Consider the following 98,720-nt stretch of genomic DNA (forward strand, 5'->3'; position numbering starts at 1 on the left):
GCAGCCAGACGCGCGTACTGGTAGCAACCGATATTGCAGCCCGTGGAATTGATGTGGATGATCTGAGCCATGTGATTAACTATGAGTTGCCAAACGAACCGGAAACATACGTGCACCGCATAGGCCGTACTGGTCGTGCCGGAGCCAGTGGTGTCGCGCTTTCGTTTTGTGATGCAGAGGAAACTTCTTACCTGGTGGGAATTCAGAAGCTTATTTCGAAGTCGGTACCGGTAATAGACAACCATCCGTACCCGATGACAGCCAAAGACTTTGCTGAAGCAGCATCTACTGTAAAAGAAAAGAAGCGTGGCGGTGGCAACGGTGGCAGAAGCCGCTGGGGTAATAAGCCTTCAAGCACTGGGAATAGTACTAGCTCTAGCTCTAGTGTAACCAGACCCGCTGGTGGACCACGCAACGGAGGTGGCAATAGCAGCCAGGGCAACCGTTGGGGTAACAAACCTAAGGCTAAAAGCTTTTAAGCTGCATACTATATTATAGACAGAACGCCCTGTTGGTAATTACCAGCAGGGCGTTCTGTTTTAGAATTAACATAAGCAGGTAAATCTACTCTCCCTATTCTTCTTGTTCCTTTACTTCTCTTATAACTGTAATAACGGCAGATACATAAAGGTAATCTATAAGCATGGGAAAGGTTGCCTTAGTTTTAGCGCAAATGAGTAACTTGCGCTATCAGTTTTTACCTATTAAAGCACGCTTTCTGCATGTCTACCATCCAAATTACCCACTGCACCACAAAAGACCTGCACACCTTACAAGATATCGCTATTAATTCCTACGGAGACCATTACCTATACTTGTGGCACGATGGAGGAATGTGGTACATTGACCGGTGTTTTAGTGATGGAGCATTGAGAAAAGAACTAGAAGATCCTAACGCAGCATTCTTCCTGATTTATGCTGCCCAGGAACTAGTGGGTTTCCTAAAGCTAAATCTTCATAAAGCTATTGAAGGCTTTACAGAACAGGAGGCGTTGGAACTGGAGCGTATTTACCTGCTCAAGAGTGCTTCGGGTAAAGGCATCGGGAAGGCTGCAGTAGATTTTACAAAGCAGTTCTCCAGGGAGAGGGGTAAGAAAGTCATCTGGCTCAAGGCCATGGACAGCAGCAAATCTGTTGTTTTTTATGAAAAGAACGGGTTTGAAAAGTGCGGTACCTACACTCTTGACTTTGAAGCAATGAAAGAAGAATACAGGGGAATGTATGTGTTGAAGTTGGAGCTATAAACATAGTATTTGAAACAATTAATCTTTATTCGATGTTGGTACATTGTTATCTTTGTGCCTGTAGTATAAGCTACTGAATGGCTCCGCAGGTATGCTGTAAGGGCAATAAAAAGATTAATAAAAGTCATAGTCGCAGACTCAGATTTAATTCTAGTCTGCTTTTTCATTGTTGTACTGCAGGTTCTGTAGCTTGATAATAGTAATGAGTAAAAAACAACAGAACATCATTATACTTATACTTGGTGCTTTGGCCGCACTTGGGCCATTTGCCATAGATATGTACCTTCCGGGCTTCCCGGCTATCGCAACAGATCTTCGTACTGAAATCTCTCAGGTGGCTCTTTCCCTAACGAGTTACTTTATAGGTATCTCTGTGGGGCAGCTGATCTATGGCCCACTTATCGACAGGTTTGGGCGCAAGAAACCTCTTATTATAGGTCTCATCATCTTTATTGTCGCCTCTCTGGGTTGTGGTTTAGCGCCTTCTGTTGAGTGGCTGATTGGACTGCGCCTGCTGCTGGCATTAGGCGGCTGTGTAGGTATGGTAGCTGGTAGAGCAATTGTTCGAGATGTTTTTCCCATAAGCGAAATACCTAGGGTTTTCTCGATGCTAATGCTCGTTATGGGCGTTGCACCTATCATTGCGCCCACTGTAGGCGGTTTTGTGACGGCGAGCTTTGGCTGGCGTTACATATTTGTGGTTTTGTCTGCAATTGGGTTAGCAGTTCTGCTGATAGTCATTTTTTTGCTCCCAGAGAGCAAAGGAGCTGATAAAGCGGTATCATTAAAACCAAAACGGGTGTTAGGTGACTTTATCAGTGTTCTGAAGAACCCGGTATTCCTGACCTACGCTTTTGCCGCCAGTACAGCACAGGCTGGTATCTTTGCCTATATCACGGGGTCCCCTTTTGTTTTTATGGAGATATTTAACCTCTCCGAAACACACTATGGCTGGGCCTTTGGATTGAATGCCTTTGGGTTTATAGCAGGTAGCCAGGTGAACAATTTAGCCATGAAGCGCAGAACTTCTGAACAGATTACCCTGCAGGCGGGCATTGTCCAGTTTACGGCGGGAATGTTATTGCTTTTGGGCAGTTACTTTGGCTTTTTAGGTGCTACAGGCTCCCTGGTGCTAATCTTTTGTTATCTCTTTTCGCTGGGGTTTATCAGCCCTAATGCATCGGCGCTGGCGCTGGCGCCCTTTGCCCGAAACGCTGGCAGCGCTTCCGCGTTGATGGGTAGTGCTCAAATGGCAATGGGGGCAGTTGCTTCGGCTCTGGTAAGTACATTACATAATGGTACCGCCATGCCTATGGCTGCAGTGATGGCTGGAGCTACGGTTGTTAGTCTAAGCCTGCTCCTGGGCTTCAGAAGTTACGCCAGGAGAACTATATCTGTCTCAGGTCTTGAAGAAGAAAAGGTAGCCAGATAAGGTAAACTACCGTTACCTGTTAATGGACTTAAATAAACTGTATTGAAAGAAGCTTTAGATATACTGATTGTAGGAGGAGGGCCTATAGGGCTTGCCTGTGGCATAGAAGCCAGAAAAGCTGGCCTGAGCTATTTGATTGTAGAAAAGGGTTGTTTAGTGAACTCTCTTTTCAACTATCCGCTGCACATGACTTTCTTCTCCACTGCCGACAGGCTGGAGATTGGGGGGCTTCCTTTCCCGTCTATCAATCCAAAGCCAAACCGTATGGAAGCATTGGAATACTACCGCCGCGTGTCCGATGTAAGTGAAGTGAACATAAACCTGTTTGAGGAAGTACGGAACATAGAGCCTACACCTCACGGCATGTATACCATAAACACCAGCAAAGCCCAATATCAGGCCCGGCATGTTATAATTGCTACCGGCTTTTATGATATACCCAACCTGCTTGGCATACCCGGTGAAGAACTCCCAAAGGTGAGGCACTACTATTATGATCCGCACTTTTACTACAAGCAAAAATTGGTAGTAGTGGGCGCCAACAATTCCGCAGCAGATGTGGCACTGGAAACCTGGCGACGAGGCGCAGAGGTGACGATGGTTATCCGGCAGGCAGAGTTGCAAAGCATAAAGTATTGGGTTAAACCCGACCTGCAGAATCGAATTGATGAAGGCTCCATAAAAGCATACTTTCAGTCAACACTGACTGAAGTAAGGGAAAATGAAGTAGATGTGCGGACACCAGATGGAAAGGTAACCTTAGCGAATGACTTTGTAATGGCCATGACAGGCTATAAGCCGAACTTTAGTTTTCTGGAGAATGTCGGAATACGCTTGTCCGATGATGAGCAGAAGCACCCTACCTATAACCCGGAAACTATGGAGACCAATATGCCCCGCATGTACCTGGCCGGTGTAGTGTGTGGCGGCATGGATACGCGGGTGTGGTTCATCGAGAATTCCCGTGAGCATGCGGTTAAGATTGTAAAACACATCGTGGAAAGGGAGCAGGTAGGTAGCTAACTAATCTGCAACACTACAGATAGCCATGCATAATTCTGCTGCTTTTGCAGTAGGGCTATAAAAAATGTATCGTAGTAAACTTGTGTTGACCAGGTAAGTAAAAGTACTGTAAGATGGAACAAAAGCCCTGCCCGCGCAGGGCTTTTTTATTAAACGTGCCTTTCTTTAATCTTTTCCTTTGTAACAGCATGCTGTTTGGTTCGGCTGACCAGGTAAACACCTGCAAATATCAAAAGCGCATAAAGTGCCTTCTCCAGCGTGAAAACATCCTTACCTACACCTACTGCTATGAGTATGGCCATAACCGGTTGCAGGTAAATGTAGGCGCCCACCAGCGAAGGATTTGCAAAGCGAAGGGCCCAGGTATTAAGCAGGTAGGCAATAATGGTAACGGCAAAGACCATGAAAAGAATTGCCAGCCAGATGGAAACAGGGAAAGCGCTATAATTGGGGGCCAGCACCTGGCTAAAGCCAAAAGGAACAACCAGCACGGCGCCTACCGTGAAAATACGGCTTACAATGGTAACAGCTTTATACTTCTGCATCAGCGGTTTTACCAGCACCAGGTACATGCCAAAAGAGGACGCATTCAGAATAATGAGTAAGTCTCCCCAGATATTACCTGTTGTAGCTTCGCTTTGCGAGTTAGAGATCAGCAACAAGGCTCCAGTACAGGCAATCAATATTCCTGATACTTTCCGCTTACCCACGCGTTCTTTTAAGAGTATAGCCGAGAAAATGAGCACCACCACCTGTACGATTACCATCAGCAATGCTGCATTGATGGGAGCCGTTAGGTTAAGGCCAGCAAAAAAGCAAAGCTGGTTTATGGCTACACCTGTCACACCGCACGCTATAGCCCGGAGGTTATCTGCCCTGCCTACAATTTTCTCTTTCGTTACCATTCGGGAGAAGACTCCAAAGAAAATTGCCGCTGATACTACCCTTATTACAATTAAGCCGAACGGACCCACGTAGGTAGGCATAACTTCTTTGGCTATACTGTAGTTACTACCGTAAATTAGTGCTACCAGAAACAACGCCCCATGCACCTGCACTTGCTTACTCATGCGGCAAAGGTACGCGCTAATTTCCGTAGCTCCGTATAAGTATGACTAACAAAATCTCTTTAACATTTTAATAAAGCTTTATGAAAGATATGCCGGTAACCGCACGGCGGGCACTTGAGATAATGGGATTGTTTTTCCTTGGCTGGACCGTTGTGCTGGCCAAAGGTCTGTTAGCTCCGCTTTTGCTGGCTTTCTTTATTAGTATCATGCTGTTGCCGCTTTACCGTCTCTTTCAAAAGTACAAGTTTCCGGATGTACTTGCTATCGTTGTAAGTATACTTGCGTTGGTTGTAATATTCGGGCTGATCATTTGGTTTTTTTCCTCTCAAATCGTTGACTTAATCAGAGATTTCCCGGTCATCCAGGAGAATGTCACGAATCACCTGAATAGCCTGAGTGCCTGGGTTGAGGGACGCACGCCATACTCTACAAAAGAGCAGATAAACTTCATAACAGAACAAAGTAACAAACTGCTTGGCTATGCCGGCGGTATCTTAAGTAGCGCTGCAGGCTCATTGACTTCCCTGCTCATCCTGTTGGGACTACTGCCAATTTATATTTTTCTGCTGCTGTTTTACAAGAACCTGTTGCTCCGGTTTGTCTTTCTGTGGTTTCCGGATAGAAAGCATGAAAAGGTAGAGGAGACACTCCGCGAAATGCAGGTAATTATCAAAAGTTATTTATTCGGGCTACTGATACAGGTAACTTACATGACAATTCTCTTAGGCGGTATTCTGTTGATCATAGGTATCAAACATGCTTTGCTAATCGGACTCATCTTCGCCTTTCTTAACCTGATCCCTTACGTTGGAGCTTTACTCGGGAATATTATTGGCGTGTTAATCACCCTGGCATCCTCGGCTGAGCTTTGGCCGATCTTTGCCGTGCTTGGTACCATTGCCGCTGTCCAGTTCCTGGATAATAACATCCTGATGCCTCGCATAGTAGGTTCTAAGGTTAAAATCAATGCACTGGCTACCATTGTAGGTGTGATTGTAGGTGGCGAGATAGCAGGGATAGCGGGTATGTTTCTCTCGCTCCCGGTAATCGCTGTACTGAAGGTGGTATTCGACAGGACAGAAAAATTCAGGCAGTGGGGTGTTCTGTTTGGCGATGAGAGGCCGGAGTATAGCCCTATGCATGTGCCTGCCATGCGCGATGACAGCGAAGAGACGCAGATGGAGATTCAGCGGAGAAATAATGTTGAACCACCACGAGAGGATACGTAAGCTTAGCTCTTTGCGCTCAATTTTGTAGCTTTGCCCTTAACCGACCCAAGAGAAACCGTTAAAAGATGAACCACCCGAACATACCTCTGGCCGAGCGAATGCGGCCCCATAACCTTGATCAGTATTACGGACAGAAGCACCTGGTGGGGCCGGATGGGATCCTGCGCCGTTACATTGAGGGTGGTGTGATACCAAGTATGATTTTGTGGGGGCCTCCGGGTGTGGGAAAAACAACGTTGGCTAACATCATCGCAAACCAGATGAAAGTGCCGTTTGTGGCGCTCAGTGCTATTAACTCCGGAGTAAAAGATATAAGAGAAGTTATAGATCAGGCTAAGAAACGGCAGGGGACGGTGCTGTTTATTGATGAGATTCACCGGTTCAATAAATCACAACAGGATGCGCTTTTAGGGGCTGTAGAGAAAGGTGTAGTAACCTTAGTTGGCGCTACTACCGAGAATCCTTCTTTTGAGGTTATCTCTGCCTTGCTGTCCCGTTGCCAGGTTTATATTCTGAAGCATCTTTCTAAGGATGAACTTATAGAACTGGTTGATAAAGCGTTGGGACAGGATGAGTGGATGCAATACCGTAAGGTAAAGGTACAGGAGTACGAAGCTCTACTGACCATATCCGGTGGTGATGCCCGAAAACTTCTTAACCTGCTGGAGATCGTAGCAGAGGGCGTAAAAGCCGATGAAGTGGTCGTTACCAATGAACTTGTAAAACAGGTAGCGCAGCAGAACATTGTGATGTATGATAAATCGGGTGAGATGCATTATGATCTGGTTTCTGCTTTTATAAAATCCATCAGGGGGTCTGACCCGAATGCAGCAGTTTACTGGCTGGCCCGCATGATTGAGGGTGGGGAAGACCCTAAGTTTATAGCCCGTAGGTTACTGATCGCTGCTTCAGAAGACATCGGGCTTGCAAACTCCAATGCGCTGCTCATGGCTACCTCCTGTTTCCAGGCAGTGCAGATGATCGGATATCCGGAAGCTGAAATTATCCTGTCACAGTGTACTCTTTACCTGGCTACATCTCCTAAAAGTAATGCTTCTTACAAAGCAATTAAGCAGGCGCGGGCTTTGGTGCAGCAAACAGGCAATCTTCCTGTCCCGCTGCACATCCGTAACGCTCCAACAAAGCTGATGAAGGAGATTGGTTACGGCGATAACTATAAATATGCCCACGATTATGAAGGCAACTTTGTACAGCAGGAGTTCATGCCCCAGGAGCTTAGTAATACAGCCTTATATAAACCTGGTAATAATGCCCGTGAACGCGATATGTTAAAACAGCTGCAGGCACAGTGGGGGAAGAAGTACAGGTACTAAAAATTTCATCTATGAAAAGAGGGGGTTTGTCGAGAAGGGGCGCAGTGGTTGAACTTTAAGCACTAAATTTGTTTAATTGAATTAGAAGCTGTTTCTGGCTTCATTGTTTAAAGCATTTATACAAAAAACTATATGTTAAATTTCCTGAAATATGTGTTGGCCACGATCGTAGGTCTGCTCGTATTCTTCTTCATCGGAGTTCTGTTGCTGTTTGGAATCGCGGCTAGTACAGCGTCCAGAGACGAAGTAAAAATTGCAGATGGCTCTGTGCTGGAGCTTAAGTTCGATAAACCGATCAAAGAACGTGACCCGAAGAATCCGTTAGCTGAATTAGGTTTCTCTTTCGGTTCCTTATCAAGTACCGACGGACTTGATCAGATTAAGGCTGCTATTCGCAGAGCTAAGGTAGATGATAACATAGAAGGCATCTTCCTGAACATGACTTTTGTGGATGCAGGCATGGGTAAGCTGGAGGAGATCCGTAATGAATTGATCGACTTTAAGAAGTCAGGCAAGTTCGTGGTTTCTTATGCAGATATCTCTACAGAGAAAGCTTATTACCTTTCTTCCGTAGCCGATAAAATTTACCTGAACCCGATGGGTACCATTGAGTTCAATGGTATGAGCTCGGAATTGTTTTTCTTTAAGCGCTTACTTGATAAGCTGAATATTGAAGCTCAGATATTTAAAGTAGGTACTTACAAGAGTGCTGTAGAGCCTTTCTTTTTAGAGGAAGCCAGCGATGCAAACCGTGAGCAGCTAAACTCTTTCCTTAACTCCATGAATAGTTATCAGCTGCAAAAAATAGCAAAATCGCGTGGTATGAGCGTGGCTGAATTAAAGGATGTGCAGGATAACCTACTGGTACGTGATCCGGAGGATGCCAAAAAGTTCAAGCTAATAACTGACATCGGGTATTTTGATGAGGCTATCAGCTACATGAAAAATGACATTGGCATTGAGGAAAAAGAAAAGATTGAGCTCGTGCAGCTTTCTAAATACAAGAAAGTGAAAGACAAGAATATCAGCACTTCTAAAAACAGAATTGCAGTGATCTATGCCGAGGGGGACATTGTGGATGGAGACGGTGATGATGATAACATCGGGGGCAGAAAGTACGCAGATGCTATCCGTAAGGCTCGTCTGGATGATAATGTAAAAGCTATTGTGTTACGAATCAGCTCTCCGGGAGGCAGCGCATTGGCTTCAGATATCATCTGGCGTGAGGTACAGCTTGCCAAAAAGCAGAAGCCTGTTATAGCCTCTATGTCTGATGTGGCGGCCTCTGGAGGGTATTACATGGCGATGGGCTGTGATACGATCGTGGCGCACCCCAATACCATTACAGGTAGTATCGGTGTGTTTGGTGTTATTCCGAATATACAAGGGTTCCTTAACGAGAAGATGGGTATCACAGTGGACCATGTTAGTACAGGCAAGTTCTCCGAGGCTCCGACTATTACCCGCCCAATGACGGCTCAGGAGAAAGAGATCGTGCAGAATCAGATCGATCAGATTTATGAAACCTTTACCAGTAAGGCAGCAGAAGGCCGTAACATGACCCAGGATAAGCTGAAGGAGTATGCTTCCGGGCGCGTATGGTCTGGGATAGAGGCTAAGCAGCGGGGTCTTGTGGATGAATATGGCGGTCTTGAGAAGGCTATAGCTATTGCGGCTGTCAAAGCAGGCATAGAGGATGATTATCGCCTTCAAGAACTTCCTGCCCGTAAAGGCTTTTTTGAAGAGCTGTTTGGTGGTTTAGGGTCTGAAGTAAAGATGCAGTCGATAAAGGCGGAGCTGGGCGAATTATACCCATATTACCAGATGTACAAAAAAGTAGAGACCATGAAAGGTGCACAGGCGCGTATGCCTTTTGACCTGACTGTTCAGTAATAACTGTAGGTGGCTAATTATAGTTAGCCTCGCATCCTCTCAATAGAAGCCGCCTTTGGGTCATATACCTAAAGGCGGTTTTGCTTTTAGAGGTGCCTAATTTTTTGCAACTTGCCTCGGGTAAATAAAACGAGGTGGAGAAGTCATGTCGGGTATGATGAATGTCATTTTACGCTATAGCCAAATCATGCTACTTCGCACTTTGATTCACTCTAACATAAATCATTCAAAAATATGATGCAGCAATTACAGGAAACAACCAGCTATCTGCAGCACCGCATTGGTAGTTTCGCACCTGAGTTTGGAATTATACTAGGTACAGGCTTGGGAGCCTTGGTTAACGATATTGAAGTAGAATACAGCATTTCTTACGCAGAGATACCAAACTTCCCGGTTTCCACAGTAGAGAGCCACTCCGGGAAACTAATTTTTGGACGGTTAGCAGAGAGACCTGTAGTTGTAATGCAGGGCCGCTTCCACTATTATGAAGGGTATAGCATGGAGCAGGTGGTGTTTCCGGTGCGTGTAATGAAGCTACTGGGTGTAAAGAAGCTGTTTGTGTCCAATGCGGCAGGAGGGCTTAACCCGGCTTTCAACACCAGCGACCTCATGGTTATCACAGATCATATCAACCTGCAGCCAAGCAACCCGCTTATTGGCAAAAATCTTGATGAGCTAGGGCCACGCTTTCCTGATATGAGTGATGTGTATAACGAGGAGTTGATCCGTCAGGCAATGGTAATAGCAGAGGATGCAGATTTTGATTTGCGCGAGGGCGTATATGTGAGCGTGCCGGGACCAATGCTGGAAACTCCAGCAGAATACAAGTACTTAAGCATTATTGGTGCCGATGCTGTTGGTATGTCTACTGTGCCAGAAGTAATTGCCGCCCGACATATGGGTATGCCTGTTTTTGCTGTCTCTGTGATTACGGACATGTGTACACCAGACAGAATAAAGAAAGTGGTACTTGCAGATATTTTAGAGGCCGCTGCCATTGCTGAGCCCAGAATGACCAGGCTTATTAAAGAGCTGGTAAGGATCCAGTAAAATTGATATGAAGTCAAAACAGAAAAGGTGGAAATTACGCCACCTTTTCTGTTTTAAATCCCTTCACGTTTGTTTTCCCACAAACGAAACACAATGCCCCAGCTGCCCCTGAACAGGGCCGAACTGGTGAAGTCGGAAATAACAGCTACTTCCGCATGAAAACCCATCTTCTTTTGCTCAAAAGGAAAAGCGGAAATACCAAGTGGCACGACAAGCCCGCTAAAGCTGTTGGTCCGGTAGCCGGCTCCCAAGTCTATGAAATAGTCTTCCTTTGAAATAACTTTAAAAGGCAGCACAAATTCCGTGCTGAGGTCGTCTGCGAAGACGTTTGCGGATACCCTTACTTCAGGAGCAAATCGCCATATTTCATAACCAACACCGGCAAACGGAACGCTGGTTTGGTGGTAGGAGACGAAAACCTGGCTGTAGCCGGTATGGCCTGTTATTAAAAATGATACAAGGGCAAGTAAAGTCTTGAAGTTCATGAGTTGTCGGGCTGGTTGCTTAAGGCTTATGGAGTGCTGTAAAAACTAAAGAATACGATTAGTAACAAACACTTGTTAACTATGTGCTGCATCAGGCTCCATTTAAAACCAAGATGCAGCCTTGTATACCCCAGAAAAAGCCCCTCTATCCATTGCAGCAGAACCAGCACCGGGAGCATAACCAAAGGCAGGTTGATATACGGATAATTAACAAGGTATTGTAAAGCAGAAACAACAGTCATCAGGTGAAACAAGCTTGTGTAGTCGGTTCTCCAAGGTTGGCGGATGCAGGAATGCAGCCTTGGAGATAATAAAAAAGCTGCCGCAAAGCCACAAAAAGCTAACGCGGCTGCAGCGTAATGAAAGCTTCCCAAGCTTGTCTCTTGCATGATCAAGGGAGCGTAGCTGGCAAGAAAAGCAGCCAGTGCTATCAGCATAAAGCGTCTTGAATAAACTAAAGGAAGCCTGAAGATAAGTTCTTCTCTTAATGGGCCATACAGTACCACCAGTAGCAGTACGAGATAAAATGGTTTATTCCCTGTTACATTTTGCAGGTTAACCTGGAACAGGTTTATATCAAGGAGGTTGAAGAGACACACAACGGTTGCTAAAAACAGTGTTTTTATTGTAACCTCTGTCAGGATTAAATGAAGGAGTACCTGAAGCCTTTTCTCCTTAGGTACTGTTACCTCATTCTTGTGTCTTGGCTTTTTTAAGAAAGCTAGAAAATACTTTAGTGTTTTAAATATAGAAGGTGTTGCTGCCCAGGAAACAATACCAGGAGCAGATAGCTGATTTCTCATAGGTAAGGGTTAACCTCAATGTTGTAAACATTACTTTTACGCCATTACATACCTATAAAAACTAAAATTTGTTATATAATTATTTGGAAATTTATTATTATTAATGAATTACGATTCTTTTCCTGTCGAAAGCAAGGTTTGTAAAGATCCCTATACCCCCCTGAACAGATGATTTTATCCTGGAAGGCTGTGCAAAAGGGTTGCCGTTAGCGTTTTTTGCATCATCTGTAGAGTTAATAAAATCATAGTACTGCTTCTCAATATGATATAGAGAAACAATCAGTGTATCGCCCTTCTCATAATCATAAGCAGAGCCATAGGATGTGCGTTTGCCATTGGTTAGATTATCAGTGGCAACAAAACTGCGTTCCGGGTCAGAGTGTAAACTGTCGCGGTGGGTAACGTACCGGTAAAAGTTCTGAGCTTCACCATTGTCCTGAAAGGTTGTGAGCAGGTAAGCTTTCCCTTTTTCATTGAATTTCCATTCTACTTCCTGGATAGGTACCACAGGTAAGATAGTTGTAAAGCCTGTTACTTTGCGTCCCTTTCTATCCGTAACCTCCAAACCAAAAATGTCACCAGGCTTTCCTTTCATTATCTCTGTGGAAGAGTGGGTATGGAAAAGATTAGTCGTCTTAGAAACCATTGGTTTATAGGTAAGTTTAATGCGTCTGCCATTATGCGTGATGTATACTTCTGCATCTGGTACAAAAGGAGCCTGGGGCGCATCGAAATACCCGGAGCTCTCCATCACTGTCATCCTGAATGGTTTACCGGGTTGCAGGTAGCACTCCACCACCAACTGAGGCTGGTGCTCCGGCAGTTTTACATCAATGTCTTTCTCCAGGTCACAACTGCTGAGCAGAAGTATAAACGGAAGGAAAAGGTATATGAAAGGCTTCAGTTTCATTAGAATTTAAAGTTATAAGTAACAGAAGGGATGGTAGGGAAAAGTGAAACCTGCTTGGCCTGAAATCCCAGGGTCTGTCCATTCTGTTTGTCCTTTATTTGTTCAAAATATACAAAGTAAGGGTTGCGGCGGTTATAGGCATTATACACACTGAAGGTAAGATCTGCAGCCCCTCGTTTTGGCCGAAGCTTTAACACCACCCCAAGGTCCAGGCGGTGATAGGGTGCGAGCCTAAAGCCATTCCGCTCTGTGAATATAGGCACCACAGAAGGCTCCTGTCCCTCCACATCCTGAAAAGCAAACCTTGCTACAGGTAAAGAGAAAGCGTTGCCTGTTCCGTAAGTAAACGCCCCTGTTACATTAATGCGTTTGCTAAGCTGGTGCAGCAGTACAACGCTTAAGTCGTGCCTGCGATCATAACGTGTAGGGAAGCGGCGTCCATCATTAATTTCATCAAACTGGCGGTATGTCCAGGACAAGGTATAGCCTATCCAGCCGGTGGTCTTCCCCTTGACCTTTTCCAGGTACAGCTCATTGCCATAGCTTTCACCTCTACCAAATAAAAACTCGTTCTCAAGACTGTCATTCACAAACAGATTTGCCCCATCACGGAAGTCAATCTGGCGACGCATCCACTTATAATAAACTTCATTTGTTAAAAGATACTTTCCATCAGCGAAAAGATGACTTATACCTGTTGCCACTTGTTTTGAACGCTGTGGCTGCACCAGCCTGGTGGAGGGAAACCAAATATCAGTTGGTAGTGAGGCTCCTGAATTGGACACAAGATGCACATACTGCATCATGTCGGCATAGCTGGCTTTAATGGCGGTGTTTTCGCTGAGGTTATACTTAGCGGCCAAACGTGGCTCAAGTGCCAGATATGTTTTCCCTTCGTTGTTAAAGCCGGATAAACGCAGACCATAATTCAGGGAGAGTTGTGGATTTACAAGGAAATCATCGGATACATAAGCCCCAAACTCTGATGCCTCATATTGATTGCCTGCTCCGAAAGAAAGGCTGTTGTCATCAGAATCGAAATTAAGACGACCAACAGTGAAATAATGCCGCGTGGCCGAAGCCCCAAATTTCACACTGTGGCCCCCGTCCAGGAAGAGGTCAAAATCTGTCTTCAACGTATAATCTTCTATATCGGAAGTAAGTCTGAAGGTGAAGATATCAATCTCGTTCTTGATGCTGTACTGGTAGCCGGTTGTACTGAGGCTGGTGTTTGAATAGAGCCTGGAGTTGTACTTGTGCTTCCAGTTTAGTGAAGCCATTTTGTTTCCCCAGTCAAAGCCAAAACGGAAATCAGTATCCTGAAATACAAAGAAGTCACGGCCGAAGTAACCACTGAAGCTTATCTCATCCTTCTCCCCGAGCTTATAATTTAGTTTTCCGTTGAGGTCGTAGAAATAGTAATCAGGGATTTTGTTATAGTCTTCATTATCTTCGTTCAAGCGGTTGATCTGTCTTGTAAAGATATCGACATAGGTGCGGCGACCTGAGAGAACAAAGGTTAGTTTATCCTTCACCAAAGGACCATCTATGGTTAACCGGGAGGAGATAAGGCCTAAACCACCTGTGGCATGTATTCCTTCCTCATTACCCTCACGCATGTCAACATCCACTACAGAAGATAACCTGCCCCCGAACTGTGCCGGGAAGCCGCCTTTGTAAAGCTCAACGCTTTTAACAGCATCAGAATTGAAGACAGAGAAGAAGCCAAACAGGTGAGAAGGGTTGTAGATTACAGCATCGTCAAGCAATACCAGGTTCTGGTCCGGCCCTCCGCCACGCACGTATAAGCCTGATGCTCCTTCGCCCCCTGATTGCACACCAGGCTTCAGTTGTAACGTCTTGATCAGATCTACCTCACCGAACAGTGCGGGCAGTAGCTTTGCCTCTTTGGAGGTAAGTTTTTCCACGCTCATGCGTGTGTCGTTCAGCTTCTGCCGTAAGGTGGCAGCTTCCACCTCTACTACCTGTAGCTCATTAGCAGCCGGTTCCAGCGTTATATTTACAGTTTGAGCTTTTCCCTGAACAGCAACGGTGCGACTAACAGGAGCATAGCCAACATAAGTTACCTGCAGCGTATGCGTACCGTTTGGAACACTCAATGTATAAAAGCCCCTTTCATCGGTAACAGTGCCTGCTCTGAGCTCGGGTACGGCTACAGTTGCTCCAACCAAGCTCTCTCCGTTCGAGGCAGCACGTATGTAACCACTAATGCTGAAGCTCTGGGCAAAAGCAGGAGCAGCAAAGAATAGAAGCACTAAGAAAAGGGGAAGGATGAGGTAAACTGAGGGACGCATGTAGGCTATAGTTCTCTTGTGGGGCAAAGTTATCTAAACGCAACTAGATTATAAAGTGCTATCTGGTAAAGTTTTAAAGTATAACCCCTTGATTAGCTGAATGTTTATACGCCTGGAACTATATAGTTGAAATAAAAGAATCCGTTGCCATTAAAAGCAACGGATTCAGGTAGATAGATAGGTAGGTAGTAGTGTAATATTATATTTTAGCCTTGGTAAAGCTCTAATATTCGTTGTTTAAAATAGAACTCGCATTTGCTCTGTAGAAGTTCCGTTTGCGCCTTGTTTTTATTGTTTAAAGATTCCAGATAAGCATAAAAGTCGATAATGCCGGCATCGTAGCTTCTCTTAGCAGATACAAATGCTTTTTCGGTGTATTCCAGGTTAGCCATAACTGTATTATACTTTTCCTGTGCTGCAAGTACATCCTGGTAGGCTTGCTGTATGGTTTGAGCAAGAGAGTTCTGTGCCGCGTTCAGGTCCAGTTCAGCATTACGCAGGTCCATACGGGCAGCCTGTGCATCAAAATGGCGGCTGAGCCCTCCAAAAACAGGAATGCTCAGACTTAACTCCACAATTTTCTGCTGGTTCTGGTCAACCTGGTCAAAGTAAGGTACCCTGGAGAATGTGCCTGTTTCAGGGTCTGCTAACCTGTAATTGCTGGAGTAGTTAGAACCGATAATACCTCTAAGTGCAATGGTAGGAGACACATTGCTGCGGGCAATGCTGTGGCTATAACGTGACGCTCTCAAAGTTGCTTCTGCTGCTTTTAACTGCGGAGAATAAGCCTGTGCCCGCTCCATGACAACATCTAATGCAGGTAGCTTTGAATTGATATCTATTGGCGTTTGCGGCACCTGTAGTTCATAGGTTGTGCTGCCCTCTACGTTCATCTCCTGTACCAATGCCATCAAAGACTGGCGATAGTTATTCTCCTGTGTGATCAGGTTCAGCTTTTCGGTGGCCAGTTGTGACTTTAGCTGGTAGACCTCATCTTGTGTGCGTACACCCGCCCGCTCCAGTTTCTCCATCTTATCCACCTGTTGCTGAATAAGGCCAATTCGCTCACGGGCTATCTGTATATTTTCACGATCCAGCACAGCTTGCAGATAAAAACCTGTGATCAGGGCTTCCATGTCTATCTCTGCCTGCACCTGGTTAAATTTGCTTGCCTCTGCCTGCTGCTGTGCCCGCTTCAACTCATAGAACTTAGAAAAGCCATCAAATAAAACCAGCTGACCTACCATGTATGGGCTAGAGGTGTTTGTGTTTCCCCGCTTCAGCTCACCAGAGACGTTGTCGAATGTCAGGCCATTAACACGGCGTACATCTGTTTGTGCTGAAAGAGTTGGTAAGTAACTAAACTTACTTTTGCGAAGATTGATGTCTGCTTTATCAGAGCTGTACCTTGCCTGACGCAGGCTAACATTGTTCTGGCGAGCCAATTCCAGGCTCTGTTCCAGGGTAAGTACCTCCTGGGCAAATACTGTTGCGGAAAAACTCAGGCAAAAAGCTAGCCCTCCCAGCTTTTTGAGCAGGGCTTTGGACGTAAAATTTTTCATAGTTTTATTTTATACTAGTAGCTGTTAAATTTCTTATTTAGCCATGCCGCACGCAGTTGCAATTGTTCTGGTGTTGCATTCGGGTCTGGGGTGAGTACATGTACCGCCTGGCGCTCTATCGGTGTAACTTTTCCTGTTAACTTCTTTTCCTTTATTTTGCCCCGTTTATTTTTCCTGCCGACCGTGATGGTTATTGGCTCGCCAGGTTGCATTTGCTGCAGGGTGTCGGCAATTAAGTCGCGTATGTTCATCGGAGTTATTTCTTCTCCATTGAATGCAAGTAGCTGATCTCCTTCCTGGAATCCCATTTGCCTTCCGAAGGCATCCATGTCAGCTGTCTCGCTCACTGTGATCTTTCCGGTTTCAGTATCAAAGCCGGGAATAAAGCCTCCGTAGGAATTGATCTTTTGATTGGCTACTGGTTCGTAAATAATGCCTACCTTCTGAAGGGTTTCTTCCAGAGGAAGTGGCTGTGAGCCTTCTACATGTTTGGCAAAGAATTCCCGTATCTCAGGGTAAGTAAGCTCTGTGATCTTGTCAAATAACTCTTCATCTTTGAAGGAGTTGTCTTTGCCGTAGGTCTTGGCCAGGTCCAGCATCAGGTTTCGCAACCCATATTCGCCTTTACTTAATTCCCGTAGCTTTATGTCCAGTGCCAGGCCTATCAGAGCTCCTTTCTGATACACGTTGCCATACTCTTTTTCGTACTTATCCAGTATTTCTGCACTCATGACAGTAAAGGGCAGCGTGTCGTTGTAAAAAGTCTTAGAGGTAGCAATGTATTCGCGTAGTTTGCCCAGGAAAGTTTCGAGGTCATAGAGGTTCTCGTACACCTGCACATGCGAGGCAAAATACTCTGTTACTCCCTCATATAGCCAAAGATGCTTAGACATCTTGGGGTTGATAAAATCAAAGTTTCCGATCTCTTCAGAATGTATGTTCAGGGGCGTAACGATGTGAAAAAACTCATGCGCGGCCACATCACGAATGGTGCTGCTAAACTGCTCCTCAGGCATCTCTGGCAGATAGTATACTGAAGAATAGGAGTGCTCGAGGGCACCATAAGAACCAGATTTACCCACACGCTCCGGCACATAGATCAGGAAAGCATATTTTTCTACAGGCAACGTGCCACCTAAATATTCTCGCTGAGCCTCCAGTATATCCTTTACATTGGCTGCAATAGGCTTAGATGTTACATTGCCGGTGGGCGAGTATACTGATACCAGCACTTCAGTTTCACCCAGGTTTAAAACCGTTGTATCCGGGCGGTTGTACATGAGCGGAGAGTCGGCAAGCTCTACATAATTCGGGACAACATACTTATCAGAGGTGGCTGTTGTAGAGGAAGCTATCAGGGGAGTGGAGCCGTAAAATCCTTCTGGCTTCGTGATATTAAGCTCGTAAGGTACCTGCTTCATGTCATCAAAGTAGCCAATAAAGCCAAAGGTGTTCAGTAGGAAGTTTTTACCTTCTTCGATGTTGGTGCCTCCTGGTTCGAAAATCGGGCTTTCCCTGGTGGTGGCATCGAAGGTGTCATCTACCCAATAGGTGATCTTGCTCAGCCTTGATGCACTATTGATCTTCCAGCGGTTTGTATCCAGGCGACTTACTTCCAGCTTATTTCCCTTTTCGTCGTAGGCATTAAAGTCACTTACAAACCGTCCAAAATCAGATACAGAATAGGTGCCCGGTACAATCTTCGGCATGTTATAAATTATTTCATCCCTGGCTATCTTTGGAGCCATTAATGTTACCTGTACCTTATCATCTTTTACCTGAGTCAGGTCAACTGTAAAGTTATACCGCTGCCTGTCAGTTTCCTGGCCCGCAGCCAAAGCAGTCAGGTTGAGAGAAAGAACGAGGCTCAGAGTAAGTAATATTTGTTTTTTTATTGACATCATAGTTTTATGAAAGATAAGATCATGCATTTACCGGTAATGTACGATCTATACTTTTTAAGCGCCTGTGTTTCAGGTACGCATCGATTGATACAGGTCCGGCACCATTGAACATGAAGTAAAATCCGACTGCTATCAATTGCGCAGCAGGATAGTACTCCGGGAACGACTGGCCTAAGTGGGCAATCAGAATAGCCGCCGTAAAGTTAACAATGAGCAGTATGCCCACGATTCGGACAGCACCACCCAGCAGCAGCAGAATTCCGCAAATAAACTGAACATATACTGAAACATGGGCAGCGAAAAGCGGATAAGGTACTTCGCGCGCCTCGAGAAAATCTCTGAACTCCAGCATTCTGCTCCAGCTAAAAACATTATCCTGCACTCCGTAAATAATAAACACCCCAATGGCAAACCTTATAAACAAGGCGCCATAAGCGCGGTGTTGGCGGAAGAAGGAAAAAGCTTTAGATGACATATGCGCCTGCTTTATTTGATTCGGGCAATTGCTATTAAATATAGAAAGTGCTGCTTGTGTCTACGTTACAGGCAGCTACCTTACTTTACTCTAAAGTAGCTTTTAAGGTGTATTTATCATTCTGTTTTCGACTATCGCCCTATTTTTGTAGATGAAACTTAATTCAGAGCGTCTATTGCTTTGCGGTATTCGTAATCGGAGCTGATAGTTTTGGCTGCTTTCCTATAATCGTCGCGCAAGGCAGTGGCGTTTGCAGGAATACGGGCTGCTATATTGCGCAGCACCTTGCTCTTTTCATAGTCTGAGCTGATGCTGGTGATAATCGGGAATAGCGCCTGATACTGTGCCTCTGTAAGCTTCTGCTTGTTAAGTATGTTGTTTATAGATTTCCCTTTTTCATAATCAGAGGAAATGCTGTTGATCACATTGAACGTAGCTTTATAGTGATCACCTAAAAAGTTCTTCTGATCGGCCAGCTGCTGTATTACCTTACTCTTTTCGTAATCTGATGCAATGGAAGAAAGCGATTTTATTGCCATGCCTGTTGCATTGTTGCTAAGTTCGCCTACAGTTAACAAGTGCGACAAAGTCTTTCGCATTTCATAATCGGATGAAATTTCCTGGGAGGCCTGCAAGTAAGCAGTTGCAACATCATCTTTTGCTAAATAGGATGAGGGTGTCTCTCGTAAAAGTTTACTAAGCTCATAGTCAGAGTTCGTGTTCTTGCCTGCATATTCAATTGCCAACTTCACGTCATTTGCTGAAATGTTAGGCTGCTCCAACAGATATCTGATAATTTTAAACTTGTTGCCGTCACTTTCTGTTTTGTCTGCTTCCGCCAGAACACCTTTAGCACCATTTCTCTTGTAAGCTTCCTGTAGGATGGCTTCCAGGCCAATTCCTGTTTTGATAATGATCTCCGGCATTACCAGCTGCAGCCATTGCTTGCCTGCAGGTTCATAGGCTACTTGTTTGCCAGCTTCATAGTATTTGCGGGTAAGGTTTCCGTTAGCATCACTCTCAATTTCCAGCTTACGCGCTACGCCATTCTCTTTCTTTTCATAGCGGAAGTAACCATCCGGAGTGATGCTTTTGATATCCTGGTTGTTATTGGTAAGGGTAATGGTGCCGTTATACTTTATTTCTTCGTGTGTACCATTGTTAATATAGATATAACTGCCCTTGTCACCGTTCTTGTTTTTGGAAACAAGATGGGTGTTGTTTTTTACCCGTTTCTTTGCCGTATCTTGCTGTATATAAGAATTATGAAGAACCAGGGAGACTGTTGAAGCTCCTCCAAAGAAGTGTGGAGTAGCTGGTAACATCTTTGCGTTACCAACTGTGCAGAAAACAGTTGCTGCAAATAAAAGGGAGAGTGCCTTTTTCATATATTTTACTTTATAGTGTCGTTTTTTGTGTTTGTGTTGAGGCTGCTTTGCTTACCGTCGTTTGATCAATTCTGATCTTTTACCTCCTGGAATAAACTGCTGAGGTCACAGGAGCAGGTTTGCTCCGCTATAGCTTTTATCTCCTCATTCTTTACAGCTTGTTCTCTTGATGCATAAGCTGCAAACATATTTTTCATGAAGTCACTTATGCCTTTTTTATTGTTAGTCGCTTCCTTTATTTCCGTATCCAGTTTATGTGCGAATTGAAGGCCTCCACTGTAAACGATATCATAGTTGCTGCCCTTATCTTTGCCGGCACTTGCCAGCGAAGCCTTATTCTTCTCTCTTGCTTTGCTGTACCCTAATTGCTTCTGCGAAATTATTTCTTTCCACTCTCCCTTATTCATCAGGCCTAATTCATGCTCCACTTTATAAGCTAAGTAATCAGTAAAACCTTCGTTAAACCAGTCAGTGCTTTCATCTGTCTTAAGGGATCGCCCATTCCATAAATGCCCGATTTCGTGAATCAGGATGTGGTGCCAGGAAGTAGTGCCTGCTTTTGTAGTATGTGCTGGGGTAGCATTTAAAAGAATACTTATTGAATTCGTAAAAGCAGCACCTCCTCCTACATAGGAAGTATCAACATTCATTACATAAAGGTATTTGTCCGGAGCAGATGGCTGCTTAGAAGGAGAACTGCCGTAGATAGCTTCGTACTTTTCAACTGCTTTTCTGATTGTAGATTCAATTGTCTTTTTAGAGGCTGACAGGTCGTTGCTATAAGCCAGGAGTATTTTTGTTTTCCCTGTTTGTATTTCTGATAAGTTAAAGTTGCCAATAGCCAGTACCGTCCAAACCAGTTCCTCTGCGCCGTTTGCAACATAAGTAGCTGGTGCAGTCTGCTTCCAGGCATTGGCTACCTTATAAGGCTGTTTTAACTGGAAATTTACAGTCGCGCTATCCACATCCAGCCTCGTAAGGAAGAGAGCGTTTCCTGTAGCCATCAGCATCTCATCATTTATATAGGCTGCCTCTTTGTATCCAAAGGGCCATTTGCTCTGTTCGTGGCGAATGTTGACGTTGTAGCTAAGGTGAATAGGTTTATTTTTTTGGGAGTTGGCCAGGATAAACACTCCATTGTCCATTTTAGTAAAATCAATTTTTTCCCCCTCACTGTTCGAAATCTTCAGATCCTCTATGAAAGTGGCCCACCCATCCTTTAAATGAGTAGCACCAAAAGGGCTCATCAATAACGTATCACTCTCTGGAAAGAGCTTAGCAGTAACCTGCACTTTCCTTTTTGCTATGTCTTCAACAGTAACAGTATAGCTGTCCTGTGCCTTAGCCCAAAATGGATTTAGGAACAAGATGCTTGCTAATGCAACTGACAGCCACTTCAAATGCGGAAAGCTCATTTCTTTCAGGTTATATATGAATGATGTTAAACTAGGGTGGAAGGTTGCTTCAGGACAGAAGCGTTTCTTCTATCAGTCCCGAAGCCTTTCACCTAAACAAACAACTAATCATATTTACAAACAACTCATTATTCTGTGCGAAGCGCCTTCACCGGGTCGGTCATGGCTGCTTTTGTGGCTTTATAGCTTACAGTAAGTATAGCTATTGCCAATGCAACCAATCCTGATAATACAAATACCCAGACACTGACAGGGGTGCGGTAGGCAAAGTCCTGCAGCCATTGCTGCATACCGTACCAGGCAATCGGACTGGCAATTAGTATGGCGATACAGACCAGCATGGCAAAATCTTTTGAAAGCAGCACCACTATAGCAGATACTGAACTTCCCAATACCTTGCGGACACCAATCTCCTTAGTGCGCTGCTCAGCGGTGAAAGAGGCAAGGCCAAACAATCCCATACAGGCAATGATGATGGTTAGGGCTGCGAAGTAACCGAAGATGGTCAGCATCTTTTCCTCTGCCCGGTACTGCTCATTAAAGCTGTCGTCGAGAAAGAAGTAATCCATAGGGTGAGAAGGAGCGAATTTGGCCCATGTTTCCTGTACATGTGCCATGGACTCATCAAAATTGCCCGGAGTAATACGTGCCATCAGGTATCCGCTGGTTTGCGGTGCCAACATGATCACGAGTGGCTCAATCTTGTTGTGCAATGAAGCATAGTTGAAGTCTCGCACTAATCCCACTACTTTTCCCGCTGTCGTGTCAGAGAAGCCTATCCGCTTGCCGATAGGGTCTTCCCATCCTAATGCCTTGGCAGCAGCCTCATTTATGATAAAACCATTTTCCAGGTCTGTACTCATTTCTCTTGAGAAGTTTCTGCCAGCCTTCACCGGAATATCCATCAGGTCCAGGAACTCATAGTCTACCCAGATGCTGTTCATCGTTTTCTCTGCCATAGCATTATTCCGCTCCACATTAAAAATAATTACCCCAGTGGTTTCTCCAGGAATCATAGCTGTGGTGGTAGCATCAGTTATATTAGGGTTCTTCTGAAGTTCTGCCTTTATAACCGGCATTTTATTTACAAGAGTTGTATCACCGCTCGGAATATCCACTACTAACACCTGCTCTTTTGTAAAGCCCAGATCCTGGTTTTTCAGGTAATGCATTTGGCTGTATACTACTACAGTACCAATAATCAGGACCAAGGAAATCGTAAACTGTAACACCACCAGACCCTTGCGGAACAAAGCACTGCCACTGGTTGGCGTCTGGCCCTGCTTCAGAATATCAGCAGGCTTAAAATGAGAAAGCACGAGTGCCGGATAGCTTCCTGCTACCAATCCTATAAATAGAGCGATAACCAGTACTGTAACAGCTATTCCCGGTTCAGTGAAATAACCTGACGGTATATTCTTATCAGCTAAACTGTTAAAGGTAGGAAGCATTAGCTCTACCAGCAGTAAGGCAATGAGCACAGCAATTAAAGTAAGCAGAACTGATTCACTCAAAAACTGCATGATCAGCTGTGGACGGTTTGCTCCAACCACTTTGCGTAAACCTACCTCTTTCGCGCGTTTAGCTGAGCGTGCGGTAGCCAGGTTCATGTAGTTAATTGAAGCAATTAGCAGGATGAAAATTCCTACAAGGGAGAAAATGTAGATGTAAGACTTTTTACCTACAGGAAAAGCTTCCCAGAGATAATCCGTGTTCAGGTGAATTTCCGGCAGCGCCTGCAGGTGGAGCTCCACCCGTTCTGTCGTGTTGCCACGGGCTGGTGCAATGCGTCTTGCAACAAATTCAGGAAGCTTGGCCTGTAAGCCTGCAGCATCTCCTGCATTTCGCAGTAAAACGTAGGTATAGCTGTTTGTACCAAACCAATTTGATCTGAAGTTCTGCCTCACTTCAGCAGGTATGGTACTAAAAGAGGTAAGCACATTGGGCCGCATATGAGCTGCATCAACAGGCTCAAACACTCCTGTTACCTTATAAGTCTGTGTGCCTATGCGGAAGGTGCTGAACATAGCTTGCATAGGATCATCAAAAAACTTTGCGGCAACATCCTTGGAGATAACCATGGTGTTTGGGTCCTGCAGGGCAGTTTTTGGATTACCTTCGAGCAGCTTATAGTCGAAGATCTGGAAGTAGTTACTATCTGCCCAAAACGTGTTTTCGACTGTTATGGCTTTTTCACCTAGTCTTAAAACCTGTTTGTTTCTGTTGATCATCCGCACGGCAGTTTCGATCTCCGGGAAATCGGCTGCCAGACCCGGTGCAAGGGCAGGGTGAGTTACGGAAGCTTTTTCAACTTCATCCTCTACAATCAAATCATTCACGACACGATAAGTTCTGTCATGCCAGGAGAAATACTTGTCATAGCTTAGCTCATGCTGCACATAAAGGTAAATCAGAATACAGGAAGCGATGCCTAAAGCCAAGCCTACAACATTGATGGCCGCATACACTTTATTCCGTGTCATGTTACGCCAGAAGATGAGCAGATAATTTTTAAACATAGGTTTAGGTACTTTAGGTGATTAATTTTAATCAGGTTAAGCAATGGCACGCCGCCAGATTCGCTCGCAAAGGTTGTTTTGCTGTTCTTGAGCCTTACTGCGCTCTTAAAGTTTTAACAGGATCTAAGGATGCAGCTTTCAGTGCCTGATAACTCACAGTTAAAAGGGCTACGGCCAATGCAATAAAGCCGGCAATAACGAAGATGATCCAATTTAATTCTGTTCTATAGGCAAAGTCCTGGAGCCACACATTCATACCATACCAGGCAATTGGGCAGGCAATCAGAATGGCGATACAAACCAGTATGGCAAAATCTCTGGAAAGCAGCACCACAATTTCAGATACTGAGCTACCCAATACCTTGCGGATACCTATCTCCTTGGTGCGTTGCTCGGCGGTGAAAGAGGCAAGGCCAAATAATCCCATACAGGCAATGATAATGGTAAGCACAGTGAAATAGCCAAAAATAGTCAGCATCTTCTCCTCTGCCCGGTACTGCTTATCAAAGTGCTCATCCAGGAAATAGTATTCCATAGGATGCTTTTGGTCAAAAGTAGCCCATTTCTCCTCTACAAAAGAGAGGGTAGACCTGACGTTTTCAGGAGCAATACGCACTGTCATGTAACTGGCCCAACCCTCCGCTGGATATATCATCAAAGGGTCGATTTTGTGGTGAAGTGACTGGTAGTGGAAATCTTTCACTATGCCGATCACTGTTACATCTGTATCGCCTATCTTTATTTTTTTACCAACCGGGTTCTCCCAATTCAAGTGCCTGGCCGTAGCTTCGTTGATCATAACTGAGTTCAGGTCACCAGGGTAGTCTTTGCTGAAAAAGCGGCCATCTACAAGTTCTGTCCCTAACAGGTCCATAAAGCCAAAGCCTACCCAGATAGAGTTAAATGAACGCTCCTGGTAAGCCCCATCTTTAGGAAATAAGAAGAGAGAAGTTCCTATTCCACTGCCAGGTATATAAGTGGTGGAAGCTGCTTGTTTGATGTTTGGATTCTGGAGCAACTCTTCCTTTATGCTTGTAAGGTGATTCGTCACGGAGGTATCGCCAGGCTGTATTGCTATGACTAATACCTGATCTTTGTTGAATCCCAGGTTTGAGTTCTTCAGGTAGTTCATCTGGCTGATCACAATCAGTGTGCAGATAATCAGTGCGATGGAAATAGAAAATTGTGTTACTACCAGTGTCTTCCGCAGAAGACCACTACCACTGCTTGGGCTTTTGCTTCCGCTAAGTACAGTTATCGGTTTAAAACCGGACAGGAAGAAAGCCGGATACCCACCAGCTAATATCGTAATAAGTACTACCAGCCCCAGGAGCCCTAGTATAAGTTGACTGGATATGAGTGTGGAGTGAGTAATGTTTTTCTCCGTTAGCAGGTTAAATGTTGGAAGCAGGAATTCTACCAATGCAAGTGCGAGCACTGTGGCAATCAGGGTCATGAGCAATGACTCGCTTAAAAACTGCCACAACAGTTGATTTCTGTTAGCTCCGACTGTTTTGCGTAAGCCTACCTCATGCGCGCGCTTGGAAGAACGTGCGGTAGCAAGATTGGTGTAGTTAATACAGGCGATCAATAATACAAAAACAGCTACAAAACCAAAGATATAAAGGTTGGTCAGGTTTCCTGGAGGAGTAGGATCTCCTGGTACACTGGCTTTTAAATGAATGTCAGTAAGAGGCTGCGGGAAAAAAGATACCTGAATGTTCATGTTATCTTTTTTTATTATCGGCCCCATTACCTGCTCCCCAAAGTTGCTGACAGCATTATAGAATTCCTTCTGTTGCTTAGGGTCTTTCAGCAGGGCGTAAGTGTAAGTGTGGTAAAAATGCCACCCTTGCTCTTTCTCAGCCATTGTTTCTTTACCAAAAGAGGACATGGAAATCAAGCCCGTAAACTTTAAGTGAGACTGCTTTGGGTTCTCAATAACTGCCGTTACCTCTAAAGGGCGCTTGCTGGTGCGTATCTGTTTGCCCATGGCATTTTGTGCGCTACCAAAAAGCTTTTCTGCCATTTCCCTTGTAAGTACTATGGTATTGGGGTCCTGTAATACTGTACCAGGGTTGCCTGCTATAAATTCATGCGAGAAAATATTAAAGAAGGTGTCGTCACTAAAATAAAGGCCTTCAACATTCAGCATCTTGTTGTCATCATACCACACGGTTTGTTTTGACGTTCCCTGGAGCCTTACAAAAGCTTCTATGTCGGGGTACATTTGTGCCAGGGCAGGTCCAACACCATAAGGAACAGTGCTTGTTTGCTGCTCATCTCCCTGCATGGAAATGGTACTGGCTATTTTGTAAATGCGATCTGACTTATCAAAATGCTTGTCGTAGCTCAGTTCATCCTGTATGTAGAGTGTTATAAGTATGCAAGAGGATATACCTATGGCCAGCCCAATGATATTAAGGGCTGTGTAGACCTTGTTGCGGAGCAAGATCCTCCAGAAAATGAGCAGGTAGTTATTTAACATAGTTTTATCTGTTAGGTCGTGGGTATGAGTTATGTATTTTGGTAGAGGTCATTACACTTTAATTGCTTTTACCGGATCCAACAGCGCTGCTTTAACAGCCTGAAAGCTCACAGTCACCAATGCAATCGTTAAAGCCAATATACCTGCCGCTACAAAAATCCACCAGCTTAGGTCAATGCGATAGGCAAAATCCTGTAGCCATTTGCTCATGCCGTACCAGGCAACAGGAATGGCCAGTACAATGGCAATCAGAACTAACAAAGCGAAGTCTTTTGATAATAGCAACACAATACTGCCCGTTGAGGAACCCAGTACTTTGCGTATACCGATCTCTTTAGTGCGTTGCTCTGCCGTGAAGGAGGCAAGTCCAAATAATCCAAGACATGCAATGATGATGGTTAGGGCTGCGAAGTAACCGAAGATGGTTAGCATCTTTTCCTCAGCACGGTACTGTCTGTCAAAGAACTCATCCATGAAGAAATATTCCATCGGGTGCTTCTGGTCAAACATGCGCCACTGCTCTTCTACAAAGCTTATTGTTGCGGCTTGATTTTCTGGAGATATACGGGCTATGAGATAGCCAGGAGATTGCGGTGCAAGTACCATAGCCAACGGTTGCACCTCAGAGTGCAGCGAAGAAACGTGGTAATCTTTTACCACGCCAATGATCTGTGCGTTACCGTCACTAACAGCCCGGTCACCGGTTTTTACCTTTTTACCTATGGGATTATCCCAACCCAGCCATTTTGCGGCAGCTTCATTGATGATGATTCCGGATCCCTCATCTGTTTTAATATCACGCGAGAAGTTCCTGCCTTCCTTCAACTCGATGCCCATCACAGGTATAAAATCATAGTCTACTGCTAAAAGGTCGATGACTTTCTCTACCATTTTCCCTTTCTGTTCTACCAGCATGAGCGCGCGGTTCAGCGATTCAGCAGGTATGCTATATGAGTTAGAAACCTGCTCAATATTCGGGTGCTGCTCAAGTTTCTGTTTGATGATGGGCAGGCGCTGCACTAAAATAGAGTCTCCGCCAGGAATATCAATTACAAGCATCTGCTCTTTCTTGAAACCCAGGTCAGTGTTTTTCAGGAAGTGCATTTGCGAGAACACTACAATCGTTCCAACAATCATAATGAGCGAAATGCTAAACTGAAGCACCACAAGGGTTTTACGCAATGTTGCACTGCTGCCTTTGGGCTGCCTATCTGATTTTAATACATCGGCTGGTTTAAAGGAGGAGAGAAAGAAGGCAGGGTAACTGCCTGCAGCCACACCAACCAAAAGCATGATAGCCAACAGCACTACTATGAACTGCCACTGCAGAAAGAAATCGGATGTGAACTGCTTTTCAGTGAGGTTATTAAAGCTTGGAATTAATACCTGAACCATTGCAATTGCCAACAGCACAGCGATCAAAGTGAGCAGAACTGACTCCCCCAGGAACTGACGTATGATCTGGCCCCGAAATGCGCCCACTACTTTTCTTAATCCTACTTCTTTGGCGCGTTTAGATGAACGGGCTGTAGCCAGGTTCATATAGTTGATACAGGCAATCAGTAACAGGAAAATGGCCACAGCACTGAACACATAGATGTAAGACATGTTGCCGTGTGGAGATAAGTCGTGGCTATAGCGGGTTTCGAAGTGAATATCTTCAAGAGGCTGGGCCACAAACTTCATCTGGGCGTTCAGGTTATTTTCCTTTATCCACGGATTTACTTTTGTTTCGGTAAGGTTATCAAGCTGTTGCTGAATACTTGGTACCTGGTCCTGACCCCTTAGTAGCGCATAAGTATAGTTGTTGAGGTTAAACCATTGGTTGGTACGCTCTTCCGGCGATATTTTGCTGTCTAACGTGGAGCGGGAAAGAAGACCTGTAGCGGCAATGTGTGAATGGCCCTCATTTCTATAAACACCTGTTACAGTATAGGAGTCGCGGCTGAATTTGAGTATTTCGCCCATCGCCTGTTCAACACCGCCGAAAAATTTTACAGCCAGTTCTTCTGTAAGAACAATGGTTCTGGGCGCATTCAGGGCTGTTGCCGGATCACCAGCTAACAGCTCATAGTCAAATAGATCGAAGAAGGAACTGTCAGCAAAAAGCAGCTCTTCCTCTGTAAAGCTCTGATCTTCGTACCAGATGGTTTGCTTACCTGCTCTGGTAAACTGAGTCACGTTCTCAACATCCGAAAACTCTTTCACTGCATTTGCAAGAGGCAGAGGTGTTACTGAAAAGTCATCCTGCTGGCCCTCAAATATTACATGACCTACAACACGCACGATACGCTCAGACTTGCTAAAGTTACTCTCATAGCTCAGTTCATCCTGCACATAAAGGAAGATGAGAATACAAGAGGCAATACCTGTTGCTAACCCAATGATATTGATTGCGGAGTAAATTTTATTCCTGTAAAGATTGCGGACAGCTATTTTAAAGTAGTTCTGGAACATAATAGATGTAATGAAAAGGATATGATGTTCTGGATTGATTTACTTGCGCTACTTCCTGATAAGAAGTCCCTTCACCATTGTCTCCGTTCAACCAGTACCAGGTAAAGCTTAGGTATGGTCACTGGCTTTGAGCTCCTTTTCTATCATTGGAAACTGGAAAAGGAGCTCAGTTGCATCGTATTGTTAGCTCTCTTATGAAGAGAGCCTCAGAATCAACTCATTAATGCCATATAAAGCGCCTGCAGAGTGTCAACCTTAAAGTAGTTCCGCCGCGTGTCTCTTCACGTTGATATTCTCTGTCACAATCTGTCCGTCGAACAGGTTTACAATGCGGTGCGCATACTCAGCATCAGAAGGTGAGTGAGTTACCATCACAACTGTAGTACCTGCATCATTCAGCTCCGAAAGAAGGGACATTACTTCACGGCCATGCACAGAGTCAAGGTTACCCGTAGGTTCGTCGGCAAGGATAAGGGCTGGATCAGAAACTGTTGCACGCGCAATCGCTACACGCTGCTGCTGACCCCCTGAGAGCTGCTGAGGGAAATGGCTGCGGCGGTGTGCAATACCCATACGCTCCATTGCTTCCTGTACGCGCTTTGTGGTCTCTGCTTTAGACACACCCAGATAAGCTAATGGTAGTGCAATATTTTCCTCCACGGTCAACTCATCAATCAGGTTAAAGCTTTGGAACACGAAGCCAAGATTTTCTTTGCGCAGCTTGGCTCTCTGGCGCTCAGAGGCACGGCTGATATCCTGGCCAAGGAATCTGAAGGTTCCGTCGCTAGGGGAGTCAAGCATACCTAAAATGTTAAGAAGAGTAGATTTGCCACATCCTGATGGACCCATAATGGCTACGAACTCACCTCGCTTGATATTCAGGTCAACCCCTGCCAGCGCAGTCGTTTCTACAGTATCTGTCACGTATTTCTTCTGCAGGTTCTTGGTTTCAATTACTAGTTCTTCCATGTCTTATTTAATTTTTTTTGAATTGAGTTTCTATTGATTCTTTTATGTTTCAGTGATTTCTATTTTAACTCCAGCCTGTCAATTTCCCCGTAGCTGTCGTAGGAGGAGAGTACTACCTTCTCGCCTGGCTTCAATCCGCTTAGCACTTCGTAGTGATTAGGGTTCTGCCGGCCTAGTTTAATTTCTCGTTTCTCTGCAAACTCTCCAGTCTCATTTACAACAAATATCCAGTTACCACCTGTGCTCTGGTAGAACCCTCCGCGTGGCACAAGAACAGCTTTCCCGCCATCGTTCAGGTTAAGTTTGATCTGGAGTGTCTGACCACGGCGGATACCTTCTGGTGCACCGTCAACGAACTCCATATCAACCTGGAAAGTGTTGTTCTGTACTTCAGGGATAACTTTAGTGATAGATACCTTATGAGTTTTGCCGTTAAAATCGAAGGTGCCGTTAAGTCCTGGATAAACTCTGGAAATATAGTGTTCATCAATTCTGGATCGTACCTTGAAACCGTTCGTGTCATCAATCTGGCCAATGTTTTCACCTGGAGATTTAGACTCGCCTACTTCAGCTTTCAGAGTAGACAACTGTCCGGTAATAGGGGCTACTACATATAAGTTATTTAAGGTGTTGCGAGCCATGTTGATGTTTGCCTCCATCCTTTTGATAGACTCGTCAAGCTGCTTTAAGCGGTCATCCATCAGTTTAGCATCCTGCTTCACAGAGCGATCAGCCAGGGTCTTGCGCTTGCTCAGGTAGTTGAATTCATCTTTAGAAGCTTCAAATTCCTCCTGTGGAATTACCTTCTCAGCTATAAGCATTTTATTGCGCTCGTACTTTCGCTTGGCAAGTGCAAGGCTGTAGTCTATCTCAGCAAGTTCATTCTCTTTTCTGATCAGGTCCTGCTTCATGGTGATCTCTGAGTTCTGGCGCTCGTTCATGAGGTCATAAAGCTGTGTCTCACGGGTCATGAAGTCGATCTGGAGCGTTGTATTTGATAACTTTAAGATCGTATCACCCTTCTGCACCATTCGGCCATCATCTGTATAAATCTTATCTACACGGCCTCCTTCTGTAATATCTAGGAAGAACGTGTTAAGAGGTTCCACAGAGCCGTCAACCGCAATAAACTCCTGGAACATACCCTCCTGCACATTTCCGATGGTTACACGCTCACTGTCCACATTCAATTTAGAAGTGTGCTCTGCGAAAAGCAGGTTGTAGATAATAAGCACAAGCACAAGGGCTCCTCCGGCGATGAGGATAATCTTTTTTGGAGTATACTTTTTCTTTTCAATTACGCGATCCATAGTGATTTATAAGTGGTAAGTATAGCTTTTTTCATAGTCTTGGCAAGTGAATGCCAATAAGTGTGCCACTAAAGTTAATGTGTTGATTAACAGTGTTTTATGATTGGTGTTGGAGCTGGGTTCGGGAGTAGGTTGTTCGTTTACGGACACTAAAGTGTCTGCTAGCGAACAGTCTTTAGAGAAAGGTGGGTAAACATCTGTTTTAAGTGTGGAACAGTATGCGTATACTTAGCGGACGTACTGGATATTTATAACTAAAAAAACGTAAGTTTACATATATGCTTTTAATTAATGCTCTGAAGGAAATATGAGTAAAGACCCGTGTAAGATACTATTGGTTGATGATGAAGAAGACATTCTGTTGGCTGGTAAATTGCTGCTAAAGCAACATTTTGCCTCTGTTATCACAACTTCTGACCCTTATCGGATACCTGGCCTGCTACAAGAAACTGATTTTGATGTTGTGCTGCTGGATATGAATTACAGCACAGGTGCAACCTCCAGTAAAGAAGGGTTTCATTGGCTAAAGCAGATTTTGCAGCTATCTCCTAAAACTCAGGTTATACTCATGACTGCCTATGGAGACATAGAGATGGCTGTAAGAGCACTGAAGGAGGGGGCAACTGATTTTGTGTTAAAGCCATGGCAGAACGATAAGCTGCTGGCAATACTCAGGACTGCCTGTCAGAACAAGTTAGGCTTGAAGAAGCGTAGTGCCGAATCCGCTGAAAACAATAACACCGCCTACCATTATGACGGATTTATTGGAGTTTCGCCGGCGATGCAACGTGTATACCAGACTATTGATAAAGTAGCCCGTACAGAGGCGAATGTGTTGATATTAGGTGAAAATGGCACAGGAAAAGAAGTTGCAGCGCGGGCACTGCATCGTAAATCCAAAAGAGCTGATAATGCTTTTGAGAAGGTAGATTTGGGAGCTGTAAGCGAAACCTTGTTCGAAAGTGAGTTGTTTGGCCATGCAAAAGGAGCTTTTACAGATGCAAAAGAGGATAGGATTGGCAGGCTTGAAGCAGCAACAGGCGGGACATTATTTCTGGATGAAATAGGAAACCTTTCTCACTCTTTGCAGGCAAAGTTGCTAACCGTGTTGCAAAGCCGGCAGGTAGTCAGGTTAGGCACTAATAAGCCAAGGCCTATAGACATACGATTGATATGTGCCACTAACATGCCGGTATACGACATGGTAAAGGAGGGAGCCTTCAGGCAAGACTTACTTTATCGGATAAATACCGTCGAAATACACTTGCCACCACTCCGCGAGCGCAGGGAGGATATTAAATTGCTGATAGAGCACTTTCTGCGCGTGTATTGCGAGAAATATGACCGGCCAAATCTTGGCATCAGCAGCAGTACGATTAGGCGTTTAAGTGAATACCACTGGCCAGGTAATATTCGCGAGCTGGACCATGCCATGGAACGCGCTGTTATTCTTTGTGACGGAGATGAACTACACCCTGACGATTTTTACCTGGCACCAGGTGGGGCGCCACAGCATAGCCAGAGGGTGGAGGTCTTTTCAGAAAATGAATATACCTTAGAGGCCCTTGAGAAAATGATGGTGCAGAAAGCACTGGTAAAACACTCCGGCAATATTACACATGCCGCGAAAGAGCTTGGCATTACCCGCACTGCCCTCTATAGAAGGATAGAGAAGCATGGTCTATAATAGCTTTCGGCTCAACCTGCTTTTTCGTCTGCTACTACTGATTGTGGTAATAGTGGCATTGCTGCTTATTTTATACCGCACAGACTGGTATGTAACTGCTTTTTGCCTGCTTCTGCTGGTACTCTTCCAGGTATATGATCTTCTGTATTTTGTAGAGCGCACGAACCGTGATTTAAGCAGTTTTCTGGAAGCAATGCGTCATTCTGACTTTACACAGCGCTTTGCTACTAAGAGTAAGACGTCCTCATACCATAAGCTTTATCAAAGTTTTAATGAAATATCCGAGGCTTTTCAAAAAGTAAAGACAAGAGAGCAGGCAAATTACCATTACTTGCAGACTATTGTAGAGCAGGTTGGGGTAGGTATAATTACCTTCGAGGAAGAAGGGGATATACGGCTGGTAAACCAGGTAACGAAGGAGATGTTTCATGTCCCCTACCTTAAAAATATTCAAGCGCTGGAGCGGGTAAGTCATGACTTAGTGCATGCTCTCAGAACAACCGGGCACAATGAAAAGGCCCTTGTGACAGTGCAGCTCGGGCAGGACCAGCTGCTTGTAAACGTGCATGTAACAGAGATGGTGTCACAGGGGCGTAAACTTAAAACAGTTACGTTTCAGAACATTCAGTCGGAGTTGGAGGAACAGGAGCTACAGACCTGGCAGAAAGTAATCAGGGTGCTTACGCATGAGATAATGAACTCTGTTACCCCGGTTATTTCCCTTACTTCCACTGTATCAGATCTCTTAGAGCAGGAGGTAGAGAAGTACAAGGCAGGAGAAAATCTGGACGAAGAGGTGTTACAGGATATGCAGGACGCTCTCCACACAATTGAGAGACGGAGCACAGGGATGCAGAGCTTTGTTAAGAACTACCGACGCCTGATGCGTTTGCCTCTTTCAGAATTACGGCCTGTTGTGATCAGTAGCTTGTTGCGTAATGTGCACCAGTTGCTGCGTTCTCAGATGGAATCGAATAAAGTAAGCCTGAAAATGTATCTTCCTGATGAGAAAATAGCTGTGATGGCGGATGAAGAGCAACTAGAGCAGGTGCTCATTAACCTGATTAAAAATGGGATGGAAGCCTGCCAGGCTGTGGAGCAACCTTGTGTGGAGTTGACAGCTTACTTGTCGGAGCACGATAAGGACAGGATGCGCATCGATATTACAGATAATGGACCAGGAATTCCGGAAGATGTACTCGATAAGATCTTTATTCCATTTTACACCACCAAAAAGAAAGGTTCTGGCATTGGGTTAAGTCTCTCCAAGCAGATCATGCGCCAGCACGGAGGTTCTATCCGTGTTAGCTCGCAACCCGGAGAAACCACTTTCAGCCTTCAACTAAAAATCATGAATGCCTAAAGATACTGCTGGATTACCTGTGAGAGCTGATGGGCAGGCATGGCTCCTGACTGCCGCCATACTTGCTGGCCTTTGTGGAAAAGGATGAAAGTGGGCACACCCTGTACTCTGAATTGAGATGCAGCTGCCTGATTGCTATCAATATTCACCTTAACTACTTTAAGTTTACCATTGTACTCGCTGGCTAACTGTTGGATTACCGGATTCATGGTTTTACATGGTCCGCACCAGTCGGCGTAAAAATCTACGAGCACAGGCATGCCTGGACTGTTGATAATCTCCTGGAATGATTTTTTTGCCATAGTCTGTTATGTTGGGCAATTTGTTATTCCTCTTTTACGACTAATAGGACAAGAGTTGTTGCACTGGTAGATTTACATCAAGATGAGATTTTTTATAAATACATATTTCAATATATTTAAAGCATCACACAACTAACATAAACAATCATGCCTAGATTTGATGGAACCGAAGGTGCACCTATAGCGCTGGACCAGGCTGCCTCCTGGACAGCGAATTATCGTAGAAACGCAGCTGCAGGTGAAAACGGTGTTGTAATTAAGGGGCACTTTTATGGTAAAGATATTCTTCAGAAGATCTTAGATCAGCCGGGCTGTATGGGCATCCGCATCTATCATGCTCGTGATGGGAGAGGACAAAGACAGCTGGTTTTAGTTGGAGCCAACGCTGAGGGGGAGGATATGGTAGAGGGAACAGTTGCTGACAGTGGTAAACTATGCCCCCCTGACTGTGTAGTGAGTGAACTAAACGGCTAATGGAATTCTTTCTTCGGAAGATTTACCCTTGGTTGGTTGAGGTCGCCTCATTAAGTTCTGTAGTACCTTTTCTGGCTGCTATTCTATTGGCATTCAAACACAAAAGCCCTCTTTTTAGATTACTTTTCGTGTATGTTTTCATTATTGTGGTCATGCAGGCTATGGGATACATACCTGTAATGTTGGGAACAACAAATAACCTTTGGGCATCACACTTCTCCGCTGTGCTGGAGTATGGTACGCTATCAGTTATATTTTATCGCAGTTTCAGCAGGCCTGTATTCAAAAAGGGTGTGGCGCTTTTTGCAATTGTGTTTACTTTGTTCAGTATCTGGAACGCCTTTTATGGTGACGGATATAGGCAAATAAATACAACTGCTATAATGATTGAGAACTCTTTGCTGATTGTTCTGATTCTGCTGTATTTTTATAAAGTAGCCAATGATATGCAGATAACTTACCTGGACCAGGATCCTGTTTTCATGCTGTGCTGCTTTCTGTTGATCTACAAGGTGGGTGCTACAATGTCTTATGCCATGTTTAATCCTGCTTTAGCTGTATCCTATGACACGGCACGTATGTGCATCTCTGTTTTATATGCTTTGATGCTCCTGTATCATCTTAGCTTAATATTAGTGCTGAAAAGAACACCTCTCAGATGAACGTTTATACACCGGTTTTCATAATTACTCCCGTGTTGTTAGCACTTGCTTTCGGCATTATCGGATTCGTGTTTCTATATCAGCGCAGAATGTTGCAGCACCAGGAGAACCTAAGGCAGTTGCAGGAGGCAAAGCAGCGCCAGATATTAGATGCTACGGTGCAGGCACAGGAGGATGAGAGAAGAAGGGTTGCCCGCGATTTGCATGATGATGTGGGTGCCATGCTGGCTTTAGTTAAACTAAATGTGCACCAGCTTAACACAAAACTGGAAGACAAAAGCAGTGGAGCCGAAGTTAAGAAGCTGCTGGATGAAGTAATAGGCAGTGTGCGGCGAATATCGCATGAACTTATGCCTGTAGTGCTGGAGAAAATGGGACTGCCACAGGCTATCGAGTCTCTCAAGCGTGCTGTACCGCTTTCTTCTGACATAGCCTTTGAATTTAATTGCAATGATAACAATAGGCGTACAGATCCTAAAATAGAGCTTTTTCTATATCGGGTAGTACAGGAGCTGCTTAACAATACTTTGAAACATGCAGGTGCCTCGCTTATAAAAGTTAATCTGGTTTTTGAGGCAGAGCAGTTACTACTGGAATACACCGATAACGGGAGAGGATTCTCTTACCAGGAGAACTTGCAGGAGCGGGGGAACAGTAAAGAAGGTCTTGGCCTGATGAACCTACAAGGGAGAGTCGCTTTATTAAGAGGTAGTTTAATTTTTGAGTCTTCACCAAATAAAGGAGCAAAAGCTTTTATTTCTGTTCCTATTTCCTAATTTTGTATCGGAATATTTTGTATATATTATGCATTTTCAGGCACTTACACTTGCCGTCGCAGATGACCATACCCTGTTCAGGAAAGGCGTGCTGGAGATACTGAAAACGTATCCTGAGATTACTGTTATTGCAGATGCAGGTAACGGTGCCGAGCTAATAGAGAAAATAGAGGGAAATCTTCCTGATGTTGTAATGCTGGACCTGGAGATGCCGGAGATGGATGGAATTGCTACTTCCCGTTATCTCTTGAGCAAATATCCCGACGTAAAGGTTCTGGTAGTATCCATGTATGGAGAGGAATCTTTGGTGGAAAAGCTGCTGGAAGAGGGTGTACACGGATATCTGTTAAAAAGCTCTGAACCAGAGGAACTGCGGGAGGCACTGCAGACTTTGAAAAGCGGTAACGGTTACTTTTCTCACACCATTAAAGATGGCTTACATTTCTAAAAAGCAACAAACGCTTCAGCTGCTTTAATCCGTATCGTAGCTGTGTCTTTACATTTATTCTCTTCAAACTTTTTTTAAGATACTTTTCTGACGTGCTTTAAACCCAATTTATTGTCTATCTGTTAAAATAACGAGGATATGACGGATAAAAGGAATGGCAAAAAAGCAGGAAGAATTAATATGCGAACTTTGTGAGCGTGATGTACATAGCTTGTCCCGGCATCACCTGGTACCACGTGAAGAAGGCGGGCGCTATGGGCCTACCGCCGAACTGTGCCAGCCATGCCATAGTACAATCCATTTAAGCTTAAGTAACCGAGAGCTGGCAGTAAATTTTAACTCAATTCCCGCACTAAAGCAGGCGGAGCCGCTCCAGAAATACCTGAAGTGGGTAAAAGGGAAGCGTATTGAGCGTATCTCAAACAGGCGGAGTAGAAAAAGGTAAGTTGCTATGTCACAAAAGTTGAACGGGCTTTGCCCTACAGTCGCTTTTCTCTTTAACTTTATGCTATGCAAGAACGAGTTTACCTGCCCTTTTCAGAGGTAAAGAATCATAAAGCCATTATAGTAGATAGCACCCATCCGAATGGGTTTATGCTGTCGCACTGGAAAGGCGCTCCAACACCTGCCACCGTACGTGATGATACGAGTGCTGCCATCGTTTTAAATGCCCTGCGCCAGAACCTGCCAGAATTAAACCTTCCTTATGTTACAGCCAATCACTTTGACATTGATGGTTTTGTAGGGGTGTGGGCATTGCTGAACCCTGGTAAAGCGCTTGATAATGAAGAATTGCTGCGGCAGATGGCTCTAATAGGTGACTTTAGAGAGCTGGATCTAAATCACCCGCTTGCTGGTGAGGCTCTAAAACTGGTGTGCTGGATAAATGCTAAAGAACAGGAACTGTTCTACCGCCCTTTCGAAGCTGATGAGATGGAGGAAAAGGAAACAGAACAGTGTACCGCGAAATTCAGATATTTCTTAAGGGAGTTTAGCAGGGTTCTGCAGGATCCGGACTGGGAAAAAGGAGCATGGGAAGAAGAGGTGGGCAGCGTACTGCTTGGTTACCGGGATATGTACAAACCAGACACAAAGCTAACCCGGCATCCGGAGTCAGGCCTAATCATAATTGATACGCCTCACCCCCTTCACTACTATGCCTTATTCAGCCGTACCCGAGGCTTCGATATAGTATTAACCTGCTACGAGCAAAACCGCTATGAACTTGAGTACAAGTATACTACCTGGGTAGACATCACTTCTCGGCCCACGTTGCCTCGAATCAATATGGGGCCACTCGCTGATAAGCTTAATGAACTTGAAGAATCCGGTTACCGATGGACTTATAACTCCATTACCGATACCGGACCACTTCTCCGTTTGAACGGTGACCTGTTGAAGCGTTCAGAGATGTATGCTAACCCAACGGAGAGGCAGATATTTTCTTCCTCCATAAAGCCTGATGTGCTACAAAAGGTCGTGGCAGAATTTTATCATAAGGTATATAAGGACATTGAGCCAAAGTACAACTGGACCTGGAAAGAAATAAAAGAACTGAATAAAGGGAGCTAGCCCTGCTTCTAAACCTTGGTTATTATTGATAAAGTGGCAAAAGTCATTTTTAGAGTGGATAATTTCTATCTCTTTTGCAGTATCTCGTATACATTGTAAAAACGTGATATAATTGAGCTTCACACTATTCAAGCCAAACCTAAAAATGAAAAAGATTCTTTGCCCTACCGACTTTTCCAAAACAGCATCAAAAGCAGTGGAGTATGCCACACATATTGCCAAGCGTGCCGGTGCTCACCTTACTTTGATACATGTTGTGCATCTGCCTATTGTAGATACCTCAGAAACTGCTTTAGTGGCAAGTGAGTTGCTAGGAGAGCAGATGCGGGATGCAGGTGAAAAGCTGAAGGCACAATGCATGGTTATAGAGGAAAAGTACGGAGCTAACCGTGGTGGGGAGTTTACCTGTGACTATGTGCTAAAGGAGGCTTTGCTAACAGATGTCACGGAGCATTTGACAAAGCGGGAAGGTTATGACCTGGTGGTAATGGGCACCACGGGCTGCGACAACACAGTAGAGGAGATTCTAATTGGAAGCAATACTGAAGCTGTGATTGAGGAGGTAAAATGTCCCGTATTATCCATACCTGCTAGTGCCGAGTGGGCTGATATTACAAAAATAGTGTATGCGGTTGATTATACTTCCGACCACAAAGATGCAATGACTGAAGTCGTAGATTTTGGGAGCCTGTTCGGGGCTAACATTGATGTAGTGCATGTAGTAAAGGAAGCCAGTTCTGAGAGCAGGGCAGAGGGTGAGAAGTTCTGGAATAGTATTAAACAAGCTTATCCTGATGTACCCATGCGCTTTGAAGAAGTAGTAAGCAGACATCGGGATGAAGGGCTGAAAGATTATTTCCAGAAAGAGAACGGAAGTATTTTAGCTATTTTAAGAAGAGAGAAGGGATTCCTGCGGCAGCTTTTCTCTCAGAGTCTTGCTGAAAAAATGACCTATCAGGCTGAGGTGCCACTACTGGTGCTGCAAGGGCACAAAAAGCAATAAATAAAAAGAGCTTTACCGGAGGACGGTAAAGCTCTTTTTATTTATTCGCTCATACGAACCATATCTTCGTCGAAAATATGGTTGAGGTCCTTGCTGCACTCCTGGCAGTTATACCGGCCATATTCTTCTATAGCTCTGTGCATCGTAAGGTTTCTGAAAGAGCCTTTTCCTTTACCTGTTACCAAAACAGGGCAATCGTGCTTTAGGTGAAAAATATCCGACTGGCTATCCTCTAGTATCCACACACGCTTCTTCTCCATTCCTTTTGGAATGATAAAAAAGGTGGGAGCGGGTCTCTTTTCAGACACTAAGGAAGCATTAGCCTCGGTTGGGGCAGGAGCTGGTATCTCCTCGTTTTCAGTTTTCTGCTGTTGGCAAGCGATAGTTCCGAAAAACAGAGCTATAACAATTGCTGCAGTTTTTAAAGTAGATGCAGCCTGTTTGGTAAGGGTAAGAGTCATTATTTTAAAGCTTGTAGTCAGGCCAAAATTATAAAAAATATTACTGTTTGCTACAGGTTTTATCTAACCTCCTTCCAAATTCACGTATAGCTGCAGCCTCTGTTACCGTTAACACTTCAGCTTTGCAGCGCTTTAAAACAGAACAGGATTTATCTACATGATATACTGCTGAACCACTGCTATCGCATAGGTAAACAGTACGTTTGGTTGCGCCTTTAGGCACGGGTGTTACCGCTACCGCAGGCTCTAAAGCATTGCTTTTACTGCGCTTTTCTTTGCGGTAATCCCATGGAGCAACAGGATTAGGATCCTGCCATAGCCCTCGCTTGAACCTGCGGGCGTCAGCTTCGGCGTTCGCTAAGTTTTTATCATTCGAGTAAGCCTTGTAATGCCAGGCATAGCCATTTTTAATTAGCTCCTCGTTCAGGCTCTTTCCATTAGGAAGTATAATAGTACCCACTGTTCGGCCATAGCGGTCTTTGTTGTGAACCAGCAGACGCACTTGCTTGCCAAAGGCAAGGTCAGAAGTGAATTGCTTCGCCCTTTGGCCATATGCCTGGGCTTTTTCTGGTGTATCAACACCAAACAAGCGGACTGTTAACTCTTCACCGTTCCGAAGCAAGACAACGGTATCTCCATCTTTTACCCCAACTACTTTGTCTCCGGCGGTAGAAGCTGGTTGCTGTGATAATGGTTCTTCGACAACAGGAGAATCCTTTATAACAGCAATTTCTTCTCCTCCAATGGCCTGCTCTGTGTCCTCACCTTTTTCACGCTCAAGTATAGCTTGCTGGCGGTCCCTGAACTGTTCCTGCGCATCTTTGCGGTCGCTCTGGCAGGAGAGGGTGGTTATTAACATTAATGCACTAAGCAGGTGAAGCGTAAGCTCTCTCATATATTGGATGTTTAAATACAAAAGTACTATCCCTGATGAAAAAGTTTAAAGAGGTGTCAAATTTAATCAATGGTTGTAAGTAAAAGAGCCAGTAAGCCAAAGAGCTACAGGCTGTCAACAGCTTGATTGTTCTCTTGTAGAGAGTCTTCAAGACCAGCCCCTATATCTGTAGTGGGTTTGCCGGGAGCTACAGTTGGAGCTCTGGGGTCATCTACCGATACAGGTATATCACCTTCTTCATCTCTATCTCCAGTATTTTCTCCACAAGCTACCGTCAAACAGGTTGTTGCACCTACTAGCAGGCTGAATAAGAGTTTCTTCATGGTATGTTTTATTAGTTTCTGTATAGATACGGTGAGTTTTCAGGATTAGTGCATGTAAAGAAAAAAGCCCTCCAGCTTAGCAGGCTGAAGGGCTTTTTTTAGGTATGATGATTATTTATTCCTGAATACCAGGAACACCTACAGGCATGGCACTGTGCCAATCAAAAGAAGGAGCTTCCTGCTTTGTTGGCGCTAATTGATCCAGTGTGCTGGCATCATACAGTCGACCATTGCGCATCACATATTTAATGGTGTTTGTATTGCGGATGTTCTCCAGCGGATTCTGATCCATGATAACCAGGTCAGCCAGTTTTCCGCCCTCGATAGAACCAAGGTCACCATCTAAGCCTAAGCCTCTTGCACCAAGGATAGTAGCTGTTTTAAGCGCATCCAGGTTGCTCATGCCACCAGACTGTACAGACCAAAGTTCCCAATGGTAGCCTAATCCCTGCAGCTGGCCATGAGATCCAACACCAGCCAGACCACCAGCTTTTACAAGATCATTTACGAACTCAGCGTGGCGCTCAAAGATATGCTCTTCTTTAGCAAACCAGCCTGGTCTGCGTCTTGCTTTGGCATCCAGCTCAGCTTTCGGAGTAAAGTAGTTCAGTTTTTTATCACCTAGTACATTTTCTGTCGCATAGTAATAGTTCTCAGCCCAGGGACCACCATAAGATACAAGCAGTGTTGGTGTATAGGTCATTTCTGTTTTCGCTACGAAATCAACCACATCTTTGTACAGTGGATAGATTGGGAACGAGTGCTCATGACCTGGGTATCCATCAATTGCCTGCGTCATGTTCAGTTTAAAGTCTAGGCCACCTTCTGTCGTTGGCAATAAGCCCTGCTCTTTAGCTGCCATGATGACCCACTGACGGTGCTGGCGGTTACCCACCAGGTACATCTTAATTGTTTTTGTGTTATAGTATTCTGAGTACTGCTTCAGTACCTGCTTGGCATGGTCTAAGCTCTTCAGGTTGTAAGCCCAGTAACCAACACCAGGTCCCGTAGAATAAACTCGTGGGCCAATCATTTTACCGGCATCTACCATGTCAGCATATGTCAGCACATCAGTAGTGGCAGTTTGCGGATCGCGGGTAGTGGTAACGCCGTAAGCCAGGTTAGCAGCGTAGATCCATACTTGGTTAGTATGCACTCCCCAACGCGGCCACATGTGTGCGTGCGTATCGATAAAGCCAGGCGTGATGGTCTTCCCTTTTACATCCACTATTTTAGCTTCTTTAGGAGCATTTAATGTTCCGGTTGCGCCAACAGCTTTGATGCGGTTGTTTTCGATCAGGATGTCACCATTCTCGATCACTTCATCGCCCTTCATGGTAATGATGCGCGCGCCCTGCAATAGGATGGTGCCTTGCGGAATGTCACGTGGTACCTGAATCGCTATCTTCGTTTCTACAGGCTTATAACCTTCGTCCTTCTTCTCTTCTTTGGCCTTGTCGTCTTTCTTTTCTTCAGACTTGCCGTTTTCAGCTTTGGCTTTCTCTTTTTCGGCTTCTTTTTTACGCTCCAGTTCTTCCTGTCTGGCTTTCGCCTCATCCAGGTTGTAGGCAAAGAAACCATTACCGATTGACCAGTAAACAGTTTTACCGTCAGCAGACCAGCTTGGGAACTGACCACCGATCTCAGTTAATTTCCAGCTAGGGAAAGCTGAGCTTGATACATCAGCCACAGAGATAGTAGGAGTCTCACCACCAGTTACAGGTATTGTCACCACATAGATCTCATTGTTGATCAGTGCAAGCGCCTTATCACCTACAGGAGCCTTGATAACTGTAGAAGCAGTCGATGGCTTCTGCTGTGGCTCACGCTCTTCCAGGTGCATGTTATGGTTCATTTCCTCCTCAATCATGTCTTCCACAGAACCGTAGGTCGTAATACCTTTTACTTTCAGGAAAGATTTCTTGTCCGTCCCGTCCCATCGGATAGAGATCAGGCCGTCAGAGCCATTGTACAGGTAGATGCGGTCATCACCTTTTACAAAGTGCGGGTTGGCACCTACATCAGCTTTGGTAACATAATTGGTCTCACCGCCTTTAGCAGACACCCAATTTATACTTTGCCTGGAAGCAAATGCTCCAGGTCCTGTAGCCTCACGATATGCCTGTGCAGAGCCTTTTACAAAAACAATCTTACTGCCATCCGGTGACCAAACAGGGTCCTGGAACACAGCCTTCTCAACTGTTATTTTAGAAGGCTTCCCTTTCCCGTTAGCGTTAAGCTTATAAATAGAACCACCTGTTTTCTCATCCCAGGTAACAAAAGCAATTTGCTTTCCATCTGGCGACCAGGCAGGCTGTGCCTCTGTATGGTCTGCTGTTGTCAGACGTTTAGGAGTACCACCCGGATAATCCATTACATAAAGCCTGTCCAGTGCAGTAAAGGCAATCTGCTTTCCGTTAGGCGATACAGCCGCATCTCTGATTTGAGTTACGGTCATCATCTTCTCGTCAGAGATTGGGAATTTAAAGTCGAGCTTAGGGCCTACTTCAAGTTCTGCATCTACCTGAAAAGGAATTTCCTTTGCATCGCCACCAGCTACAGGTATGCTGTAGATCTTACCACCGTAAGAAGCTACCAGATTCTTGCTGTCTGGAGTAAACGACATAGCAGGTAACACACCAAGTGGAGCAATAGACTCTTGTTCATCACGTTGTACAGGGTATGCGAGCCATTTTTCGTCACCGGTTTTCAGGTTCTGTGCAACCAACCCTGTGTTATCGTTATGGCGCGTACCATACACCAGCCAGTTTCCATCAGGAGAAAGGGTAGGAGTAAAGGCAGAACCATAACGGGAAGTTCTTACATCCACGTCACCTGTTTCACGATCGTAAGTAGCAAGCTGGTACTGTGGCAGCTGTGCATTGTAGTTCCAGGCACCGTTACGCTGTGCGAACCAGATATAGCGGCTATCCTTGCCAAAAGCAGGTTCTACCGTTTTCAGGTTATCAGGCTTGCTGATTAATTCAGCTCCGGAACCACCATCTTTATGATACAGGTGCAGCTTTAGGTTTCGGCGCCCTTTAGATGCAACGATATATTCCCCATCTGGCGTCCACTCCGCAGCCTGAAAGTTATCATTCTTACTTTTGCTGATCTGCTTTGTCTTTTTTGTAGCTAGATCCATAGTCCAGATGTTGTCCGCACCGTCTTTGTCAGAAACAAAAACAATTGACTTACCATCCGGGCTGAATTTTGCCTGGGTATCGAACTGCATTCCCGATGTCAATTGCTCTGCCTTACCTCCCTTTATAGAAAGCAGGTACAGGTCGCCAAGCATATCGAATACAATCTGGTTACCATCCGGACTTACATCAATGGCTAGCCAGGAGCCTTCGGTAGTGTTAATTTTGACTTTGCGTGTACCTTCCAGCGGAAGGTCTTTCTTGTCCTTTTTCTCTTTGTCCTTCTCAGTTTTGGCTGTATCCTGCGCCATGGCAGGGCTGATCATCAGGCCAAGTGAACAAAGCACTAAAAGCGATTTTTTCCATCGGCTTTTTGTGTTGTACAAAGTTTGGTGCATAAAGAAGCGTTAGGTTTAGTTTGAAGAAGCTAATATAAAATAATAAGCCGAAGCGGGCCTACTAAATAGATGAATAGTAAATTTTTGTGGGTAGTAAGGTTAATTCTCTAGATAAATATATATTCTGCCCTGAAAGTTCCACCCACAGGGTATGGCTACTTTTCAGGAAAATAAACAATAGTGGTAAGGTTGGTGATGAAGAGAAGGTAGGAGGTAGGCTCAGACTAAGCCAGTTCTAATTTTGCTTCCTCAGCAACCTGTGTAATCTCTTCTTGCGGTTTTAATGCTGGTAGTCTGAAACTGAAAGAACTACCTTCGCCTAATTCACTTTCAGCCCAAATTTGGCCCCCATTCTGCTCAATAAAGTACTTGCAGAGCTGTAACCCTAAGCCGCTTCCTTTTTCATTTGCTGTTCCCGGGCTACTGTTGTTACTGTGGCCGGAAAATAGGGAGCTCAACTTCTCAGGTAGTATACCAATGCCTGTATCTGTTATTTTTACCGTTACATAATCAGGCTTCTTCTCTGCCATTACCTGAATGGCATCTCCTTGTTTGCAGAATTTAATGGCATTGGAGATGAGATTCCTTAAAACAAGGTCGGTCATTTCTTTGTCAGCGAAAAGCCGTAGTTCCGAATCCACAGTAGAGGTTAGGCTTATGCCTTTTTGCTCTGCCTGTGGCTGGAGTAACTTGATGTTCTGGTTAACCAGTCTGAAGACTTTTACTTCTTCAGGTTCCATCTTCAGTCCATTCATCTGCGCTTTCGTCCAAAGCAATAAGTTATCGAGAAGCCAAAGTGAACTCTGCTGCGATTTTTCTATAGTAGCCAGGAAGGTGCTCATCTTCTCAGGAGGTACAGCGCCTTTAGAGAAGACATGCAACAAACCCTTAAGTGTAACCAACGGACCGCGAAGGTCATGGGCAATTATGGAAAACAGCCTGTCTTTTACATCATTCAGTTTTTCAAGCTCAGCTTTTTGCTGTTGTAAGAGCGCAGATTGCTCTTTTAATTTTTCCTGCTTCTGAGCTAAAGCAGCGCTATGTTCTAAAACATCTCTGTTTTTCTGCCTTAGCAGACCATTAACCCGGTGGAGCCGTTGACGCCCTGCAAAGAACACAGCAGCTAAAACAACTGCCATTAGCAATAGAGCAATTGTGAAGTACTGAAGTGAATTTTTACGTTTAATTTCCTGCTCATGTAAGCTATGCTCAACTTTTAGCAGCTTGTTTTCCTGTTCGGCTCTTTCTTTCTCGTACTGCAGTTGTAGCTTTGCTATTTTGGTGTCTGCTTCAGTTGTGTTAACGCTGTCTTTATACTGAGTGTGCATCGTTAGATAACGATGTGCATTTTTATAATCCCCCAGTTGTTGATAAATAGAGTTAAGTAACTCAGCCCCTATTCGGATTTCGTCTTTAGAATCGATGCTCTTAACTACTTCTAAGTTTCTTAACCCATAAGGGAGGGCCAGTTCCGGAAAGCCACCGAATAAATAGGCTTGTGCCAACCCGTAAAGAGAATATGCTTTGTTAAGAGAGCTGTCCTGTGGGGTTAGCATTTCCAGAGCTCTTTTATGAAAAGAAATAGCTTTGTCCCATTCCCCCATTTCTGAGTAGAGGTAACCAACATTATTTAACCCCAGAACAACACTCTCATTGTCCCTTAGCTTTTGCTTCAGGTGCAGGCTTTTTAATACATGGTTGAGCGCTTCTTTCAGGTCATTTTTCTTCTGATAAATACTGCCGAGGTTATTATATGACTTTGCAATAGAAACAGAATCCCTAAGAGCGAGGGCAATGTCCAGGGACTTCAGGTAGAACTCTGTTGCCTTCTCAAAATTGTTTTGGATGTTATAAAGGGAGCCAATGTTATTGTAACTAGCAGAAAGCCCTATGGAGTCTTTAAGCTCTTCACGAATCTTAAGAGACATAAAGTAGTATTCTGCCGCACTGTTATATTCCCCTGCCTTATCATAGGCAATTCCAATACTATTATAAGCAAGGGCCAGCCCGGTTGGGTAGTCTATCTTTTCAGCTAGTTGAACAGCTTTGCTGGCATAGGCAATAGAAGTGCTAACGGAGGTGTTAAAGTGAAGCCTGCTGAGTTCGCATAATAGAAGAACCTGCTCATTAGAGTCAGATGTTGCCTCCAATTGAGATTCTATCTCTCTTATTTTATCAGTTTGCGTGTAGGCTTTTCCCCAAATTAGAAAAAAACCTAGTAGAAGGAGGTATCTCATTTGCACTATGTTACGCTCAAATATAGTGCAATTAAAATAGTTAGCATAGCATTTTTAGAATAATATTTTATTTATGCTATTCTTGAGCTGAATATAAGGTTTTAATGATTTTCAGGCTCAATCAATTTTTTGTTTAAATGAAATTGTGCAATAAAATATTTAACCTGCACAAGCCAGGTAGATGAAATATGAATAGTTATCTAACCTCTATCTTACTGATTCCACCTGCCTGCCGCTGTACTTTAATTTGTGTGCAGATTCGCTCTTTCAGTGCCTCTACATGCGAAATAATACCTATCATTTTACCGCTTTCCTGCAGGTTTTCCAAAGTGGAAATAGCAGCATCAAGCGTTTCCGCATCCAACGTTCCGAAACCCTCATCAATGAAAAGTGAGTTTATCTGTGTTCGACGGCCTGCAAGATCGGAGAGCCCTAGTGCAAGTGCCAAGCTTACCAAAAAGCTTTCGCCACCCGATAGCGTATTCATCGGGCGTATCGCCTCTGCCTGGTATGTATCAACGATCAAAAGCTCCAGGTCCTCCTCTGCACTCTTCAGGATTCGGTAGCGATCGTTCAGTTTCTTTAGATGCCGGTTAGCTAGTTCTGCCAATCTGGCCAAGGTAAGACCTTGTGCAAAACGACTGAATTTGGTTCCCTCTGCAGAACCAATCAAATCTGAAAGCTGTGACCAGCGGTGGTACACCTGCTGTTGTGTTTTGATTTGCACAGCAAGTTCTTTATTCTTCTCACGCTGCTCCGAATCCTGCTCTAGTAGCTGCTGTTGGCGGGCACGCTGTGCAATCAGTTCCCGGTGCTTCTCAGACTTAAGCTGTAGCTGGTTTTGCAGGTTTTCTTTGCTATCCTCAGTAAGCTTTCTTGCTTCTGTTTGTTCCAGTTCGTGCTGCACATCGCTAAGAGATTTCCTTAGTTCTGTTAACTGCTTTTCAGTATGAGCTTTGAGGTTAGCAAGTCTGTCGGCTTCATCGCGCTCCAGCAGCATCTGGCTAAGTACCTCTATTGTTTCGATACCCTTTTGCTGCAGTATCCGAAGCAGGCCGTTTTTCAATTCATCTAAAACAGATAGGTTCTGCTGATGTTTGGACTGGCATTCAGTTTGCCTGGCCTGTGCCTCTTTTAACTCCTGTTGTTTTTGCTGGTGCTTAGAACGAGCCTCCTCAGCCTGGTTTATAAGTCTGCGAAGCTCCTGTTGTGCCTGTTGCCGTTCCTGCTGTGTGTCTTTCTCTCCAAAAAGCTTTAGCCGTTCTTCCTTGAGTAACGTTAATTTTTGGTGAAGTTCTTTTAAAACCTCCTGGCGCTTTTGTAGCTCTTTCTCCTTGTTCTTTATGTTTGCCTCGAGGTTCTTTACCTGTTCTTTTACTTCAATGTAGTTTTCCCGCATACTTTCCAGTGCCTGCTGCTTCTGGATATAGGCAGTTGCTTTATTCTCCAGCTTTAGCAGCAGATCCTGGCGTATTTCAGGAGTATATTCTAAGGCGTATGTTAGCGCAAAAGACGTAGCCATCTGGGTGTTTGCCTGCTGCTGCTCCTCCTCATCAGCCAAAATAGCCTGTAGCTTTAGGAGCTGGTTCTGCAGAAGTTTTTCAGAAGCTTGCAATTGATTGCATTTGGCTTCTGCCTGTACCAGTGCTTCCCGGTTTTGCTGAAGCTTTTGGTTAATTTCTTCGAGTGCACGACTAATAAGACGTGCCTGGGCCAAACGTTTTTGCATAGCATCTGCTGATGACTGCTGCGATTGTAACAGGGTAATCAGCCTTTGCTCTTCCGTTATGTTAACTTTTTCCGTAACTCCTTCTGCAACCTGCATAAAAGTTTGAGTTAATCGGTTCGCTTCTGATTCTGATTCAGATTTGGTTGAAGTTGCTGTTTGGATCTTTTCTTGAAGCGAAGCGAGTTCGAGCTGTACGGTATGGATGTTCTGCTCTGTCTCTTTTACCAGTGCCAGTTGCGCATCACGCTTCTGTACCTCTTCCGGCAGGTTAATTGAATAGCCATCTTCAATGAAAGGATGATGTTGAGAGCCACATAAAGGACATGGTTCGTCCTTTGTCAGCGTGTGCCGGGCTTCTTCATACTGCTGTATCTGCTTTTGAAGGTCTACTATTTTCTGCAAAGCATCCAGGTAGGCAGTTGACTCCTGTAGCTTATGCTGCGCCTTTTGGAGCTGTGCTTTATTTTCTGCTTTCTCCTGCTCAAAATGAGCCAGTGCCTTATGAGTACTTTGGAGTTTAAACTGTAGTTGTGTGTGCTGTTGTGCCAGTTCACCCAGACGTTCCAACCTGGCCAACATAGCAGGTTGTGCCTGTGCTATTTGCTCTAGCTCATCCAGGCTCTTATCCAGGAGAATGGCTTTTACCTCATTCAGCTTTTCCTGCTTTTGTTCCTCAAACTGCTTTTGTAGCCCTTGTTGCTGCTGCTGCGTTTGTTTTAAAAACTCTATCTGGCTGGCTTCAGCCTGCTGTTGCTTTTGCAGTGTATGCTGCTCCTGTAAATAGCGTTTGGTGCGCAACTCCAGCTCCTGAACCTCTTTTAATGTCTGGCGAAACTCAGGCAAGTGCTCACGGAGGTCCTGAAGGCTGGCATTAGTCTCTAGCCAGGCTTTTATTGCTGTTGCCTCTTTTGTAAGCTTGCCTAATTCCTGCTGTTTTGTTTGCAGCAGGTTTTGCTCTTGCTTTAGCTGCTCCTCGAAAGAGACATAAATGGTTTTATCTTTTTGATAACTATCACGAATAGAAATAAGCTGGTGGTCAAGCTTTGATACCTGCTCCAGTAGTGGCTCTAATTTTTGAAGAACCTCTTCCTGCTGCTCCTTAGCTTTTCCAGCTTCTAAAGCTACTTTACCTGTCAGCTCTAGCTCTGTTTGCAGAACAGGCAGGCGCTTTTCAATGGTCTGAAGCTGTTCCTGAACTTCTTTAAGCTTTCCATTAGCACTTCTGATCTCAGCTAATTCACCAACAAACTGATGCGCTTGCTCATGCTTTTTCAGTTTCTGAAACTCAGGTTCAAGTCGTGATAGTTTTTGTTCCTGGTCCTGACAGGCTACTTTATTTTGCTGCAGCTTAGTTTTAAGGTGTGCTAACTGCTGTAGCCATTGTACCTGTTCCTGTAGTGTTTTTAAATCTTCCTGCAGTTGCCCTTCCTGTTCTGCGAGTTCCTTTATACTTGTTTCGTAGGCTTGCCGCTGTTCTTCGGGTAACAACTCAATGTCCTGTAGTTTCCGCTCCAGGTCATCTCGTTTCTGGCGTTCAGCTTTTGCCTTCTCAAAAGCGAATTTGGATATCTCAGAGTAAATACCAGTGTCAGTTATCTTTTCCAGCAAACTGCTGCGCTCATTCGGATCTGCTTTTAAAAAACGGGCGAAGTCACCTTGTGACAACATCACGGATCGCAGAAATTGGCTGTAGTCAAGCCCGCACAATTCTGCTACTTTGCCCGGTACCTCACTAGGTTTTAAATCGAAAGGCTGGTCATCCTTAACCTCACACAGCTCCATGTGCACAGGCTGAATGTTCCCATCCACTCTGCCACGGCTACGACGGATATGCCATTTGGAACGGTAGTGTTTTCCGTTAGCCTCAAATTCCACTTCGGAAAAACTTTCTGCAGTATGGCGCGTCATCAACTCCAACGGCTTTGTGGTATTGTGGCGGTGTGCCATTCCATACAACCCCACGGTGATTGCATCCAGAATAGTAGTCTTACCTGCGCCTGTTGGGCCAGTAATAGCAAACAGTCCGGCTTCTGCCAGCGGGCTTCGGTCAAAGCGGATTTCGTGCTCTCCCTTTAGGGAGTTTAGGTTTTGGAAGCGTACGGAAAGGATTTTCATGGTTGTCCTGTAAGTAAATCAGATCTTAACTTTCCTTTTCCTGGCCCATCAACTCCAGTAGCTCCGAAAAAGTAGCTAATAGTTCTGAATGATCAGAATCAGGGAAAGCGCTTTCGCAGCGCTTTAAGAAAACATCTTTCTCTCGTAGTGAATGCAGGTCTACTTCTTCTTTAACTTGCTGCTCCAGTGTTTGTACTGCCTTTATGATAATGGGCGGACGATGAATGAGGAGCTGGAGATCTCCTTCTTTTAGCTTCAGCACCTCCTCTAACTGTTGGTTCAGGTCGGGTAGGGGAGCATCCAATTCTAACTGTAGCTCTGCCCAGGCCTGTAGTTTATAGGTGCTGTTGTCATAAATAGCGAGTTGTTGCTTTACCTTTTCAAGTGATCCTTTGAAGCGCACTAACTTTCGGCAGCAGGGTATCTCCAGTTCATGCAGGTCGGCCAGTTTTCCATCTGCGAAGTCAAGAATAAGAATGATCTTCTTGTCTGTTACCTCACTAAAGCTTAGTGGTATAGGAGAACCGGAGTAGCGGATGTGGTGCCTGCTGTTTACTTGCTGTGGCCGGTGCAGGTGACCAAGCGCTACATAATCAAAATCAGCAGGAAACTGATCCGCCCCGATCTGGCCCAGATTTCCCACGTGTATTTCTTTCTCACTCTCAGATGCTGAGCCGCCGGCGGCAAATAAATGCCCCATGGCAATAACAGGTATACTTTGCTCTTTGTACTGCCGGATGTGCGGCACAAAAGCTTCGTAGTGTGAGGCAATGCCCTGCTTTATACGATTCTCCCGCTCTTCAAATGTTTCGCCGGCAACAGAGAGACGGATATCCCTGTCTCTTAAGAATGGTACGGCGCAAACAACAAGCTTAAGGTTGCCCTCTTCACAACGAAGCTCAATCAGTTCATCCAACGGGTCTTGTGAAGCACCCCCGATAACTCTGATGTTGAAGTACTCCAACAGTTCTTTTGGGGCATTCAGGGTGGAGATGGAGTCATGGTTCCCACCCGTAATGATAATGTGTTTACAGCAGGTAGCGCAGACACGGCGCAGGAAATCATAGTATTGCTTAAGTGCAGTATTGGAAGGTGCACCATTGTCAAACACATCACCCGACATTAACAGCACGTCTACCTGTTCTTGGTCAATGGTTTGTAATAACCAGTTCAGGAAATGCTGGTGCTCTTCTGTACGTTCGAGGTTAACGAGGCGCTGGCCAAGGTGCCAGTCTGAGGTGTGTAATACGCGCATACTTCTTCATCTCCGATTCCGTTTCAAGATACATCAGAATATAGGGATATTGCAAGTGACGCTGTAAGAAAAATAAAAGCCCGTAAAGTTCGATGAACACGCACGGGCCTTTTTAAGATTGGTTTTTGCCGGATTATTATTCTGTCGGCAGTCCAGCTTCTTTTAGTGCGTTAAATCCGCCAACATTATAAATGTGCTTGAAGCCAGCCTCTTTCATTAGTTCTGCTGCTTTGCCACTGCGGTTTCCGGAAGCACAGTACAAGTAGTAGATTTTATTTTTATCCCAGTTCTTCATCTCCAGGGCAAATTCTCCACCACGGTAGTCTGCGTTCGAAGCCCCTTCCAGGTGACCCATGGCGAACTCTTCAGGAGTGCGTACATCTAATAGTACAGCTTTTGTGCTCATTCTCTGGTCTTTGAACTCTGTCGGAGACAACTGCTTTACCTCAGCTGTCTTTTGCTGTTGACCAGTACACCCTAAAAGAAAAACTGATATTAGTAGACTCGCTAAGATAGATCTCATGTCGCTATGTTTTTAATTTACAATAAACATTCCACTGCTGCTAAGTTAGCAGAACACACCTTCATATCAAGGCTTGCCTGATAGAAGCTAATAATACTGGAAAGGATTTTAAACGCTAAAATGTTTTGCAGCCTTTGATACAATCGATAATGTTAGTGATGGTTGTATCAGTTAGAAAGTAATGCATCTTTTTACCTTCCCGTTGTGTATCCACAATGCCCTTATCACGCATATTGGTCAGGTGATGTGACAGGAGCGACTGCTCTATCTGGAGCACAGCCTGCAACTCACTTACAGTTAACCGCTCGCGTTGCTCTAAAAGGTCTATGATGCTGATACGCACCGGGTGAGCCACACATTTCAATACATAAGCTGCTCTATCCAACTTCTGCTGATCTACCCTTACTTTTAAGCTACTCATGGTAAAAGATTTATTGTAAACTAAAACATGAACATTTCTTCATGTAATGTATAAGCACTACAATATTATTTTCATCTGAGTTCCATAAAAAAGCACTGCTGTCAGGCTTTCTTTGTGCTCATACCATGGTTTGCCAGAGGCAGTAGCCAGCCTGTATAATATGTGGGTTTTACCTGTGAAATTAATGGCTTAGCCATATCACAGAAAATAGATGAGAGCAAGAGAACTGCCTGCAACCAGCAACCAAAGCAAAAGGCCCTGGTAAAAAGGCTTCGCACTAATGCTGCGAAGAGTGCTCATATTTAAGTTAACTCCGATAAAGAAAAGGGAGAGGAGTAGCCCTTTTTTAGCGGCAAACAGTATAGCGGGAATAACGAACGCTAGAGCAGGTATAAAAGTGGCCATTAAAGAGGCTAAGACAAACAGAAGTATGAAAGCTGGAAACTTAATTTTTGTGTTGCCTGCTTTAAATAACAAACCGGAAAGTAAAACCATCGGTATTATCCAGAGGGCGCGTGTAAGCTTAAGCGTGGTAGCGATTTGCAGCGCCTCATCTCCATATCTACTTGCAGCCCCCACAACAGAGCTGGTATCGTGTATGGCAATAGCAGACCACAGCCCAAACTGCTGCTGCGACAGGTTTAGTGCGTTCCCAATTAAAGGGAATACAAAGAGGGCTACCGCATTCAAGATGAATACAACGCCAAGGGCAACCGATATCTCCCGGACATCAGCTTTAATAGCAGGAGCCACAGCCGCTATGGCACTTCCTCCGCAAATGGCAGTGCCTGATGAAATAAGGTGTGTCAGCTTTGGAGGTACAGCTAGTTTCTTTCCCAGAGCAAACCCCAGGAGCATAGTTAGTAACAGAGAAGCAAAAGTATAAAGCAAACCAGAGAGTCCTGTGTTTATTACCTGGTGCAGGTTGATGCCGAAGCCTAATCCGACAACAGCAATCTGTAGCACATACTTAGAGGCTTTTGCAGAAAAAGTGGGAAAAGGATTGCCTACAAATATTCCTGCCAGCAACCCGGCGAGCAGGGCCAGTGGAGAGGAAACTATATCTGTGAAAAGAATGGTGAAAACTACTGTTACATATACCAGACGCTGCAGCAAAGGTGCGTACGGGTATCCTCCGGAAATCATAACTCTTATATTTGATTACCCAAAGTTAAGAGAGTTTCTGATGTAGCCGTACTTCCTTCGCTTTAAAACGCTTCCCCGATAACAATATAAAAGTTCGCTCCTTCACGGCCGTAGCCAATGTCGGCACGAATATTCAGTTTCTGTTCCACGTTGAGGGCATAGCGCAGACCTGCCCCCACCGAATATTTTAAGGTAGAAAACTCTACATCTGCAGGCTTATCAAAAACATCTCCCAGTCCAGCGAAAGTTGTCATGCCAAAACGCTTGTAAACCGGAAAGCGGTACTCAACCTGTGTGCCTGCAAAGTTCTGGTCAAGAAACCGGTTTCGGGCGTAGCCACGAAGTATCTTATCACCTCCTGCGGGAGCTAGTCTGTAAAGTGGCGTGGTACCGGTGTTCACAGTGACAAACGTGTTGGTACCAAGCACGTGGTTAGGCTTTAGTTCAAAGTACTTGCTGAAGTTGATGTTATAGTTGCTGTAGTCAAAGTCGCCTCCGAAGGTACTGCCAAACCTGTAGGCAGAAGTCTCCAGGAGAATGCCGCTACTGGCAAATGAAACATTATCACGGCTGTCGTACAGGAAAACTGCTCCTACGCCACTGTTAAAGCCTCCCTTGTACCCGGGGATCTGCTCTGTTAAAAGCATGCTGCTGCCTGATTCCTCCCCGGTGTGCAATTTTATGTTATAGTAATTGCTGAACTGCAGATCTATACCTGCAAAGGTATGCCTGCCTACTTTCTTCAGCGCCCCAAGCCTTGCGTTTACCAGGGAGTATTCATACTTCTCGTCATTCACTTCCAGACTGCTGTTACCAATTCCATAAAAACGATCTGTGTAAATGCGGTGGCGCAGTTCCCCTCTGAGCAGGTATCTTTCTTCGCGTGTAAAGACATTCCACTCCAGTTGCTGGTCTGTCTGTTTGTTCAACGTGTAGTCTGCCAGTAAGCGCATTGTGGAGAGGCGGGTATAGGTAGAATCATTCAGACTTTTAAGCTGCATGTAACCAATGGCCGCAGCTCCAAAACCCAGGCGCGTGTCCGGGGTGTAGTACAGTACGGGTATTGGAATGATCCCTTTTTTTGTTTCGGCTTTTGCCGGCTCAGCCGAAGAAGCGCTGGTTTGAGCCTGCACAGAAACAAGAGCCACAAACAACAGCACAACTAATAAAGTCAGCTTTTTCATGATCAAAGTCTGGAAAGGTGAGGCGCTCTTTGCTGCTAGCTTGTTTTTTACAAGCTAAGTGGCTGAAGCACAGGAAATATAGTGATTTTTTGAATTAAAGAAACTGGTGCAGTTAATCTTTGAGGAAAAAAAACAGTCTAACCGATGGAACTATAATTGATGTACAAACACTATTAATAATTGTAATTAATCGTTAATTGTTGAAGCACAATAAATTATAGCTTCAAAATATAGTAAATTCAAGTATAGATTTTATATTTGAGTATCGACAACCAATCAATCTAAACTATTTAATCACCTTATCTTCAACGGATGAAAAAAATCTTAACCATTGCAGCTTGTCTGGCACTTGGAGCTGGCAACGTGATGGCGCAGGAGACATTTCCGCGCAATGGTGTTTATGATGAGCGCTCCGGTTTGGTAGCCCTTACCAATGCCACCATACACACTGATTACAAAACCACGATAAACAATGCTACCCTGCTCATCCGGAACGGAAAAGTAGAGGCTGTTGGCACGGGAGTTAAAGTGCCTGCAGGCGCTGTTACCATCGATGCCAAGGGTAAGCACATCTACCCGGGTTTGGTTGACATGTTCACCAGCTACGGACTGCCTGAAGTAAAAAGTGAGCGTGTGGGCTATGGATCGCCTCCTCAGCCGGATACTAAGAAGCAGGGAGCTTATAACTGGAATCAGGCAATTCGTCCGGAGACCAATGCAGTGGAGCTCTTTAAAGTAGATAAGAAACAGGCCGAGGACCTGCGAAAGTTGGGTTTTGGTACTGTGCTGGCAGTACACCTCGATGGCATAGCCCGTGGTACCGCAACACTTGTTACTTTGGCTGAAAAGCGTGAGAACGAGGTTGTGGTATTGGACAAAGCTGCCGGTGCCCTCTCTTTCGACAGAGGTTCCTCTACACAAGATTACCCGAACTCTTTGATGGGAGCCATTGCCCTGTTGCGCCAGACGTACCTGGATGCACAGTGGAACGCGCAAAATCCTGCTAAAGAACAAAATATCTCTTTAACCGCCTTTGCAGCTGCTAACAAGTATCCGCAGATTTTCGAGGTAGAAAGAAAGCTGGATGTGTTACGTGCCGATAAGGTAGGAGATGAGTTCGGTAAGCAGTATATCATCAAAGGTGCCGGTGATGAGTACCAGATGATCAAAGAGATAAAAGCTACGAATGCGCCGATCATCCTTTCACTTAATTTCCCGGATGCTTATAATGTGGAGGATCCTTTTGATGCCCGTCGTGTTTCCCTGGAGGATATGAAGCACTGGGAGATGGCTCCTGCTAATGCGGCTATGCTGCAGAAAGCTGGTGTTACCATTGCATTCACGGCATCTGACCTGAAGGATAAAAAAGACTTCCTGCCAAACCTGCGCAAAGCCATACAATATGGATTATCAGAAGAAGAGGCTTTAAGAGCACTTACTGCTACTCCTGCTAAGCTCCTGAATGCTGACAGCAAAGTAGGTAGCCTGAACAAAGGCATGCTGGCGAACTTTATCATTACCAGCAGCAATCTTTTTGCCGATGATAATATTATATTGGAGAACTGGGTACAGGGTAGCCAGTACAAAATATCAGAAATGCCTGCTGACTATAGAGGCGTTTATACCTTAAAAATGGGTCAGCAGCCAGAACGTAAGCTGATGATTGCGGGTACACCGGAAAAGCCGGAACTGAAAGTAATTGCCCAGGATACTGTTAAAGGTAAAATCACTTTCAATGGAAACCTGGTAACCCTTTCTTTCACAAAAGATAAGAAGAGCAAGGAAAGCATCCGCCTGAGTGGTTGGTTACAGGACAAGAACCTGCAGGGCGAAGGCCAGATGCCGGATGCTTCCACAGTAAAGTGGACAGCTACTTTCTCTGAGGCCATGAGCCAGAAAGCGAAAACTGACAGTACCAAAGTAGCTCAGGTGCCGCAGATTGGCAATATGATCTACCCTTTCCGTGCCTATGGCCAGGCTGAATTGCCTAAGCAGGAAACTGTTCTGATCAAAAACGCTACTGTCTGGACTAATGAGAAAGAGGGCAAGCTGGAGAATGCAGATGTGTTAATCAAGAATGGTAAGATTGCCAAAGTTGGTAAAGATCTAACTGAAAAAGGAGCACGCATTGTAGATGGTACAGGGAAGCACGTTACACCAGGTATCATAGATGAGCACTCCCACATCGCACTGGATGGTGTAAACGAAGGCACACAGTCAGTAACGGCAGAGGTTCGTATGGCTGATGTGGTTGATTCGGATGATATTAATATTTATCGCCAACTGGCGGGTGGTGTTACTACATCTCAGTTGCTGCACGGTTCTGCTAACCCAATTGGTGGCCAGTCTGCTATCGTGAAACTTCGTTGGGGAAAGAGCCCGGAAGAGATGATGGTAGAGAATGCCGATGGTTACATCAAGTTTGCTCTTGGTGAGAACGTAAAGCACTCTAACCGTAGCCAGCAGCACAGTATACGTTTCCCGCAGACAAGAATGGGTGTGGAGCAGGTATTTGTAGATGCTTTCCAGCGTGCAAAAGAGTATGAGCAGGCGTGGAAAAACTACAACAGTCTTTCTAAAAGAGAGAAAGCCAAAACACCGGCACCACGTCGCGATCTTGAACTGGATGCCCTTGTAGAGATATTAAACGATAAACGCTTTATCACATGCCACTCTTATGTGCAGTCCGAGATCAACATGCTAATGAAAGTAGCTGATGAGATGGGCTTCAGAGTGAATACCTTTACACACATCCTGGAAGGCTATAAAGTGGCAGACAAGATGAAAGAGCGTGGAATCGGTGGTTCTACTTTCTCTGACTGGTGGGCTTATAAAATGGAGGTGAAAGATGCTATCCCTCAGAACGCTGGTATCATGAACCAACTGGGTGTGGTAACAGCTATAAACTCTGATGATGCTGAGATGGCGCGCCGTTTGAACCAGGAAGCTGCCAAGAGTGTGAAATACGCTGGTGTAAGTGAAGAAGATGCTCTTAAAATGGTAACTCTTAATCCTGCCAAATTGCTGCACCTGGACGACAGAATGGGTAGTATCAAAACCGGGAAAGACGCTGACGTAGTATTATGGAATGATCATCCGCTTTCCATCTATGCGAAGCCCCTTAAGACTTTTGTGGATGGTATCGCCTACTACGACCTGGAGCGTGACGAGCAGATGCGTGTAGAGCTTGAGAAGGAGCGTATGCGCCTGGTGCAAGCCATGCTGAATGCTAAAACAGGCGGTGCGAAAACACAAGCCCCTTCAACAAGGAGAGCAAGTGTTGTGCATTGTGAGGATGTGGAGCACAGCGAAGAAGAGCACTACATTGCTTATTAATTGTAAAACTGCTAACAGTTAATTGAAGATCATGAAAATCAACAAAAAATATATTTCAGCTTTTGTAGCAATGTTGTTCGCTGTGCCAGTAATGGCACAGGTGCCAACTCCGGCTCCAAAGCAGAGCAAGCCGGTGCTGCTAAAGGGGGCTACCCTGCATGTGGGTAACGGTACAGTTGTAGAAAATGCAGCTGTAGGTTTTGATAAAGGTAAAATCACGTATGCTGGTCCTCAGGCCGGTGCTAACCTAAGCGGTTATGAGGTAGTAGATGTAACAGGGCAGCATATATACCCTGGCCTGATCCAGCCTAATGCAACGCTTGGTCTGAATGAAATTTCCAGCGTTCGTGCTACATTGGATCAGCGTGAAGTAGGGGAGATGAACCCGCACGTACGTTCTGTGATTGCTTATAACACAGATTCAGACATCATTCCTACCATTCGGACAAACGGTGTTTTATTAACTCAGGTAACCCCGGTTGGGGGTACTATTTCCGGCACCTCTTCTATTGTACAACTGGATGCGTGGAACTGGGAAGATGCTATTGTAAAGGCTGATGGAGGCCTGCACCTGAACTGGCCATATATGCTGATTTCTACCGGTAACAGTGCACAGGATGCCCGTTTAGCCAGAATGAAGGCACAGCGTGAGCAAGCTCTGACAGAGCTAGCTGCTTTGTTCCGGGATGCTGCAGTGTATAAAGCTGGTAAGCACGAAAACGAAAACCTGAAGCTCGCTGCTACTGCTGGCTTGTTTGATGGCTCTAAGAAGCTGTACATCCATGCAAACTATGGCAAGGAGATCGTTGAGGCGGTTAACTTTGCAAAAGAGCATGGTGTGAAGGACATTGTAGTGGTAGGTGCCCGTGATGCTGTAGCCGTGGCAGATTTCCTGAAAGCAAATAATGTCTCAGTTATCTACTCTGGTGTACATGCCTTGCCTTCCCGTGCCGAGGAAGATGTGGACATGCCGTACAAAACGCCATACCTGCTTCATAAAGCGGGGGTTCCTTTCGCCTTGGATTACGACCTGAGTATTCATGGCATCCGTAATTTGCCGTTTATAGCTGGTACAGCCGCTGCATATGGCCTAGACAAGGAACAGGCACTCGCTGCAGTTACACTTAATACTGCCAAAATTCTTGGTGTAGACAAGCAAACAGGTTCTGTGGAAGTAGGTAAAGATGCTACGTTAGTGGTTTCTTCCGGCGATTTGCTAGACATGCGTACGAACAATGTTACGCATGCCTTTATCCAGGGCCGCAAGCTTGACCTGAACAACAAGCAAAAGTACCTGTACGAGAAGTTTGATAACAAATACAAAAATGAGCAGAAGACTCCCTCCGGCGTAACAACATCCGCTGGAAATTAGTCTGACCTACTCTTGTTTAAAAGAAAGGGCTGCCATTATCGGCAGCCCTTTCTTTTTTACTTCTTTTCAGCTGGAAAAATCACCTCATTTTCCAGCAGTATATGATCTTCTTTCCCCCTGATCTGCATACTGATTATCGTGGCGTCATCTTTCCAATAAATATCCAGAATACCAAAGTTTAGTGCGCCAACCTGTTTGCCAATGCGATAATTGTTGCCTCCATCTGCGGGGTTTCGGAAATGGGTCATACCACTTGATGTAACTTCATAAAGTGGATAGTTTAAGCCGCGCAAATCCATTTTCGAAAGCTCTCCCACATGCCGGTCACCTGATAGAATAATGGGTGCGGAAGGGCGCGTTCTTTCCAGCAAAGATAGCAGCCGCTCCCGTGCTGCTGGAAACGCTGACCAGTTAGTGTAAGCTTTGCCTGTTGGTAGCACCTGTAATCCACTGGCAATGATGTTAACCGCAGCATCACTTTCTTTAAGTTCCTGCTCCAGCCATTGCCACTGTGCTTCACCCAGCACGTCGCCGGTCCAGTTGGGTAAGTAGAGGCCAAAGATGTCATAAAGGTTATCTCTGAAGTAGCGAACATCCAGGAGCAATATCTTTACCTTTTTGTCTCCTTCACCTAGTTCATAACTTCTGTAGATGCCTTGCTGCTCCCGTACGGCAGCATCCCGGGGTACTCCCATAAAATCCAGGAAAAGTTGCTGACTTATGGCTTTTTTATCAAAGTCTCCGCCCGCATTGTCATAACCAAAGTCATGATCATCCCAGATGCCGGTAACAGGTGTAGTGGCTAAAAGCCTTTGATACCCTTCCTGTTGGAGTTGGAGCTGGTAATCGAGGGCCATATTTTGCATATCCCTGGTATCAGCATAAATATTGTCACCCAACCAGACCCACAAGTCTGGCTTAGCATTTACTATGCTCGGCCAGAGTGGCTGGGCCTCCCGTTGATCGTTGCATGATCCGAAAGCGATTCTAATATGATTTTCTGTATGTGGCTTTTCCTGCTCAGGTGAAGCAGGTATATCCTGTGCGTTTAATTCGGGCAAGTTCAATAAAAAGATGAACCCCAGGGTGAGTGCTAATTTCATAAATAAGCTACGCGTATTGTAAGTGCTATAACGAGATATGGAGAAAATACGTGCGGGATGTAAAAAGAAAACCCTGCTCACGAGGAGCAGGGGAATCAGTAGGAGGGTAAACAAACAACAAACTCTCTTTAATACTCTAATTATTTTTTACCAGCTGTTGCGTAGTGTTAGCTGATCTCTTGCTCCATTGTCTGGAGCCTCAGCGCCGCTTCAGTTGTTTTTATAGCCTGGATTGGATGTCGAATAGTTGAAGGTAAAAAAGCCTCCTCTTAAAATCCAATGAAATAGATAAACTCCCTGAACTTATCGACCAACAGGTGCTGAAGATGCTGAAGAGTACATTTAATGTTAAACACGAACTGCGAAGCTGACAAAGCATGAAAGTAAACTTACTGATCAATGCTGATGGTACTACTTAAAGAGCCAGCATCCAGTGGAACAACTACTTGAGAAGGTAGTTTAGGGTGCAGGTAAAGGCAGAAGAGCTGACCAAAATTGATTAGGCACTCCAACGTTAACAGTTGAGGTCCGTTTATAAGTAAAGTTGACGTTAAAATTTAAATATACTATACCTATGGAAAGAAACGAGCATAACTACGACAGAGAATTCCGCAATAAGCTACACCACCGTGACGAAGATTACGGAAGAGACTATGACCGCAGTTACAACCGCAGCCGCAGTAACGAAAATGAACCATTCGAAAATTATCGTGACCGGTATAGCAGCCAGGGCAACTATTATGGAATGCGCGATGATGACTACGAATACAGAAATGTAAAAAGTACTAATACCCGCCCATCCGACTACAGCAGCTCTAATGCTGGTCCGATGCAGGATAGCCAGAACAGAGATTACCGCTCTGGCAGCAGCAGTAACTACCATTACGGGGATCCAAACCCATACATGGGCAATAGCCGGAATGAAGGCTATGAATCTACAAGAGGAACCGGGTGGCGCAGCGAAAATGATTCGGGCAGAGGAAGAGGTAACTATTCCGGTTATGGGTTCGGGGATAGTGATCGCTATAGCCGCCAGGACAACAGCTACCGCTATGGCGGCGAAGGCAGACGCTACAGCGACTTTGGCCGGGATGAGGAAAGAACCTACGACAGAAACAGGAGTTATAATGCAGGCACTGAAGACAGCTACTATGACAGGGGTGACTTCAAGCGCAAGAGACATGAAAATGACTTCGGCCGTGACCGTGACTACTCAAACCGCTACTACGATGGCAGCTACGACGACAGTGACTTCCGCTACAAAGGAGAGATTAAGAGCGTAGACCGTGACAGGGACGATAACTATGCCACCGGCTTATATGCCTCTAACCGCTCTTACGTTAGCGACCACAACGACAGTGACGGCGAACGCACTAGCAGCCGCCAAAATCGTCATCATCGTTCAGGCCCAGACTACAGCGCTAACTCACGCATCAGTAGTTACGGCTATGATAACTTTGGTATATAAACCAATCACACTAAATGAGAAGCCCGTAGTTCTTACTACGGGCTTTTTCTATACCCTGCATTAAAGAAAACCTCATCGGCAAAAGCTACCGTAAAGGAAAGCACATGCGGCCAGTTAGTCTGAGCCCTAAATTCTAATTTAATTCAGAAGAAATATGAGATATGCACTGCCCTTTATTTTTATACTTACATCTGTGTTTCTGGTTAATTCGTGCACCTTAAAAACGTCAGATATAGTTACACAGGATAATACCATACTGGATGCGTATTGGATGCTGGTATCGCTGGAAGGGCAGGACGTGCCTATGCCAAGTGACAGCCGCACCGCTTTTATCCGCTTTCAGGAAAAGGAAAACGATGTGCATGGCTTTACCGGTTGCAACAAGTTTTTTGGAAAGTATACCTTAGGAGAGGAGTCACTGGCCTTGTCTGAGCTAAGAGCGACTCGTATGGCCTGTGCAGGTATGGAAAATGAAAACAAGTTTCTGGATGTGCTAAGTAGGGTAGACTCCTACCGTATCTCCAAAAATGTTCTGACGCTCTACGATGATGATAAAGCTGTGGCTACTTTCATGACAGGTAACCCTGATACGCTGGACAATGATCCGGGCAGATATTAAAAAAGGCAGAGACCTGTGTTACAGACCAATGCCTTCCGGAGTGAATTTGTTTTCTACTTAGTTTAACGAGGTTTTCAGGAGCAGTTCATTGAACTTCTCGAGTAAGGCAATGTATTTGCGCTGCAGGATCACCAGTTCCGCTTCACACTCTTTCATGTTGTTTGGTTTTGGTGCTGATTCCGGTTCCCCATCGAAAGGCAGTTGCAGGTTAACACTTACAGGAGCCTGTGGCATCGGGGCCTCTTTTTTTACAGTTTTACTCAAATGCGGGAATTCCTGTGAAAAGTCGTGGTGAATTACTTCGCCAAGTCTAAGTATAAAGCTGTAAGGTATGCTGCTCTCCTTAAATTTGTTGTAAAGGGTTTTTCTGCTAACCCCAAGCTTTTCGGCGACAACTCCTATTGCCACGCCACTTGCCTTGATAGCCTCTCTGATGATTTCGCCTCTGTGTGTGTTACTTTTTATCATTGTCCCGGCCTCTCTGTCTTGTTATATAATCATGTTCTTCTTTACAAAAATAGGTAATAGGCATGTAGAAAATGTGGATGTGGACAAATTTTACACACATCAGGAGGTGTAAATAAGCCGCCTAAATTGATCTTGCTAATAATCAGTCAATTGCTAAATGTGCCTCTGGTTTTATCAACAGGACACCTGTGTTATCCACAAAGATGATTAAACGCAGAAAAAGATAAGCCCTGACTTTGCAGTTGAAAGTCAGGGCTTATGGTTTATGTTTCTATTCTCTATTTCCTAAACCTTGTGCCAAAAAAATCGCCGGTGTTCCAGGTAGGCCTTTCTGGTTTTTGGGCAACTAGGTAACCAATCAGGAAGTTTAGCTGAACGTACTTCTTGCCAGCCTCAAAGTCGAACACACCATTTATATCGTCCTGCGGCTTGTGGTAATATTTTGCACGCCACACTTTTACCTGTTCATCCAGGTTGTTCTTTCCGTCTAAAGTTTTGTTGCCGTACTTGATGTGTAAAGCCGGTATGCCTTGGGTAACAAAGCTGTACTGGTCACTGCGTACAAACCTGTTCTGATCTGGCTCCGGATCTTCTTCCACGCTTAGATCAAGGTAATCCGCAGCTTTTGCCACAGGCTCTGATAAACTGGAATGTGCGGCTCCTAAGGGCACCACAGATAAAAGCGGGGCAATAATGGTTGGCATATCTGTGTTTACATCTGCCACGATATTCTGCGCCGGCACCGTAGGGTATTTGGCAAAGTAGGCGGAGCCGAGTAAGCCCATCTCCTCGGCAGTAACCATTACTAACAGCACAGATCGTTTCGGGTTCTTCTTTAGCTTCGAGTATACTTTTGCAATTTCCAGCAGACTGGCCACGCCTGAAGCATTATCGTGGGCGCCATTGTAAATAGAGTCACCGTCTACTGGTCTGCCCACACCCGTATGATCAAGGTGTGCACTGTGCACGACATATTCATTTTTCAGGCGCTTGTCTGAGCCTTCTATCTTACCCACCACATTCTGGCTCTCAATATCATCGTAGGAGGAGCTATAGCTTGCTTTCACTTTCATGTTAAGTGGAGCTGAAGCTGCATTGCCGCGTTTAAGCGAGGCAAGAGTTGTTTCAAGGTCAATCCCAGCGTTCTTTAGCCAGAAGTTTGTAGTGGTGTAGTTTGTCATTGCCAACAGCTTCACATCCTCATGGTATGTCCTGGAAAATGCTACTTCGCCGTTCGGTAACATTACGTTGTTTACTCCACTTCTCAAGTTTGGTACACTTCCTCCTGTGCTGGCATTACCTATTATTACCCCAACTGCTCCGTGTTCTGCAGCCGTTTTAAGAATTGTCTGGTAGTCCATGCTATAAGAAGCAACCGTATTCGGGAAAGTAGCGGGAGCACCCCTAAGTACCAGCACGATCTTTCCTTTGGCATCGATGTCAGCATAGTTGTCATAGTTCATATCAGGTGCGCTTATACCATATCCTGCAAAAACAAGAGGGGCCTCAACAGAAGCTTGTTTGTCTTTTGGATTTGGATAAACAGTAAAGTCATGCCCAAACATCAACTCCCGCTCAATTCCGGAAGTGTCAGTAGCAATCATAGTGGCATTATCTGTAACTGCTTTGCGTAGCAGTACCGTTTGAAGGTAGGTGCCATTCTCGCCGGCAGGCTTCACACCCAGCTTTTGGTACTGATCAATCACATAATCCACAGCCATCTGGTAACCTTCTGTGCCTGGCTTCCTGCCCATCAGGCGATCATCGGCTAAGTAGGTAATATGTGCTTTGATATCCTCCGGCTCAACCTTATTCAAGGCTTTCGCTACTCTTTTATCTATTTTGATTTCCTGTGCCGGTGCTTCGTGCAGTACAACTGTTAAGCAAAGACCAAGCAAAAAGTGCAGTGGTTTCATTATTCACAAGTATGATTTACTTTCAAATATAACCATAAAAATGAAGTCGTATTGCAGTTCTCAGCCGCTAGCCCTGATTCTCAACATAATTTTCATCCTTTGTTATTGATAGTTCACGAGGTGATGTGGCTTTTCCGGAAAACGTTTCATAACTCTCAGCAGTCTGAAACACGTAGGTAATGCTTAACGGCAAGTATATGGAACAGCAGGTTATAATAGGAATAGACATCGGTACTACCAGCACAAAAGCTGTAGCATTTGACAGTGGTGGAAAAGCGCTGTTCCAGTTTGCTGTTGAGTATCCTATTATAAGCACAAGGCCTGAGTTCGCAGAGCAGGATCCGGAGTTGGTATTCACAGCCGTTTTAAGCACTTTGAAAACCGTGGTAGAACTGGTACGGAAAGGGGAGTATCAGCTTCAGGGGGTATGCTTTAGCAGTGCTATGCACAGCCTGATCGCAATGGATGAAAACGGAAGGCCCTTGACAAACTGTATTATCTGGGCAGATGCAAGAAGTGTAAAGCAAGCGTCAAGCCTTAAGAGCAGCGTCATCGGCCATGATATTTACCTGCATACTGGTACTCCGCTACACCCGATGTCACCGCTTCCAAAAATATGTTGGCTGCGTGAAATGGAACCGGATCTGTTTAACCGGACCTCAAAGTTCATCGGTATTAAAGAATATGTTTTCTACAGGTTATACGGAGTATACAGGATAGATTATTCCATTGCTTCTGCAACTGGTCTCTTCAATATCTTCACACAGAAATGGCACACTGATGCACTGGAAGTAGCAGGAATTACTTCAGAGCAACTACCGGAGCCAGTTCCACCTTCTTTTACTTTCAGATACATGGACCCGGACTGTGCCAGTGAGATAGGGGTGAGTGCAAGTTTGCCTTTTGTACTTGGGGCGAGTGATGGCTGCCTGGCAAATTTAGGTTCAGATGCCGTTTTGCCTGGAGATGCCGTGGTGACCATAGGTACAAGCGGTGCTATACGTGTAACGGCAGACAAGCCTGTTACGGATCTGGGGGAGCGCATCTTTAGCTACATACTTACCCCTGATAAGTTTGTATTAGGCGGTGCCGTGAATAATGGAGGTATTGTGTTGCAGTGGTTCAGGGATAACTTTTATGGATCTGAAACGGAGGCAGCAAGAAAGAAAGATGAGGACATCTTCAGCTTGCTTAATGCAGAGGCTGCTTCCATTCCACCAGGGGCAGACGGATTGTTGTTTATGCCTTACCTGTTAGGAGAACGGTCCCCGATCTGGAATGCTTCTGCCCGGGCCTGCTTCTTTGGCATACACTTCACCCACACCCGTGGTCATTTTCTGAGAGCATTGATGGAGGGGATTATTTTCGGGCTCTATAGCGTAGGAAATGCGTTGGAGCAAACGATGGGACCAGTTAAGGCCATCTATGCAAACGGCGGATTTTCTCGTTCTGACCTATGGGTACAAATGCTGTCAGACGTTTTTAATGTAAAGGTGCATTTAACAAATACGACAGAGGCCTCAGCGTTAGGAGCTGCTTTGCTTGGGATGCACACGTTGGGCATGATGGAAAAACTGGAGGATGCAGGAAAACTGATAACTGTGCAGAGAACTTTTACTCCCGACCCGTCTGCGCATGAGAAGTACAGGAAAAGCTATGCTCTGTTTGAGAAACTTTACCCAAACCTTAGAGAAAATTTAGATGACATACAGCACCTGAGTGGTAGCGGTAAACCAGAAGCATAAGTACAGAGTAAGCAGTAAACATAATGGAAGGGCGGTGTGCCTGTCATGAAAACAACTAAAAGATAAAGCGATGCAAATAGGACTAATCGGACTTGGAAAAATGGGTTATAATCTGGCTCTTAACCTAAGAGACCATAACCATGAAGTGGTGGCTTTTGATATAGCCAAAGAAACTACAGATGCCATTGCCAAAGAAGGAGTTGTCCCGGCTTATACAATTCCGGAAGTGGCCCAGAAGCTATCCGGGAGAAAGGCTGTATGGATCATGGTGCCTGCCGGAGATCCTGTGGATGCTGTAATAGAACAACTGGTGCCACACCTTAACAAAGGCGATATCATTATTGATGGGGGCAATTCTAACTTCAAGGATTCTGTAAAAAGAGCGGAGGTGCTGAAGGCCTCAGGCATTTATTTACTTGACTGCGGAACCAGTGGTGGCTTAACCGGGGCACGTAACGGCGCCTGTACTATGATAGGTGGGGAAGACGATGCTTTTGCTTACTGTGAACAGATATTTAAGGATGTATCGGTGGAGAAAGGATATTTGCACGTTGGCAAATCCGGAAGCGGCCATTTCGTGAAGATGATCCACAATGGCGTGGAGTATGGGATGATGCAGGCCATAGCGGAGGGCTTCGAGGTGCTGCACAAGAGCGACTTTGACATGGACTATAAAGAAGTAGCCCGCGTCTGGAACCATGGGTCTGTGGTACGAAGCTGGTTAATGGAACTTGTGGAGAATGCCTTTAGAAAAGACCCTGAACTGTCCGGAATTAAAGGTATTATGCACTCATCCGGTGAAGGTAAATGGACAGTGGAAACGGCTCTGGATATGCAGGTGGCAACACCGGTAATTGCTATGTCGTTGCTTATGCGCTACCGCTCCTATGAAACTGATACATTTTCTGGTAAAGTAGTAGCAGCTTTACGCAACGAGTTTGGCGGGCATAAGGTGGAGAAGGCTGATTAGACCTATGGGTGTGCCAATAGATCCTTATATTCCGGATGTGCATTAATATACTTGGCTACGGCAGGGCAGGTGGCTTTTACTTTCAGATTATGCTCGCGTGCGTATTTAAGACCTTCTTCAATCAAACTCTCTGCCATGCCATTGCCTCTTTCAGATTTAGGGACATATGTGTGCGTAAAATCAACTACATCCTCTGAGGGGCAGGCATAAGCCAGTTCTGCCTCATCGCCATCAAGCTCTATTGTGAATTGCTGGTACTTCTCTTCGTGTTTTATAGTTCGGCTCATCTTGTATCTTAATAGTCAGACTTATTTTACGTCTATAAAAACAAGATGATACTACCTGATATTGAGCCGTTTAAAACAAGATGCCTTAACGATAGCGCGGTTGCTGCTTGTTTTTCAAAGGCTTAAGTAGGTACTCCAGTCCATTTATCTTTATCTCAAACATTGTTGCCAGTTGCATGCCTAGTTTGCCTGGCGGAAAGCCTTCGCGGGAGAACCATTCCAGATAAGAAACGGGCAAGTCGCATAAAAGCGTGTCTTTGTATTTCCCGAATGGCATTTTCATCTGCACCAGGTCTAGCAGGATATTGGCATTAGGCTGTGAAGCGTCTGTCATGAACAATAGAATGTAAAAGTAACTAAGGCTTGATCATGTGGATGTGGTCAATACCATCCTCGTCATACACCTCGCCGGTTTGAGTAAAACCAAAGGATTCATAAAACTTCTTTGCGTACAACTGTGCTCCGATCTTTATAGGTCCTTGTCCGAAAAGCTTATAGCATTCTTCTATAGCCATGTCTACCAACACTCTTCCAAGTCCAGTTCCCCGGGTAGCCGGACTGGTAATAATTCTGCCAATCGACATCAGGGGGTATGATACTCCCGGAGGCACCAAACGGGCATAGGCAGCTAAATGATCATCCTTGTAAAGTAGCAAATGAAAGCACTCCTGGTCTTTGTTATCAAGGTCCAGAAATACACAGTTTTGCTCTACCACAAACACTTCACTCCTCAGGCGGAGCAGTTCATACATTTCCTGCGGACTAAGGGAATTAAAATCTTTACAAACCTTGATTAGTGACATATTAAAATCAGAATGAAGTCCTAAAGATACTAATACTGCGACACATAAGCTGTAGGAGGGGAAATTTGACGCAGGTAAAATAGCAGGATTTAAAAAGCGAGGGAGGTATAAACAGGAAAAGGCCCGGTTCGCGGGCCTTTTCCTGTTATGGGTATGCTGCTTATTTTTTAGAAAGCAACACTTTTATTCTTGTCTCAACGGCAGGGTCTTTCTGAAACGCCGTCATGATTTCATCATACTTTTCTACAGTAAGTTCAGCCTCTTGTATGGCTTCTTCTACTTTTTTCTTCGTTTCAGGCTGCACTTCTGCAAGGCTTTTGGCTGCGGCAACAAAAGCATCAACTTCTGCTTCATCTTTAGCTACCTCTTTTAGCTTGTCTTGTCTGTGTGCTTTAGCCAGTTCGTTAAAACGGTCAACAGTTAGGTCTGCATCTTTGATTGCAGTAACCATTGCCTGGCGCCCTTCTTTCTCTATTTCTACTACTTTGCCGTTTACTTCAATAAATTTTTCGAGCTCAGCATCGGAAAATTTTAAGTCGGCTTGTTGCTCCTGAGTTTGTGGAGCTGCTGTGTCCTGGGCGAAGGCTGTTTGCCCGAAAATCATAGATGCCATTAAGGCTGCGGCTGCGATAGTCCCTTTCTTCATAATTATCTTTTGGATTGGGTTAAGTGATTAAATAAAGTCCATGTGGGGGAGTGTAATATAGAATACACAGATGCCCACGATTACTATAAGTTTAACCATTATAGTGCCAAAATCAAAAAAATGTTATCCTGAAGTGTCAATTTATTTAACAGCTGAAGTTCCATGTTTCTTTTGTGCAATTCGTAAATAAGGGATGAGCTACTAGGTGTTTCTTTTATCATTCCTCCTGCAATGCCTACCTTTGTGCCTGGAATAAAAATCAAAACTGGTTGAGCTTATGAAATTGTGGTACCCTTATTCACAGATGGCAAATAAAATGAGCCGATATCCTGTTCAGAAAGCAGAAGGAGTACACCTGTATCTGAAAGATGGGAAAAAGCTTATAGATGGTGTTTCGTCCTGGTGGGCAACTATTCACGGGTATAACCATCCTGCTTTAAATGAGGCATTGGTAAAGCAGGCGGAGAATTTTTCGCATGTGATGCTGGGAGGCTTAGACCACCAGCCGGCACTCCAGCTCGCTGAGAAACTGGTGCAGATTACACCAGCAGGACTCAATCATGTATTTTACTCCGATAGTGGTTCAGTAGGGGTAGAGGTTGCCTTGAAAATGGCTATACAGTTTTGGGTAAACCAGGGAAACAAACAAAAAGTAAAATTTCTGGCACTGAAGAATGCCTACCATGGCGATACTTTCAAGGCCATGGAAGTAGGGGATGACTCTGATTTCCAGATCCCGTTCGGGCATGTACTGCATAAAGGGTTTTTCCTGAGCACCCCTTCCGGCGGTTTTAGTGCTACAGAAGATGAAGTGGAGGGTGACATTGCGGAGCTGGAGCAAATGCTGCAGCGGAATCACCGGGAGTTGGCAGCCTTTATTGTTGAACCGTTGGTGCAATGTGCAGGTGGGTTTAAAATGTATTCGCCTGCTTATTTAAAAGCCGCAAGAGCCTTATGCCATACCTATGATGTGCTGCTTATTTTTGATGAAGTAGCTACTGGTTTCGGAAGAACCGGAAAGTTATTTGCGGCTGACCATGCTGGTGTAACTCCCGATATTATGGTGTTGGGTAAGGCCCTGACGGCAGGTTACCTGGGACATGCAGCTACCCTTACTACCAGCAGAATATTTGATGGCTTTCTGGGGGAAGGGTATGATAAAGCTTTCATGCATGGCCCTACTTTTATGGGGAACCCCTTAGCCTGTGCCATAGCTCTGAAAAGTATAAACCTGATTGAGGAAGAAAACTACCTGAAAAAAATAGAGCAAATTGAACGTACTTTCAGGGAGCGATTAGCGCCTTTACAACATGAGAAAGTACATGCTGTAAGAGTGCTTGGGGCGATCGGCGTGGTAGAGGTAAAGGACAGCAAGCAACTGGAAGGCTTTACGGAATACGCAGTGCAGGAGGGGGTATGGCTAAGGCCTTTTGGCAAGTATGTGTACACCATGCCGCCATATGTAATGGAGCAGGATGATCTGGTGAAAGTGATCAGTGTAATAAGTAACTGGTTTAAGAAGCAGTAAGAGCATGTAAGCTTTTTTGAAGGATATTTATCAAACAGTAACTGCCTTTATAAACAAGTAGAGCCGCTTCAATAGCGGCTCTATTCGTATTAAGTATGTTTGTAGAGTACGTTGTTTAAGGTGAGATGATTTGTTATCGTTTTACAATGTAGTTTTCCTGTACCAGTAAGTGCAGCGTCTAAACTACTTTATGAAGATCCTGCTTTATGTTGAGCAGGTGCTCTTCTGTAAGAGGTTTACTTATGAAACCCCTAACTACTCCATATTCTTTCGCTCTCCTTCTTTCTGCCGGATCAATGGAAGAAGTTAAGATATAAATGGCACAATCCTGTGTAAGAACACTTTCATGTGGCTTGAGTGCCTGTAGAAACTGCCAGCCATTCATGGTTGGCATGTTTAAATCCAGGAAAATTACCTTCGGTAGATGCTCTTTCATATCCTCAGCTAGGAAATCGAGACTTTCCTCTGCGGAGGAGAACGTTAACGTGTTCTCGGTAAACCCTTCCAGCTTCAGAACCATTTCTGTCAGGCAAGAACTGATTGGGTCATCATCAATGATAAATGTCTTCACTTTCTATGCTTGAGGTATAAATGGAGTTTTATTTTATCGTTCTTCTACAAATGACAGTTTATTGAAATAAAATTGAAAGGAATAAAAGCATGTTAAGGTAACGTGATTAAAAGAGTGGTTTTAATTAGTTAAATGGGCGGAAAATAGCTATATAATTGGTATGCTGCTGGTTATAAGTTTGTGTTTTTTGTGTTAAAGTAACATGTTGTGCTTTGTTAAAAATACTGCTTTAAAAAATGATAGCCCGCCAGAATAAGATCTGGCGGGCTATCAAGCTATCATTCCGAAAGGTAACCTAAATCACATCCGGAGAGTTGAGGATTAATATTATTTTTTAGATTGCGGCTCAGGTACCGGGAAACCACGGTCACGCATCAGGGCATCAATCTTGGCATCACGACCTCTGAACTTTCTATATGCATCAGCTGGATCCATGGAGTTGCGTGGAGCGAACAGGTACTTCACCAGTCGTGCTGCCACCTCCGCATCATAGAAACCACCTGGTGCCTCAGCAAAGGCTTCGGCTGCATCTGAAGTCAGCACGTCCGCCCAAAGGTATCCATAGTAACCTGTGGCGTATCCTTCACCAGAAAACACGTGTCCGAAGTGAGGCGAACGGTGACGCATTACAATTTCTTTAGGCATACCCAGCTTTTGCAACGTCTCACGCTCAAACTTGTCAGGGTCCAGGTTCTCCGGATCAGCCATGTGGAAGTACATGTCCATCAGGGCAGAAGCAAGGAATTCAGTTGTAGCAAAGCCTTGGTTAAAGGTAGAAGCTTTCTTAATTTTTGCCACTAGCTCTTTAGGCATCGGCTCGCCTGTCTTATAATGCTTCAGGTAATTGTTGATCACCTTGTCCGTAGACAGCCAACGCTCCAGTAACTGCGACTGAAACTCTGTATAGTCACGCACACCGCTGTTCAGTGTTGGGTACTTTACATTAGAAGCCAGGAAGTGCAAGGCATGTCCGAATTCGTGGAAGAATGTCTCCGCGTCATCCCAGGATACCAGTACCGGTTCTCCCGGAGCAGGCTTCACAAAGTTAGAGTTGTTGGATGACAACACTGTGTTTTTACCATCGAAGGTTGTGTGGGCACGGTAAGTTGTAGCCCATGCCCCGGAACGCTTGCCCTGACGTGCAAATGGATCAAGGTACCAAAGGCCGATATGCTCACCAGTAGTCTTGTCCGTTACCTCCCATACTTTCACATCCTCATGAAACACAGGTACAGAACCTTCCGGTACCGGAGTAAACTTGAAGTTGAACAACTCACCTGCAGTGAAGAAAATCGCATCTGTCAGGTTGCCCAATTCCAGGTACTGCTTCACTTCGTCAGAGTTTAGGTCATACTTTTGCTGGCGCACCTTTTCGGCGTAGTAGCGGTAATCCCAGGGGGCAATGGTAATTTTGCTCTTGCTGGTTTTATTGGCGATCTTCTGCATGTCAGCTACCTCTTCTTTGGCTCTGGCAACGGCTGCAGGCCAAACGGCTTGCATCAGGTCCATGGCAGCTTCCGGCGTCTTGGCCATACGGTCTTGCAGGCGCCATTCTGCATAATTATCATAGCCCATCAGCTTCACGCGCTCATTGCGTAGCTTCAAGATTTTCTGGATATTCTCATTGTTGTCGTTCTCATCAGCGTTGTCAGCACGGGAGTAGTAGTTCTTCCACACCTTCTCGCGCAGTTCACGCTCATCAGAATATGTCAGGAACTGGTCCATTGAGGAACGCGTATTGGTAACAGCATATTTGCCCTCTTGCCCGCGGTCAGCTGCTGCTTTGGCCGCTGCCTTAACAAAAGACTCCGGCAGGCCTCCAAGCTGATCTTTGGTGAGGTAAACTACATACCCCTCTTCATCAGCCAGAATATTGTTTGAGAAGTCCGTGTACAACGAAGAAAGCTCTTTATTGATCTCTGCATAACGCTGTTTCTTTTCCGGGCTCAGGTCAGCGCCTTCCATGGCAAAACCTTTGTACACCAGTTGCACTACACGCTGCTGATCTTCTGGAAGCGGATTTTTCTGAGCGTTTTCGTAAACAGCTTTGATACGCTGGAACAGTTTCTCGTTTTGAGAAATTTTAGAGTTGAATTCAGAGATTTTAGGTGCTAGCTCTGCCTGTACTTCCCTGAACTCTGGCGTAGAAACATTGCTGCTCCAGATGCCATAGTATGTAAATACCCTGTTAAGCTCCTTGCCGGCTGCTTCCATTGCAGCAATGGTGTTCTCGAAAGTGGCAGGATTAGGATTGTTTGCAATAGCTTCTATCTCAGCTAAGTTCATTGCCATGGCTTTTTCCATAGCAGGCTTCAGATCAGCTAAATTCATTTTGTCAAAGGCAGGAACACCTCCGTACGGACCAGTCCATTTAGTCAGCAGCGGGTTTGTTTCTGCTTGTTTCTGTTCTACAGCAGCCTGAGTTTGCTGCGTATTCTCCTGCTTTTGTACAGTTGTACAACTGGCAAGGGCGAGTAAAGCCAGCAAGCTTGTTTTCTTGCCTGCTATTATTATTTGGTTTCCCATAGATAGTATAAGTGAGTAAAAGAATAGTCTTTTTAAGACATTATTGATGATAAATCAGGTTACAAGATACAAAAAACCGGCCAATTTTTTTGATTGTTAGTTGGCAGGGGCAAGGTATCCTTCTGCCAACTGGATAAAAGCTCTTGCTTGCTGCAGTTCCCACTCCGGGCTTCTACCTAGTTCCAGAGCAAGTATACGTGCTACTTCAGGGGCTACATTCATGGCAGCGCGCGCATCCAGGAACAACAACCGTAACCTCCTAGCCAGAACATCTTCTATGGTGCGTGCCATTTCTGAACGGACGGCCCATACTATCTCAGCCTTATAATGAGGAAAGGAAGGATGTAGTCTTTCTGCTAAACTTGGTTGCCTTTGCATTAACTGCTTAATAGCCTTTGCATCTGTACCGTAGATGGACAAGTGGCAGCCTGGTTCTGCGCCAGGAGTGTTGCCATGTATGGCGTAATGTGCGGTTTGGCAGGGCATAAGAGGCAGGTGGTGCGTTTTGATTGCTCTGTCAATGGTGTCCTCGGCCATTTTTCTAAAGATCGTCCATTTGCCACCGGTAACAGTAACTAGTCCGGCTGGGGAGACAATGATCTTATAGTTTCGGGAGATGTCTTTTGTAGACTGCTCGTTTCCCTGGTGGGCCGCAAGGGGTCTTAGTCCTGCGAAAACGGATAATACATCTTCCCGTTGTGGTTTTTGATGAAGGTATCTGCCTGCATTCCCAAGAATAAAGTCTATCTCCTGTTCCAGTGCCCGTGGTTCCAGTTCCGCTCGTTCACGTAAGGTATCTGTTGTGCCTACTAGCAAGTGCCTGTGCCAGGGTACTGCAAATAGCACGCGGCCATCATCTGTTTTAGGTACTAACAAAGCGTTTGAGCCGGGTAAAAACTTTTGGTCAAGTACAAGGTGTACGCCCTGGCTTGGCTGTACTAGTGGGTGTGCTTCGTGTTGCTCCATCCGGAGTATGTCATCCACAAAAACACCTGTAGCATTTATTACTGCTTTGGCTTTGGGCGTGTACTTGCTTCCAGTCTCCAGATCCTGAACAGCAACACCGTTGATTTTACCGGCTTCATCCTTGAGCAGGTCAGTAACGCGCATGTAATTAATAACGCAGGCGCCGTTTTCTACAGCAGTTTGTGCTAAGTTGATTGCAAGCCGGGTGTCGTCAAACTGGCTGTCATAGTAAAGAATACCTCCCTTCAATGCTTTGTGGTTAACTGTTGGTAAGGCTTTTAAGGCTTGTTTTCTGTTAATGAACTTTGATGCTCCCAGACTCCATTTTCCTGCCAGTACATCGTAAAGCTTTAGGCCTGCCAGGTAGTATAGCGCTTGCCACCAGCTATAGGCGGGTATAACAAAAGCCTGCTTCTTAACTACATGTGCCGCGTTTTGCAGTAGCAGCCCCCGCTCCTTGAGTGCTTCCAGAACTAGTTTTACTTTGCCCTGCGCCAGGTACCTGACCCCACCATGAATCAGCTTGGTACTTCTGCTGGAGGTGCCTTTGGCGAAATCCGATTGCTCCAGTAAAAGCGTTGTATAACCCCTGATAGCTGCGTCCATGGCTATGCCTAACCCAGTCGCTCCGCCACCGATTATCACTATGTCCCAGGTAATGGTTTCATCTCGCAACTGATCTGTCATCTCCGGGCGCTTCATACCTTTTAATCTAGTTTGTTCTTGTTTACTTCGCTGTACTTTTCAGCTATTTCGGATGGCTCGATTTCCCTTCCACGGTTATTTGCATAGGCTTTGGTAACCTCAGCGCCCAGCATAAAAATAATAGAGGAGTAGAACACCCATAAAAGTAGAACTACCAGTGAACCAGCTGCCGCATATATCCCAATTAGTTTAATACTAGTAAGCGCGTAGTTAATGACCTCTTTGCCGATCAGAAACAAAACGGACGTAATAACTCCTCCTGCGATGGCATCTTTCCAGCTGATTTTGGCAGCAGGTAAAACTTTATGGATGGTCGTGAAGAAGACAAGAACTACTGTTAGGAAGAAAATGGTGTTTATTGTTCTGACCGCCATGTTGAAGTTTTCCTCCATAAGGTCGACCAATCTATCACTGAAAAAGGATATCATAAAATCAAGCATCAGGCTTATGATAAGCAACAAGCCCAAGCCTGCCACCATGGCGAGCGCTCCCAACCTGTGCTTCAGCATCTTTGTAAAGCCAATGTTCTTCTTAAGCCTTACATTCCACACAGCGTTCAGTGCTTTTTGTATGATGAAGAACATGATAGAGGCGCTTTGCACAACGACCACAATCCCAATTGTAATGCTCCAGAAGCCAGAAGGAATATCAACCATATTCTCCAGTACTGTGCTCACTTGTTCTCCTGCCTCAGAGCCGATAAGTTCCGTTACTTGTCCTACAATCTTAGCCCTTGCTGCCTCTTTTGAAAAGAAGATAGAGGCTACCATTGTAACTACTATAGAAATGGCTGGCAGCGAAAAAATGGTAAAAAAAGCGATAGCAGCACTGTAAACCACCGGCTCACCCTGCTGAAAGTTCTTTTTTGAATCTTTCAGTACCTCCCATATCCTATGAAAGAACTTTTTTATGTCTGACATTTGCTCCTGATTTTGCAGAACACTGGCTTTAGCAGCTGTTTAAAATTTTGATGCTCAAAAGAGTTAAATAGTTGGCGTTCCTCCTGTAACCTGCACCGTAGAGCCTGACATATAACTGGAGTCCTGTGAAGCCAGCAACACGTAAATGGGTGCCAGTTCTGCAGGTTGGCCCGGCCGTTTCAGTGGCGTGTTCTTGCCAAAGGATTTTACTTTGTCGATAGGTAAAGTGGCTGGGATAAGTGGCGTCCAGATAGGGCCTGGCGCAACACAGTTTACCCTTATTCCTTTTTCCCCGAGCATTTGTGCCAGGTTAGCAGTAAAGTTTTGGATGGCACCCTTTGTGGCGGCATAAGCAAGCAGGATCTTTTTAGGGTGATAAGCATTTACCGAAGTAGTGTTTACAATGGTGCTCCCCGGCTTCATATGTGGTTCAGCTGCTTTGCACAAGTAAAACATGGCATAGATATTCGTGCGGAAGGTGCGGTCCCATTCCTCACTGGGAATGTCTTGTAAAGAGTCGTGGGCCATCTGAAAAGCAGCATTGTTCACCAGTATGTCTATCTGCCCGAATTCCTCTACCGCCCGCTGTACAATTTTTTTGCAGTGGTCTTCCTCGCTGATGTCACCAGGCACCAACACCGCTTTTCTGCCAGCCTCCCGCACATACTTTGCCGTCTCTTCTGCATCTTCGTCTTCATTTAAGTAAGAAATCAGCACATCGGCCCCCTCTCGTGCAATGGCTATGGCAACGGCCCGGCCTATACCAGAGTCGCCACCCGTTATGATAGCCTTTCTACCTTCCAGTTTCCCTGAACCCCGATAAGTTTCCTCGCCATGGTCTGCCTTTGGCTGCATGTCATCTTCTGTTCCTGGCACCTCCTGTTGCTCCTGGTCCGGGAAAGGTGGTTTAACATATTTGTCTTTCGGGTCCTGCATGTGCTGTTTGTTTTCGTCTTTCTTACTCATTGCTGTTAATTGTTTGAAGGTTAAAACGATTATACGGTAAAGCTTTTAAACGAGCGGACCACACTGTTAAAGAAGGTAATAGCTTTTAGAAGAGGTTTTGCAAAAATGGGGTGAACGGTAAGAACGGTGTTTCCGTAACAAAGGGTGTGCTTCCTGCCTTAGCCATAACTATAGGTGGAATTTAGCTTCTTATGGAGCTTTTTGTTATATTAACTAACTGAAAGACTATACCTGATTCCAAATATGGAAGTACGAAATATTAGAGACAAGCAATCTATACAGCAGCTTTACAATACTACTTTGCCGGCACTTGCTGAATATGTGCATCAAAACATTACGCCAGTTATCCCGCTGTTCAATGATTTCAGGCTGGAACGAATACTAGACACCTGGACCAGGGATCCTGCAACTGACCCGACTGAGGAGATAAGTGTGGAAAATGGAAATATCCAACAGGTAGGCCTTCGGCTGAGACTGGAGGGATTCCAAAGGGCAGGAGCGGAGGCCTTTGACATGACAAAGGACCTGATCTTTAAGTTAGATCACTACAGCTACACTGTGGGGCCAGACGCTAACAACAGTTGGCTGGAGAAGGATTATCTGCACCGCTGGGGCCGTTCGGAGTATGAAGAAGTAGCTGAACGATGGAGTGAAGAACTGATTGATGATATAACCCAACGGCTGGAAAAGCTAACAGAATAAAAACAAATCTTGCTTTTGAATATGGGCTTGGTTCCTTGTACAACAGGATGTAAGAAATAATACAGGAAACTTTAGAAATAATCTGGATCGTTATAAGGTTATAATAATAAAAGAACTGCTAACAAAGAGAGTTTCACCGTGTAGAGGGAGGGGGAAGTATGTTGGATTACCTGCTTAGTTTCAAGCGCTTTCGAACAGAAGATAGCCGTGTTTGTTTCATCCTTGTTTAAAAGTAGCCTATGAACTTATACCAATTTAATACCTATTCTGTAGCTGCAAGGCTGGAAATAATCTGGGAGCATGGTAGTCTTCTGGCTTATCGCTGCAGAAGAGGCTATCGTATTGCGCTCTATAACCTGGGTAGTTTCTTTGCCGAGATATGGTATAACCCGGAGAATGAATATATTGCCCTTGTGAGAGGATTTCAAAGTAATAAGGTACTGGAAACCTACGTGCCTAAAATCGATCTTAAGAGAATGCTGGAGGAAATGTAGAACATGCAAATAATCAGGAGTGGTAGAGGGTAAGCCCGGAAATTTTCTTAACATTGAATTTTAAAACTCAGGTTGATCTGCAGCCGAAGATTTAAAAAATAAACTCCACTAGTACACCTCTAGCTAAAGCTGAAAATTGAAAGCTGACACTTCTCACAATGCCCACCCCGGCAGGCCAAGCTTCAAGGAAGCTTTTCTGTTTTGGGTTAAGCTTGGCTTCATAAGCTTTGGCGGACCGGCAGGTCAGATTGGTATTATGCATGAGTTCGTGGTTGACCAGAAACGGTGGATTTCTGACTCAAAATTTTTACATGCGCTTAACTACTGCATGCTGTTGCCCGGGCCAGAGGCGCAGCAACTGGCAACTTACATTGGTTGGTTATTGCATGGGGTGAGGGGAGGCCTGGTGGCGGGTATTTTCTTTGTTTTGCCTTCCGTTTTTATACTACTGGGTTTAAGCATAATCTATGTAACCTATGGCAATGTTCCATGGGTGTCGGCGCTCTTTGATGGCCTTAAACCGGCTGTAGTTGCCATTGTTTTGCTCGCCTTGATCAAAATTGGGCAAAAATCTCTTAAAAGCGGCCTTCACTACACTGTTGCGCTACTTTCCTTTATAGCTATATTCTTCTTTAAAGTACCTTTCCCCTACATTATCCTGACTACAATCGCCCTGGCGCTCCTTATTCAATGGATGAAACCCCATTATTTCCAGAATAATAAAGCTTCAGCGGATAATGTCAGCAACGAAGATGGTTTTTATCTTAACTCCGGCAGCCAAACGGCAGAAACTTCCTTCAGCTGGCAGTTAATTGTAAGGAGATCGGTTATAGCGGTTCTACTGTGGGTTGTGCCTTTTATTCTCTTCTACCTCTCAACACAGAACTTTGCGTTCTGGAGAACCTTGTCAATGTTCTTTACAAAAGCTGCACTGGTGACCTTCGGAGGAGCATATGCTGTGCTGCCTTATGTGGCACAGGTCACCGTTGAGAAACTAGGGTGGCTTTCGAGGTTGCAAATGATAGATGGCCTTGCTCTGGGAGAAACCACTCCTGGTCCACTTGTAATGGTGCTGGCCTTTGTGGGCTTTATGGCAGGATACAATGAGTATGGCGGTTCGCTGGCTATGGGTGCCTTAGGACTGCTAACCACCACTTTCTACACTTTCCTGCCCTGTTTCCTCTTTATCCTGGTGGGGGCGCCTGTTGTGGAACGGACGCAGGAAAATGCAAGGGTGAAGGTTGTGTTGGGGATAGTCACGGCAGCTGTGGTTGGTGTTGTGCTTAACCTCACCGTTTATTTCGGGATGGCAGTTGTGTTTACAGACACCGATCCACAAAATGCCGTAAACTGGTTTAGCCTTGGCTGGATACTGGTTTCTTTTGTGGCCATGTATCGGTTTAAGGTAGGTATGATTACATGGATACTCATAAGTGCCCTGGCAGGTCTGGCGCAGCACCTGGTAGTTAGTAATATGTTCTAAATACTTGAGTAACAATTTGAGAGTCTAAAGAATGGCTTCATTTAACTTAAATCGACGGAAGATGCTGTTTTCTACAGCGTTACTCAGTGCCGCAAGCCTGGCTGACTTAAATTTGGTGTTCGCAGCTAAGCCTCAGAATGGTAAAACTCCCCCTTTGAGTACAAGTGAGATTACTGCAATAGAGTCAGCGTTGGGCAAGAAAGGGAACTGCATAAAATGAGCGTCGCACAGGTTATAAAAGAGCTTGAAGCAAACGACTTTAAACTGTACAAGTAAGTTGATGCGCTGCCGATTCAGCATTTTCTGATGTTTGAGAAAAAATAGCTTATGCCAAAAGGCCTGCTAATGTACATTAGCAGGCCTTTTGGCATAAGCTATTTTTATAGCTGTTGTTTCCTTTATTTTGAAGCAGCGTGTTGTTCTACAGTTACGGAGCTTACCACCTTACCTCCCTTGCTCACAACTTTGGCTAGAGGGTGTTCTTTTTGGGCGTCCACTTTCTGCAGCAGCTGTGAGAAAAGCTGTACCGCCTCAAGCTCAGTAAAAGTGCAGTGGCCATAGCGGTTTATAGGTACAGCCTCAAATAAAGACATTTTACCCACAGGCACTTTTTCCTGGTATAAAGTCAGGTTCCAGATTCGTGCAATAGGATCTCCGGTGGTGTGCGATTTGATCAAAGGCTTTTTGAAGATACCGCTTGTTTCGTATAACTTCTTTATAGTCTTTGTTGCTTCTTTGTCTGCTGAATACCGCTGTACTGTCTGGTTTATCAAAGCATCCAAACCAGGGTCTCCTGAACCTGAGTAAACATAGTTTTGGTTATCGAATGGCTGTCCGCCAAGCTTTTCAACAGCATCAACGATGAAAAGGTTATAAGTAAGCACCCCTACAACTGTTTCTATAATTGTATTAGGGTCAGAAATAACATAGGGCGCATCTGCTACATTTAATAGGGTAATGGTTTTAGCCGGATCCTGGCTGATGGCTGCTGTAATTTTGGGTACGTAAACTTTCTCCCAATTTAAAATCATTTCCTGCGGCACATCTACCAATGTACCTGGCAGCACACCTGGAAAGAAGAAATCGAATACTATCCTAAAGTTACCATAGTAGTTTATCTGCCTCTGAAAATCACCACATGGCCCGCATAAAGATAAGCCGCCACTCCATAGTTCCGGGTAACGTTCTATAGCCAGCGTTGTCACTAACCCACCCTCAGAAGCACCTGTCAGGTAAATTTCTTCAGGCATGCCATAGCGTTGGATAAATAGGTTGCGGAGCTCAATCATGTCCTGAATGCCAGTTTGAACTGCCAACCCATTGTCGCTGTAGCTGGTGGTGGCAAAGGCATAACCAAGGCTTGTAAAAAGTGGGGCATAAATACTTGCTTCGTCAGCAATGTGGAGTTGCTCGAAAGCAGGTGTGTAGCCTCTGGCATAAAGTATGAGTTCGCCGTTCCAATTAGCGGGTACACATATAAGTATAACCTCGCCGGAGGGCTGCATTACTTCAGTCTGGCATAGCGCCTGCGTAATGTTACCATTAAAAGTAGTAACTGTTTGCAAGGTGGCAGCGGTATTAAGGCTTTGCGAAGGCTGCGGATCTTCGTCGATGACAGGCTGGCATTGGGTTAGCAAAAACAGGATGCCTATCAGGCCTACAGTAAATTTATGCACAGAGTTTCCTTTAGAAAAAGGGATAGTTTTACCAGTTTGTAACTGACGGTAATGCAGTAGCAGGTACTCTTTGAAGGTTCTCATTGGCTTGGGTTAATATTATACATGACAGAAATTAAGGTCAGTTATGATGGTAGGGTGCAATATATTTGTTTACCTAAGGCAAGTACGGAATTATACTTACGTGTATGGGATGGTATTTAAATAATTTTGTTTTTAATTAATAGATGAAGGTGCTGATCTAAGCAGTGTATAGACCATAACAAAAGGTATAACATAGGTCTCATTAGGTAAGCGCTGGCCTGATCGATTAAACTTACAGTGCTATATTTGCCACATGAACTCCATCGATCTAAGCTCCTACTATCGCCTTTATGCCTTCTCAGACTACAGAAGTATGAAAGCTGCCCTGCCCTACATGCGGCGCGTGGTGCTGGCAAAAGGACTTACTGAAGTAGAGGAGGCAGATGTAAGAAGGTATTTGCAGCGTGTAGAGGGGAGTGGGTATAAAAACTACCTGGAACCGCTAAGTTATCTGCATGAACGGGTCTCAGCCACCAATTCACTTATCTCAGCTTTGCAGGTGCTGTACAAAAGCAGTGGCTATTCTGCCCGGTATATAGTGGTGGAGAGAAAGTAGGTGTATGCTGCAGCAAGTATAAAATTGGTAATGAGTGATAGGTGTTACCCTTGATAATCAGGCTAAAAGTATGGCGTAAAATAAATGGCCGGCTTTCAAGTAACATAGGTTAAAATATAGTAATATTGATCTTTGTATATTGAATGCTGCCGAGTGCTAATCCCGATTTTACATAATACGCTTTAAGCAAAAGTATAAAGCTGCAGTTTTCAGTGCCATATGCTGCCACAGTAACCTAAAGCCAACACTGGCCATACGGTATCCAATTGTTCTTTCAAAGGCAATCAGATATAGCGTTATCAGTTAATTATCCTGCTTACAAACTTGAAAAACAAACTGCATCTGCCGATGAAAAAACTTCTACTGCCTTTCCTTTTCCTGCTTGTTTCCTGTTGCGCGTTTGCTCAGTCTGTGTCACCTGCAGGTTTGCTGAACAAGGCCAGAATACACCATGAGTCTCAGCTGCTTTCTGATGGCAGAGTGCTGGTGTTCGGAGGAAACGATTACTGGATATCAAACCTGGTAAAGTATGTCTCTGCAGAGCTATACGATCCTCAAACTAAAACCTGGTCATTTGCAGCGTCTATGAGTCAGGAAAGGGATCATTTCTCTTCGGTGCTGCTGAACGATGGCACTGTGTTAGCCATTGGCGGAATGAACCAGACTGATGAAGAATTATCATCCTGCGAGCGCTATGACCCTGCTACCGATACCTGGCAAAGTATAAGTAGCATGGCTGCACCAAGGGCTCTCCACAAAGCCGTCAAACTAAACGATGGCAAAGTACTGGTTGCCGGAGGAAGTATAGGCAAGACATCGGAAATCTACAATCCGACAGATAATACCTGGACTAGCGCGGGAAACATGCAACGGGAGCATGGCCCAGGAATGGCTATGATCTTACTGGATGATGGCAAAGTTCTGGCAACTGGCGGACAGCTTTCACCTACCAGCCCTGAGATCTTCGACCCTGCTACACGGCAATGGACGCTGCTTTATTCTGGCACCACCCGGAGCCGCTATTACCACGACATGGTGAAACTGAAAACCGGGGATGTACTGATCGTGGGGGCACAGTCGATGAACAGCTACGATCTTAAAAGCGCGGAGATCTTTAACCCGAGAGCAAATACATTTTATAACGTAGGTAACCCGGTTACAGAAGTTGGGGCAGGCCGTATGGTTTTGCTGGATGATGGCAGGGTATTGCTTTATAGCATCGGCGATCTGTTTAACCCAACCAATTCTAAATGTATCCAGATCTACGATAACAACACAAGAGCCTGGACTACACAAACCTATGGGTTTTTAGGCGCCAACCTAGCTTCTGTTCACCTGCTGCACGACGGTAAAGTGCTGCTGGCTGGCGGCGCCTGGACAACCGGAAACGGTGCAAGTAACTCCAGCTTCGTGGTAAATCAGGATGCATTTGCGGGCTGTACGCCTCCGGATCTGATGCTTTCCGTTTCCGGCAGCAGCACGTGTAACGGGAAAGGCGCCACTGTAACAATTCCTGCAACTGAAAGCGGGGTGCAGTATGAGGCATACATAGGTGATGTACGGGTGAGCGGCACCTATGCTGGCGGAGGCTCTTTGGCTGTTTCTATCCCGGAGGACAAGCTTGCTCCCGGTAAAAATATCATAAGAATAAAAGCCTTGAAGCCAGGTTGTGCCGCCTATACACTCAAGAATAAGGCGCATGTAACTGTGCAAATGCCTGCAACTTCTAAACCTTCCATCATAGCCGGAGGGCCGGTTATTTTTTGCTCTGGCGGTAGTGTAGAACTGGCCGGGCCGGCAGGTATGGCCGGTTATGAGTGGAGCACAGGTGCAACAACACAAAGAATAACAGTAAGCACCTCCGGTTTTTACAGGCTTCGGGTTAAGGACCAGGATGGCTGCTATTCAGACTATTCAGATATAATAGAAGTAAACTCGCCTCCTAAGTCTGTACTTGCGGGCAGTTATGAGTCAGTTTGTGCAAACTTGCCACCATTTAAATTAGCAGGTTTCTCTCCTGCTGGTGGTGTATGGTCTGGTGCGGGAGTTAGTGCAGATGGTATTTTTAATCCGGCCCTGGCAGGAGCAGGCAACCACACGCTTACTTATTCTTTCTGCGGTATTTCTGCCAGTAAGGTAGTGGCCGTTACTGCGGTGCCAAAGGTAAACGACTTTACAATTACTGCAGGCCAGAACAGTTTGTGCTACGGAGAATCTACTTACATAGAAATTGCCGGTGCCATGCAGGGAGTAAAGTATGAAGTATGGCTGGGAGACAAATTGATCGTAACTACCCAGGCAAACTACTATTCGTCCTACATCAGGACAAGCTACTTCAGTATCAAGGATAGTTCTAAAATCATCGTAAAAGGTATTTACACAAATGGGTGTGGAGCCGATATGCTTACAAAAGAACTCGACCTGAGCTTTTATGTTGACCCCCGCCTCCCTGTAAAAACGGATACACCTTTCTTATGTAAGAAGAACGCAGGCATTATTTATCTTCTAAACTCGCAGCAGGGTGTACCTTACCAGCTAATGAATGGCAACGAAACAATAGGTGAACCTCAGACAGGCACAGGTGGTACTTTACAGTTTAACACAGGCCCCCTTTTTGAAACCACTACCTTCACTATTGTTGCCTCTACCTATTACTACTGCAGAACAACATTGCACCAGGCTGTAACCATAGAGGTTGCCGGGCCACTGACGCATTTTACAGTTGATAACTATAACCCCGAGGTTGGAGAGCCAATTCAGGTACTGAACTCTTCCATAAATCCGGGGGGCAGTTATAAATGGGTTCTGGAATCCGGAGCATCTGTTTTAAGTTCAACAGCACAAGACCTGCCCCCGGTAACTTTCAGTAAGGCAGGCCCTACTTACATTAAACTGATCTCGTTTGGTGTAGAAGGATGCAACGACACTGTTTCGATCAAGCTGAATGTTATTGAACCGGTTAGTGATGGGGAAAGTAATTTCTCCCTCACCTCAGCATCCAATAGCTACTTAACACCACTGGCAATCACGACAGATACAGAGGATAACAGCTACATGTTCTTTAGTGGAGATAGGCAAAGCCATAACTATGGCATGTATGGCGATAGCTTGCAGTTGTTTCCGGATGACGAGGAGTATAATAAACTGCATACATTGGTAAAATATAATGCGAAAGGAGTTATACAATGGGCAACCTTCATCAGCAAAAAAGCAGGTGGCGGAGACGGGGAGGTCGTGGTTGATCCGCACGGGAACGTGTATGTAGCTTATCATCACGAAGAGCATTTATCTGATGTCCGTGCCTACTCCACTGATGGTAAAGTTACCACCTTTTATCCGCCACATGATGCGCATGGCCATTACTCGGTTGTAATCCTAAAGTATAATAAGTATGGCATTTTACAGTGGCATCAAACATACCTGGAGCAGTATACTTCCAACAACGTGAACCTGGCATTAGATCAGGACCTGAACCTGTATGTAAGCAGCGACCTGAAACTGTACAAGTATGACCAGGATGGAAATTTGTTGTGGAACAAGGCTACAGGATACTCGGATATTGCCGTAGATTCTAAAGGAAATCTGGTAGGTGTAAAGCCTTATCTGCTTGTAGTGGATAAGTATAATGCAGCAGGCGATATGTTGTTCTCTTCTCCTGAGCCTGTTAAAGCAGGGGATAGAGATCTGCATATAACACCTTACCACTTGAGCCTCGACAGGCAGGATAACATATACATTGCAGCAGATTTCAGCGGGGAGTTTAGCTTTAAAAAAGATACTTTATCCGACATCTTCGTTTGGGGAGATTCGCACCAGGATGTGTTCATCTGTAAGTTAAATCAGGATGGTTCCCCAGACTGGCTCAAACAGATAAGTACAAGTCTCAGGTTTTCTGTGGATGGTATGGATGTGAAAGATGATAGGCTGATTTTCTCTGGTGTGGCCTATGGAGGGGAAATAAGGTTTAACAAATTGCCCAATAAAACATATGCAGACCGCTTAACTTTAAGTCACCAGACCTATATTGGAGTTACAGATACTTCTTCAACGGGAAGCATAAAGATAAAGCCCCTGGATAACGGACCTGTAGCAGTATATCTTTTAGCACAACCTGTTACCTTATCTAAGGGGTCGGGTAAGGTTCTCTTTGTTGCTTCGTTTAACGTAGATCAGTTTCTTGGGCGTGATGTTTTGATAAAACGGCTTCCTGAGCTACAGGCTGATCTGCTCTTAGTAAGAACCACCGCTGCTACTTTGTTTCCACCAATGGCTCCAGTGTCTCGATTTTATACTTCCGGAGTAAATTGCGAAAGCTCTGACATCAGGTTCTTTGATATGTCAAGTGAAGACCCGAATTCCTGGACATGGAGTTTCCCTGGCGCAAATCCTTCAACGTCTGATGAGCAGCACCCGGTAGTAAGGTACAGTGCCCCCGGCACCTACTTGGTGTCGTTGGTTGCAAGAAACGCTATAGGAGAAGGAAACACTTTTACCTATACTGTAGAGGTTGGTGCTTCTCCTCAGGTTACACATACACTGCTTGGGTCTTTGTGTGTAAGCCAGGGGCCGGTTACCCTTTCGGGTGGATCTCCGGCAGATGGTACTTATAGCGGGCCAGGTGTAACAAATGGCGTTTTTGATCCTGCGGTTACAGGAACAGGCATATTCACGGTTACTTATACTTACTCAGATAAAGGATGCGTTTCTTCTTACCAGAGCCAGATAGAAGTTACCACGTGCACAGGCGTAGCAGACGAAACAGAAATAGGGCAATTATCAGTTTATCCGAATCCAACAACTGGTAAGTTTATACTTGAAACTGATTTGCTTAAAACCCAGCCGCTTTCAATAACAGTTTATAGTACCGAAGGGCGAAGTATATTCAGAAATACTCTTCCCGCTCATACTTCAGGTAAGGCAGCAGTAGATATTTCAGGCTACCCGCGAGGCATGTACCATATACAACTGCTGACAAATGATGGAAGAATTCTCAGAAGAAATGTTATCATCAATTAAAGAGCTGCAAGTATGTGTTTGCGGCCTTTCTAAATGATGAATGCGTTATGCTTCCTCGTGACAGTTTTATTTTTCACAGATCTGTCATTACACACTTTCAAGGTCGACGGTCAGGAATAGTAAATAGTGACTTTGTCTCGTTATAAAGGCAACGGTTGTTGTATCTTTGTTCTGAGTAAAGCCTGAATGTATGAGCCAGAAAAATTCGTTATTATACAGCATAGCCACAGCTAAATGCCCCAGGTGCAGAGAAGGAGATATGTTTCCAAAAGGTACCCTTTATTCGACTAAGTTTGCTGATATGCATGATAGCTGCCCGTGCTGCGGACAACCCTTTGAGCCTGAACCTGGCTTCTATTACGGTGCCATGTATGTGAGCTTCGCCTTTAACGTAGGAATTTTCCTGATAGCACTATTTATTCTCCACCAGTTTGTGGAGGAAATTACCATGGCTATGATGATAGGTGTTGTGGTGGTTTTGGTTGTAGGCCTGCTGCCTGTTATTTTCAGGCTTTCGAGGGTGCTATGGATTAATATCTTTGTCAGGTACGAAGGACCTTGTAGTCAGATAGCGAAGAAACCGAATAAGTAATAACACTAATAGCTTGGGACTCATTTGTAGATGACGTTATAACGTGCTATCCTAATCCAAACCGCTCCAGAAGCGCTTGCTTGTGGTTCTTGCTTACCTTAAGCTCCATGTTGTTCTGGAGTTTCATAATCAGACCGCCGTTGAAGTGGTTTTCCAGTTCGGTTACCTTTTGCAGGTTTACCAGCGACGATTTATGAATTCTGCAAAACTGTTTTTCGGCCAGCAACTGCTCCAGATTTTTGATGCTGTCACGGATCAGGATGCGCTGTGATTTATAGTGGATATTTACATAATAGTCTTCCGCCTCAAAGTACCAGATATCATTCAGGTCGAGGAGGAGAATTTTGCCGTTAGCTTTTATACTTAGCTTGTTCAGTGCATTGATGGAGGTAACCGGACTTACTAGTTTCTCTTCTTTCTGCGTTGCCTGTTCCTGCAGCAGCTGCCGGATCTTTTCGCTTAAGTCTCCCTGGTTTTTTTGTTCTACTACACTTTTGCATTTGGCAAGGCAGGTGCGGAAGCGATCATTGGTGAATGGCTTTAGAAGGTAGTCTATAGCGTGGTGCTCAAAAGCTGCAATGGCATATTGGTCGTAAGCGGTGACAAAAGCTACGGCAGGAGGAGTAGCAGAAAGAGACCGAAGCAATTCAAAGCCGTTCACCTCGGGCATCTGGATATCCAGGAAAAGTATATCGGGTGTTGTATGCTGCATCAGGTCTATCGCCTCTAAAGCATTTGCGCAAACACCTATCACCTCTACCTCTGCATCTGCTTTTAATAGCGCAGCCAAACCTTCTCGAGCGGCCGGCTCATCGTCAACAACTATGGTTTTATACTTGCTCATAGGCTATTTTTATACTTGCTACAACTAAACCGTTTTGCTGCTCCAGGGTAAAATGAGCTTTATCGCCGTAATGCAGCTTTAGGCGCTCCCTTACATTATGTACGCCTATGCTGCTTCCGTTTTCATTAAGAGGCTTAAGCTTTCCGGTGTTTTTTATGCTGATGCAAAGTTCTTCGCCCTCTTCTTTACTTTCAATCTTTAACAGGGGAGCAGCATCCAGAGAATTCATCAGGCCGTGCTTAAAGGCATTTTCTATTAGGGGCTGCAGAATCATGCTGGGAACCAGCTTTTTTTCTGAATCTGGGTCTACTTCGAACGTTACCTTCAGTCTGTCTTTAAACCGCACCATCTCAATGTCGAGGTAATGGCGGCAGTACTCCAACTCAGCCTGCAAAGGTATCAGCTGGGTTTCTTTCTTGTAAAGCGAGACACGCAGCAGCTCAGCAAGCTTAGCCAGCATGTCGGTGGCCTCTTCGTTCTTGTTAGCCCGCACAAGCATGGAAATGGTATTAAAGGTATTGAAAATGAAGTGCGGGTTAAGCTGCATGCGTAGCATCTGAAGCTGTGTTTGCACTAGCTGCGCCTGTAATTCAGCGTTTAGTTTAGCCTGCCTTTCTTTTTCCTGTAAGCCGCTCCAGCCAAACCACACTATAAAAATTACGACTGCTGTAAGCCAACTTATAAAGAAGGAGCTAACTATGTTAATCTCTACTCCGGCAACATACTTTTTCACATCAAAGGTGGTGGCAAACGGAATTACATAGGCTACAATAAAGTATAAGAGCACGGTAGCCAATGAATGCACAAGCCCGACTGCTGCAGTAAGTAAAATTGCTCTAACCAGGCCTTTTTCATAGTACACCTTTTGCAGTGCCTTTAGGTAGGGTATCGTAAGGGCACCCCAAACCAAATGAAGCGTAATAAGATAGCTGCTGTGTTTGTACCATATTACCGGTTGCGCCTCATCAGGATTGAGCAATGCCCTGTACAATGAAAAAAGCACACCTACCGTCAACCAGAAAAGAAGACTGGTCATCCACTTATGCTTTAACAATAGGTTGCTTCTGATGCTCATTTCGCTCCTGTACAAGGTCATTGGGTGTGGTAAGTTATAGGTAAAATCTGTTAGTTGGAATAGGGTAGCCGTTCTGTTTTCAGGTTGCTTTTCCAGTTAATGTCTTCAGGAAGATGGCCCTTCCCCGTCTATTCATAAAAATTCTGAACTCGGGTTAAAAGAAGACCAGAGTCTAACTTTGCTTCTTTAACCGGACTTTTGAAACCGCGTGCTCTTTTACAGGGTTGAGGCGCCAAACCAGGTAGCTTACAAGGATAAAGAAAAAGCTTTTTCATAGTTTTATTTTGCTTTAGGAATGATTGTGTTCGGCTGTATTAAAACCTTAGCAAAGGTGGCTTGCCTGCAGCGGGAAGGCAATGGAAATGATGTGAGTAGCCAGATAATTGCTATGCCTGTGCGGAATGATGCAGTGTAGGAGAGTGGTATAGGCTAGCAGTTAGTCAGTATTCTGGTAATACGGTGCTTTATAGAAGCTAAAGCTTGTGGCGCTGAGGCAATCCATCTTTTAGGCAAAGGGACTGATCCTCTTTACTGAGGTGATAGCCTTATCAGATTCTGTTAATTCGCTGCATATCTCTGTACTTACACATCATCTTCCGGACACAACACTGCATTTTCATTGTGGTCGCGGGGCTTACGCTGCAACTTTGCATCAGCTACTCAGCCAAAAAACTAAAAACAGATTGGCTAAGCAGCTTTGAGTTTTTCACTGCAATCAGGCAGGTTATTTAAAATCATCTATAAAACCATAAAAATTAAAACCATGAAAAAAACAATCACATCAATCTTCGCTCTTGCTGCTGTTTTATTTTTCACCAGTTGTGAAGACGAAACCCAAATAGTTAGAAGCAACTATGCTTTAGATGAAGAAAACTCTGTTGCGGTATGGAAGGGGTACAGCCCGGTTCTTTTTCACGACGGTTCCTTCTCTGTTACCAGTCAGGATATAAAAGTGGAAAACGGCATAGTAACAGGTGGCACATTTACAATTCCGATTGCTTCCATTAAAAATTTCGATTTACCAGCCGATATAAAGCCAGTTTTACTGAATCACCTGAAAAGTCCTGATTTCTTTAACATGGCACTTTACCCGAATGCTACTTTTAACATTACAGAGGTAAAACCGCTTGCATCACCAACTGCGGGAGCGGTAGAAGGAGCAAATTTTGCAGTGAAAGGCGATTTTACGATGCTGGGCCAGACACAGTCGCTTTCATTTCCGGCAAAAATTGTGCTTGCAGGAGGCAAAGCAGACATAGAGGCTGCCTTTAAACTGGACAGGACCAAATGGGGGATGAACTATGCAGCTGATCCCGCACTTGGTGATCACCATGTACTGCCAGAGGTTGATATTCGCCTTGATCTGACAGGGTATCAGCTATAAGTTGATATTCATAACGTTTCTAACAAAGAAGCCTTTCGAGTTTTCGCTTGCAAGGCTTCTTTTTTTGCTGTAGCTCTTAAAAGTACTGCCTATGAACTTCAATAGTGGCTAACTACTCTTGAACCAGCCTATTTAAAGATGAGGTTATAATTGCAGCTGCAGTAACATGTATCAGCAACACTGCAGTATGAATAGGTTCGTTGGTGAAGGTAGGTTAAAGTGAAGCTTTGTTACTTTTTGTTCCACCATCTACTTCGTTTAGTTTCTATGATTTCTGTGATATAATAATTTTTATTTCATAGAGTCTTTTGAATTGTATTTTACTTAGCTGTGTGTTTCTGTTTGTTCTAGCTGATTTATACCTGTGGCAAATGTAAAATATATATATTCAGCTAATTAGGTGCTTGTTGTGTTTTTGAACTATACCTGAATACAGACGTAAAGGTTTGTAAAATATAACGAGGTTAATTTGGTGGGCGGGCTAGGACTACTCGCCTTTCTGCCAGGAACAAATTTAATTTAAAGAATAAAGTTATGTCACATACAGTAGTAGGAGTCTTTGAGACTTCCAATGAGGCGCAAACAGCCTTACAGCAACTAGTAAACAGCGGCTTTGAAAGGGACAATATTGATATTGCTCCACAGGCCGCTTCCAAAGCTACAGATCATGATAAAGATAATGACAGCATCGGTAGTTTCTTCCGTAACCTGTTCGGCAGCGATGATCGCTCTAAACACTATTCAGATTATGCACGCACAGGTGCTATCGTAACGGTACATGCCAAGTCAGCGCAGGAGGCAGACAGGGCAGCCGGTATCCTGGACCGTAACGGTGCTGTAGATCTTGATGAGCGTACTTCCGGACCTGTAACTGGCAAAGAAACAACCGGGAGAGACACTGCTTCAACGGGTACTACTATACCGGTAATAGAAGAGGAAATGCAAGTGGGCAAGCGAAGCATGGAAACAGGAGGAGTACGTGTGCGTAGCCGCATTATTGAGCGTCCGGTGGAGGAGCATCTTCGACTGCGAGAGGAGCATGTCCGTGTAGAACGCAGACCTGTTGACCGTCCTGCAACAGACAGGGATATAAATTCCTTTAAAGAAGGTGACATCGAAATGAAAGAACATGCTGAAGTGCCTATAGTTAATAAAGAAGCCCGTGTGGTAGAAGAGGTAAATGTAAGCAAGGGTGTGGAGGAGCACGAAGAAAATATCCGCGACACAGTGCGTAAAACCGATGTTGAAGTTGATAAGTTTACGGAAGAGGAGTTGAAGCGCCGCCGTGAAGGTGGTGACCGCCCAAACAACGTGTAGTATACAACTGCCAATCATAAAACAGGAAGAGCGGGGATTTCTCCGCTCTTCCTGTTTTATTATATCTCTTAATGGTGCACTGTTGCCTGAAGAGTAGACGTCTGCTTTAATTCAGAGCCATTGTTGGTGTTCTCAAAAATGATGGTGAAAAATACCCATTTGTGAGTATTGTAAAGGAAAAGCAGTGGGAGCTACATTTGTTCTTTATTAGCAGTCTTTCACTCTAACTCAACGCTTATTCTAAAAATCTACTAACTCCTTTTTCCCTGTTCTTTATCTCAGAACAGCTCAAGGGCGATTATCTGTATGCCCGGACTTTACAGACCACACCTACATTAATATCCCCCTACACCTGCAGTTCTTACTGCATGGCAGCGCTTTTTCAAATGAGCAGGCGCAGAAGCTATGAGCAAGTTCGTAATTCACCTCTAAAACTTTAAAATGAAAAAATTTTACCTATTGTTTTTCGCACTCCTGACTGCTTTCTCCCTGCAGGCGCAGCACCCGGGATCTTTGGCACAGACCGCGACAGAGGGTTTAGGCCGCACGTTTGTCGGGTTAACCTACTCCCGCCACGTGACATTCTCTGAAGAAACCTATGATTTTGACACGTTTCCAATCTTTGGTTTTAACGTGCTGCTGGAGAAATACTTTGAGCCAAGGCAGGGCGATGTTAAAGCACCTTCCAAAGGGTATGGTCTGGCTTCGACCAACTATTTTGGGTACTCCGAAAACCTTGGCAGCAATGAAGTCTATAATGGATCACGGCACTATGTTACCGGATACTTGTTTAAAGAGATTTCCGTGAAGAACATTGTAACACTGGGTGGTCTGGCAGGTGGTGGCCTCTGTTACACCCGGGGTAAAGCCGACGAGGGCAACCAGGTAAACCCGGGAGAGTCCGCTGGTGTGTTTGGTGGTGGCGCTCATGTGGGCCTGTTCGCGCAGCGAGCCCTTACTATAGGCGCATCGGGCAAGCCGTCTTCTCTGGTACGCCTCGGCTACGACATCTTTATCATGTCTAACGCAAACGGTACGTTGGGTGCAAACTTATCTATCAGCTTTTAATTTATTCTGAAAATGAAGAACAGATCAATTTTATACCTACTTATAGCTCTTTTTTCTTTTACTTTTTCTGGCTGTATAAGCGATGCAGAAGAAGATTTTATGCTGATTGCCGAAAAAATAAAGAATGGAGACAAAGACTCGGGCAGCAGCGGCTCTTGCCCGGTAGGAAAATGGGGAACTGCTACATGTAATGGTAGTAAGTCACTTATTTACTATTTTGGTAGCAATGGGGAAGGATATTCAGAAAACCCTGATTGTAACGGGATATGTACGCCATTAAAATTTCACTTTAAGTATACTGTAAATGGTAACAAGATTACCTATAATTTTACCAAAACTGATGATGTCATATGTAGTGGTGCTAATCAAGGAAGACCAAGTGTGCCAAGTGGTACTTACACTATTACATATACTTGTAGTAATAATGGGAGTGAACTGATTACCCAAACATCAACGAATGGAGTGATTAGGACAACTACCTTTACCAGAAGGTAACTCATCACAATTAAAAGCTATAGCCTAGTACATAATGGTAATTTTGCCAGTGTGCCCATCATGTGCCGCTGTAACAGTATAAAAAGAAAGAAGGGAAGTGACTTTTATGTTGTTTCCCTTCTTTCTTTTAAAGAAGATATGTACTTAGGGGGAAAAACGGGTGTTATCAAATCAAGGGGAGAACTCGGTTTTATATTTAATGAGTTTTATAGCAGAAAATTGTGTAGACAAAGAGTGGGCTATAAATGGATTGTATTTTAAATAAACCTTCGTTTAGTTTACTTCCTCCCCAGCACTGTTTCCAAGTCGATTCTACAAAAGGTAGTTTTTATAACTTTCCTGTCATATAGTTGCTGCTGACGATCTTCCAAGTTGTGCAGTAAGCACAGCAGGGAGTGTTTTAATATGCCTTATAGCCGTGTATACCTGAGTATAAACGCTTATAAGCGGATAAAACGGATAAATACGCATAGCAGGAAAAGGGGAGAATTTGCACTGTGGTGGTATTTCAGGTATGTCTATACAGTTGGATCTGCGCATGAACTGCCCGAGTTATGGCTAATATGGCGATACTGATGGTGCAACTGAACGATTTTGCCTTTGGTTAGAGCATTTATTGGTGATCAAGCTATATAACTGATCTCAAAACTGGCACTTTAGTTAAAAGTTCTTATATTGTATAGGGTAAATATAATAGAGGAAGTCCATGGATTTGCCCTGAAAACACCAAAATCTGCATAGAAAATGGACATTACCACTTACAGATATAGTGCAGATAACCGTAACTGACTTCCGTATAGCCAATAGTTGAGTGCCATTCAAAGTACATAATAAAACTTCCACTAAGGAACATGAAAACAAAAACAGCCAGAGTCACCCTTCCTATACTTTTTGCAATCATATCATCCTTTTCTGCCTTTTGCCAAATAAAACCATCAATCACAGCTCGTGTTGATACCACTAATCAAGAAGTAAAGAAGGTGTACAAGCTTATCGGTAACTATATCAACTCTAGACCAGACAGCCTCTACCAAAACCCTTACTGGAATCAAAAAGAAATAGAGTATTACCTAGATCAGAAGAACGAAAAGTTTGACTTAGCAGCCCACTTCCTGTTCGGCAACATGAGCGCCAAGCAACTGTTCAGCACTTTCAACCCAATTATTCTTAGCATTGAGCCAGTAGGCGAAAAGTATGTGACCAGAATCCTTTTAGCAGCCGATACGGTTCAAAAGTGGATGGTTGACTATAAAATGAACCCGCCTTTTATTCTCAGATACTTTGCAGCAAAGAATAAAACAGGAAACTGGAAACTCGAGAATACGTGGTCTAACGAACTAACAAAGTGGAGAGATTATAAAACCAAATGGGTAACGTTTCATTACCCCCCAACATTCGACTTCTCTGTAGTCAACGCGGACAAGGCAAGCGAATTCATTGAATCTGTTGTCTCTAAAATGGAGTTGGAAGATGCCAAACCATTTGATTTTTATGTAATGTCCTCAGAAGAAGAACTTGGACGACTTCATAACATGGATTACTGGCTCTCTTATAGTACTGGCTTCACGCAGAAGATGTATAATAGGGCTTTGTCAGCGAAGGGACGAGAAGCACATCTGCACGAGTTTGTACACATGGTTTACCACCCTGTTCAAAACTACTTTCTGGCCGAAGGCATTGCCACCTATCTTGGGGGAGTTGACGGCTACACTCCTTACCAACAGACCCTGAAAGAAGTATCGAAAGATTTGCATGATAACCACCCGAAAGTTACTTTCAAGGACCTTTACTCGAACAGTTTCAGGTATGCCACCAACCAAAACCCGCGCTATGTTGCGGGTGCTGTGGTGTATCAGCTAGTGTATGACAAGAAAGGGTTAAAAGGCGTTAGGAGACTTGAAGAAAGCGAAAACACCTACGAGTCCTTCATCAAAACATTCGCGGGCGTAATGAAGATAAAAGAGAGAGAAGTAGAAGAGTTTCTGATAAATCACATCAGGAAGTATTATTCAGCAGAAGATGCTGAATCTTAACATAAGGCATTTAGGAAGAAACAAGAACAACACTCAACACCAGCTATGTTGCATAAACGCACCATAGCCCAAACGTTAGCAACAATAACAAATATGAAAAAGATAAAAAGAACTTTTGCGTTGGTAAGCTTCATAGTACTTTCTCATCAAGCTTTTGCTCAAACAAGCTATGGAATCAAGGGTGGGGTAAATTGGGTAAGGCTTAATGTGAACTCAGAAGACTCATTTTATGAAAAATGGGGTTATAACTACAAACCTGCCTTTCACTTTGGAATTTACGGCAAGCACAACCTAAGCGAAAGATTCTCTGTCAATCCAGAACTCCTGTTCTCAAACAAGGGCTATAGCTATGACAAAACTTCTGAAGGTCCCAATGCTTACAGCCATTTAAACTATTTGAATTTGCCAGTCATGGCAGGTATAAAATTGTTCAATAGCATGGATTTGGTTCTCGGACCTGAGTTTGGATACCTACTCAACGCAGGAGCGCAGTACAATAAGGAACAGTACAATAAATTTGACGTTGGGTATGCCTTGGGCACAAATTTTTATGCTGGCGAAAAAATCTATCTTAGTTTTAGATATAGCTACGGCTTAACCTCAGTAATCAATACTGACAAATCCCAGCTGCCAATTAATGGGAAAGTAGATTTCCAGAACCAATCCTATCAGTTTTCAATCGGTTACAGATTAAAATAAAAGTTGCTAACCCAAACTATAGTGCATAAACGCACCATAGCAAAACCGTTGTGCGGCAGCTAAAAAGACAGACGACATGAAAAATTTGCTAATACCAATTCTGACCAGTTTGACCCTTTCGGTTTTCGGACAGAATAAATATGACTACGTTCATTTCAATAAATTGACAGAAGTTAAAGGAACAGACTATGTAATTGCCTCTATTGACAACAGAAGTAAAATGGCGGAGTCCAAAAGCAAATACCTACTGTTTATTGACACAAAAAATGGCTCAACTACACAAGTCGATTTTCCAGGAGATGGATATTTGGGACAAATCGAGCAGGTAAAAATTGAAAACCTTGAAATCAACCAAATTATTGTTGCGGCTAAATCGGTTGACTTGGACGGAAAAAGTGGAATTGATTGGTCAGACCCACAACAGATTTTTATTATCTCGGTAGACGGCAAGACCAAAAAGCAATTGACTGAAGACAAATTTTTCACGAGAACATGGACTGTTAACTACCAAACAGGAATGATTATAATTACAGGACATTACGACTCAAATGAAAATGGAAAATATGACAAGACAGACAAGAACGAAATCTTAATCTTTGACTTGAAAACACTTGAACTGAATAAGAAAATTTAAAAAAAAGCCGACCGCACAACAACGCATATAGCTTATGGCGAGTGAACGGATGCCAGCAAGGTTTTCGCTCCGTATCAAGCTTTGGTTTCGGTGGACAGGAAAGTGCTTCGAAACCGCCACAAGCCATATGCAAACCGTTAGGTGCAAACAGTAATAATGAAGAAGGAAAGAATAAAAACATTAGCTGCAACAAGTCTTTCAGGACTATTAGGAGGTTTTCTATACTTTTTGATACCTTCTATACCTGTTCTATTCTTTTCT

At 44.6% G+C, this 98,720-nt stretch carries 79 protein-coding genes (1 of these 79 running past the window's edge); 37 read left to right on the forward strand and 42 right to left on the reverse strand.

The window, feature by feature from the left end:
* From ACFSRY_RS13625 to ACFSRY_RS13640, 4 genes are all read left to right on the forward strand, one after another.
* Positions 1-479 carry the 3' end of a DEAD/DEAH box helicase gene (locus ACFSRY_RS13625; RefSeq protein WP_377508554.1) on the forward strand. Its footprint begins 871 nt before the window's first position, so the window shows 479 of its 1,350 coding nt (coding positions 872-1,350); its start codon lies beyond the left edge, outside the window; the stop codon is at positions 477-479.
* A 243-nt stretch (positions 480-722) separates the two neighbouring features.
* The gene (locus ACFSRY_RS13630; protein WP_377508557.1) at positions 723-1,244 is read left to right on the forward strand and encodes a GNAT family N-acetyltransferase; all 522 of its coding nucleotides are present in this window, start codon (positions 723-725) and stop codon (positions 1,242-1,244) included.
* 202 nt (positions 1,245-1,446) lie between these two features.
* On the forward strand, positions 1,447-2,676 hold the full coding sequence (locus ACFSRY_RS13635) for a multidrug effflux MFS transporter (RefSeq protein WP_377508560.1): 1,230 nt from the start codon (positions 1,447-1,449) through the stop codon (positions 2,674-2,676).
* Between the two features lie 42 nt (positions 2,677-2,718).
* On the forward strand, positions 2,719-3,699 hold the full coding sequence (locus tag ACFSRY_RS13640) for a YpdA family putative bacillithiol disulfide reductase (protein ID WP_377508563.1): 981 nt from the start codon (positions 2,719-2,721) through the stop codon (positions 3,697-3,699).
* Between the two features lie 149 nt (positions 3,700-3,848).
* Here ACFSRY_RS13640 and ACFSRY_RS13645 read toward each other — a convergent pair whose 3' ends face one another.
* Positions 3,849-4,769: a DMT family transporter gene (locus tag ACFSRY_RS13645; protein ID WP_377508566.1), complete on the reverse strand. Its 921-nt coding sequence runs from the start codon at positions 4,767-4,769 to the stop codon at positions 3,849-3,851.
* Positions 4,770-4,849: 80 nt separating this feature from the next.
* Between ACFSRY_RS13645 and ACFSRY_RS13650 the strand changes: the two genes are divergently transcribed.
* The 4 genes from ACFSRY_RS13650 (at position 4,850) to ACFSRY_RS13665 (ending at position 10,275) form a co-directional block, all read left to right on the forward strand.
* Complete coding sequence (locus ACFSRY_RS13650) at positions 4,850-5,998, forward strand: AI-2E family transporter (protein WP_377508569.1); 1,149 nt, start codon at positions 4,850-4,852, stop codon at positions 5,996-5,998.
* Positions 5,999-6,063: 65 nt separating this feature from the next.
* A complete protein-coding gene (locus ACFSRY_RS13655) occupies positions 6,064-7,332 on the forward strand; it encodes a replication-associated recombination protein A (RefSeq protein WP_377508572.1) in 1,269 nt (422 codons plus the stop codon).
* Between the two features lie 132 nt (positions 7,333-7,464).
* Positions 7,465-9,225, forward strand: a complete 1,761-nt coding sequence (sppA, locus tag ACFSRY_RS13660) for a signal peptide peptidase SppA (protein ID WP_377508575.1) — start codon at positions 7,465-7,467, stop codon at positions 9,223-9,225.
* A 234-nt stretch (positions 9,226-9,459) separates the two neighbouring features.
* Positions 9,460-10,275, forward strand: a complete 816-nt coding sequence (locus tag ACFSRY_RS13665; RefSeq protein WP_377508578.1) for a purine-nucleoside phosphorylase — start codon at positions 9,460-9,462, stop codon at positions 10,273-10,275.
* A 53-nt stretch (positions 10,276-10,328) separates the two neighbouring features.
* On the opposite strand, the gene ACFSRY_RS13670 is transcribed toward ACFSRY_RS13665, so the two are convergent.
* The 14 genes from ACFSRY_RS13670 to ACFSRY_RS13735 all read right to left on the reverse strand — a co-directional run bounded on the left by ACFSRY_RS13670 (position 10,329) and on the right by ACFSRY_RS13735 (position 31,275).
* Entirely contained in the window at positions 10,329-10,760 is a 432-nt protein-coding gene (locus ACFSRY_RS13670) for a hypothetical protein (RefSeq protein ID WP_377508582.1), read from the reverse strand.
* A gap of 26 nt (positions 10,761-10,786) precedes the next feature.
* Entirely contained in the window at positions 10,787-11,563 is a 777-nt protein-coding gene (locus ACFSRY_RS13675; RefSeq protein WP_377508585.1) for a hypothetical protein, read from the reverse strand.
* A gap of 100 nt (positions 11,564-11,663) precedes the next feature.
* The gene (locus tag ACFSRY_RS13680) at positions 11,664-12,473 is read right to left on the reverse strand and encodes a DUF4249 domain-containing protein (protein ID WP_377508588.1); all 810 of its coding nucleotides are present in this window, start codon (positions 12,471-12,473) and stop codon (positions 11,664-11,666) included.
* Positions 12,473-14,815, reverse strand: coding sequence for a TonB-dependent receptor (locus ACFSRY_RS13685; protein ID WP_377508592.1), 2,343 nt, complete (start codon positions 14,813-14,815; stop codon positions 12,473-12,475). Before ACFSRY_RS13685 ends, ACFSRY_RS13680 begins: the two co-directional genes overlap by 1 nt.
* A gap of 179 nt (positions 14,816-14,994) precedes the next feature.
* Positions 14,995-16,350, reverse strand: coding sequence for a TolC family protein (locus ACFSRY_RS13690; RefSeq protein WP_377508595.1), 1,356 nt, complete (start codon positions 16,348-16,350; stop codon positions 14,995-14,997).
* Between the two features lie 14 nt (positions 16,351-16,364).
* Positions 16,365-18,254, reverse strand: a complete 1,890-nt coding sequence (locus tag ACFSRY_RS13695; protein WP_377508598.1) for a M61 family metallopeptidase — start codon at positions 18,252-18,254, stop codon at positions 16,365-16,367.
* Between the two features lie 19 nt (positions 18,255-18,273).
* The gene (locus ACFSRY_RS13700) at positions 18,274-18,729 is read right to left on the reverse strand and encodes a DoxX family protein (protein ID WP_377508601.1); all 456 of its coding nucleotides are present in this window, start codon (positions 18,727-18,729) and stop codon (positions 18,274-18,276) included.
* A gap of 158 nt (positions 18,730-18,887) precedes the next feature.
* Positions 18,888-20,117 (reverse strand): hypothetical protein, encoded by a 1,230-nt coding sequence (locus tag ACFSRY_RS13705; RefSeq protein ID WP_377508604.1) that lies wholly within the window; start codon positions 20,115-20,117, stop codon positions 18,888-18,890.
* Between the two features lie 65 nt (positions 20,118-20,182).
* The gene (locus ACFSRY_RS13710; protein ID WP_377508607.1) at positions 20,183-21,532 is read right to left on the reverse strand and encodes a M61 family metallopeptidase; all 1,350 of its coding nucleotides are present in this window, start codon (positions 21,530-21,532) and stop codon (positions 20,183-20,185) included.
* Between the two features lie 128 nt (positions 21,533-21,660).
* Positions 21,661-24,051 (reverse strand): ABC transporter permease, encoded by a 2,391-nt coding sequence (locus ACFSRY_RS13715; protein WP_377508610.1) that lies wholly within the window; start codon positions 24,049-24,051, stop codon positions 21,661-21,663.
* Positions 24,052-24,145: 94 nt separating this feature from the next.
* The gene (locus ACFSRY_RS13720; RefSeq protein WP_377508614.1) at positions 24,146-26,539 is read right to left on the reverse strand and encodes an ABC transporter permease; all 2,394 of its coding nucleotides are present in this window, start codon (positions 26,537-26,539) and stop codon (positions 24,146-24,148) included.
* 51 nt (positions 26,540-26,590) lie between these two features.
* Positions 26,591-28,996 carry an ABC transporter permease gene (locus ACFSRY_RS13725; RefSeq protein WP_377508617.1) on the reverse strand — a complete coding sequence of 802 codons (2,406 nt, stop codon included), beginning with the start codon at positions 28,994-28,996 and terminating at the stop codon, positions 26,591-26,593.
* A gap of 255 nt (positions 28,997-29,251) precedes the next feature.
* The gene (locus ACFSRY_RS13730; protein WP_377508620.1) at positions 29,252-29,965 is read right to left on the reverse strand and encodes an ABC transporter ATP-binding protein; all 714 of its coding nucleotides are present in this window, start codon (positions 29,963-29,965) and stop codon (positions 29,252-29,254) included.
* Between the two features lie 59 nt (positions 29,966-30,024).
* Entirely contained in the window at positions 30,025-31,275 is a 1,251-nt protein-coding gene (locus tag ACFSRY_RS13735) for an efflux RND transporter periplasmic adaptor subunit (protein WP_377508624.1), read from the reverse strand.
* 307 nt (positions 31,276-31,582) lie between these two features.
* Between ACFSRY_RS13735 and ACFSRY_RS13740 the strand changes: the two genes are divergently transcribed.
* Together ACFSRY_RS13740 and ACFSRY_RS13745 are read left to right on the forward strand one after the other, a co-directional pair.
* Positions 31,583-32,962, forward strand: coding sequence for a sigma-54-dependent transcriptional regulator (locus ACFSRY_RS13740; RefSeq protein ID WP_377508629.1), 1,380 nt, complete (start codon positions 31,583-31,585; stop codon positions 32,960-32,962).
* Positions 32,952-34,325 (forward strand): sensor histidine kinase, encoded by a 1,374-nt coding sequence (locus ACFSRY_RS13745; RefSeq protein WP_377508633.1) that lies wholly within the window; start codon positions 32,952-32,954, stop codon positions 34,323-34,325. The genes ACFSRY_RS13740 and ACFSRY_RS13745 overlap by 11 nt, the downstream gene beginning before the upstream one ends.
* On the opposite strand, the gene trxA is transcribed toward ACFSRY_RS13745, so the two are convergent.
* Positions 34,322-34,627, reverse strand: coding sequence for a thioredoxin (trxA, locus tag ACFSRY_RS13750; RefSeq protein WP_377508636.1), 306 nt, complete (start codon positions 34,625-34,627; stop codon positions 34,322-34,324). The genes ACFSRY_RS13745 and trxA overlap by 4 nt on opposite strands.
* A gap of 147 nt (positions 34,628-34,774) precedes the next feature.
* Between trxA and ACFSRY_RS13755 the strand changes: the two genes are divergently transcribed.
* The 7 genes from ACFSRY_RS13755 to ACFSRY_RS13785 all read left to right on the forward strand — a co-directional run bounded on the left by ACFSRY_RS13755 (position 34,775) and on the right by ACFSRY_RS13785 (position 39,562).
* Complete coding sequence (locus tag ACFSRY_RS13755; protein WP_377508639.1) at positions 34,775-35,101, forward strand: hypothetical protein; 327 nt, start codon at positions 34,775-34,777, stop codon at positions 35,099-35,101.
* On the forward strand, positions 35,101-35,763 hold the full coding sequence (locus tag ACFSRY_RS13760) for a hypothetical protein (RefSeq protein ID WP_377508642.1): 663 nt from the start codon (positions 35,101-35,103) through the stop codon (positions 35,761-35,763). Before ACFSRY_RS13755 ends, ACFSRY_RS13760 begins: the two co-directional genes overlap by 1 nt.
* Positions 35,760-36,539, forward strand: a complete 780-nt coding sequence (locus ACFSRY_RS13765) for a sensor histidine kinase (protein ID WP_377508645.1) — start codon at positions 35,760-35,762, stop codon at positions 36,537-36,539. The genes ACFSRY_RS13760 and ACFSRY_RS13765 overlap by 4 nt, the downstream gene beginning before the upstream one ends.
* Positions 36,540-36,567: 28 nt before the next feature.
* On the forward strand, positions 36,568-36,987 hold the full coding sequence (locus tag ACFSRY_RS13770) for a response regulator (protein ID WP_377508648.1): 420 nt from the start codon (positions 36,568-36,570) through the stop codon (positions 36,985-36,987).
* 154 nt (positions 36,988-37,141) lie between these two features.
* Positions 37,142-37,432, forward strand: coding sequence for an HNH endonuclease (locus tag ACFSRY_RS13775; RefSeq protein ID WP_377508651.1), 291 nt, complete (start codon positions 37,142-37,144; stop codon positions 37,430-37,432).
* Positions 37,433-37,497: 65 nt separating this feature from the next.
* A complete protein-coding gene (locus ACFSRY_RS13780; protein WP_377508654.1) occupies positions 37,498-38,559 on the forward strand; it encodes a DUF6687 family protein in 1,062 nt (353 codons plus the stop codon).
* A 145-nt stretch (positions 38,560-38,704) separates the two neighbouring features.
* Complete coding sequence (locus ACFSRY_RS13785) at positions 38,705-39,562, forward strand: universal stress protein (protein ID WP_377508657.1); 858 nt, start codon at positions 38,705-38,707, stop codon at positions 39,560-39,562.
* Between the two features lie 41 nt (positions 39,563-39,603).
* Here ACFSRY_RS13785 and ACFSRY_RS13790 read toward each other — a convergent pair whose 3' ends face one another.
* The 11 genes from ACFSRY_RS13790 to ACFSRY_RS13840 all read right to left on the reverse strand — a co-directional run bounded on the left by ACFSRY_RS13790 (position 39,604) and on the right by ACFSRY_RS13840 (position 55,392).
* Positions 39,604-40,023, reverse strand: a complete 420-nt coding sequence (locus ACFSRY_RS13790) for a hypothetical protein (protein WP_377508660.1) — start codon at positions 40,021-40,023, stop codon at positions 39,604-39,606.
* Between the two features lie 40 nt (positions 40,024-40,063).
* On the reverse strand, positions 40,064-40,918 hold the full coding sequence (locus ACFSRY_RS13795) for a thermonuclease family protein (RefSeq protein WP_377508663.1): 855 nt from the start codon (positions 40,916-40,918) through the stop codon (positions 40,064-40,066).
* Between the two features lie 104 nt (positions 40,919-41,022).
* Positions 41,023-41,241 carry a hypothetical protein gene (locus tag ACFSRY_RS13800; protein WP_377508666.1) on the reverse strand — a complete coding sequence of 73 codons (219 nt, stop codon included), beginning with the start codon at positions 41,239-41,241 and terminating at the stop codon, positions 41,023-41,025.
* Positions 41,242-41,356: 115 nt separating this feature from the next.
* Positions 41,357-44,782 carry an amidohydrolase family protein gene (locus ACFSRY_RS13805; RefSeq protein ID WP_377508670.1) on the reverse strand — a complete coding sequence of 1,142 codons (3,426 nt, stop codon included), beginning with the start codon at positions 44,780-44,782 and terminating at the stop codon, positions 41,357-41,359.
* A gap of 224 nt (positions 44,783-45,006) precedes the next feature.
* The gene (locus ACFSRY_RS13810) at positions 45,007-47,019 is read right to left on the reverse strand and encodes a tetratricopeptide repeat protein (protein ID WP_377508674.1); all 2,013 of its coding nucleotides are present in this window, start codon (positions 47,017-47,019) and stop codon (positions 45,007-45,009) included.
* Positions 47,020-47,215: 196 nt separating this feature from the next.
* The gene (locus ACFSRY_RS13815; protein WP_377508678.1) at positions 47,216-50,863 is read right to left on the reverse strand and encodes an AAA family ATPase; all 3,648 of its coding nucleotides are present in this window, start codon (positions 50,861-50,863) and stop codon (positions 47,216-47,218) included.
* A 25-nt stretch (positions 50,864-50,888) separates the two neighbouring features.
* Positions 50,889-52,118 carry an exonuclease SbcCD subunit D C-terminal domain-containing protein gene (locus tag ACFSRY_RS13820; RefSeq protein WP_377508682.1) on the reverse strand — a complete coding sequence of 410 codons (1,230 nt, stop codon included), beginning with the start codon at positions 52,116-52,118 and terminating at the stop codon, positions 50,889-50,891.
* 136 nt (positions 52,119-52,254) lie between these two features.
* The gene (locus ACFSRY_RS13825) at positions 52,255-52,641 is read right to left on the reverse strand and encodes a rhodanese-like domain-containing protein (RefSeq protein ID WP_377508685.1); all 387 of its coding nucleotides are present in this window, start codon (positions 52,639-52,641) and stop codon (positions 52,255-52,257) included.
* 115 nt (positions 52,642-52,756) lie between these two features.
* Positions 52,757-53,062, reverse strand: a complete 306-nt coding sequence (locus ACFSRY_RS13830) for an ArsR/SmtB family transcription factor (RefSeq protein WP_377508689.1) — start codon at positions 53,060-53,062, stop codon at positions 52,757-52,759.
* A 198-nt stretch (positions 53,063-53,260) separates the two neighbouring features.
* Entirely contained in the window at positions 53,261-54,208 is a 948-nt protein-coding gene (locus ACFSRY_RS13835) for a YeiH family protein (protein ID WP_377508692.1), read from the reverse strand.
* Between the two features lie 62 nt (positions 54,209-54,270).
* Positions 54,271-55,392, reverse strand: coding sequence for a BamA/TamA family outer membrane protein (locus ACFSRY_RS13840; protein ID WP_377508695.1), 1,122 nt, complete (start codon positions 55,390-55,392; stop codon positions 54,271-54,273).
* A gap of 312 nt (positions 55,393-55,704) precedes the next feature.
* On the opposite strand from ACFSRY_RS13840, the gene ACFSRY_RS13845 reads away from it, so the two are divergent.
* Together ACFSRY_RS13845 and ACFSRY_RS13850 are read left to right on the forward strand one after the other, a co-directional pair.
* Positions 55,705-58,728, forward strand: a complete 3,024-nt coding sequence (locus tag ACFSRY_RS13845) for an amidohydrolase family protein (protein ID WP_377508698.1) — start codon at positions 55,705-55,707, stop codon at positions 58,726-58,728.
* A gap of 31 nt (positions 58,729-58,759) precedes the next feature.
* On the forward strand, positions 58,760-60,100 hold the full coding sequence (locus ACFSRY_RS13850; protein WP_377508701.1) for an amidohydrolase family protein: 1,341 nt from the start codon (positions 58,760-58,762) through the stop codon (positions 60,098-60,100).
* Between the two features lie 56 nt (positions 60,101-60,156).
* Here ACFSRY_RS13850 and ACFSRY_RS13855 read toward each other — a convergent pair whose 3' ends face one another.
* Positions 60,157-61,203, reverse strand: coding sequence for an alkaline phosphatase D family protein (locus tag ACFSRY_RS13855; protein ID WP_377508704.1), 1,047 nt, complete (start codon positions 61,201-61,203; stop codon positions 60,157-60,159).
* A gap of 574 nt (positions 61,204-61,777) precedes the next feature.
* Between ACFSRY_RS13855 and ACFSRY_RS13860 the strand changes: the two genes are divergently transcribed.
* Entirely contained in the window at positions 61,778-62,671 is an 894-nt protein-coding gene (locus tag ACFSRY_RS13860; RefSeq protein ID WP_377508707.1) for a hypothetical protein, read from the forward strand.
* Positions 62,672-62,825: 154 nt separating this feature from the next.
* Complete coding sequence (locus ACFSRY_RS13865; protein WP_377508710.1) at positions 62,826-63,290, forward strand: META domain-containing protein; 465 nt, start codon at positions 62,826-62,828, stop codon at positions 63,288-63,290.
* Positions 63,291-63,347: 57 nt separating this feature from the next.
* Here the strand turns inward: ACFSRY_RS13865 and ACFSRY_RS13870 are convergent, their stop codons facing one another.
* Positions 63,348-63,758, reverse strand: a complete 411-nt coding sequence (locus ACFSRY_RS13870; protein WP_377508713.1) for a helix-turn-helix domain-containing protein — start codon at positions 63,756-63,758, stop codon at positions 63,348-63,350.
* 278 nt (positions 63,759-64,036) lie between these two features.
* The gene (locus ACFSRY_RS13875) at positions 64,037-65,674 is read right to left on the reverse strand and encodes a M28 family peptidase (RefSeq protein WP_377508716.1); all 1,638 of its coding nucleotides are present in this window, start codon (positions 65,672-65,674) and stop codon (positions 64,037-64,039) included.
* 197 nt (positions 65,675-65,871) lie between these two features.
* Here ACFSRY_RS13875 and ACFSRY_RS13880 point away from each other — a divergent pair, with 197 nt between their 5' ends.
* Positions 65,872-67,419 (forward strand): gluconokinase, encoded by a 1,548-nt coding sequence (locus tag ACFSRY_RS13880; RefSeq protein ID WP_377508719.1) that lies wholly within the window; start codon positions 65,872-65,874, stop codon positions 67,417-67,419.
* A 70-nt stretch (positions 67,420-67,489) separates the two neighbouring features.
* A complete protein-coding gene (gene gnd / locus ACFSRY_RS13885) occupies positions 67,490-68,389 on the forward strand; it encodes a phosphogluconate dehydrogenase (NAD(+)-dependent, decarboxylating) (protein ID WP_377508722.1) in 900 nt (299 codons plus the stop codon).
* A 2-nt stretch (positions 68,390-68,391) separates the two neighbouring features.
* On the opposite strand, the gene ACFSRY_RS13890 is transcribed toward gnd, so the two are convergent.
* The 4 genes from ACFSRY_RS13890 to ACFSRY_RS13905 all read right to left on the reverse strand — a co-directional run bounded on the left by ACFSRY_RS13890 (position 68,392) and on the right by ACFSRY_RS13905 (position 70,125).
* Positions 68,392-68,676, reverse strand: coding sequence for a GNAT family N-acetyltransferase (locus ACFSRY_RS13890; RefSeq protein ID WP_377508725.1), 285 nt, complete (start codon positions 68,674-68,676; stop codon positions 68,392-68,394).
* Between the two features lie 85 nt (positions 68,677-68,761).
* Positions 68,762-69,010 carry a DUF3820 family protein gene (locus ACFSRY_RS13895; RefSeq protein WP_377508728.1) on the reverse strand — a complete coding sequence of 83 codons (249 nt, stop codon included), beginning with the start codon at positions 69,008-69,010 and terminating at the stop codon, positions 68,762-68,764.
* Positions 69,011-69,032: 22 nt separating this feature from the next.
* Positions 69,033-69,479: a GNAT family N-acetyltransferase gene (locus tag ACFSRY_RS13900; protein ID WP_377508731.1), complete on the reverse strand. Its 447-nt coding sequence runs from the start codon at positions 69,477-69,479 to the stop codon at positions 69,033-69,035.
* Between the two features lie 160 nt (positions 69,480-69,639).
* Positions 69,640-70,125 (reverse strand): DUF4168 domain-containing protein, encoded by a 486-nt coding sequence (locus ACFSRY_RS13905; protein WP_377508734.1) that lies wholly within the window; start codon positions 70,123-70,125, stop codon positions 69,640-69,642.
* A 277-nt stretch (positions 70,126-70,402) separates the two neighbouring features.
* On the opposite strand from ACFSRY_RS13905, the gene bioA reads away from it, so the two are divergent.
* Positions 70,403-71,653: an adenosylmethionine--8-amino-7-oxononanoate transaminase gene (gene bioA / locus ACFSRY_RS13910; RefSeq protein WP_377508737.1), complete on the forward strand. Its 1,251-nt coding sequence runs from the start codon at positions 70,403-70,405 to the stop codon at positions 71,651-71,653.
* A gap of 178 nt (positions 71,654-71,831) precedes the next feature.
* Here bioA and ACFSRY_RS13915 read toward each other — a convergent pair whose 3' ends face one another.
* The 5 genes from ACFSRY_RS13915 to ACFSRY_RS13935 all read right to left on the reverse strand — a co-directional run bounded on the left by ACFSRY_RS13915 (position 71,832) and on the right by ACFSRY_RS13935 (position 78,307).
* The gene (locus ACFSRY_RS13915; RefSeq protein WP_377508742.1) at positions 71,832-72,224 is read right to left on the reverse strand and encodes a response regulator; all 393 of its coding nucleotides are present in this window, start codon (positions 72,222-72,224) and stop codon (positions 71,832-71,834) included.
* 327 nt (positions 72,225-72,551) lie between these two features.
* A complete protein-coding gene (locus ACFSRY_RS13920) occupies positions 72,552-74,750 on the reverse strand; it encodes a M3 family metallopeptidase (RefSeq protein WP_377508745.1) in 2,199 nt (732 codons plus the stop codon).
* 96 nt (positions 74,751-74,846) lie between these two features.
* A complete protein-coding gene (locus ACFSRY_RS13925; protein WP_377508748.1) occupies positions 74,847-76,418 on the reverse strand; it encodes a glycerol-3-phosphate dehydrogenase/oxidase in 1,572 nt (523 codons plus the stop codon).
* Between the two features lie 5 nt (positions 76,419-76,423).
* Entirely contained in the window at positions 76,424-77,341 is a 918-nt protein-coding gene (locus ACFSRY_RS13930; RefSeq protein WP_377508751.1) for a YihY/virulence factor BrkB family protein, read from the reverse strand.
* A gap of 63 nt (positions 77,342-77,404) precedes the next feature.
* On the reverse strand, positions 77,405-78,307 hold the full coding sequence (locus ACFSRY_RS13935) for an SDR family oxidoreductase (RefSeq protein WP_377508754.1): 903 nt from the start codon (positions 78,305-78,307) through the stop codon (positions 77,405-77,407).
* A gap of 243 nt (positions 78,308-78,550) precedes the next feature.
* On the opposite strand from ACFSRY_RS13935, the gene ACFSRY_RS13940 reads away from it, so the two are divergent.
* The 3 genes from ACFSRY_RS13940 to chrA all read left to right on the forward strand — a co-directional run bounded on the left by ACFSRY_RS13940 (position 78,551) and on the right by chrA (position 80,986).
* Positions 78,551-79,009 (forward strand): hypothetical protein, encoded by a 459-nt coding sequence (locus ACFSRY_RS13940; protein ID WP_377508757.1) that lies wholly within the window; start codon positions 78,551-78,553, stop codon positions 79,007-79,009.
* A 239-nt stretch (positions 79,010-79,248) separates the two neighbouring features.
* Complete coding sequence (locus ACFSRY_RS13945) at positions 79,249-79,503, forward strand: hypothetical protein (RefSeq protein WP_377508760.1); 255 nt, start codon at positions 79,249-79,251, stop codon at positions 79,501-79,503.
* 136 nt (positions 79,504-79,639) lie between these two features.
* Positions 79,640-80,986 carry a chromate efflux transporter gene (chrA, locus tag ACFSRY_RS13950; protein ID WP_377508763.1) on the forward strand — a complete coding sequence of 449 codons (1,347 nt, stop codon included), beginning with the start codon at positions 79,640-79,642 and terminating at the stop codon, positions 80,984-80,986.
* Positions 80,987-81,384: 398 nt separating this feature from the next.
* Here the strand turns inward: chrA and ACFSRY_RS13955 are convergent, their stop codons facing one another.
* On the reverse strand, positions 81,385-82,746 hold the full coding sequence (locus ACFSRY_RS13955) for a hypothetical protein (protein WP_377508766.1): 1,362 nt from the start codon (positions 82,744-82,746) through the stop codon (positions 81,385-81,387).
* A 253-nt stretch (positions 82,747-82,999) separates the two neighbouring features.
* Between ACFSRY_RS13955 and ACFSRY_RS13960 the strand changes: the two genes are divergently transcribed.
* The 3 genes from ACFSRY_RS13960 to ACFSRY_RS13970 all read left to right on the forward strand — a co-directional run bounded on the left by ACFSRY_RS13960 (position 83,000) and on the right by ACFSRY_RS13970 (position 88,910).
* Positions 83,000-83,302 carry a hypothetical protein gene (locus ACFSRY_RS13960; RefSeq protein WP_377508769.1) on the forward strand — a complete coding sequence of 101 codons (303 nt, stop codon included), beginning with the start codon at positions 83,000-83,002 and terminating at the stop codon, positions 83,300-83,302.
* A 348-nt stretch (positions 83,303-83,650) separates the two neighbouring features.
* Positions 83,651-88,318, forward strand: a complete 4,668-nt coding sequence (locus tag ACFSRY_RS13965) for a kelch repeat-containing protein (protein WP_377508772.1) — start codon at positions 83,651-83,653, stop codon at positions 88,316-88,318.
* A 190-nt stretch (positions 88,319-88,508) separates the two neighbouring features.
* Positions 88,509-88,910 carry a DUF983 domain-containing protein gene (locus tag ACFSRY_RS13970; RefSeq protein WP_377508775.1) on the forward strand — a complete coding sequence of 134 codons (402 nt, stop codon included), beginning with the start codon at positions 88,509-88,511 and terminating at the stop codon, positions 88,908-88,910.
* 46 nt (positions 88,911-88,956) lie between these two features.
* On the opposite strand, the gene ACFSRY_RS13975 is transcribed toward ACFSRY_RS13970, so the two are convergent.
* On the reverse strand, positions 88,957-89,754 hold the full coding sequence (locus ACFSRY_RS13975; protein WP_377508778.1) for a LytR/AlgR family response regulator transcription factor: 798 nt from the start codon (positions 89,752-89,754) through the stop codon (positions 88,957-88,959).
* A complete protein-coding gene (locus ACFSRY_RS13980) occupies positions 89,741-90,829 on the reverse strand; it encodes a sensor histidine kinase (RefSeq protein ID WP_377508781.1) in 1,089 nt (362 codons plus the stop codon). Before ACFSRY_RS13980 ends, ACFSRY_RS13975 begins: the two co-directional genes overlap by 14 nt.
* Positions 90,830-91,592: 763 nt before the next feature.
* On the opposite strand from ACFSRY_RS13980, the gene ACFSRY_RS13985 reads away from it, so the two are divergent.
* The 7 genes from ACFSRY_RS13985 (at position 91,593) to ACFSRY_RS14015 (ending at position 98,459) form a co-directional block, all read left to right on the forward strand.
* Positions 91,593-92,213, forward strand: coding sequence for a YceI family protein (locus ACFSRY_RS13985; protein ID WP_377508784.1), 621 nt, complete (start codon positions 91,593-91,595; stop codon positions 92,211-92,213).
* 534 nt (positions 92,214-92,747) lie between these two features.
* Positions 92,748-93,530, forward strand: coding sequence for a YsnF/AvaK domain-containing protein (locus ACFSRY_RS13990; RefSeq protein ID WP_377508787.1), 783 nt, complete (start codon positions 92,748-92,750; stop codon positions 93,528-93,530).
* A gap of 441 nt (positions 93,531-93,971) precedes the next feature.
* A complete protein-coding gene (locus ACFSRY_RS13995) occupies positions 93,972-94,598 on the forward strand; it encodes a hypothetical protein (protein WP_377508790.1) in 627 nt (208 codons plus the stop codon).
* Positions 94,599-94,610: 12 nt separating this feature from the next.
* A complete protein-coding gene (locus ACFSRY_RS14000; protein ID WP_377508793.1) occupies positions 94,611-95,093 on the forward strand; it encodes a hypothetical protein in 483 nt (160 codons plus the stop codon).
* 851 nt (positions 95,094-95,944) lie between these two features.
* Positions 95,945-97,126, forward strand: coding sequence for a hypothetical protein (locus tag ACFSRY_RS14005; RefSeq protein ID WP_377508796.1), 1,182 nt, complete (start codon positions 95,945-95,947; stop codon positions 97,124-97,126).
* A 93-nt stretch (positions 97,127-97,219) separates the two neighbouring features.
* Positions 97,220-97,825 (forward strand): porin family protein, encoded by a 606-nt coding sequence (locus ACFSRY_RS14010; protein WP_377508800.1) that lies wholly within the window; start codon positions 97,220-97,222, stop codon positions 97,823-97,825.
* 76 nt (positions 97,826-97,901) lie between these two features.
* Complete coding sequence (locus ACFSRY_RS14015; RefSeq protein ID WP_377508804.1) at positions 97,902-98,459, forward strand: hypothetical protein; 558 nt, start codon at positions 97,902-97,904, stop codon at positions 98,457-98,459.
* Positions 98,460-98,720: the final 261 nt, after the last annotated feature.

This window comes from Pontibacter locisalis, assembly GCF_042684605.1.
Classification (GTDB): Bacteria; Bacteroidota; Bacteroidia; order Cytophagales; family Hymenobacteraceae; genus Pontibacter; species Pontibacter locisalis.

Excerpts from the sequence above, each read along its gene's own strand:
- ACFSRY_RS13740 (WP_377508629.1), top strand. The coding sequence starts at position 31,583 with ATGAGTAAAGACCCGTGTAAGATACTATTGGTTGATGATGAAGAAGAC.
- ACFSRY_RS13695 (WP_377508598.1), bottom strand. The coding sequence starts at position 18,254 with ATGATGTCAATAAAAAAACAAATATTACTTACTCTGAGCCTCGTTCTT.
- ACFSRY_RS13825 (WP_377508685.1), bottom strand. The coding sequence starts at position 52,641 with ATGAGATCTATCTTAGCGAGTCTACTAATATCAGTTTTTCTTTTAGGG.
- ACFSRY_RS13960 (WP_377508769.1), top strand. The coding sequence starts at position 83,000 with ATGAACTCCATCGATCTAAGCTCCTACTATCGCCTTTATGCCTTCTCA.
- ACFSRY_RS13880 (WP_377508719.1), top strand. The coding sequence starts at position 65,872 with ATGGAACAGCAGGTTATAATAGGAATAGACATCGGTACTACCAGCACA.
- ACFSRY_RS13770 (WP_377508648.1), top strand. The coding sequence starts at position 36,568 with ATGCATTTTCAGGCACTTACACTTGCCGTCGCAGATGACCATACCCTG.
- ACFSRY_RS13760 (WP_377508642.1), top strand. The coding sequence starts at position 35,101 with ATGGAATTCTTTCTTCGGAAGATTTACCCTTGGTTGGTTGAGGTCGCC.
- ACFSRY_RS13945 (WP_377508760.1), top strand. The coding sequence starts at position 79,249 with ATGAACTTATACCAATTTAATACCTATTCTGTAGCTGCAAGGCTGGAA.
- ACFSRY_RS13935 (WP_377508754.1), bottom strand. The coding sequence starts at position 78,307 with ATGAGTAAGAAAGACGAAAACAAACAGCACATGCAGGACCCGAAAGAC.
- ACFSRY_RS13995 (WP_377508790.1), top strand. The coding sequence starts at position 93,972 with ATGAAAAAATTTTACCTATTGTTTTTCGCACTCCTGACTGCTTTCTCC.
- ACFSRY_RS13855 (WP_377508704.1), bottom strand. The coding sequence starts at position 61,203 with ATGAAATTAGCACTCACCCTGGGGTTCATCTTTTTATTGAACTTGCCC.
- sppA (WP_377508575.1), top strand. The coding sequence starts at position 7,465 with ATGTTAAATTTCCTGAAATATGTGTTGGCCACGATCGTAGGTCTGCTC.
- ACFSRY_RS13925 (WP_377508748.1), bottom strand. The coding sequence starts at position 76,418 with ATGAAGCGCCCGGAGATGACAGATCAGTTGCGAGATGAAACCATTACC.
- ACFSRY_RS13635 (WP_377508560.1), top strand. The coding sequence starts at position 1,447 with ATGAGTAAAAAACAACAGAACATCATTATACTTATACTTGGTGCTTTG.
- ACFSRY_RS13920 (WP_377508745.1), bottom strand. The coding sequence starts at position 74,750 with ATGGGAAACCAAATAATAATAGCAGGCAAGAAAACAAGCTTGCTGGCT.
- ACFSRY_RS13820 (WP_377508682.1), bottom strand. The coding sequence starts at position 52,118 with ATGCGCGTATTACACACCTCAGACTGGCACCTTGGCCAGCGCCTCGTT.
- ACFSRY_RS13835 (WP_377508692.1), bottom strand. The coding sequence starts at position 54,208 with ATGATTTCCGGAGGATACCCGTACGCACCTTTGCTGCAGCGTCTGGTA.
- ACFSRY_RS13675 (WP_377508585.1), bottom strand. The coding sequence starts at position 11,563 with ATGAGAAATCAGCTATCTGCTCCTGGTATTGTTTCCTGGGCAGCAACA.
- ACFSRY_RS13860 (WP_377508707.1), top strand. The coding sequence starts at position 61,778 with ATGGAAAGAAACGAGCATAACTACGACAGAGAATTCCGCAATAAGCTA.
- ACFSRY_RS13710 (WP_377508607.1), bottom strand. The coding sequence starts at position 21,532 with ATGAGCTTTCCGCATTTGAAGTGGCTGTCAGTTGCATTAGCAAGCATC.
- ACFSRY_RS13735 (WP_377508624.1), bottom strand. The coding sequence starts at position 31,275 with ATGGATCGCGTAATTGAAAAGAAAAAGTATACTCCAAAAAAGATTATC.
- ACFSRY_RS13745 (WP_377508633.1), top strand. The coding sequence starts at position 32,952 with ATGGTCTATAATAGCTTTCGGCTCAACCTGCTTTTTCGTCTGCTACTA.
- ACFSRY_RS13730 (WP_377508620.1), bottom strand. The coding sequence starts at position 29,965 with ATGGAAGAACTAGTAATTGAAACCAAGAACCTGCAGAAGAAATACGTG.
- ACFSRY_RS13895 (WP_377508728.1), bottom strand. The coding sequence starts at position 69,010 with ATGACAGACGCTTCACAGCCTAATGCCAATATCCTGCTAGACCTGGTG.
- ACFSRY_RS13630 (WP_377508557.1), top strand. The coding sequence starts at position 723 with ATGTCTACCATCCAAATTACCCACTGCACCACAAAAGACCTGCACACC.
- ACFSRY_RS13755 (WP_377508639.1), top strand. The coding sequence starts at position 34,775 with ATGCCTAGATTTGATGGAACCGAAGGTGCACCTATAGCGCTGGACCAG.
- ACFSRY_RS13645 (WP_377508566.1), bottom strand. The coding sequence starts at position 4,769 with ATGAGTAAGCAAGTGCAGGTGCATGGGGCGTTGTTTCTGGTAGCACTA.
- ACFSRY_RS13940 (WP_377508757.1), top strand. The coding sequence starts at position 78,551 with ATGGAAGTACGAAATATTAGAGACAAGCAATCTATACAGCAGCTTTAC.
- ACFSRY_RS13705 (WP_377508604.1), bottom strand. The coding sequence starts at position 20,117 with ATGAAAAAGGCACTCTCCCTTTTATTTGCAGCAACTGTTTTCTGCACA.
- ACFSRY_RS13775 (WP_377508651.1), top strand. The coding sequence starts at position 37,142 with ATGGCAAAAAAGCAGGAAGAATTAATATGCGAACTTTGTGAGCGTGAT.
- ACFSRY_RS13690 (WP_377508595.1), bottom strand. The coding sequence starts at position 16,350 with ATGAAAAATTTTACGTCCAAAGCCCTGCTCAAAAAGCTGGGAGGGCTA.
- ACFSRY_RS13720 (WP_377508614.1), bottom strand. The coding sequence starts at position 26,539 with ATGTTAAATAACTACCTGCTCATTTTCTGGAGGATCTTGCTCCGCAAC.
- trxA (WP_377508636.1), bottom strand. The coding sequence starts at position 34,627 with ATGGCAAAAAAATCATTCCAGGAGATTATCAACAGTCCAGGCATGCCT.
- ACFSRY_RS13800 (WP_377508666.1), bottom strand. The coding sequence starts at position 41,241 with ATGAAGAAACTCTTATTCAGCCTGCTAGTAGGTGCAACAACCTGTTTG.
- ACFSRY_RS13665 (WP_377508578.1), top strand. The coding sequence starts at position 9,460 with ATGATGCAGCAATTACAGGAAACAACCAGCTATCTGCAGCACCGCATT.
- ACFSRY_RS13850 (WP_377508701.1), top strand. The coding sequence starts at position 58,760 with ATGAAAATCAACAAAAAATATATTTCAGCTTTTGTAGCAATGTTGTTC.
- ACFSRY_RS13670 (WP_377508582.1), bottom strand. The coding sequence starts at position 10,760 with ATGAACTTCAAGACTTTACTTGCCCTTGTATCATTTTTAATAACAGGC.
- ACFSRY_RS14015 (WP_377508804.1), top strand. The coding sequence starts at position 97,902 with ATGAAAAATTTGCTAATACCAATTCTGACCAGTTTGACCCTTTCGGTT.
- ACFSRY_RS13970 (WP_377508775.1), top strand. The coding sequence starts at position 88,509 with ATGAGCCAGAAAAATTCGTTATTATACAGCATAGCCACAGCTAAATGC.
- ACFSRY_RS13795 (WP_377508663.1), bottom strand. The coding sequence starts at position 40,918 with ATGAGAGAGCTTACGCTTCACCTGCTTAGTGCATTAATGTTAATAACC.
- ACFSRY_RS13700 (WP_377508601.1), bottom strand. The coding sequence starts at position 18,729 with ATGTCATCTAAAGCTTTTTCCTTCTTCCGCCAACACCGCGCTTATGGC.
- ACFSRY_RS13930 (WP_377508751.1), bottom strand. The coding sequence starts at position 77,341 with ATGTCAGACATAAAAAAGTTCTTTCATAGGATATGGGAGGTACTGAAA.
- ACFSRY_RS14005 (WP_377508796.1), top strand. The coding sequence starts at position 95,945 with ATGAAAACAAAAACAGCCAGAGTCACCCTTCCTATACTTTTTGCAATC.
- ACFSRY_RS14000 (WP_377508793.1), top strand. The coding sequence starts at position 94,611 with ATGAAGAACAGATCAATTTTATACCTACTTATAGCTCTTTTTTCTTTT.
- ACFSRY_RS13965 (WP_377508772.1), top strand. The coding sequence starts at position 83,651 with ATGAAAAAACTTCTACTGCCTTTCCTTTTCCTGCTTGTTTCCTGTTGC.
- ACFSRY_RS13845 (WP_377508698.1), top strand. The coding sequence starts at position 55,705 with ATGAAAAAAATCTTAACCATTGCAGCTTGTCTGGCACTTGGAGCTGGC.
- ACFSRY_RS13875 (WP_377508716.1), bottom strand. The coding sequence starts at position 65,674 with ATGAAACCACTGCACTTTTTGCTTGGTCTTTGCTTAACAGTTGTACTG.
- ACFSRY_RS13780 (WP_377508654.1), top strand. The coding sequence starts at position 37,498 with ATGCAAGAACGAGTTTACCTGCCCTTTTCAGAGGTAAAGAATCATAAA.
- ACFSRY_RS13870 (WP_377508713.1), bottom strand. The coding sequence starts at position 63,758 with ATGATAAAAAGTAACACACACAGAGGCGAAATCATCAGAGAGGCTATC.
- ACFSRY_RS13900 (WP_377508731.1), bottom strand. The coding sequence starts at position 69,479 with ATGTCACTAATCAAGGTTTGTAAAGATTTTAATTCCCTTAGTCCGCAG.
- ACFSRY_RS13905 (WP_377508734.1), bottom strand. The coding sequence starts at position 70,125 with ATGAAGAAAGGGACTATCGCAGCCGCAGCCTTAATGGCATCTATGATT.
- ACFSRY_RS13790 (WP_377508660.1), bottom strand. The coding sequence starts at position 40,023 with ATGACTCTTACCCTTACCAAACAGGCTGCATCTACTTTAAAAACTGCA.
- ACFSRY_RS13975 (WP_377508778.1), bottom strand. The coding sequence starts at position 89,754 with ATGAGCAAGTATAAAACCATAGTTGTTGACGATGAGCCGGCCGCTCGA.
- ACFSRY_RS13890 (WP_377508725.1), bottom strand. The coding sequence starts at position 68,676 with ATGAGCCGAACTATAAAACACGAAGAGAAGTACCAGCAATTCACAATA.
- ACFSRY_RS13830 (WP_377508689.1), bottom strand. The coding sequence starts at position 53,062 with ATGAGTAGCTTAAAAGTAAGGGTAGATCAGCAGAAGTTGGATAGAGCA.
- ACFSRY_RS13955 (WP_377508766.1), bottom strand. The coding sequence starts at position 82,746 with ATGAGAACCTTCAAAGAGTACCTGCTACTGCATTACCGTCAGTTACAA.
- gnd (WP_377508722.1), top strand. The coding sequence starts at position 67,490 with ATGCAAATAGGACTAATCGGACTTGGAAAAATGGGTTATAATCTGGCT.
- ACFSRY_RS13815 (WP_377508678.1), bottom strand. The coding sequence starts at position 50,863 with ATGAAAATCCTTTCCGTACGCTTCCAAAACCTAAACTCCCTAAAGGGA.
- ACFSRY_RS13865 (WP_377508710.1), top strand. The coding sequence starts at position 62,826 with ATGAGATATGCACTGCCCTTTATTTTTATACTTACATCTGTGTTTCTG.
- ACFSRY_RS13805 (WP_377508670.1), bottom strand. The coding sequence starts at position 44,782 with ATGCACCAAACTTTGTACAACACAAAAAGCCGATGGAAAAAATCGCTT.
- ACFSRY_RS13655 (WP_377508572.1), top strand. The coding sequence starts at position 6,064 with ATGAACCACCCGAACATACCTCTGGCCGAGCGAATGCGGCCCCATAAC.
- ACFSRY_RS13840 (WP_377508695.1), bottom strand. The coding sequence starts at position 55,392 with ATGAAAAAGCTGACTTTATTAGTTGTGCTGTTGTTTGTGGCTCTTGTT.
- bioA (WP_377508737.1), top strand. The coding sequence starts at position 70,403 with ATGAAATTGTGGTACCCTTATTCACAGATGGCAAATAAAATGAGCCGA.
- ACFSRY_RS13650 (WP_377508569.1), top strand. The coding sequence starts at position 4,850 with ATGAAAGATATGCCGGTAACCGCACGGCGGGCACTTGAGATAATGGGA.
- ACFSRY_RS13785 (WP_377508657.1), top strand. The coding sequence starts at position 38,705 with ATGAAAAAGATTCTTTGCCCTACCGACTTTTCCAAAACAGCATCAAAA.
- ACFSRY_RS13980 (WP_377508781.1), bottom strand. The coding sequence starts at position 90,829 with ATGAGCATCAGAAGCAACCTATTGTTAAAGCATAAGTGGATGACCAGT.
- ACFSRY_RS13765 (WP_377508645.1), top strand. The coding sequence starts at position 35,760 with ATGAACGTTTATACACCGGTTTTCATAATTACTCCCGTGTTGTTAGCA.
- ACFSRY_RS13715 (WP_377508610.1), bottom strand. The coding sequence starts at position 24,051 with ATGTTTAAAAATTATCTGCTCATCTTCTGGCGTAACATGACACGGAAT.
- ACFSRY_RS14010 (WP_377508800.1), top strand. The coding sequence starts at position 97,220 with ATGAAAAAGATAAAAAGAACTTTTGCGTTGGTAAGCTTCATAGTACTT.
- ACFSRY_RS13810 (WP_377508674.1), bottom strand. The coding sequence starts at position 47,019 with ATGAGATACCTCCTTCTACTAGGTTTTTTTCTAATTTGGGGAAAAGCC.
- ACFSRY_RS13990 (WP_377508787.1), top strand. The coding sequence starts at position 92,748 with ATGTCACATACAGTAGTAGGAGTCTTTGAGACTTCCAATGAGGCGCAA.
- ACFSRY_RS13985 (WP_377508784.1), top strand. The coding sequence starts at position 91,593 with ATGAAAAAAACAATCACATCAATCTTCGCTCTTGCTGCTGTTTTATTT.
- ACFSRY_RS13725 (WP_377508617.1), bottom strand. The coding sequence starts at position 28,996 with ATGTTCCAGAACTACTTTAAAATAGCTGTCCGCAATCTTTACAGGAAT.
- ACFSRY_RS13680 (WP_377508588.1), bottom strand. The coding sequence starts at position 12,473 with ATGAAACTGAAGCCTTTCATATACCTTTTCCTTCCGTTTATACTTCTG.